General features: G+C 49.9%; 81 protein-coding genes and 5 tRNA genes. 33 read left to right on the forward strand and 53 right to left on the reverse strand.

The genetic code is table 11. The features are described from left to right. Positions 1 to 351 precede the first annotated feature (351 nt). From gmhB to ACFQ1C_RS00030, 6 genes are read right to left on the reverse strand one after another with little or no spacing between them, the layout of a single operon-like run. Positions 352 to 909 carry a D-glycero-beta-D-manno-heptose 1,7-bisphosphate 7-phosphatase gene (gene gmhB, locus ACFQ1C_RS00005; RefSeq protein WP_379556482.1) on the reverse strand — a complete coding sequence of 186 codons (558 nt, stop codon included), beginning with the start codon at positions 907 to 909 and terminating at the stop codon, positions 352 to 354. A gap of 47 nt (positions 910 to 956) precedes the next feature. Then, positions 957 to 2,021 (reverse strand): ABC transporter ATP-binding protein, encoded by a 1,065-nt coding sequence (locus ACFQ1C_RS00010; protein WP_379556483.1) that lies wholly within the window; start codon positions 2,019 to 2,021, stop codon positions 957 to 959. Continuing rightward, positions 2,018 to 2,998, reverse strand: coding sequence for an ABC transporter ATP-binding protein (locus ACFQ1C_RS00015; protein WP_379556484.1), 981 nt, complete (start codon positions 2,996 to 2,998; stop codon positions 2,018 to 2,020). The genes ACFQ1C_RS00010 and ACFQ1C_RS00015 overlap by 4 nt, the downstream gene beginning before the upstream one ends. Beyond that, positions 2,998 to 4,800 carry an extracellular solute-binding protein gene (locus ACFQ1C_RS00020; protein WP_379556555.1) on the reverse strand — a complete coding sequence of 601 codons (1,803 nt, stop codon included), beginning with the start codon at positions 4,798 to 4,800 and terminating at the stop codon, positions 2,998 to 3,000. Before ACFQ1C_RS00020 ends, ACFQ1C_RS00015 begins: the two co-directional genes overlap by 1 nt. A gap of 18 nt (positions 4,801 to 4,818) precedes the next feature. After that, on the reverse strand, positions 4,819 to 5,886 hold the full coding sequence (locus ACFQ1C_RS00025) for an ABC transporter permease (protein ID WP_379556485.1): 1,068 nt from the start codon (positions 5,884 to 5,886) through the stop codon (positions 4,819 to 4,821). Further along, complete coding sequence (locus tag ACFQ1C_RS00030) at positions 5,879 to 6,898, reverse strand: ABC transporter permease subunit (RefSeq protein WP_379556486.1); 1,020 nt, start codon at positions 6,896 to 6,898, stop codon at positions 5,879 to 5,881. Before ACFQ1C_RS00030 ends, ACFQ1C_RS00025 begins: the two co-directional genes overlap by 8 nt. A 243-nt stretch (positions 6,899 to 7,141) precedes the next feature. Here ACFQ1C_RS00030 and metN point away from each other — a divergent pair, with 243 nt between their 5' ends. From metN to rfaH, 4 genes are all read left to right on the forward strand, one after another. After that, complete coding sequence (gene metN, locus ACFQ1C_RS00035) at positions 7,142 to 8,185, forward strand: methionine ABC transporter ATP-binding protein MetN (protein ID WP_379556487.1); 1,044 nt, start codon at positions 7,142 to 7,144, stop codon at positions 8,183 to 8,185. Beyond that, entirely contained in the window at positions 8,166 to 8,819 is a 654-nt protein-coding gene (locus ACFQ1C_RS00040; RefSeq protein ID WP_379556488.1) for a methionine ABC transporter permease, read from the forward strand. The genes metN and ACFQ1C_RS00040 overlap by 20 nt, the downstream gene beginning before the upstream one ends. A gap of 18 nt (positions 8,820 to 8,837) precedes the next feature. Further along, positions 8,838 to 9,665: a methionine ABC transporter substrate-binding lipoprotein MetQ gene (metQ, locus tag ACFQ1C_RS00045; RefSeq protein ID WP_379556489.1), complete on the forward strand. Its 828-nt coding sequence runs from the start codon at positions 8,838 to 8,840 to the stop codon at positions 9,663 to 9,665. Between the two features lie 97 nt (positions 9,666 to 9,762). Continuing rightward, on the forward strand, positions 9,763 to 10,269 hold the full coding sequence (gene rfaH, locus ACFQ1C_RS00050) for a transcription/translation regulatory transformer protein RfaH (RefSeq protein WP_379556490.1): 507 nt from the start codon (positions 9,763 to 9,765) through the stop codon (positions 10,267 to 10,269). Positions 10,270 to 10,431: 162 nt separating this feature from the next. Here rfaH and ACFQ1C_RS00055 read toward each other — a convergent pair whose 3' ends face one another. The 3 genes from ACFQ1C_RS00055 to arcB all read right to left on the reverse strand — a co-directional run bounded on the left by ACFQ1C_RS00055 (position 10,432) and on the right by arcB (position 15,590). Beyond that, positions 10,432 to 11,718 (reverse strand): inverse autotransporter beta domain-containing protein, encoded by a 1,287-nt coding sequence (locus ACFQ1C_RS00055; RefSeq protein ID WP_379556491.1) that lies wholly within the window; start codon positions 11,716 to 11,718, stop codon positions 10,432 to 10,434. 147 nt (positions 11,719 to 11,865) lie between these two features. Beyond that, positions 11,866 to 13,221 (reverse strand): dGTPase, encoded by a 1,356-nt coding sequence (gene dgt / locus ACFQ1C_RS00060; protein WP_379556492.1) that lies wholly within the window; start codon positions 13,219 to 13,221, stop codon positions 11,866 to 11,868. Continuing rightward, entirely contained in the window at positions 13,218 to 15,590 is a 2,373-nt protein-coding gene (gene arcB / locus ACFQ1C_RS00065) for an aerobic respiration two-component sensor histidine kinase ArcB (RefSeq protein WP_379556493.1), read from the reverse strand. The genes dgt and arcB overlap by 4 nt, the downstream gene beginning before the upstream one ends. Positions 15,591 to 15,901: 311 nt before the next feature. Between arcB and gltB the strand changes: the two genes are divergently transcribed. The 6 genes from gltB to ACFQ1C_RS00095 all read left to right on the forward strand — a co-directional run bounded on the left by gltB (position 15,902) and on the right by ACFQ1C_RS00095 (position 25,362). Next, positions 15,902 to 20,359 (forward strand): glutamate synthase large subunit, encoded by a 4,458-nt coding sequence (gene gltB / locus ACFQ1C_RS00070; RefSeq protein WP_379556494.1) that lies wholly within the window; start codon positions 15,902 to 15,904, stop codon positions 20,357 to 20,359. Between the two features lie 12 nt (positions 20,360 to 20,371). After that, the gene (locus ACFQ1C_RS00075) at positions 20,372 to 21,787 is read left to right on the forward strand and encodes an FAD-dependent oxidoreductase (protein WP_379556495.1); all 1,416 of its coding nucleotides are present in this window, start codon (positions 20,372 to 20,374) and stop codon (positions 21,785 to 21,787) included. Positions 21,788 to 22,127: 340 nt separating this feature from the next. Then, positions 22,128 to 22,826, forward strand: coding sequence for a 5'-methylthioadenosine/S-adenosylhomocysteine nucleosidase (gene mtnN / locus ACFQ1C_RS00080; protein ID WP_379556496.1), 699 nt, complete (start codon positions 22,128 to 22,130; stop codon positions 22,824 to 22,826). A gap of 2 nt (positions 22,827 to 22,828) precedes the next feature. Then, positions 22,829 to 23,767 carry a cobalamin biosynthesis protein gene (locus ACFQ1C_RS00085; RefSeq protein ID WP_379556497.1) on the forward strand — a complete coding sequence of 313 codons (939 nt, stop codon included), beginning with the start codon at positions 22,829 to 22,831 and terminating at the stop codon, positions 23,765 to 23,767. 76 nt (positions 23,768 to 23,843) lie between these two features. Further along, complete coding sequence (locus ACFQ1C_RS00090) at positions 23,844 to 24,662, forward strand: cobalamin-binding protein (protein WP_379556498.1); 819 nt, start codon at positions 23,844 to 23,846, stop codon at positions 24,660 to 24,662. A gap of 70 nt (positions 24,663 to 24,732) precedes the next feature. Continuing rightward, on the forward strand, positions 24,733 to 25,362 hold the full coding sequence (locus tag ACFQ1C_RS00095) for a trimeric intracellular cation channel family protein (RefSeq protein ID WP_379556499.1): 630 nt from the start codon (positions 24,733 to 24,735) through the stop codon (positions 25,360 to 25,362). Between the two features lie 197 nt (positions 25,363 to 25,559). Here ACFQ1C_RS00095 and tyrS read toward each other — a convergent pair whose 3' ends face one another. After that, positions 25,560 to 26,756 carry a tyrosine--tRNA ligase gene (gene tyrS, locus ACFQ1C_RS00100; RefSeq protein ID WP_379556500.1) on the reverse strand — a complete coding sequence of 399 codons (1,197 nt, stop codon included), beginning with the start codon at positions 26,754 to 26,756 and terminating at the stop codon, positions 25,560 to 25,562. A gap of 170 nt (positions 26,757 to 26,926) precedes the next feature. Here tyrS and ACFQ1C_RS00105 point away from each other — a divergent pair, with 170 nt between their 5' ends. Continuing rightward, positions 26,927 to 28,222, forward strand: a complete 1,296-nt coding sequence (locus tag ACFQ1C_RS00105; RefSeq protein WP_379556501.1) for a peptidoglycan DD-metalloendopeptidase family protein — start codon at positions 26,927 to 26,929, stop codon at positions 28,220 to 28,222. 144 nt (positions 28,223 to 28,366) lie between these two features. Here ACFQ1C_RS00105 and ACFQ1C_RS00110 read toward each other — a convergent pair whose 3' ends face one another. The 4 genes from ACFQ1C_RS00110 to ACFQ1C_RS00125 are packed head-to-tail and all read right to left on the reverse strand — an operon-like array spanning position 28,367 to position 30,222. Further along, entirely contained in the window at positions 28,367 to 28,816 is a 450-nt protein-coding gene (locus ACFQ1C_RS00110; protein ID WP_379556502.1) for an HIT domain-containing protein, read from the reverse strand. Beyond that, entirely contained in the window at positions 28,813 to 29,136 is a 324-nt protein-coding gene (locus ACFQ1C_RS00115; RefSeq protein ID WP_379556503.1) for a glutaredoxin family protein, read from the reverse strand. The genes ACFQ1C_RS00110 and ACFQ1C_RS00115 overlap by 4 nt, the downstream gene beginning before the upstream one ends. 50 nt (positions 29,137 to 29,186) lie before the next feature. Then, positions 29,187 to 29,531, reverse strand: coding sequence for an iron-sulfur cluster insertion protein ErpA (gene erpA, locus ACFQ1C_RS00120; protein ID WP_379556504.1), 345 nt, complete (start codon positions 29,529 to 29,531; stop codon positions 29,187 to 29,189). Between the two features lie 55 nt (positions 29,532 to 29,586). Continuing rightward, positions 29,587 to 30,222: a DUF6776 family protein gene (locus ACFQ1C_RS00125; protein ID WP_379556505.1), complete on the reverse strand. Its 636-nt coding sequence runs from the start codon at positions 30,220 to 30,222 to the stop codon at positions 29,587 to 29,589. Positions 30,223 to 30,393: 171 nt separating this feature from the next. Here ACFQ1C_RS00125 and hemL point away from each other — a divergent pair, with 171 nt between their 5' ends. Beyond that, a complete protein-coding gene (gene hemL / locus ACFQ1C_RS00130) occupies positions 30,394 to 31,680 on the forward strand; it encodes a glutamate-1-semialdehyde 2,1-aminomutase (RefSeq protein WP_379556506.1) in 1,287 nt (428 codons plus the stop codon). A 27-nt stretch (positions 31,681 to 31,707) separates the two neighbouring features. On the opposite strand, the gene ACFQ1C_RS00135 is transcribed toward hemL, so the two are convergent. The 3 genes from ACFQ1C_RS00135 to hrpB form a co-directional block, all read right to left on the reverse strand. Continuing rightward, positions 31,708 to 32,136 carry a VOC family protein gene (locus ACFQ1C_RS00135; RefSeq protein WP_379556507.1) on the reverse strand — a complete coding sequence of 143 codons (429 nt, stop codon included), beginning with the start codon at positions 32,134 to 32,136 and terminating at the stop codon, positions 31,708 to 31,710. 268 nt (positions 32,137 to 32,404) lie between these two features. Next, positions 32,405 to 34,738: a penicillin-binding protein 1B gene (mrcB, locus tag ACFQ1C_RS00140; protein WP_379556508.1), complete on the reverse strand. Its 2,334-nt coding sequence runs from the start codon at positions 34,736 to 34,738 to the stop codon at positions 32,405 to 32,407. Positions 34,739 to 34,740: 2 nt separating this feature from the next. Next, complete coding sequence (hrpB, locus tag ACFQ1C_RS00145; protein WP_379556509.1) at positions 34,741 to 37,173, reverse strand: ATP-dependent helicase HrpB; 2,433 nt, start codon at positions 37,171 to 37,173, stop codon at positions 34,741 to 34,743. Between the two features lie 522 nt (positions 37,174 to 37,695). Between hrpB and thpR the strand changes: the two genes are divergently transcribed. Next, positions 37,696 to 38,238 (forward strand): RNA 2',3'-cyclic phosphodiesterase, encoded by a 543-nt coding sequence (thpR, locus tag ACFQ1C_RS00150; RefSeq protein ID WP_379556510.1) that lies wholly within the window; start codon positions 37,696 to 37,698, stop codon positions 38,236 to 38,238. An 82-nt stretch (positions 38,239 to 38,320) separates the two neighbouring features. Here the strand turns inward: thpR and sfsA are convergent, their stop codons facing one another. Further along, positions 38,321 to 39,070, reverse strand: a complete 750-nt coding sequence (gene sfsA / locus ACFQ1C_RS00155) for a DNA/RNA nuclease SfsA (RefSeq protein WP_379556556.1) — start codon at positions 39,068 to 39,070, stop codon at positions 38,321 to 38,323. Between the two features lie 291 nt (positions 39,071 to 39,361). Between sfsA and dksA the strand changes: the two genes are divergently transcribed. The 8 genes from dksA (at position 39,362) to ACFQ1C_RS00195 (ending at position 45,815) form a co-directional block, all read left to right on the forward strand. Beyond that, positions 39,362 to 39,814 (forward strand): RNA polymerase-binding protein DksA, encoded by a 453-nt coding sequence (gene dksA, locus ACFQ1C_RS00160; protein WP_379556511.1) that lies wholly within the window; start codon positions 39,362 to 39,364, stop codon positions 39,812 to 39,814. An 8-nt stretch (positions 39,815 to 39,822) separates the two neighbouring features. Continuing rightward, positions 39,823 to 40,704: a tRNA glutamyl-Q(34) synthetase GluQRS gene (gene gluQRS, locus ACFQ1C_RS00165; protein WP_379556512.1), complete on the forward strand. Its 882-nt coding sequence runs from the start codon at positions 39,823 to 39,825 to the stop codon at positions 40,702 to 40,704. Between the two features lie 377 nt (positions 40,705 to 41,081). Further along, complete coding sequence (gene pcnB / locus ACFQ1C_RS00170) at positions 41,082 to 42,434, forward strand: polynucleotide adenylyltransferase PcnB (RefSeq protein WP_379556557.1); 1,353 nt, start codon at positions 41,082 to 41,084, stop codon at positions 42,432 to 42,434. Further along, a complete protein-coding gene (folK, locus tag ACFQ1C_RS00175; protein WP_379556513.1) occupies positions 42,431 to 42,922 on the forward strand; it encodes a 2-amino-4-hydroxy-6-hydroxymethyldihydropteridine diphosphokinase in 492 nt (163 codons plus the stop codon). The genes pcnB and folK overlap by 4 nt, the downstream gene beginning before the upstream one ends. Positions 42,923 to 42,936: 14 nt before the next feature. Then, on the forward strand, positions 42,937 to 43,731 hold the full coding sequence (gene panB, locus ACFQ1C_RS00180) for a 3-methyl-2-oxobutanoate hydroxymethyltransferase (RefSeq protein WP_379556514.1): 795 nt from the start codon (positions 42,937 to 42,939) through the stop codon (positions 43,729 to 43,731). Between the two features lie 35 nt (positions 43,732 to 43,766). Beyond that, positions 43,767 to 44,612 (forward strand): pantoate--beta-alanine ligase, encoded by an 846-nt coding sequence (gene panC / locus ACFQ1C_RS00185; RefSeq protein WP_379556515.1) that lies wholly within the window; start codon positions 43,767 to 43,769, stop codon positions 44,610 to 44,612. A gap of 53 nt (positions 44,613 to 44,665) precedes the next feature. Continuing rightward, complete coding sequence (gene panD, locus ACFQ1C_RS00190; protein WP_449290052.1) at positions 44,666 to 45,052, forward strand: aspartate 1-decarboxylase; 387 nt, start codon at positions 44,666 to 44,668, stop codon at positions 45,050 to 45,052. A 157-nt stretch (positions 45,053 to 45,209) separates the two neighbouring features. Continuing rightward, positions 45,210 to 45,815: a GNAT family N-acetyltransferase gene (locus tag ACFQ1C_RS00195; protein WP_379556516.1), complete on the forward strand. Its 606-nt coding sequence runs from the start codon at positions 45,210 to 45,212 to the stop codon at positions 45,813 to 45,815. Between the two features lie 351 nt (positions 45,816 to 46,166). On the opposite strand, the gene ACFQ1C_RS00200 is transcribed toward ACFQ1C_RS00195, so the two are convergent. The 5 genes from ACFQ1C_RS00200 to mpl form a co-directional block, all read right to left on the reverse strand. Continuing rightward, positions 46,167 to 46,940, reverse strand: coding sequence for an ABC transporter permease (locus ACFQ1C_RS00200; protein ID WP_449290053.1), 774 nt, complete (start codon positions 46,938 to 46,940; stop codon positions 46,167 to 46,169). Further along, positions 46,937 to 47,860 carry an ABC transporter ATP-binding protein gene (locus ACFQ1C_RS00205; RefSeq protein ID WP_379556517.1) on the reverse strand — a complete coding sequence of 308 codons (924 nt, stop codon included), beginning with the start codon at positions 47,858 to 47,860 and terminating at the stop codon, positions 46,937 to 46,939. Before ACFQ1C_RS00205 ends, ACFQ1C_RS00200 begins: the two co-directional genes overlap by 4 nt. 358 nt (positions 47,861 to 48,218) lie before the next feature. Next, positions 48,219 to 48,749 carry a hypoxanthine phosphoribosyltransferase gene (hpt, locus tag ACFQ1C_RS00210; RefSeq protein WP_379556518.1) on the reverse strand — a complete coding sequence of 177 codons (531 nt, stop codon included), beginning with the start codon at positions 48,747 to 48,749 and terminating at the stop codon, positions 48,219 to 48,221. 175 nt (positions 48,750 to 48,924) lie between these two features. Beyond that, complete coding sequence (locus ACFQ1C_RS00215; RefSeq protein WP_379556519.1) at positions 48,925 to 49,554, reverse strand: flavin prenyltransferase UbiX; 630 nt, start codon at positions 49,552 to 49,554, stop codon at positions 48,925 to 48,927. Continuing rightward, entirely contained in the window at positions 49,541 to 50,914 is a 1,374-nt protein-coding gene (mpl, locus tag ACFQ1C_RS00220; protein WP_379556520.1) for a UDP-N-acetylmuramate:L-alanyl-gamma-D-glutamyl-meso-diaminopimelate ligase, read from the reverse strand. The genes ACFQ1C_RS00215 and mpl overlap by 14 nt, the downstream gene beginning before the upstream one ends. A 208-nt stretch (positions 50,915 to 51,122) precedes the next feature. Between mpl and ppa the strand changes: the two genes are divergently transcribed. The 3 genes from ppa to ACFQ1C_RS00235 all read left to right on the forward strand — a co-directional run bounded on the left by ppa (position 51,123) and on the right by ACFQ1C_RS00235 (position 53,402). Further along, positions 51,123 to 51,653: an inorganic diphosphatase gene (gene ppa, locus ACFQ1C_RS00225; RefSeq protein ID WP_379556521.1), complete on the forward strand. Its 531-nt coding sequence runs from the start codon at positions 51,123 to 51,125 to the stop codon at positions 51,651 to 51,653. Between the two features lie 158 nt (positions 51,654 to 51,811). Next, positions 51,812 to 52,357 (forward strand): YtfJ family protein, encoded by a 546-nt coding sequence (locus ACFQ1C_RS00230; RefSeq protein WP_379556522.1) that lies wholly within the window; start codon positions 51,812 to 51,814, stop codon positions 52,355 to 52,357. A gap of 229 nt (positions 52,358 to 52,586) precedes the next feature. Then, positions 52,587 to 53,402: a TIGR03899 family protein gene (locus tag ACFQ1C_RS00235; RefSeq protein ID WP_379556523.1), complete on the forward strand. Its 816-nt coding sequence runs from the start codon at positions 52,587 to 52,589 to the stop codon at positions 53,400 to 53,402. 208 nt (positions 53,403 to 53,610) lie between these two features. On the opposite strand, the gene cysG is transcribed toward ACFQ1C_RS00235, so the two are convergent. The 19 genes from cysG to ACFQ1C_RS00330 form a co-directional block, all read right to left on the reverse strand. Further along, the gene (cysG, locus tag ACFQ1C_RS00240; RefSeq protein WP_379556524.1) at positions 53,611 to 55,023 is read right to left on the reverse strand and encodes a siroheme synthase CysG; all 1,413 of its coding nucleotides are present in this window, start codon (positions 55,021 to 55,023) and stop codon (positions 53,611 to 53,613) included. Between the two features lie 266 nt (positions 55,024 to 55,289). Continuing rightward, positions 55,290 to 55,691, reverse strand: coding sequence for a CBS domain-containing protein (locus ACFQ1C_RS00245; protein WP_379556525.1), 402 nt, complete (start codon positions 55,689 to 55,691; stop codon positions 55,290 to 55,292). 27 nt (positions 55,692 to 55,718) lie between these two features. After that, positions 55,719 to 56,489 carry a phosphoadenylyl-sulfate reductase gene (locus tag ACFQ1C_RS00250; RefSeq protein ID WP_379556526.1) on the reverse strand — a complete coding sequence of 257 codons (771 nt, stop codon included), beginning with the start codon at positions 56,487 to 56,489 and terminating at the stop codon, positions 55,719 to 55,721. Next, positions 56,476 to 58,170: an assimilatory sulfite reductase (NADPH) hemoprotein subunit gene (cysI, locus tag ACFQ1C_RS00255; protein ID WP_379556527.1), complete on the reverse strand. Its 1,695-nt coding sequence runs from the start codon at positions 58,168 to 58,170 to the stop codon at positions 56,476 to 56,478. The genes ACFQ1C_RS00250 and cysI overlap by 14 nt, the downstream gene beginning before the upstream one ends. Continuing rightward, positions 58,170 to 59,972 (reverse strand): assimilatory sulfite reductase (NADPH) flavoprotein subunit, encoded by a 1,803-nt coding sequence (locus ACFQ1C_RS00260; protein WP_379556528.1) that lies wholly within the window; start codon positions 59,970 to 59,972, stop codon positions 58,170 to 58,172. Before ACFQ1C_RS00260 ends, cysI begins: the two co-directional genes overlap by 1 nt. A gap of 375 nt (positions 59,973 to 60,347) precedes the next feature. Then, complete coding sequence (gene rpoC / locus ACFQ1C_RS00265; protein ID WP_379556529.1) at positions 60,348 to 64,547, reverse strand: DNA-directed RNA polymerase subunit beta'; 4,200 nt, start codon at positions 64,545 to 64,547, stop codon at positions 60,348 to 60,350. A gap of 84 nt (positions 64,548 to 64,631) precedes the next feature. Continuing rightward, on the reverse strand, positions 64,632 to 68,660 hold the full coding sequence (gene rpoB / locus ACFQ1C_RS00270) for a DNA-directed RNA polymerase subunit beta (protein ID WP_379556530.1): 4,029 nt from the start codon (positions 68,658 to 68,660) through the stop codon (positions 64,632 to 64,634). A gap of 222 nt (positions 68,661 to 68,882) precedes the next feature. After that, a complete protein-coding gene (gene rplL / locus ACFQ1C_RS00275; RefSeq protein WP_379556531.1) occupies positions 68,883 to 69,245 on the reverse strand; it encodes a 50S ribosomal protein L7/L12 in 363 nt (120 codons plus the stop codon). A gap of 54 nt (positions 69,246 to 69,299) precedes the next feature. Beyond that, complete coding sequence (gene rplJ, locus ACFQ1C_RS00280; protein ID WP_379556532.1) at positions 69,300 to 69,806, reverse strand: 50S ribosomal protein L10; 507 nt, start codon at positions 69,804 to 69,806, stop codon at positions 69,300 to 69,302. Positions 69,807 to 70,049: 243 nt separating this feature from the next. Next, positions 70,050 to 70,745, reverse strand: a complete 696-nt coding sequence (gene rplA / locus ACFQ1C_RS00285) for a 50S ribosomal protein L1 (protein WP_379556533.1) — start codon at positions 70,743 to 70,745, stop codon at positions 70,050 to 70,052. A gap of 4 nt (positions 70,746 to 70,749) precedes the next feature. Further along, positions 70,750 to 71,178, reverse strand: coding sequence for a 50S ribosomal protein L11 (gene rplK, locus ACFQ1C_RS00290; protein ID WP_379556534.1), 429 nt, complete (start codon positions 71,176 to 71,178; stop codon positions 70,750 to 70,752). 139 nt (positions 71,179 to 71,317) lie between these two features. Then, complete coding sequence (gene nusG, locus ACFQ1C_RS00295; RefSeq protein ID WP_449290054.1) at positions 71,318 to 71,866, reverse strand: transcription termination/antitermination protein NusG; 549 nt, start codon at positions 71,864 to 71,866, stop codon at positions 71,318 to 71,320. 9 nt (positions 71,867 to 71,875) lie between these two features. Next, positions 71,876 to 72,247: a preprotein translocase subunit SecE gene (gene secE / locus ACFQ1C_RS00300; protein ID WP_379556535.1), complete on the reverse strand. Its 372-nt coding sequence runs from the start codon at positions 72,245 to 72,247 to the stop codon at positions 71,876 to 71,878. Positions 72,248 to 72,314: 67 nt separating this feature from the next. Further along, positions 72,315 to 72,391: transfer RNA gene (locus tag ACFQ1C_RS00305), tRNA-Trp, on the reverse strand. 53 nt (positions 72,392 to 72,444) lie between these two features. Next, positions 72,445 to 73,629 carry an elongation factor Tu gene (tuf, locus tag ACFQ1C_RS00310; protein ID WP_379556536.1) on the reverse strand — a complete coding sequence of 395 codons (1,185 nt, stop codon included), beginning with the start codon at positions 73,627 to 73,629 and terminating at the stop codon, positions 72,445 to 72,447. A 270-nt stretch (positions 73,630 to 73,899) separates the two neighbouring features. Further along, positions 73,900 to 73,975, reverse strand: a tRNA-Thr gene (locus ACFQ1C_RS00315). 35 nt (positions 73,976 to 74,010) lie between these two features. Then, positions 74,011 to 74,085 (reverse strand) — tRNA-Gly (locus ACFQ1C_RS00320). A 78-nt stretch (positions 74,086 to 74,163) separates the two neighbouring features. Then, a tRNA-Tyr gene (locus ACFQ1C_RS00325) sits at positions 74,164 to 74,248 on the reverse strand. 9 nt (positions 74,249 to 74,257) lie between these two features. Next, a tRNA-Thr gene (locus tag ACFQ1C_RS00330) sits at positions 74,258 to 74,333 on the reverse strand. Positions 74,334 to 74,571: 238 nt separating this feature from the next. Between ACFQ1C_RS00330 and coaA the strand changes: the two genes are divergently transcribed. After that, a complete protein-coding gene (gene coaA / locus ACFQ1C_RS00335) occupies positions 74,572 to 75,513 on the forward strand; it encodes a type I pantothenate kinase (RefSeq protein ID WP_379556537.1) in 942 nt (313 codons plus the stop codon). A gap of 69 nt (positions 75,514 to 75,582) precedes the next feature. On the opposite strand, the gene birA is transcribed toward coaA, so the two are convergent. The 10 genes from birA to ACFQ1C_RS00385 form a co-directional block, all read right to left on the reverse strand. Beyond that, positions 75,583 to 76,608, reverse strand: a complete 1,026-nt coding sequence (gene birA, locus ACFQ1C_RS00340) for a bifunctional biotin--[acetyl-CoA-carboxylase] ligase/biotin operon repressor BirA (RefSeq protein WP_379556538.1) — start codon at positions 76,606 to 76,608, stop codon at positions 75,583 to 75,585. Beyond that, complete coding sequence (murB, locus tag ACFQ1C_RS00345; protein ID WP_379556539.1) at positions 76,596 to 77,630, reverse strand: UDP-N-acetylmuramate dehydrogenase; 1,035 nt, start codon at positions 77,628 to 77,630, stop codon at positions 76,596 to 76,598. Before murB ends, birA begins: the two co-directional genes overlap by 13 nt. Before the next feature lie 150 nt (positions 77,631 to 77,780). Further along, positions 77,781 to 79,703: a DNA topoisomerase III gene (locus ACFQ1C_RS00350; RefSeq protein WP_379556540.1), complete on the reverse strand. Its 1,923-nt coding sequence runs from the start codon at positions 79,701 to 79,703 to the stop codon at positions 77,781 to 77,783. A gap of 58 nt (positions 79,704 to 79,761) precedes the next feature. After that, a complete protein-coding gene (locus ACFQ1C_RS00355; protein ID WP_379556541.1) occupies positions 79,762 to 80,223 on the reverse strand; it encodes a hypothetical protein in 462 nt (153 codons plus the stop codon). A 514-nt stretch (positions 80,224 to 80,737) separates the two neighbouring features. Next, complete coding sequence (locus ACFQ1C_RS00360) at positions 80,738 to 81,379, reverse strand: protein-methionine-sulfoxide reductase heme-binding subunit MsrQ (protein ID WP_379556542.1); 642 nt, start codon at positions 81,377 to 81,379, stop codon at positions 80,738 to 80,740. Further along, positions 81,379 to 82,410: a protein-methionine-sulfoxide reductase catalytic subunit MsrP gene (gene msrP, locus ACFQ1C_RS00365; protein ID WP_379556543.1), complete on the reverse strand. Its 1,032-nt coding sequence runs from the start codon at positions 82,408 to 82,410 to the stop codon at positions 81,379 to 81,381. The genes ACFQ1C_RS00360 and msrP overlap by 1 nt, the downstream gene beginning before the upstream one ends. A 66-nt stretch (positions 82,411 to 82,476) precedes the next feature. Continuing rightward, positions 82,477 to 83,820: a sigma 54-interacting transcriptional regulator gene (locus tag ACFQ1C_RS00370; protein ID WP_379556544.1), complete on the reverse strand. Its 1,344-nt coding sequence runs from the start codon at positions 83,818 to 83,820 to the stop codon at positions 82,477 to 82,479. A 5-nt stretch (positions 83,821 to 83,825) separates the two neighbouring features. After that, on the reverse strand, positions 83,826 to 84,311 hold the full coding sequence (locus ACFQ1C_RS00375) for a hypothetical protein (protein ID WP_379556545.1): 486 nt from the start codon (positions 84,309 to 84,311) through the stop codon (positions 83,826 to 83,828). Further along, positions 84,304 to 85,773 carry a sensor histidine kinase gene (locus ACFQ1C_RS00380; protein WP_379556546.1) on the reverse strand — a complete coding sequence of 490 codons (1,470 nt, stop codon included), beginning with the start codon at positions 85,771 to 85,773 and terminating at the stop codon, positions 84,304 to 84,306. Before ACFQ1C_RS00380 ends, ACFQ1C_RS00375 begins: the two co-directional genes overlap by 8 nt. A gap of 125 nt (positions 85,774 to 85,898) precedes the next feature. Continuing rightward, entirely contained in the window at positions 85,899 to 87,224 is a 1,326-nt protein-coding gene (locus ACFQ1C_RS00385) for a sigma-54 dependent transcriptional regulator (protein WP_379556547.1), read from the reverse strand. A gap of 362 nt (positions 87,225 to 87,586) precedes the next feature. Here ACFQ1C_RS00385 and ACFQ1C_RS00390 point away from each other — a divergent pair, with 362 nt between their 5' ends. From ACFQ1C_RS00390 to ACFQ1C_RS00415, 6 genes are all read left to right on the forward strand, one after another. Then, positions 87,587 to 88,189 carry a hypothetical protein gene (locus tag ACFQ1C_RS00390; RefSeq protein WP_379556548.1) on the forward strand — a complete coding sequence of 201 codons (603 nt, stop codon included), beginning with the start codon at positions 87,587 to 87,589 and terminating at the stop codon, positions 88,187 to 88,189. An 87-nt stretch (positions 88,190 to 88,276) separates the two neighbouring features. Further along, the gene (locus ACFQ1C_RS00395) at positions 88,277 to 89,425 is read left to right on the forward strand and encodes a hypothetical protein (protein ID WP_379556549.1); all 1,149 of its coding nucleotides are present in this window, start codon (positions 88,277 to 88,279) and stop codon (positions 89,423 to 89,425) included. A gap of 57 nt (positions 89,426 to 89,482) precedes the next feature. Further along, a complete protein-coding gene (locus ACFQ1C_RS00400; protein ID WP_379556550.1) occupies positions 89,483 to 90,169 on the forward strand; it encodes a C39 family peptidase in 687 nt (228 codons plus the stop codon). Positions 90,170 to 90,176: 7 nt separating this feature from the next. After that, entirely contained in the window at positions 90,177 to 90,917 is a 741-nt protein-coding gene (locus tag ACFQ1C_RS00405) for a hypothetical protein (RefSeq protein ID WP_379556551.1), read from the forward strand. Between the two features lie 30 nt (positions 90,918 to 90,947). Continuing rightward, positions 90,948 to 92,129 (forward strand): transporter, encoded by a 1,182-nt coding sequence (locus tag ACFQ1C_RS00410; protein WP_379556552.1) that lies wholly within the window; start codon positions 90,948 to 90,950, stop codon positions 92,127 to 92,129. A 312-nt stretch (positions 92,130 to 92,441) separates the two neighbouring features. Continuing rightward, positions 92,442 to 92,849, forward strand: coding sequence for a CBS domain-containing protein (locus ACFQ1C_RS00415; RefSeq protein ID WP_379556561.1), 408 nt, complete (start codon positions 92,442 to 92,444; stop codon positions 92,847 to 92,849). 90 nt (positions 92,850 to 92,939) lie between these two features. On the opposite strand, the gene asnA is transcribed toward ACFQ1C_RS00415, so the two are convergent. Further along, complete coding sequence (gene asnA / locus ACFQ1C_RS00420) at positions 92,940 to 93,932, reverse strand: aspartate--ammonia ligase (RefSeq protein ID WP_379556553.1); 993 nt, start codon at positions 93,930 to 93,932, stop codon at positions 92,940 to 92,942. A gap of 138 nt (positions 93,933 to 94,070) precedes the next feature. Here asnA and asnC point away from each other — a divergent pair, with 138 nt between their 5' ends. Further along, complete coding sequence (gene asnC / locus ACFQ1C_RS00425; RefSeq protein WP_379556554.1) at positions 94,071 to 94,544, forward strand: transcriptional regulator AsnC; 474 nt, start codon at positions 94,071 to 94,073, stop codon at positions 94,542 to 94,544. A 317-nt stretch (positions 94,545 to 94,861) separates the two neighbouring features. Then, positions 94,862 to 95,023 (forward strand): transposase domain-containing protein (locus ACFQ1C_RS00430; RefSeq protein ID WP_379556562.1); only part of this gene is annotated, 162 nt, incomplete at its 3' end.

Here is a 95,023-nt window from a genome sequence, read left to right on the forward strand (position 1 = left end):
ACTTGATGCTCAATGAATTACTGATGTACTTCTATTTCTAGGTGCACTTCAACAGACATTGAAAAAACAATATTTTTTGTTCTCAACGACCTGCGAGTGCCCACACAGTTTGCTTGATAAATTGTTAAAGAGCGTTGACCGTATCTCAGGTCAGGGATGCGTATTCTACGCATTCCGTAGTATTCGTCAAGTGTTTGTTTCGAACTTAATTTCCGTTCTTTCAAACCCTTGTGACCGTGAGCGACTTGCCCCGTGTCAGTGGATGCGCATTATAGGGAAGCCTCGTTTTAGCGCAAGGGTTATTTCTAAAAAACAAACCAAGCGGTCACTTATCACACAACGTGCGCTAAATCACACCACAGTGGCGATATTTTGTGCGAATTCAACCAGTGATGGATACACGGCTTCGGCGAGTGCTTCACCTTCTGCTGTAATCTCTTTACCGGTGCGCACTAACGTAAGGTGTGCAACGCCGGCTGCTTGTGCGGCTTTAAGGTCGGATACTTTATCTCCCACCATATAAGAAGCACTTACATCTATATCTAGTTCATCAATGGCATCGTGAAACATGCCAGGGCCGGGTTTGCGACAGTCGCACGGTTTGGTATTGGCGCCATTACCTTCAGTGGGGTGATGAGGGCAAAAATAGAGTCCATCCAGATCAACGCCTCTATCGGCTAATGACCAGTCCATCCATTCGGTGAGGCGTATAAAGTCATCTTCACTGAATAAACCGCGCGCAATACCGGATTGGTTAGTGATGACCACCAACTGATAGCCTTTTTCTTTAAGCAGCTTCATGGCGTCGATGGCGCCTTCGATAAAGATGAAGTCGTCTCTTTTAGATATATAGCCGGAGTCTTGGTTGATAACACCATCTCGGTCGAGAAAAATTGCCGCTGTGCTCACTGATTATTCCTATGGTTTAAGGCCTAGTTAGATTGAAGGCTCTGTGGTTAAGGTATCACTACGGTTGGAATAATATCACAGCCACCGGCAGTTTGAGGTAAGCGTTGTCCGCTGCTGATTTCTTGATGAAAATGACAAGCTACTTTATGGCTATCGCCATCCAACTTAGGAGACTCACTAATACACAGCTCGCCGACATATCGACAGCGAGTGCGAAAGTGACAGCCTGAAGGGGGGTTGGCTGGGGACGGTGGTTCGCCTTCTAGGATCATCGGCTCTTGCCGCTGCCGTGGATCGGGTTTAGGGATGGCGGCCAGTAACGCTTGAGTATAAGGATGGCGAGGTTGGCGATAGAGTCTTTCGGCGGGTGCTAGCTCAATAATACGGCCCAAATACATAACGGCAATATGATCCGAGATGTGTTTTACCACCGAGAGATCGTGGGCAATAAACAATATCGCCAGTTGATACTCTTGTTGTAACGACAGCAATAAATTAAGAATTTGCGATTGTACCGAGACATCCAACGCTGATACGGCTTCGTCACAGACCAATAACTTAGGTTTTAATGCCATGGCACGGGCAATGCCGACCCGCTGGCGTTGACCACCCGAAAACTCGTGTGGGTAACGCCCTAACGCAGAAGCTGGCAACCCCACCCGCTGTAATAACTCTGCCGCCCAGCGCTGGCGTTCTTCCGCTGAGCCTTGCCTATGAATAACAAACGGCTCTTGTAATATAGTGCCTATGGTATGGCGGCCATTGAGTGATTCTTGAGGGTCTTGAAACACCAACTGCATTTGTTGACGCAATGGGCGCATTTTAGACTGCGAATAATGGGTGATGTCTTGGCCATTAAACACAATTTGCCCGCCGCTGGGCTCGTGTAATTTAAGAATAGCGCGCGCCAACGTCGATTTTCCACAACCGGACTCGCCCACTAGCCCCAGTGTTTGCCCCGCGGCCAACTCAAAACTAACGCCATCAACCGCATACAGCGTTTTTCCCCGCCGTAATAAGCCCTCACCTAGCGTAAAGTGTTGTTGTAAGCCCTCTACTCTGAGCAAGGGCGGCGCAGTAACAATAGGATTGGAGGTCACTGTTTGGCTCATCGTGTTAACTCCCGCCAATGATGACACCACACATCATGCCCAGTCGACACAGATTCCATGCGGGGTTGTTGCTGGCATACTGGCGTCATATAAGTGCAGCGATTGGCAAATCGGCAACCGGTAGGCTGCTCTTCTAACGAAGGTACTTGACCGTCGATAGTGGCCAGTTGAGTTTTGCCGGGCTGATCCAAACGAGGAATGGCTGACAGTAACCCCTGAGTATAAGGGTGTACCGGGTGCTCGAATAACGTGAACACATCTGCTTGTTCCACACTGCGCCCCGCATACATCACCAATACCTGATCACAAGTTTGCGCCACCACGCCTAAGTCATGAGTGATAAACAGCACAGCCATGCCTGTTCTCTGTTGTAACGCCTGGATTAAGTGTAAAATCTGCGCTTGAATGGTCACATCTAACGCCGTGGTGGGCTCATCACAAATCAGTAAGTCTGGTTCGCAGGCCAGTGCCATGGCAATCATCACGCGTTGGCGCATGCCACCAGATAATTGGTGGGGATACGCTTTTAGTCGCGCCGCCGCTTCTGGTATACCCACCTGATGCAACATCTCAGCGGCGGCTTGCTGCTGCTGGCGTTTATTCAACTCCGGCTGATGCAGTTGATAGACTTCCATCAACTGCCGCCCCACGGTATGCACGGGGTTTAGTGCCGTCATTGGCTCTTGAAAGATCATGGCTATTTTGTTGCCACGCACCTGATAACGTTGTTTGGCGCTTAGGGTCAGTAAATCTTGGCCTTGAAACAGTGCTCGCCCCCCTACAACTTCTCCTGCCGGTCTGGGTAATAACCCAAGCAAGCTCAGAGCGGTGACACTTTTACCACAACCCGACTCGCCCACCAGACCTAAGGTTTGGCCTGCGTTCAGTGAAAAGCTCACATCATCCACCACCCGAAATCGACCATTTTCGGTAGCAAAGCTGACGGCTAAATGCTCAACCTCTAACAGCGGCTCCATTACTGCTCCTTATGCCGCCAGGTTTCATCTATCTCTAACACCGGCTCGAAACGTACCTTACCAGACTTAACTTCCTTCTTAAGCTGCTCATCAATCCAAAACAGGCCCCCGGTACTGTATGGCGCACCTTCCATTGGCCAGAATAATGACGGGGAATGCTGAGTCCCTTTGGTTTCTGGTAACTTCACATAACGCCAATAAGCTTCACGGGTATAAGGCACTTGGTAGCCGGGAATAAAAATGGCCAGCTCATGCACTCGGCGTTGAATTTGTCGAGAAAGATCGGCTTTGTCATCTAAGTCCATGGTGACACGGTATTGCTCTATCAGCGCATCTAACTGTGCGTCACTGATATTAAACAGGTTGTTGGTTTGCGGTTTATCGGCATTAGCGGAATGAAAGAATTCCCAGTATTGCGGATACAGTCCGCCACCGCCCCACCCCAGCCAAGCTGCCTCGTGCTTTTTCTCTAGCATCACCTTAAAACCGGTGGCGCCATCGACCAGATTCAGCTGGAGGTCCAGCCCCGCCTTGCGTGCTTCTTCGCGCAAAATGGCCAGTCGCGAGGTGTGTTCTTGAGTGGTGTAGGTCACCGCTAGACTAAGCACATCACCGCTGGCATTACGCAAAATACCGCCGGGGCCTTGCTTGTCGTAGCCAGCCTCGGCAAACAGTTCTCGGGCGCGTTTAATATCGAAGTCTCGGGCTCGAATATCGAGATCGATAAAATCGCCATAACCGATGCCAAAAGTATTCATGCGCTCATAGTCACCACGCAATATAGTATCCAACATGCGCTGCATATTAATGGCGTGGCCGATGCCTTTGCGTACTCGCACATCGCTCAATCTGGGGTGTGCGGTATTGAGGTGAAAGCCCTGAGCACCTTGGGGCATATCGTTATAAAACCAAATGCGATTAATCAGGCCATTGCGATACTCAGGGGTGTCGGTTTTATCGTGCCACCATTCGGGCAAAATAAGGCCAAAAGTGTCGATGTCGCCACGCAGAAAGTGCCGATAGGCGATGTTCATATCGCGTACCACATTGAAGCGGATTTCATCTACGTTAAAACGATGTCGATAGTATTTAAGGTCGTTACCCCACCAATCATCCAACCGCTTAAAGCTAATGGAGCGGCCACGCTTCACCTTATCGATTATATAGGCGCCGGTCACCGGCGCTTGTGCCCAGTTATAACGACGCACCCAATCTTCGGTTAGCTCATAAAAGTGTTGTGGCTGAGGCGCCAGTCCTAAAGTATTAAGTAATTCCCGTGGGCTTTTAGCGCTGCCCGCCGTCACCGACAACGTATAGTCATCAAAGGCAGTGACATCGACGATTTCTTCACTGAAATAGTTGTTATACCAAGGTGCTCGGATCACCTCTGATCGCATCATTTCAAGTGCAAATAAATAGTCTTCACTGGTCACCGGCTTACCATCGGACCAACGCGCGGCGGGGTTCAGCTTGAAGTACATGGTTTTATCATCGTCACCAAATGCCCAATGGGTGGCGAGTGCCGGAATGGGTTGTTCGGTTTCTGGGTGTAGCGTATATAGGCCTAATTGATTTTCGAGGATAAAAGAGCGAAACGAGGTATTAGAATCGGGCCCGACGGTGCGAAAGGTCAACGGAAAGCTCAACAACCAGCTATTGAGCACCCCACCTCGCTTGGCCTCGGGTGAGGCAAAAATGGGGTCTTCGTTATTAGTCTGCCACGCTAACTGCTCTGGCAGTTGTGCTGCATACACACCGCTGATCATCAGCCAGCTACTTAAGAAAATGAGCAATTTTTTCATCATATTTTGCATCCCTGCCTATTCGTAACGAGAAAAGTGTTTGGGGTCGAAGGCCTCGCGAATGGCTTCGCCAATAAAAGAGACGGTGATTAATACTAAAGAGACTGCCGTTACTACCGAGGCCACTATCCAGGGGGCATCTAAGTGATTCACCCCTTGGCGTAATAGCTCGCCCCAACTAGGAGTTGGCGGCGCTAAACCAAAGCCAAGGTAGTCGAGTGCCGTTAACAGTGAAATATTAGCCACCACGGTAAAGGGCGCCAGCGTCACTATCATCACCATGGTGTTGGGCAAAATATGATGCACGATAATACGCCACAACCCGGCACCTTGGGCGCGGGCCGCCAGTACGTAATCGCGCACTTTTTCTCGATAAGTCAGGGTGCGCATATACCAGGTAATACCCATCCAGCCGAATAAGACGTTAATACCAACAAACAGCATAAAGTTGGGCTGGGTCAACGACACTAATATCATGATCACATATAAAAACGGCACCTGAGACCAAACTTCGATAAAGCGTTGGAACAACAAGTCAAACTTGCCACCCACAAAACCCATCATGCAGCCGAGTAGCACGCCAATCACATAACTAGCAGTTAGGGCAATAAAAGCAAAACCCACGGCGGTGCGAAAGCCATAGACCAAGCGTGCTAAGATATCGCGCCCCGAGTTATCGGTGCCTAAATAATGCTGCTGACTGATACTGGGGGCGGTAGGCGGAAAACCATCACTGCTGTAATCCTGCTCGTACGGGCTCCAAGGCACTATGGGTAGCAACACCCAATTACTAGCACCTGATTGTTCGGCCTTGGCTTGCTCAGAAAAACGGGCTTTTAGCTCGCGATAGTTGGTTTCATATTGATACGCCAGGCCAAAATTATCACCGGTGATCACGGCGCCATAGGTAGGAAAATAAAACTGCCCTTCATATTTAACAACCAAGGCACGATTGCTGGCCCACAGCTCGGCAGTCAGCGCCAGCACTACCATCAGCATAAACAAGCAAAAGGCATAATAGCCGCGGCGAATACTGCGAAAGCGGCGCAGCTTTTTATGAGTAATATCAGAAAAAAGTCTAGCCATCGAAACGCACCCTAGGATCCACCAGCGCCACACAGATGTCGGATAATATATTGCCAACTAACATCATCAGCGATGTCACCGCCAAAATGCCCATTACCACCGGATAATCCCGCTCCACGATGGCCTCGTAACCCAGTAGCCCTAAGCCGTCGATATTAAAGATCACTTCAATTAAGAAGGAGCCGGCAAAAAACACCGAAATCACATTACCAAAGTGGCTGGCGATAGGGATCATGCTGTTGCGTAGTGCATGGCGTGTCACCGCCTTGTTAAACGGCAACCCCTTAGCCACGGCGGTACGCACATAATCTGCCGATAGATTTTCCATTAGGCTGTTTTTCATGGTCATGGTGAGCACCGCAAAATCACCGATGGCATAAGCGATTAATGGCAAGAGCGCGTGGTGAAAGAGGTTTAAGGTTTTCGGCCAAAAGCCCTCTAGGTAATAAAAGTCATCGCCAACAAAGCCACCCATCGGGAACCAGTCGAGCTGAAACGCAAATACCGTCAGTAGAAAAATACCGACCACATAGGCGGGCAGCGCATAACCAGCATAAATCAGCATGGAGCTGATACTGTCGAAACGGCTGTTATGTTTTAGCGCCTTGAGAATACCCAGCGGGATAGAGACCAGATAACTTAAGATAAAAGTACTAATGCCGAAGAAGGCCGACACCGGCAGTCGTTCTTTAATTAACTCCCATACTGGCAGGTAATAGCGGGTGGAATCTCCCAAATCGAGTCGTACTAATTTACCTAACCACTCCCAGTACGCCTCAAAGACCGGCTTATCTAAACCATAAAAAGCTTTAAGCTCGTCTATTTGATCCGACGATAGCACCTGACTACCACGGGAGCTTTGGCTAAACTCGCTACTGGCCATTTGGCTTTCCATAAGCATGCGCTCAACGGGCCCGCCCGGCACAAACCGGGTAATGGCAAATACCACTAAGGTGATCCCCAAAAAAGTGGGTATCAATAGTAGCAAACGACGCAGAAAATACTGGCCCATTCTTTTCCTTAGGTTCGTTCCTTGAATAACACGGAAATCAAGCTATTTGCACCCTATCCCAAGTGCCGACTAATAAGCAAGATAGAGACTAATCGCTCAGCGCTGAGTCATTGAGTGAACTTTACATTGACTTGGACGTCCAGACGGCCTAGCATCTGCTGTTATTAGCCATGCTTGCATGACTTGTACCTACACTCATCTGTTAAAGCAGTGAATAACCATACCGCAAAGGCTCATCCTCCGATGATCAAGCTAACCAATATCAGTAAACGCTACGGTGAAGGCGAGCAAGCCGTTCATGCTGTGCGTAATATCAACCTAGACGTGGCCGCAGGCCAAATTATGGGTGTGATCGGTGAATCGGGAGCGGGGAAAAGTACCCTGATCCGATGCGTCAACATGCTAGAGCGCCCCACAGAAGGGTGTGTACTGGTCGACGGCCAAGACCTCACGCTCCTCAATAATAGCGAACTTCCAACAGCGCGACGTAATATCGGCATGATTTTTCAGCATTTTAATTTGCTGTCGTCTCGTACCGTATTCGCCAACATTGCTTTGCCTCTCGAGCTGGCTGGCATGAACAAAGCCGCCATAAAGCAGCGTGTTAACGAACTATTAGAATTAGTCGGTTTAAGCCATCGCGCCGAGGCCTATCCCAATGCCTTATCGGGCGGACAAAAACAACGAGTGGCTATCGCCCGCGCCCTAGCGCCTAATCCTAAGGTGTTGCTGTGTGATGAGGCAACCTCGGCACTGGACCCGCAAACTACCCAGTCGATTCTTACACTGCTAAAAGATATTAATCGTCAGCTAGGATTAACCATCTTGTTGATAACCCACGAGATGCATGTGGTAAAAACCATTTGCGACCGCGTGGCCATTATTAGCGACGGCGAGTTAATTGAACAAGGTGATGTGGCTTGGTTTTTTGCTAATGCCAAAACCGAACTGGCACGACGCTTTATCTCCTCCACCATTAACTTGGATATTCCTGAGGAATATCAGCAACGTTTGGTTGCTGAGCCGCTCGCAGGCGCCCTGCCCTTAGTACGACTGGGCTTTAGTGGCGAAACCGTGGATAGCCCGTTAATTTCCATCCTCAGTCGAGAGCTCAATGTGGATGTCAGCATTTTAAGTGCCGACATGGAATATGCCGGTGGCGTTAAATTTGGCTTTATGCTGGCCGAACTCGACGGCGTACCCGCACAAACACAGGCCGCACTGGCTTATCTTCGCGATCATAAAATTCAAGTAGAGGTACTCGGTTATGTCCGACGCCATGGTTAATCTGCTGTTATCAGCATTATGGGAAACCCTGATCATGACCTTTGGCTCGGGCATTATTGCTTGTGCACTCGGCATACCATTAGGTATCGCTTTGCATGTCAGTAAGCCGAACCAAATATGGGAAAACGCCGCCTTTAATAAAATTTTAGGTTCGGTGGTGAATATTGGCCGTTCTATTCCCTTTATCATCTTGCTGGTGGCCATTATTCCCTTTACCCGCCTAATTGTGGGTACCAGTATCGGCACCATTGCCGCCGTGGTACCGTTAACCGTTGCCGCTATTCCTTTTGTCGCTCGATTAATGGAAGGCGCACTGATGGAGGTTCCCGCAGGCTTAGTAGAAGCGGCACAGGCCATGGGTGCAAAACGGATACAGATAGTGGTGAAGGTACTACTGCCAGAAGCGCTACCAGGCATGCTCAATGGCATTATTATTACGCTAGTGACGCTGGTGAACTACTCAGCCATGGCCGGTGCGATTGGCGGCGGTGGCTTAGGGGATGTGGGCATTCGTTATGGTTATCAGCGCTTCGACCCACAAGTGATGCTGATTACCGTTGTGATGTTAGTGGTATTAGTACAAATTATTCAAAGCGCCGGCGAACGCCTGGTCGCTTACGTAGATCATCGTTGATTAAAAAGGAATTACCCAATGAAATTAGGTTTTAAATCGTTAACTGCCGCCAGCGTATTAGCCTTGGCTTTAGCCGGTTGTGGTGAGCAAGCTAAAGACTCAGCCGAACAAGCAGCCGCCCCCGCCAAGCCATTGCGTTTAGGCGTAATTTCCGGTGCCGAAGAGCAAGTCGCAGAAGTGGCCGTTAAGGTAGCCAAAGAAAAGTATAATCTCGATGTAGAACTGGTTGCTTTCAGCGATTATGTGACTCCTAACGTCGCCTTGAGCGATGGCAGCCTCGACATTAACGCTTTTCAACATCAGCCCTACCTCGATAAGCAAATTAAAGATCGCGGCTATGAGCTGGTTGCCGTGGGTAAAACCTTTGTTTATCCGATTGCCGCTTACTCAAAAGTGATTAAGTCACTGGATGAGCTAGAAGACGGCGCCAAAGTCGCGGTACCGAACGACCCGACTAACTTGGGCCGCACCTTACTGTTATTAGAACAGAAAGGCCTGATTGAGGTAGATCCCAAAGTGGGCTTAGCAGCGACACCGTTAAATATCACTGCCAATCCTAAAGAGCTGAAAATTATCGAGCTAGAAGCTCCACAACTACCACGCTCACTGGATGATGTGACATTTGCGGTGATCAACACCACTTATGCTTCTCAAATCGACTTGCTACCCGGTCGCGATAGCCTGTTTGTAGAAGACAAAGACTCCCCATACACCAACTTGATTGTGGCGCGTAAAGACAACCAAGACGATGAGCGTATTCAGACTTTTGTTAAGGCTTATCAGAGTGACGAAGTATATGAAGCCGCTTTAGAGCTGTTTCAAGGTGGCGTCGTTAAAGGCTGGTAAAACCCGTTTATAAAACCATCAAGGTCACGGCTTGCCGTGGCCTTTTTTCTTTGTGCTGTCATAATCAGTATCCACCCCAAATTTTTAGAGGTCTTGCATGCAAAAGTGGTATTTGGCGCATTGTCGCCCCCGAGAAGAAGAGCGGGCACTGCAAAACCTGAGCAATCAAGATATAGAAGCATTTTATCCTTATGCCGAGGTTAAAAAGCTATATCGCCGTAAAATGGTAACGCGCATCGAAGCGTTATTTCCGGGCTATATTTTCGTGCGTGCCGATCTTGCCATTACGAGTTCGAGCACCATCGGCTCAACGCGGGGCGTACGTAATTTAATTCGCTTTGGCGGTGGCCCCTGTGAGGTGCCAGACGAGGTGGTATACGATCTAATGTGCAATTGCGACAGCGATGCGCTTAGAGAGCAATTAACAGACCTACCCCGCTGTGGCGATCGCGTTCGCATCGAAGAAGGCCCGTTTGCAGGGCTAGAAGCGGTTTACCAAGAAGCGGACGGCGATACCCGCGCTATCTTACTGCTAACACTACTGCAAAATGCCACCCCCACCAGCTTCGCCAACGATGAGTTTTCGCGGATACCTAAGACGTAAAACAAAGCTGTAAGTCCCAATTAAGGTCAACAACAAAACATATCCTGCTGCGCAGTCCGGCCGAACCATAAGGTTCGAGGCCTTACATAGAGAACATGCTTGAGTGTTTTGTCTTTAGCTGAAAGCTTACGGCTTCAAGCTTAAGGCTGCCCGAAGGGCTAACTACTGATGCTCTAGTACCATCACGTTATGATGCTGCAGCGGCAGGTAGCTATCGTAACGCGTTTTCTCTATCAAACTTTGCCACCACAGACCCGGCTCAATCCCAAGCGGAAGCTCTATTCCTAAACTCACTCTGGACTCAAATTTATCTTTGCTGTTGCTAAGTAATGAGCTTTTTAACGTCAGGATTTCCCACGGCGAGTAATTAAGCGACCATTGGCGAGACTGCGGCGCCTTGTACTTATCACCACTGCCGTACAGGTTTAACTGTCGTCCCTGCCATTGATAATACTTACCCGAGACGCTCAAGCCTGGCACCATGCCTAAGCGCCCTTCGCCAAATAAAAGCAGCCCTGCAGCAGGCCGCTCTTGCCGCCCTGCCTGCTGCCGCCAACCAGATAGCGGCTGATACTGGCCCGCGCCTAGGGTCCAATCTCTATGCTCTAAAAATAATAATAAACCGCCCCGCTGATGATCCCAGTCAGCTTGATAATCCATCACAGGTTCAATATGACCACTCACCGTCGCCGTTAAGGGCTGCTCAAAATGCAGGCCAGCCTGATAGGTTAAGCGCTCATCTCGGTAATCAGCGCCCAGTTCACCTTGCCAATTCGCCATAATCGGCAGCGCCATTTGGCTGGACAGCAAAGGATCTTTATCAAATAGCGGCAACTGATAATCCCAGTTCCACAACTCTGGATTGAACCACAGCCACTCACTTAGCTGATGAGAGCCAAAAGACAATGTATTATCCGCAAGCCTTTCGCCTTGTTGCTCTACAAACGTATCAATGTTGTTCATTGCCGCCGCTTTAGCGGCTGTCGCCAAGGTGAGTAATACCCGATCTGTTTGAGGCGCTAGCTCCGGATTTGGCCGGCCCAGCTGCGGCAATCGAGTCGTAATAGATGCTGGCTGAGGTGTACTGGGTAAGTCAGAAGGCCTTACCGTATGTCTGGGAGCAGATAAGGACGAGGGTAATGATGAAGGTAAAGTCGCTTTATTAGCCTTAATCGGTACAGCTCTAGTTGGCACAGAAGGGGCCGAGCGGTCGGGCACCCAAATCCAGTCGCCCTGAGTTAAGGGCGTCATAAAGCGCTGGGGATTAAAATCACGACGCAGCACCCGCTCGTTCAGCTGGTAGCGAGCGGCCAATAAGCGCCAGCTTTCTCCGAGCATCACCTGGTGCATGGCCACTTGCGGAATAGCCGCCCGCGTGTCTGCCGCCTGAGACAGGCCGCTTATAGATAACGCCAGCAATAATATGAATCGATTCAACCATTGGGTCATATCGTGGCTTATAAATCCTTGCAAAGGGTGAAGGGGAAACGTTGTAAGCCATACGCTGTAAGCCTTACGTTATAAGGACAAACCATCCTGCTCCGCAGAGGCGAGCTTACAGCGTACGGCTTATAGCGGCTCTTTCCCTTCTCGCACTTAACCCTGAAAGCCACACAGTAAACGGTATTCTTCGAGTATATAGGTGTCGGTCATGCCGCTGACAAAATCGAGCAACAACCGCACTCTAAAGTACCATTCACGTTCGCTGGCATCTTCAAATAAATCGGCATTACGGCTATCGCGTTGGTAAGCCGCTAAATGACGAGGCGGCAGTCGATGATACAAGCGACGCAACACTAAGCCTTCGGCGTCTTGACGACTGTCGAGACTAATAAACTCCTGTTCAGGCAATGCTAGCAAGGGCGCAAAGGCCTCCAGTACGCCTTTAAGGGCCGCAAAGCCCGACAGCTCTAATGCCTCAACCTCGCGGCGATTAAATACTTGGCGACGCGCAAAGTCTTTTAACCATTGCAACGCTTGAGCCGGGGCCTGCTCAACCGCCAGCAGCGGCGTATTATGGCTGCCATCTAAGATAGCCGAGTGATGGGCTAGATACTGCTCACTAACCAGCACTTGTAAATCATCATTGATGTGTTGGCGAAAACGACTGAAGAAGTCAGGATCTCCCGCTTTAGCCTGCTGCCAGCAATCTTTAAGATAATCATTACCATCACTCAGCAAGGCTTGCTCTAACTCCGCCAAGCTCAATACGCCACGGTCCACCGCGTCTTCTAAATCGGCGACGCCGTAGGCCATATCATCGGCGGCTTCCATCAAAAATGTCAGCGGATAGCGGCCACGAACCGTGGTAGGAAATAATGCCCTCATCTGTTGGATCAACAGGCGCTCGCTAAAATAATGACCGGGCTTTTGCTGCCAAGGCGCAGAGCTTTGCCGTTGATAGGCGCCGCGCACGTATTTTTGTAACGCCGCCAGCTGGCTCAAGGTCAGGTTTAGCCCTTGTAGGCTATGCAATAGCCGCAAGCTTTGCGCGTTACCTTCAAATTGCTGTAAATCGGCAATTAACATCGGCCACTGACGCGATTTTTTGCCCACTGCCTGTTGAAACAAAGACGGTAAACGAGTGCGTAGCCAGTCAATCATCACGACTTCGCCAAAATGACCAAAGGGCGGGTTACCCACATCGTGTAACAGACAGGCCATTTCAACGAGGCTAACAAAGGCCTGTTGCTCTACGTCAGGTTCCAGCTCCGCCAGCACCATCAGTGCTAGCTGACGGCCAATTTCTTTCACCTCTAGTGAGTGCGTTAATCGGCTGCGCACCGAGGCTTTTACATCTAGTGGAAACACCTGAGTTTTTTGCTGTAATCGCCGCACCGGCGAGCATTGTACGATGCGATTACGGTCGACCTCTATCGCGCTTAGCGCCGTTTCGGTATTAGGTGTTGGTTGCTGGCGGTCGCTTAAGATTAAACGTTGATAATTACTCATACTCGGCTCTCGAGCCAGCGGCGCAGCACCGCAAGATCTTTGGGCAGATGGTGGTTAAGCTCACTCACCCACTCATCCAGCTGCTGCCACCAGTCGGTCAATTCGGGACTTTGGATTTGCTGGGCTAGCTTTTGTGCGCGCTTTAACCCCACCGAGCCTGCGGCACCCTTAATTTTATGCGCCTCGTCAACAATGCCTTCTTGCTCTTTATTAGCAACAAAATCGTTAAGTTTACTCAAATAGTCACCTGCCATCTCATCCAGCATATCTACGCTAGACAACAAAATAGCCGCACCTACTGTATCGACATAATCCGTTAAAAAGACCGTGTCCAATATCACATCCTCATCAGAGTGTGACTCAACGGGGCCAGTGACGGCGAGGGCCGGAGTGGGAGTAACCGGTAGTTTTCGGCCAGTCTGCTTATGCAGTCGATGAGCAAAAAAGCGCGCCAGCACGCCTTTAATAGCTTTAGAAGACAATGGCTTACTAATCGCATCATCCATGCCTTTAGCCAGATATTCCTCTTTATCGCTGATCACGTTCGCGGTTAATGCGACCAACGGCGGTAACTGTTTAGCCCCTTCTTTGGCCTCTTTGCGCAAACGGGCCGCAATGTCGAAGCCGGTCATGTCTGGCAACTGAATATCGAGAAACACCAAGTCGAAGCTCACTTGCGCCATCCACGCCAAGGCTTCACCACCATCGCGCGCCACCGTAACCTTGTGGCCGAGCTTTTCGAGCAAGGCGCAGGCGACGGTGACATTCAGCTCCACATCTTCGACCAACAACATCGACAGCGGCGGTAGGTGTGCCACTATCGGGTCATCCACCGGAGCCAAGGTACGGGGGGCTTTAATGGTGATACTAAAACAAGAGCCTTCATTTGGCTCACTGTCCAACTCGATCGTCCCCTGCATGGCATCCACTAGCTGCTGTGATACGGCCAGACCAATACCGGTACCGGTGGCGTACTTATCGCCTTCAACCTGAAAATACAGCGTAAATATTTCTTTTTGTAGCGTTAACGGAATACCGATACCGGTATCTTCAATATCAAAACGTAGGGTTATTTCGCCAGCCGTCAGCTCATCGGCCATGCAGCGAATGGTCACACCGCCGTCATCGGTAAATTTCACCGCATTACCGACCAAATTCCACAACACTTGTCGTAGGCGGGTGCCATCGGCCATGATCCATTCGGGAATATCACCGTCGCGGTCAAAGTGTAAATACAGGCCTTTTTGCTCGGCCTGCAAGCGCGCCAAGCTTTCTAAATCATCTAAAAATCCAGGGAAATCCATGGGCTCAGGCGCCAGCTCCAAGCGGCTACGATCGATTTTATCCAAATCAATAATGTCGTTAAAAATATTACCTAAGGTGACGGCGCTAAAGTGAATGGTTTTCATATGCTGGTGCTGTTCTTTATCAAGCTTGGTGGCCAGCAAAATACGGCTTAGCCCCACAATGCCATTTAACGGCGTACGCAATTCATGGCTAATGGTCGAGATAAATGTGGTTTTATCGCGGCTGGCTTTCTCAAGTTCTTCTTGGTAGCGCTTGCGTTCAGTAATGTCTCGGCCAAAGCCCAACAGTCCCAATCGTTTGCCGTTACGATCAAAAAACGGCACCTTGCGTAGCTCGAAACAAGCGTGGTGGTCATCGGGATATTGCAGCCATTGCTCGTAGGTTTGGCTTTCGTTGCGCGCAAATACTTCTTTATCGGTTTCGACTACTTTTTCGGCCACATCCGCCGGATATACATCGAATGGCGTCAAACCAATCAGTTCTTTTTCTGGCCGTCCTAACAAGTTTTCCATGGCGCGGTTACAGCCGGAAAACTCTTCTCGCTCGTTACGGTAATACACCAAATCGGGAGAGGTATCGATAAAAGATCGCAATAACGCCATGCGCTCTTGCGACTCCATTTGGGCTTTTTCGCGCTGATAAACTTCTGCTTCTAAATCTTCAATGGCCTGTTGGCGAGCCGTTTCTGCCTTATGAGTTACTTCTATCTGGCAATTTAGCAGCGCTATTTTTTCTTGCAGCTCATTATTTAGCTCTAGATCGCGCTCACGCATTTGCTGCAATCGCTGCACCAATCGACTAAGACGCTGGCGAGAATCCTCTAACTGATCCACCACCACCGACAAAAAGTATACCGCCCAAGGTGTGACTAAAAGACCGAAGAAAACAGACCGCACAATGTCGATGGACTCCACTGTGCCGCGAAGGAACAAGGTCACCCCTACCTGGATAAAAATGGCCAGCAGAATGATGCAGGCGGCCAGCACCATGCTAAAGCGAACGATGCCAAGCTTGGTCATCAAATCGACATAATACTGGGCCCAAGTTTTCATGGGTTTCATCTATTTTTCCGTCTGCATAGGTATGAAAGCAGGATACCGACTTAACCCTAAACTGTCATGCCGTTGATAGCTCTTCTGCATATTCTAAATGAACTAGGTATCTGGGAAAGTATGATTGGCACCAACAGTTTATCGATATTTGATGCGCAATCGCTCACTTAATGAGCAATAATCCATCATTCTGGTATTGTGCGGCTATAAAAAACGCTATATTTTGTAAGTTGGTGACTGAAAAGCCATGCAGCTCCCCGCATAGTGCTTGAGTGTAATAGTGCGCTCACTTTTAGTGACTGCCGCAATGGAGTAATGCAATGTCTCTTTACGACCCCGCGCTTGAGAAAGATAACTGTGGTTTTGGTCTTATCGCTCATATCGAAGGCGAAGCCAGTCACAAACTGGTTCGGCTGGCTATTTCGGCGCTCGACCGCATGCAACACCGGGGCGGCATTGCCGCCGATGGTAAAACCGGAGACGGCTGCGGGCTATTAATGCAAAAACCCGATAGCTTCTTTCGCGCCGTTGCCCAAGACAAAGGTTGGCAGTTAGGTCGTAAATATGCGGTTGGCATGATGTTTCTTAATCCAGACCCGGTGCTGGCCGAGCAGTGTCGCCGCATCGTCAACGAAGAACTGGAAAAAGAAACCCTGAGCTTAGTGGGCTGGCGAGAAGTGCCCGTTAACACCCAAGTGTTGGGCGAAATCGCCATGGCGTCTCTGCCTCGTATCGAGCAGGTATTTATTAACGCACCTACCGGTTGGGTAGAAAAAGACATCGAACGTCGCCTGTATATCATGCGTCGGCGTATTGAAAAGCGCATTAGTGACGAATATTTCTATGTGGTCAGCCTGTCTAATCTGGTGATGACCTACAAGGGGCTGTGCATGCCCGCCGACTTGCCCCGCTTCTATCTGGACTTAGCAGACATTCGCCTGCAATCGGCTATCTGTGTCTTCCACCAGCGCTTTTCCACTAACACCCAGCCGCGCTGGCCGCTGGCTCAGCCGTTCCGTTTTCTGGCCCATAACGGCGAAATCAATACCATAGGTGGTAATCGGCGCTGGGCTCAGGCTCGAGCCTACAAATTTGGCTCGCCATTACTGCCGGATCTGCAAGACGCCGCGCCCTTCGTCAATACCGATGGCTCCGACTCCTCCAGTCTAGACAACATGCTGGAGCTGTTTCTGGCCGGTGGCATGGACTTGTTCCGTGCTATGCGCATGCTGATCCCACCCGCATGGCAGAAAAATACGACCATGGACCAAGACTTACGCGCCTTCTACGACTTCAACTCCATGCACATGGAGCCCTGGGATGGCCCCGCCGGCATAGTGATGTCTGACGGTCGCTTTGCCGCCTGTGCTCTGGATCGCAACGGCCTGCGGCCGGCGCGTTTTGTACGCACCAAAGACGGCTTTATCACCTTGGCCTCCGAAATCGGTATCTGGGATTACACACCAGACGAGGTGCTTGAAAAAGGCCGCGTCGGTCCGGGCGAGCTGTTTGTGGTTGATACCACTAAAGGAAAAATCTGGACCAGCTTCGAAATCGATGACGACCTTAAGTGTCGCCACCCTTATAAAGAGTGGATGACTAAACATAAACACCGCCTAACCCGCTTCGAGGATTTAACCGACGATCTGACCGGCCAGAACGAGCTGGACGCCGACACCCTGCGTACTTATCAAAAGTTATTCGGCTACTCGATGGAAGAGCTAGAGCAAGTGATCCGAGTGATGGGCGAAAACGGCCAAGAAGCGGTCGGTTCCATGGGTGATGACACCCCCATGGCGGTGTTATCTAGCAAACCACGCTCTCTTTATGACTACTTTCGTCAAATGTTTGCCCAGGTGACTAACCCGCCCATCGACTCGTTGCGGGAAAATCACGTCATGTCGCTGACCACCTTGATCGGTCGTGAGCAAAATGTATTCAACGAAACCCATGGCCACGCCCATAGAGTGCAGTTTGAATCTCCTATCTTGCTGTATTCTGATTTTCATCAGCTAATGAATCTGGAGCAGACCCACCATAAGCACACTATTCTGGATCTGAATTTCGATCCCGCAGAGGGCCTGCAGGCTGCTATTACGCGTCTGTGTGACGATGCCAAAGCCGCCGCTGAAACCGGTAGCGTCTTGCTGGTGCTGAGCGACCGTAATATCAGCAAAGACCGACTACCCATTCCGGCCGCCATGGCCGCCGGTGCCGTACAGCGCACCCTAGTCGAGCATAACCTGCGCTGCGACTCGAACATCATAGTGGAAACTGCCAGCACCCGAGATCCACACCAGTTTGCGGTGTTGCTCGGTTTTGGTGTCACCGCCATCTACCCCTATCTTGCCTATGAAACGCTAGCCCGCATGGTAGAAGATGGAGTGCTCAAGATGCCACTGCGCGAGGCGATCCTTAACTTTCGCAACGCCATTAATAAGGGCCTGTACAAAGTCATGTCCAAGATGGGCATCAGCACGATTGCCTCTTACCGCTACTCGCAGCTGTTTGAAGCCATAGGCCTGCATCAGGAGGTGATCGAGCAGTGCTTCAAAGGGGTTACCAGCCGCGTGCAAGGGGCTTCTTTCGAGGATTTTCAACAGGATTTATTCAACCTGAGCCGAGTGGCCTGGATTGCCCGCAAGCCCCTTATTCAGGGTGGACTGCTCAAGTATGTGCACGATGGTGAGTACCACAGCTATAACCCAGATGTAGTCACCACCCTACACACCGCGGTGCGCTCCGGTAACTACCAAGACTATCAGGTGTACGCCAAGCTAGTGAATGAGCGCCCAGTCGCCACGCTGCGCGACTTGCTCGCCCTCAAGCCAAATGGCCCGAGTATACCGCTGGATCAAGTACAGCCGGCCAGTGAGCTTTTCCCCCGCTTCGACAGTGCTGCTATGTCCATCGGCGCCTTGGGCCCAGAGGCCCATGAGTCATTGGCCATCGCCATGAACCGCCTCGGCGGTAAGAGCAACTCCGGCGAGGGCGGTGAAGACGCTCGTCGTTTCAATACCTTGAAGAATTCCAAGATCAAACAGGTAGCCTCCGGTCGCTTTGGTGTCACACCCCACTATCTGATGAACGCCGAAGTGATACAAATTAAGGTAGCACAAGGTGCCAAGCCCGGTGAAGGCGGACAATTACCCGGCCACAAGGTGACCGCCGAAATCGCCAAGCTGCGTTATGCGGTACCAGGCGTGACACTGATCTCACCGCCACCGCACCACGATATTTATTCCATTGAGGATTTGGCCCAGCTGATCTTCGACATCAAGCAAATTAATCCCAGCTGTCTGGTCTCGGTCAAGCTGGTATCTGAGCCCGGTGTCGGCACTATCGCCACTGGTGTAGCCAAGGCCTATGCGGATTTGATTACCATCTCCGGTTATGATGGCGGCACTGGCGCCAGTCCGCTGTCTTCGGTCAAGTATGCCGGCTCTCCTTGGGAGCTAGGGCTGGCTGAAACCCAGCAGGCGCTGGTGGCTAACGGCCTGCGTCACAAGATACGACTGCAGGTAGACGGCGGTCTGAAAACCGGTCTGGATATCGTCAAAGGCGCAATTTTGGGTGCCGAGAGCTTCGGCTTTGGTACTGGTCCCATGGTGGCCTTGGGCTGTAAGTTTCTGCGTATTTGTCACCTTAATAACTGCGCCACCGGCGTGGCCACTCAGGATGAAAAACTGCGCCGCGACCACTTCCTTGGCCTGCCCGAGATGGTAGAGAACTACTTTAAATTTATTGCCGAAGAAACCCGCGAGCTGATGGCACAACTGGGCGTATCTCAGCTCACCGAGCTGATTGGCCGCACCGATTTGCTGGAAATACTGCCGGGCCTGACCGCCAAACAGCAGAAACTGGACTTGTCTGGCATCATTGCCAAACCCCAACCCAAGCCGGGGCTGGGCGTGTTCTGTCAGGACAGTAATCCCAATGTCGACAAAGGCACGCTTAACCTGAAGATCACTCAAGACACCCTAAGTGCGGTGGAAACCAGCAGCGGGGGCGACTTCTATTACCCCATTCGCAATACCGACCGTTCGGTGGGCGCACGCCTGTCTGGCGAAATCGCTCAGCGTCACGGCAATCAAGGCATGGCGGCGGATCCGATTCGCATCCACCTGGATGGCACTGCCGGCCAAAGTTTCGGGGTCTGGAACGCCGGCGGTCTGGAGATGATTCTGACCGGTGATGCCAACGATTACGTCGGCAAGGGCATGACCGGCGGCAAGCTGGTCATCAAGTCTCATGTGGGCGTAGCGTTCGTTTCTCATGAGGCAACGCTGGTGGGTAATACCTGCCTATATGGCGCCACCGGTGGCTATCTGTACGTAGCGGGCCGTGCCGGTGAGCGATTCGCGGTGCGTAACTCCGGCACCATCGCCGTGGTGGAAGGAGTGGGCGACAACGGTTGCGAATACATGACCAGCGGCATAGTGACCATACTGGGCTCCACCGGTGTCAACTTTGCCGCCGGTATGACCGGCGGCTTTGCCTATGTGCTGGATGAAGCGAACGACTTCGAATTGAGAACCAACTTTGAGCTGGTGGAATTGCTGGAGCTGGACGACTTGATGATCCATCAGGAACATCTGCGCGGCATCATTACCCAGCACCTGCAAGAAACCGGCAGTCAACGGGCACAACAAATTCTGGCTAATTTCAGCCAGTACCTGCCTAAGTTTAAGTTGGTTAAACCCAAGTCCAGTGATGTGACTTCTTTGTTAGGTCATCAAAGCCGTTCCACCGCAGAGCTGCGGGTCCATGCGCAGTAAAGGAAGATTGTGATGAGTCAGAACGTATTTCAGTTTATCGATGTGCAACGTGTCGACCCGGCCAAGAAGCCGATCAGCACCCGTAAAATCGAGTTTGTGGAAATCTACGAACCCTTTTCCGAAAATCAGGTCGAGATGCAGGCTGACCGCTGCCTAGACTGCGGCAACCCTTATTGCGAGTGGAAGTGTCCGGTACACAACTATATTCCCAACTGGCTAAAACTGGCCAACGAGGGCCGCATCTTTGAGGCGGCAGACTTGTGTCACCAAACCAACAGCCTGCCCGAAGTCTGCGGCCGAGTCTGCCCACAAGACCGATTATGTGAAGGTGCCTGTACGCTTAACGACGAATTTGGTGCCGTCACCATAGGTAATATAGAAAAATACATTACCGACAAGGCTTTCGAGCTGGGCTGGCGCCCGGACATGTCCAATGTGGTGCCCACCGAACGCAAGGTGGCGGTGATTGGTGCCGGCCCGGCAGGCCTCGCCTGTGCCGATGTGTTGGCGCGTAATGGCGTCACCCCGGTGGTATTTGACCGTTATCCGGAAATCGGTGGCTTGCTGACCTTCGGCATTCCTTCTTTCAAGCTGGAAAAGTCGGTGATGAGCAATCGCCGCGAAATATTTACCGATATGGGTATAAAGTTTCGCCTCAATACCGAGATAGGCCAAGACGTTAGCTTTCAGTCCCTACTTGACGATTACGATGCGGTGTTTCTAGCGGTGGGCACCTACAAGTATCTGCGTGGCGGTTTGACCAACGAAGATGCCGAGGGTGTTTATGATGCGCTGCCGTTTTTGATCTCCAACGCCAATCGAGTGCTGGGTTTCGAAAAACAAACTTCCGACTACATCGACATGGCCGGCAAGAAGGTAGTAGTACTGGGCGGTGGCGATACCGCCATGGACTGTGTGCGAACCTCTCTTCGCCAAGGTGCCGACGACGTGGTCTGTGCCTATCGCCGAGACGAAGCCAATATGCCAGGCTCTCGCCGCGAGGTGCAAAACGCGCGGGAAGAAGGGGTGAACTTCATGTTCAATCTGCAACCGACTGGCGTGCAGACTGACGCCAACGGCAAGGTCAGCGGCGTAGAGGTGGTGTCCACCCAGCTGGGCGAGCCCGATGCCAATGGTCGTCGTCGCCCTGAGCCCATCGCGGGTTCTGAGCAGGTGCTGCCTGCCGATGTGGTGATTATGGCGTTCGGTTTTCAGCCGCACGATCAACCTTGGTTGAAGGAGTTTGGCATCAAAGCTGATCAGTGGGGCCGTATTGTCGCCCCCGAGCAAGCTGACTTTGCCTTTCAGACCAGCAATGCCAAGATTTTCGCCGGCGGCGACGCCGTACGGGGTTCAGACCTGGTGGTCACCGCCATCGCCGAAGGCCGTAAAGCAGCCGAAGGCATCATGGACTATATTGGGGTCTAAGCTCACTGATCCCTGCTAACTGCAATGACAGGCCGCTCATCGAGCGGCCTTTTTTGTGGCAAGTTTGCGATTAAAGATTAAAGACTCTAATGGGTTAGAACCAAACACCACAACCTAAACTAGGGGAGCTCCTATCCATAATAAGCTCTTATCTCTGTCACTCATCGCACGTGAACTGCGTCCGTGTTTTTCTGTGTATTCCGTGGCTGAATTTTCTTGAAGTCTTGAGATGCTTTGTAGTGGACGGTGAGCATCTAGCGGCTATATTTTATGTCGCAGTTACGCCGAACGGCTTAGATAGTGATAAACTCCCCATTATTTTCGTTGCGAGAGAACCCTTATGACTATCGGCATTATTGGCGCCATGGAGCAGGAAGTTGCCGTACTTCGTGCCAAATTAGAAAACACCCAAACCATTACCGTGGCGGGCTGCGAATTTTATCAGGGTACCCTCTCGGGCAAAGACGTGGTGATTACTCGCTCGGGCATTGGCAAAGTCGCGGCCAGTATTGCGACCACCCTGCTGCTAGAGCGCTTCTCACCAACGGCTGTCATTAATACCGGCTCGGCCGGTGGCTTCGATCCGACATTAAAAGTCGGCGATGTGATTATCTCCAGTGAAGTCCGTTTTCACGACGTAGACGTGACCGCTTTTGGTTACGAAGTAGGACAAATGGCCCAACAGCCTGCCGCGTTTGTGGCGGATGGCGAGCTAATCACCTTGGCGCAAGCGTGCCTGGCCGAACAGAATGAAATTAATTCGGCCGTCGGCCTAATTTGTACCGGTGATCAGTTTATGCACCGAGAAGATCAGCTACAAAAAGCCGTGACTCAGTTTCCGTTGATGAAGGCCTGTGAAATGGAAGCCGGTGCAGTAGGCCAAGTATGTCATCAGTTTAAAGTGCCTTTTGTGGTGGTACGCGCGCTATCCGATATTGCCGGTAAAGAACAGGCCGAATCTTTTGAGGCCTTCATCGAAGTGGCCGCTAAGCATTCTAGTGCTATGGTGCTGGCCATGATCGCGCGCATGCCAGACTGAACATGAACACCGTGGATTATCTGTCGCTGCTGGAGCAGCCCGCCTCTTTACTCAGTATCGCCATATTGTTGAGCCTGCTGCTACCCGCCACACGCGTGCAGCAATCGCTGACTCACGGTTTGTTGCTACTGGGCTGTCGCCTTAATGGCGATCATTACGGTGCTCGCTATCTCAGGCTGGCAGGCTTCGCCACTCTGGTGTGTTTGTTACTGCCGCTGGCTGCTACCTACTGGGCATTAACGGTCCTGTCACCTTCGCCAAGCCTGCTTGAGCCATTATTGCTGTGGTGCTGTTTAGATTTAGGCCGACTGAGTCGCGCACTCCCTCAGTGCTTACAACACGGTGAGCAGCAAAAGGAGTTGGCACGGCTTGCGCTCGTTCCCTTGTGCTTGCGCCAGACCGATCCTTTATCGCCGCTGGGGCTGTACAAGGCAATGGCAGAAATGTCGATATTGCGCTTAGCCGCCGATGCCGCCTTGCTATGCTGGTACTTTTTTGCCGGTATTTATGCCGCCTTGCTGTTCGCCTTGTTGCGTTATACCGCGCAAGCTTGGCCATTCAAGCTTGCGCGGTGGCGCGCCTTCGGTTTGGTCTCGTCATGGCTATATCGCACCATGGCTTGGCTGCCATTTCAGCTATTGGCGATCACTCTGCTCATTTATCCGGGCTCGATACGGGCAATCAAGGCTTGGCCTCAAGGCCGACTGTGGGCTTATTCGGCCAGCGGTCGCCTGTTGGCGGTGGCTGGGGCCGGCATAGATGCCGGATTGGGTGGCCCACGGCGCTATACCGACGCTACCGACTATTATCCCAAGCTTGGCAGTAAGAATTACATTAATGCCACATCTACTCGCGCGCTGTTGTGGCGGCTGATCATTGCCTTGTTATTTTGGTTATCGTTGGCTTGGGCCTTCACCTTGGTACCCTTATTTAATGGTTAACTCTTTTATAATGACAAGTGCTCATAATCAACGCCCCTGCACTTTGCTCCCCCCTTTACTGATCAGCACGGTGGTAATGGCACAAGTACTAATACAAAACGTGCAAGCACAAGACGTACCGGTTGAAAACTCGCAAGTTGCTAGTACCCAGCGCGTGATAAGCCTGGCACCGCACATCACCGAAATGCTGTTTGCGATTGGTGCCGGTGAGCAGGTGGTTGCCGTAGATGATGCCAGCGATTATCCCATCGCCGCCAATGATTTGCCCAAAGTCGCGAACTATCGCTCGCTTAATATGGAGCAGATCTTAGCGCTACAGCCGGACTTAGTCGTCGCTTGGGGCAATGCACAACAGCAGATGGTGCAGCCATTAGAGCAGCTGGGCATTACCGTTTTTTATTCGGCGCCAGCTACCTTTGCCAAACTGACCGACGAATTGCAGCAGTTGGGCCAACTTACCGGCCATCAACAACAAGCTCGAGCGGTGGCCAATGACTATCAACAGCAGATAACCCAGCTTGAACAAGACTATCGTGACGCCAGCCCGGTAACGGTGTTTTATCAAATTGCCAGCACGCCTTTAATGTCAGCTAATGGCAGTACTTGGATGGGGCAGGCGGTTGATTTATGCGGCGGGGTTAATATTATGGCCGATAGCCCAGCGCCTTATCCGCAAGTAAACGCCGAACAGGTATTGGCACAAAATCCGCAAGTAATAGTCGCAGCAGACATCGCTGAATTGGCGCACTGGCAACAATGGCCCACCATGGATGCCGTAGCGCAAGATAAGTTGCTCACCATAGATGCCAACCTACTGCATCGTTTTACCCCCCGCACTCCCGTTGGTATCCGCCAATTGTGTCTACAGCTAGATAAAGTCAGAGCCACGCATTAAGTACAAATTGTGTTCATTTAGGCGCTTCTATACAATAACGCGCTTTTTATATTAGATAAGGTGGAAGTTAATGCAGCCCTTGGTTGAGTCTGTGTTTTACTGGAGTGATTTATTCGGTACGGCTGTGTTTGCTTTTTCTGGCGTGCTAATGGCCGGCCGACTGCGCATGGATGGCTTTGGCGTGATCGTGTTGGCCGCAGTAACTGCCATTGGCGGCGGCACCATACGCGATTTGATCATCGGTGCAGACACCGTTTTTTGGATCACTGATTCTCTTTATCTGTGGGTCATTCTGGTAACGGCCTTGCTGGGGCAATATATTGCTAAACTACCCCGTCGACTCCCTTGGTATATTCTGCCGTTGGCCGATGCTTTCGGCTTGGCCATCTTTACCATTATCGGTACCGAAAAAGCCTTGAGTCATGGCACATCAGGTATGGTCGCGGTAGTAATGGGCGTGATCACGGGGGTGGCCGGAGGCATGATCCGGGATCTATTAGCCAGAGAAGTCCCCATGGTGTTACAGCGAGAAATTTATGCCACCGCCTGCATCTTGGGTGGCGTTTTGTATACTCTCTCCTTAGAACTGGGTATCACTCCCCTGCTGGCTACCTTATTTGGCATGTTAGGCACTTTTATACTCAGAATCGCCGCTATTCGCTGGCATTTATCACTACCGGCTTTTTCGTTAAATCGTTAAGTAAATGCGAGAGAGGCTGTCAGCTCAAGACAGACTTAGCTTATTGCTAACAATAAAAAAGGCCTCCAATGTGGAGGCCTTTTTTGGCAGGTTTGCATGATTTAAGCCGCTGCGCCGTAAAGTGTAAAAAGTACTACCTTAACTGACCAGTTAGGTGTGGGGTCTTCCCCCCACCATTTACCCCTCACGGTGTTTTGTTAAGCTAGGCTCACCTTAGCGAACTTACGTTTACCAACCTGATATACCGCTTCACCAGCTTGTACCATGAGCTTGCTGTCTTCTAACTTCTCGCCATTAATCTTAACCGCGCCTTGCTTGATCATGCGTAGCGCTTCTGAGGTAGAAGCCACTAAGCCTGCTTCTTTTAGCAAGTTAGCAATCGGCATGCCTTCAATAGCGGAGCTCAGGGAGACTTCAGGCAGATCGTCGGGAATAGCATTTTTCTGAAAACGATTAACGAAGTCTTGGTGCGCCTGTTCGGCGGCGGCATCATCGTGATAACGACCGATAATTTCCTTGGCCAACAAAATCTTAATATCACGGGGGTTAGCACCGTCGGCCACTTGCTGTTTAAGCACCGCTAACTCTTCTAGGCTGCGACGTGACAACAGCTCAAAGTAACGCCACATTAGCTCGTCAGACAACGACATGATTTTGCCAAACATCTCACCGGGAGCTTCATCCACCCCAATGTAGTTATGGGCCGACTTAGACATTTTTTTCACGCCGTCTAGGCCTTCTAGCAACGGCATGGTAATGACCACTTGCGCGGGCTGCCCAGCGTCCTTTTGCAGTTCTCGGCCCATCAGCAAGTTAAACTTCTGATCGGTACCGCCCAATTCAATATCCGCTTTTAATGCTACCGAGTCGTAACCTTGCAACAGCGGGTACATAAACTCGTGAATAGCAATCGACTGACCAGAGCCGTAGCGCTTCTTGAAGTCATCTCGCTCTAGCATCCGCGCCACCGTTAACTTAGACGCCAGCTTGATCATACCCGTGGCACCCAGCTCGCCTAACCAACTCGAGTTATAAACAATCTGCGTTTTATGGGCGTCCAGCACCTTAAATGCTTGCTCAGCATAGGTTTTGGCGTTGTCAGCGACTTGCTCTGGAGTAAGTGGCGGACGTGTGCTGTTCTTACCACTGGGGTCGCCAACTTGAGCAGTAAAATCACCGATCAGCAATAGTACATCGTGGCCCAAGTCTTGAAACTGGCGTAACTTATTCAGGATCACCGTGTGCCCTAGGTGAATATCAGGTGCTGTTGGGTCCATCCCCAACTTTACCCGCAGCGGGCGACCCAGTTTTAGCTTGGCAACAAGCTCTTCTTCAACCAATATTTCTTCAACACCGCGTTTAATTTCCGCTAACGCCGTTTCTAGCTGGGACATGACAACTCTACTCCTGTGCACCTAAATAGCTGTTCTGAATACTTATTATCATTCGAAACGGCTATGTAGACAAACCAAACAAAATAAGTCGAGCATATTACTGGAATGGCAGATAAATTGGAAAGAATGTAAAGTTGTTACCACTTTCAAGGAAGAACACTAGGCTCCTTATGATTAAGCGCTTCAAACGATTACCCCGCCCTCATAAAGTGGCGATCTCTGTATTGAGTGTGATGGTTGGACTACTGTCTTTAGCCCCTTCAGAGACGGTGCTTGCTAGCCGCTCTCAGCCTGAAGCCATGCAAGAAAACCCACTAGGCGAGCGCCTGCCGCTAGACTTGGCTTTAACTATCCCAGAGCCAGCAGGCGACGACTATCATAGTGTTACCCGTGAGCGCTTAATTCAAGTGCGCAGTGGCGATACCTTGTCTGCTATTTTTGCTCGCACAGGGCTACCGTCTAGCCTACTGCACGAGGTAAATCAACTCGGTGGTAGTGCCGATGAATTGAGAAAGATTTTCCCAGGTGAGCAGCTGACGTTTATCTTCGACCAGCATGACAGCTTTGCCAGCCTGCAATATCCGTTAGATAACAGCCGCACTCTGCACATCAGCAAAACGCCAACGGGCTTACACGCTCAAATTGAACAAGCCGAGTTGGAATATCGCACTCAATATGCACAGGCGAACGTGACCTCTAATTTCTGGAGTGCAGGAGTCAGCGCGGGGTTAACTGCCAATCAAATAATGAGCTTGGCTGCCATGTTTGCTTGGGATGTGGACTTTGCCCTCGATATTCGGGCCAACGATAGCTTTACCGCTTTGTATGAGCAGCACTACAAGGACGGCTTTAAGGTAGGGATTGGACATATTCTAGCCGCAGAGTTCATTAACCAAGGCAAGACCTACCAAACGGTACGCCACAGTGATGGTAATTATTACTCGCCAGAAGGTCGTGCCATGCGGAAGAGTTTTTTGCGCGCACCGGTTAACTTTTCCCATATTAGCTCTAACTTTAACCCACGTCGTTTACACCCCGTCACTGGCCAAGTGCGCCCACACCGTGGCATAGACTACGCTGCTAGCACCGGCACGCCTGTGCTAGCAGCGGGTGGTGGCGTGATATTACAGTCGGGATATAGCCGCTTTAATGGCAATTATGTGGTGATCCGCCATGACAATACCTATATCACTAAATATCTGCATCTCAACAAGCGCTTGGTAAGTAAAGGAGAAAAGGTAAAACAAGAGCAGCAAATCGGTACGGTAGGTGCTACCGGTCGCGTTACCGGCCCCCATTTGCATTATGAGTTTTTGGTTAACGGCGTGCACAAAGACCCGAAAAGTGTCGACCTACCCCAAGCCGCGTTTTTATCTCCGCGCGAGCTGGCTCAGTTTAAGCCCCACGCCAATAAGTTGATGGCCCAGCTAAGCAAGGTAAGTGGCATTATGGTGGCGAAGAATTAAAACCCTTCGGGAGCCACCCCCTACGGGGAGCTGTAAGCTGTAAGCCGTAAGCTGTAAGTTAGAGCAAGTGCAGCGCCGGATATGATGCAGAAATTCACCTCAGAGCGGTGTTTATCTTTAACGTGAGGCGTACGGCCCAAAGCCTTAGGCGTACCGCGCGGGGGTAAATCCGTCGACTTTACTTAATCGCTGTTGCCACAAAGCCACTTCTTGGCTTGGTTTGGCGTAGGCAATGGTGGGGTGTTTTCCCCAGATAGGTGCCGGCCAAGCCGCGTCGGCAGTAAATCGCGCCACATGATGCAGGTGCAACTGGGGCACCATGTTGCCCAGTGCCGCCACATTAATTTTATCGGCGGCAAGTTCCATTTCCATCACGCTCGCTATTGCACAGGATTCGCGCATTAACTGCTGTTGACAAGCTTCGCTTAAGTGATGCATTTCCCGAAGATTGGTCTGCTTAGGCACTAAGATCAACCAAGGATATTGGCTATCATTTACCAGTAACACCAAGCTCAACGGCAGCTCACCTAACGGCTGCGTATCCGCCGCTAATTGTGGATGCAAAGCAAAGTCGCTCACTGCTGGTGTATTCACTTTAAGGCCTCGGCGTGACGACGCACATAGGCAATAATATCGGCTGACTCATATAGCCAAAAGTATTGGCCCGGCTCAAATTCAATGCGTAAACACGGCACCATACGCTGCCCACCACCACTCATTAACGCCTGTAAATGTTCAGGTTGGTTGGTATCGCAGCTCTGGATAATAAGGCCTAGCTCATCAACTACGCTTTTTACACGGTCACAATAAGGGCACCACGCCTTTTGATATAGCACCAGCTTATCGGTCGATTCCACTGCAGGAGCTGGGTTTATCTCGGACGACTCCCCCTTAAACCAATCAAACACAGACATAATCCACCTTTTTATTATTAATACGGGCGCAGAGAATAATACTAATGTGGCTACACACTAAATGAAGAGCCACAACCGCAGGTGCTGGTCGCATTGGGGTTAGTCACTAGAAAACGAGAGCCGGCCAGGCCATCGATATAGTCTACTGTTCCGCCAATGAGGTACTGCAGGCTCATGCTATCGACGACCATGAGCACGCCGTTTTTCTCGATTACGGTATCGCCATCGTTGGTTTTTTCATCGAAGGTAAAACCATACTCAAAACCCGAACAACCGCCGCCGGTAATATATACCCGCAAACGCAGATCTGGGTTTTCTTCTTCGCTGATCAATGCCTGAATCTTGGTGGCTGCCGCATCGCTCATCTGGATTGGCAAGGGAATTGCTTCGCTCATCACTACCTCTTGAATTAGTTATCGACTGAAAGTATCTAATACCCGACTAAACAGATCAAGTATTGTCCGAAACAGGCCAATTAAGGCTTAAGGTTCGAGACGCCTTATTGTTCAACTTTAGCTGTAGCTCCAATGTTTGTGCCTGGCTGTCCGCAGGCAATCGTAGCTGGCCGGTCAACACCTGAAAATGTCGAAAATCCAGAGTCACCGGGGACACCCCTAACATTTCGTCGGTGAATGCCACCGATTGACCGTTTTGCAGCGCCCGCACTGTTAATCGTGCTTCACCCGTCACTCGGTGACGAGTTTGAGTGGGCTGCAGCAAGACTAAACGATAAGCAAATAGCCCAGGCTCAGCCAGCACAATAATATCTTCTTGTGCCAGTAATAATTCAGCTCCCCCGTCTGGGGCCAACACTTGACGATAAAGTGCCAGTTGCTGAGCCTGGCTAGCTAACTGTTGAGCTTGCAGAGCTAACTGCGCCAGTTGACTGCTTTCTGCACTTAACAGTGTTTGCAAATCAATGCGTAGCGTTAATACATCTTGCTGGTAACGATCAGTCTGTAGCCGATTTTGCTCTAGTAATCGCGTCTGCTCATAATAACGCAGCCCTAAGTAACCAGTGACGGCAAGCAACAATACGCTGAACACCGATAATACCATTAAACGACGGTCGAACGGCGATGTCATAAAAGACTCCTGTAAACTGCTCTTATAAACAGTTCCTATAAACAACAGCGGCGGATTGTGCCAAAGCCGTGTAGTCGACGCCAGCAACATTCAAGCCCTGCTCAATTTTTGCTATAGTCTTGCCTCCTTGACGGCACTCGCTGCCCCCTGACCTATTCAAAGGATGCTCACATGTCCAAGTCTGACGATTTATTTACCAAGGCCCGCCGCGTTATTCCTGGTGGTGTTAACTCTCCGGTACGCGCCTTTAATGGTGTGGGCGGCACACCTCGTTTTATTGAGCGCGCCGACGGCGCCTATATTTTTGATGCTGACGGACAGTCGTATGTTGATTACATCGGCTCTTGGGGCCCGATGATTTTAGGCCATAACGCCAAGGTAGTACGCGATGCCGTAATTGAAGCGGTAGACCGTGGCTTAAGCTTCGGTGCCCCTACCGCAGCTGAAGTGACTATGGCTGAAAAAGTAAACGAGCTAGTACCGTCCATGGAGCAAGTGCGCATGGTGAACTCGGGCACCGAAGCGACCATGAGCGCCATTCGCCTTGCTCGTGGCTTTACTCATCGCGATAAAATTCTTAAGTTTGAAGGTTGCTATCACGGCCATGCCGACTGCCTATTAGTAAAAGCCGGTTCTGGCGCGCTAACCCTTGGCCAGCCTAACTCACCCGGTGTGCCCGCCGACTTTGCCAAGCATACCCTAACCGCCACGTTCAACGACTTAGACTCCGTTAAGGCCGCTTTTGCTGCGGCACCCGATGAGATTGCTTGTATTATTGTTGAGCCCATTGCCGGCAACATGAACTGCATTCCGCCCGCGCCAGGTTTTCTCGAAGGCCTGCGCGCTATTTGTGACCAGTACGGCGCACTGCTGATTTTTGACGAAGTAATGTGTGGTTTCCGTGTGGCATTAGGTGGCGCTCAACAGCGCTTTGGTGTGACGCCCGATTTAACAACATTAGGTAAAATCATCGGTGGCGGCATGCCAGTAGGTGCTTTTGGTGGCCGTCGCGATGTGATGGAACACTTAGCGCCCACAGGGCCTGTGTATCAGGCAGGCACTCTATCTGGTAACCCTGTGGCGATGGCGGCGGGCCTAGCCACGCTTAAAGCCATTAGCGAGCCTGGCGTACATGACCAGCTTGAAAAAAGCACCAAGGCGTTGGTGGACGGCTTACAGGCCGCAGCCGACAAGCACGGCATCCCGTTTACGACTACTCAAGTGGGCGCCATGTTTGGCTTTTTCTTTACCGATGAAAAAAATATTCACGGCTATGAGCAAGTCATGCGCTGCGACGTAGATGCCTTTAAGCGCTTCTTCCACTTAATGCTAGACCAAGGCGTTTACTTGGCACCGTCTGCTTTTGAAGCGGGCTTTATGTCACTCGCACACGGTGAGAAAGAAATTGCCCACACCTTGGCTGCGGCGGATAAAGCCTTCGCTACCATGAAAGGCTAGTCTCGCTAACAAGCAAGGCTAACTCGCCTATTCGGGCCGCTGGATATTAACCAGCGGCCCTTCTAATAGCTCAACACCGTTACCGTCTGGGTCCATAATAAACACGTATCGTGCGCAGCTTTGCCCACACACTACTGACGGTTTTTCTACTAACAAGCCAGCACCATGCAAGGCGCTCAACGCCTCATCTAAGTCGCTAACCTGCAACGCAAAATGCCTTAAACCAAGGCGAAATCCGCTCGCCCAGGGTGGAAAGTCAGAGATCGTTTCTGACTCATTTTCTGGTCGAAAACAGTACAACTCCAATACCGCCTGCCCCAGCTGTAAATGACAAATTTGTAGTTGATCCGCTTCATCCTGCCAGCGATACACTGACTCAAACCCCAGCCCTTTGTAAAAGCCCTCAGAAACCGACAGATCGCGCACGCTCAGGGTGACATGGTGAAAAGAAAACATAAGTCGTTCCTCCATTGCATACAATTAAGCATATACGACAATTATAGCTTTCAGCGGTAAGCTTTAAGCTGTTAGTGAAGCACTAGCGTCCACGCCAAGTACCAAGCTAAAAAACGTTCAAAAGCAATGCGCTCAACAATAATCAGCGCATAAAAAAACAGGCATCCTGACTTTCGTCAAGATGCCTGTTTTGTGTTTGGCTTGGCGTTCTGCTTGATTTTCTAACGAGTGAAAGCTGACAGTTTATTTTCTACCCTTCACGATAAGTTTAACGTGCGAAGTTAAAAATATCCTTTAGCCAATCACTCACTTTTTCGCCAGTCTCTGGCAAAGAAGGCATGCTAGGTTGACACCCTCGAATATTCGGCAAGCCCGCAGATTTAGCAGGTAACAGGCGAGTTTGCTCGCAACGCGGATCGGCAGGCATGCCATCGCTGTATGCAAAGTTCACCTGATCGATACCAGCAGGAGGTGTTAGCTGCAAAGAATCAATACCCCGGCTATCTAAATAACGGCTATATACGCGTAGCGCACCACTGGCACCGGTTAATCCGGTGACGCCATTATTATCGCGGCCTATCCATACACTGGCCAACTCTTCGTTGTCTAACCCTGCATACCAAGCGTCACGTAAATCGTTAGTGGTACCGGTTTTACCCGCCATCACGCGATTAGGAAAACGCGCCGCTAAATGAGCCGCAGTACCACCACCCACCACGCGAGTCATGCCGTACAACGCCAAATATCCGGCTTCAGGAGCAAGCACCTGTGTGGCCTTGGCATTGTGCTGATATAACAACTCGCCCTGATCATCTTGAATCGCACGAATAGAGGTCAGTGGCTGATACAACCCTTGGTTAGCTAGCGTTAAATAAAGCTGATTTACTTCCAATGGTGTCAGCTCTAAGGTGCCCAACAGCAACGAAGGATACGCCGGAATAGGCTGTCTTACGCCCATGCGTTTAAGGCCTTCAATGACCTTATCTAGGCCAACTGCCATCCCCAAATTCACGGTCGGTACGTTTAGCGATTTAGACAACGCATCTACCAGCATCACCTGACCACGAAATTTTCGATCGTAGTTTTGAGGTTTCCAGACCTGTCCACCGGCGCTACGCAGACTAATCGGCTGATCTTTGATGGCACTGCCCAACGTAAAGCCATTGGCCAACGCCTCGGCATATATTGGCGGCTTAATTAGCGAGCCAATGGGGCGACGTGCCGCTAGTGCTCGGTTAAAACCAGCAAAACTCGGATCGGCACCACCCACTACGGCGCTCACTTCACCTTTACGCCAGTTAGTGACCACCATGGCAGCTTCTAGATCAGATTTTTTGGTATTGATTCTGAGCTGTTTTAACTGCTCGCTAATGGCCTGCTCGGCACTGTGCTGAGCAATAGGATCTAGACTACTGAAAATCTTAATACCATTTCGGTGCAAAAAGTCGGCACCAAAGCGATCTTGCAGCTCTTGGCGCAGCATGCCCATAAACGCAGGCGTACGACCGTAACCCATTTGCCCACGTTCAATTAATTGCAAAGGCGTATTGCTGGCTTGTTCGTAGGTGGCGCGATCTATATGACCATCGTTGGCCAGTAATCGCAGCACCAAATCACGGCGGCTTTGAGCTCGCTCAGTATTACGCCAAGGATCGTAGTAAGAAGGTCCCTTCACTAACGCCACCATCAGGGCAATTTGATCTGGGTTTAACTCATTCAAAGGTACGCCGAAATAGAAATAGCTGGCTAAACCAAAACCATATACGCCTTGGCCACCGTTTTGCCCAAGGTACACCTCGTTAAAATAGGCCTCGAGTATCTCATCTTTTTCGTAGCGAAAATCAATAATCAGCGCCATGTAGGCTTCTTGAGCTTTGCGCCACAGGCTGCGGTCTTGGGTTAAAAAGAAGTTTTTCGCCAACTGTTGGGTCAAGGTGCTGCCGCCCTGTACCGTACGCCCAGCCTTAATGTTTACAACGAGCGCGCGCAGTATGGCCATCGGCGATACGCCATCGTGTTCATAAAAGTCTCTGTCCTCTACGGTGATAAGCGCAGTTTTCAGCAGTTCAGGCACTTGATCTAGGCGCACCAGTAAACGGTCTTCACGCTCTTCCACATTTAATCTGTCAAGCAAGACTGGATCCATTCGCGCATAGCCCAGTTCACGGCCATTGGCCGGATTTTGCATGCGTTGTAATCGCTGTCCTGAGAAGGTTAACAAGATCCGACGCGCGTCCTCCGCACCGTCAGAGAAGTTAAAGGAGCGGCGATGGATCTCAATGCGATTACTGCCCACCGAATATTCACCAGGCCGACTGGGGCTAGCAACTTTGCGATAATTCAATAGCTGTAGTTCGCGCACCATTTGGTCATGAGAAAGCCGTTGGTCAGGAAATAGCTCGAGCGGGCGGCTGTATACCAGCGCCGGCAACGCCCACTTCTGCCCATCGAAGCGTTCTCTTACTTGGCTGTCGAGATAAATACCAAAGATGCCCATAAGCACCGCAAACACCAGCGTTAACTTAAGCAATAAGCTCCACCAACGGCGGGAGGTTTTTACCGGCTTTTTTTTCGATTTTTTACTTCGAGTCTGTTTTGCCATAATCAGTGTTTTATATGCCTCTTGGTGTGCCGCGTGGGTGCCGTGGTGGCTGGGCTATCTGGCCAATGATGCTTAGGATAGCGCCCGCGCATTTCTTTTTTTACATCTTGATAAGACCCCGCCCAAAAAGCGGCTAAGTCTCGAGTAATTTGTAGCGGCCGTCGTGCCGGAGATAATAGCTCTAGCACCAAGGCCACTCGCCCGCGCGCCAGTTCAGGTCCGCTCGCCTGACCAAACACTTCTTGCAAGCGCACGGGTAATATAGGGTCGTCTTCGGCTCGATAGCGAATTCGCGCTCGACTGCCGGTAGCTAATGTAACAGCGCCGGGTAGCAGGGTATCCAGCAATTGTTGTTGTGACCAGTCCAGTCGACTTTTAAAAATATCACTCCAGTTTAAGCGAGACAGCTCATCCCAACGCCCAAGCCCCGTTAGATAAGGCAGTAACCAGTGTTCTGCCTCTGCCAGCCAGGTATTTTCGTCGCACGGGACAAAGCCGCTATCGGCCAGCTTTTGTCCGGCCAGTTGCAATCTAAGCCAATATTGCTGAGCGGCTTCATCCAACGGCAAGGCCGACCAACCGCGCCGCTGTAATTCAACCAGCAAACAACCGGCTTTTTGTTCGGGACTAATTTTCTGCAAAGGTGAGCGCCGCAATATGAGCTGGCCAAAACACCACTGACGTTCGGCCCTTACTCGGTTGGCGTCGCTATCCCAGCTCAGTTGTTCGCGGTGAATGAAGCGCGCTGGCACATATTGCTGTAATTGTTCTAGGGTCACGGGTTCTGCCGCCTGAATAAACACCCCCAGATCGTTTCGCCCCAGGGCGGCAATGGCCAACATGGCTTTACCCAGCAACGGGCTGGTTTGAGGCAAATCGGCACTAAGCCCCCCCGCTAAGCCATACCGATATTGCTGGCGTTGCAAACCCACCCAGTCGGGTCGAGCATTGGCCAACAAAGGGCCGACATACTGCCCAGTAGGTCGGCTTTCTGGTGCGCTTAGGCGAGTAAACCAACGTCGCGCTTGCGTAGTTAACTGCTTTTGACGCGCTAATATCTGGCCAGATAAGGGACCGGACTCCCATCGCCCTTCTTCTAATAAAGCCACCAAATATACCGCATCGGCCAACGCACCTTTGTATCCTTTTTGTTGCCAATCTTGGGCACTGAGCAATAACTGCCCCAGCCATGGCTCACAACCCAGTTGCCACACTCGTCGCCCTAAGGTTGTAAGTTGTGAACCCGCCAATAAGCCAAGTTCTGCCAATTGATGACGTGCCGCAGCTAACAGCGGTGCCGGCGGTACCGTGAGTAGCGGGAGCTGCTCGGGCGTAGCCCCCCAAGCGGCACACTCCAATGCAAAGCCGGCCAAATCGCTTTGTTCAATTTCTGCGGGGCGCCGTGCGGCCAGCCGTTCTTGTTGCTCTTGACTCCACAGCCGCACACAACTTCCCGGTTGCAAACGCCCTGCTCGCCCGGCTCTTTGCGTCGCAGACGCCTGCCCTATTTGCCGGCTATACAACCGAGTAATTCCCGATTGAGGCTCAAATTCGGCGCGTCGCTCCAGCCCCGAGTCCACCACTATGCTAATACCATCGATGGTCAGTGACGTTTCCGCCACATTGGTGGCCAGCACCACCTTACGCCGCCCAGCCACTGCGGGGGCAATGGCCGCTTGTTGCTCGGTTAAAGAGAGCCGACCATACAAAGGCCTAAGCTCAACGTCGGCATTGGTTTTGTCTGTCAGCCAGTTGAGCGTGGCTTTTATTTCTCGCTCGCCGGGTAAAAACGCTAACACGCTGCCTGTATTTTGCGCCAGCGCCGTTACAATCGCGCGCCCCATCGCTTCATCTAATCGGCTGTGCTGATTGCGCGGCTGATAGCTAACTGCCACCGGATAACTTCGCCCGGCACTGCTGATGCTAACGGCCTCAGGCAGCAGTTCTGTAAGCGCCAGCCCTTCGAGCGTGGCCGACATAATGATAATTTTTAAGTCATCACGCAGCGCTTGGCACTCCAGTGCAAAAGCCAGCGCCAAGTCTGCCTGTAGGCTGCGCTCGTGAAACTCATCAAACACCAGCAAGTCGATACCACTAAGCTCGGGATCAGCCTGCAACATGCGGGTAAGTACACCTTCGGTAACCACTTCTAGCCGCGTGTGTTTGCCGACGCGATTTTCGCCGCGCATGCGATAGCCGATTTGTTCGCCGGGTAGCTCACCCAGCTGGCTCGCCAAATATTGCGCTATGCTGCGCGCCGCTAACCGTCTGGGCTCCAGCATAATAATACGCCCAGCAATAGTGCTTTGCTTTAACAACCACAACGGCAACCAGGTGGACTTACCCGCACCCGGCGGCGCTTCAATAATAATCTGAGTGGCCGACAGTGCCGCTTGTAATTGCGGCAACACCTCGACGATAGGAAGCTGATTCACATGATTACCCTGCAGTTAAAAACGGTTATATTGTGCCAAATACCTCTGCAAAGGACTATACGCCTGACTTTACATTCACGGTCATAAGCTAGGACAACATGATGCTCAGTACCGGAACACATGTATAGTAGTGCACAAATAATCGGTATAGGTTTGTTGCTCTAATTTAGGTATTACCGAGTGGTGCCTGATGTAGAGAAATCACCAAACTAAGACGTTCCTAGCGAACCAGATAAGAGATATAAATGCTTAAACTCAAGCTCAGCAGCCTTTATATCCTGATGGCGTTTATGTGCATCTTTGCAGCAAGGGGTTATTACACTTACCTGAGTATTACTGCTGACCGCAAGGATAAATGCTGTTTATAGATGAGGTGATCAGTGCCAAGTCGCGACCATAGAGCGGCGACTGAGCCCAAGGCATTGCCTAACGCTTCACTGGCGCGCCATTGGGGATTACATCTAAAATTATTATTGAAACATATTTTTATCGAGGCACAGAAAAGCGATTAAAACGAGGACAATGCCATTGACCACTGACGCCCCACGATTATTTTTGGCATTTCCTGCCGATAAGCTGACAGTCTCACTAAATCAGCTACAGGATCAACTGGCACTACCCGGCCGGCGCATTCTTAGCCACCAGTTTCATTTAACCTTACGCTTTTTAGGTCCGCTGACCGACACCCAGTCCACATCGCTGTTGAAGCAACTGCCGCAAATGCAGCTGCCCAGCTTTGAACTACCGTTAAATCAACTGGGCTGCTTTACCCGCGCTAACGTGGTATGGATAGGTACAGATCAGGTACCAGAGGCGCTCATGTCTCTTTATCAAGAGATCAATAATCGATGTGGTTCCTTAAAATTAGGCCCGCCACATAAGGCTTATCGGCCACATATTACGCTGTTTCGCCACCCTTGCCTGCCAGAACTCCCCGCCATTACGCCCATTATTTATCGCCCCACCAAGCTCTGCTTATATCGCTCTATGCCCAACGAACAAGGCCCCCATTATGAAATACTGGAGTCTTGGGAATTAAATGGGAAACAAAACTGTCAGCGGTAAGCTTTAAGCCTGTCAGCCACTGAAAAACCAACAACCCATCGTCTTTTTCTTTAGCTGGGCGCCGGGCGCTTGATGCTATCACTTACCCAATAAACGGCAGTTCTTGTACCAACTGCATGCCCTCTGGCGTGATATTGGCTTGCCACGCTATACACTCGACTCCAGCAGCCAGTGCTTCGGTAATTAACGCCCCATATACGGGGTCGAGATGATGAGCGGGGCTAACGCGAGTAATGCCGGTATGCAGCACGCAAAATAACAACACTGCTCGCTGCCCATCTTGCACACACTGCATTAGCTCACGCACATGTTTTTGTGCACGCACACTTTGAGTGTCGGGGAAGTATCCCTGCCCTTGTGCATCTACTTGCTCTTTGCCCTCTAAGATTGTGTCATCTAAAAGAGTCACGCTTTTTACTTCCACATAGCAGTCAGGTTGACCTGCTTCACGTAATAAAAAATCGATACGACTGTTCTCGTGGCCATAACGAACCTCGGCCTTTATCTCACTATATTGAGCTAGTTGCGGAATTTGACGTTGAGCAAGTGCCTCTGCGACCAGTTGATTGGCTCGAGTAGTATTAACGCAAATAAAATCGTCTTGGCCGTTTTTAACTAGCTCCCAAGTATGAGCATATTTACGTTTAGCATTATCGGACGTAGAAAAATACACCGTCCAGCCCGGCTCGGCACAGCCAGTCATTTTACCGGTATTGGGGCAATGAATGGTCAGCGAATCCTCGCCCGACGCGCCATTTGGGATCACATCGGCCAAAAATCGCTTATAGCGCTTAATCAATTGCCCTTGCTGTAAAGAAGACAAAAACTGCAAAATTACCCCCATGGTCCATAATCTAACTTTCAGTCATAATGACAAATTTATTCTCTACGCTCTTGAAAGCCCCATAATTCCCCCCCATATGGAGGATTCATCGAGAAGCTGCTGTTCTTTAATCGTCAAGACCATTCTTGCCCGCCTAGAGGCAAAAATGGGTTAATATCGAATTTAAAGAACGATTTTTGCAGAAACTGCAATGCAAAATTGCCTTATTGCCGTGCTTTCTGTATAGATAGCCGCTTCTTAATATTAGTTGGCGCTATATAGCTTTTTAGGAGATACGGAATGCCAGCAGTTGAAACCAAAAAATCTCTCGGTATTCTGGCCATAGCCGGTGTTCAGCCCTACCAGGCTAAGCCCGACGAAGAATACATGAACGAAGAGCAGAAAACGCACTTTCGTAAGATTCTGGGTGCGTGGCGCAATCAGTTGCGCGAAGAAGTCGATCGCACCATGGGCTATATGAAGGACGAAGCAGCCAACTTCCCCGATCCGGTGGACAGGGCAGCTCAGGAAGAAGAGTTTGCGCTTGAATTACGAGCTCGTGATAGAGAACGTAAGCTAATCAAGAAAATCGAAAAAACCATGCAAAAAATCGAAGAAGACGATTTTGGCTTCTGCGAACATTGTGGCGTAGAAATTGGTATTCGCCGATTAGAAGCTAGGCCCACAGCCGATTTATGTATCGACTGTAAGACTCTGGCAGAAATCAAAGAAAAACAAATGGCCGGTTATTAAGCGATAGTATGAATAATAGTGCGCCCAAGCCATATATTGGGCGCTTTGCTCCCTCACCGAGTGGCCCTCTGCACTTTGGCTCTTTAGTTGCCGCCCTAGGCAGTTATCTACAGGCCAAAAGCCAGCAAGGCTCATGGTTATTGCGCATCGAAGATTTAGACCCGCCCCGGGAAGTTCCCGGGGCGGCCGATGCGATCCTGCACACCCTAGACGCATTTGGTTTACACTGGGACGGCCCGCTGGTTTACCAAAGCCAACGCCTTAGTGACTATCAAGATACCCTTCACGACTGGGCGCGCGCAGGACTTACCTACCACTGCCACTGCACCCGCAAGATGATTGCCGCTAGTGGCGGTTTTTATAATGGCCATTGCCGCAACTTGGCATTAACCAGCCAACAGGCCGCCACCCGTTTGGTGATGGCACAGCCGGTATATCATTTTTATGACCAACTGCAGGGAACCATCAACATTCCCCGCTCTTTGGCCGAAGAAGACTTTATTATCCGCCGTCGCGATGGCCTTTATGCTTATAATCTGGCGGTGGTACTCGACGATGCCCAAGCAGGCATCACTGAAGTCGTGCGCGGTGCCGATTTACTTGAGCCTACCGGCCGCCAGATTGCGGTGTACCAGCTGCTCAAATCGCCGATACCCAACTGGTTACACTTGCCGCTGGCGTCTCGTGCGGGCCTCAAGTTATCGAAACAAAACCATGCTCCCGCATTAGATGTTAATCATCCAAGCAAGGCGCTATGGCAGGCACTAAATTTTCTTGGCCAACAACCACCGGCACAGCTATTAAGAGCCGACGTGGCCGAGCTGCTCAACTGGGCAAGGCTTAATTGGAGCCTAGATAAAGTGCCGGGTAGAACCAATATCGAACTGTGAGGCAAAAAAGAGCGTAAAACATCGCAATAAGCCTTACGCTGTACGCTGTAAGTTAAAAGAAAATACGTCTTTTAACTTTCAGCACTTCACTGACAGCTTAACGCTTACCGCGGCTTGGTGGCTTGGAATGTCGTGAGCCAGACACCGTTATGGTTGGTTTGTTGCTGTTATCTGTGGCTGACGGTTTCACGCTTGTTTGAGTGTTTGGGTCTACTTTCATAAAGAAACAAAATAGATCAGTAATTTAATCCGTTTGGTATGATGCGTTGATAGTTCGCATTTTCAGCACTCTGCGCTATTATAGTGCGCCAATTTTTTTAGCTTAAGGCCTTGCGAGGTGTCCTATTTTTTCCCAGATTGCTAGCTTTTGTAAAAAGCTGCTGACCCGACAACAGGAGGCGTTGCCATTGCAACCCGTGGTGTTAGAGCGCGACCAACATGGTATTTCGCGCCGTCAGATCAGTGAAAACGCCCTAAAAGTACTGTATCGCCTGAACAAGTCCGGCTTTGAAGCCTACTTGGTAGGTGGTGGAGTGCGTGATTTGCTGCTGGGCCGACAGCCCAAAGACTTCGATATTGCCACCAGCGCCACCCCAGAACAGGTTAAGCAGCTTTTCAGTAACAGCCGCCTAGTAGGCCGCCGTTTTCGCTTGGCCCACATCCTGTTTGGTCGCGATATTATCGAGGTGGCCACCTTTCGCGGCCATCATCATCAAGTAAATAACAGCAAAGATATGTCCTCTCAGTCATCACAAGGCATGCTGCTGCGCGACAATGTGTATGGCACTATTGAAGAAGATGCCGAACGCCGCGACTTTAGTGTTAACGCGCTTTATTACAACATTGCCGACTTCAGCGTGGTGGGCTTCTCTAATGGCCTAGCGGATCTAGAAGCCCGCCGCCTCGAGCTGATTGGCGACCCGGAAACTCGCTATCGGGAAGACCCGGTGCGCATGATCCGCGCCGTACGCTTTGCCGCCAAACTGGGCTTAACCATCAGTCCGCGCACCGAAGCGCCCATTCGCGAGTTAGCACCTTTGCTCTCGGATATTCCAGCAGCACGCCTGTTTGAAGAAACCCTAAAACTGCTGTTAGCCGGATATGGCTTAGAAACCTATCGCACCTTGCAGCACTACGGTCTGTTTGCGCCTTTGTTTCCTGAAGCCGCCGAAGTCATAGGTCAAGGGGATAATAACTACGGTCGTTTTCTTGAGCTGGCACTGACCAATACCGACGAACGTATTGCCCAAGATATGCGAGTAACACCGGCTTTCTTGTATGCAGCACTGTTATGGGGCCCGGTAGAAATCCGCACCCAGCAGTTTATGCACGAAGGCGGGCTGAGTTATTACGATGCCTTTATGATGGCCATGGATGAAGTACTGGGTCGTCAGGTGAAGAGTGTTGCCATTCCGCGCCGTTTCAGCTCGGTGGTACGTGATATTTGGATGCTACAAGACCGCCTAACCAGACGCAGTGGCAAACGCCCACATCGTTTGTTAGAGCATCCTAAATTTCGTGCCGGTTATGACTTTTTATTGTTAAGAGCAGAGTTAAATCCACAGCTTAAAGAGCTGGCCGAATGGTGGACCGAATTTCAGCTGGCCAATCCTGTGGACAGGCAGCAGCTCTCTCGCCATGCTCAGGCTCGGCATAACCAGTTTGGGGACGAGTCTAGCAAGCCGCGCAAGCGCCCTCGTCGTCGACCGCGTAAGAAAAAAGAAGTATGACCACCGTCTTTGTTGCCCTGGGTGCAAATTTGAACCAGCCATTGGCGCAAATTAAAGCCGCGCAACAGGCATTGTCTGGCTTAGCTAATGCGGGGAGTCTACGTCACTCTGCGCTTTATCAAAGCCAGCCGATGGGCCCAGCCGACCAGCCACCGTATATTAATGGGGTGTCGATGTTTGATACCTCGCTGGCGCCGCTTGACTTGCTAGATGCATTGCAAGGCATAGAGCAAGCTCAGGGGCGGGTACGCAAAGACGAACGCTGGGGGCCACGCACCCTAGACTTGGATATTCTGCTTTATGGTAATCTGGTGATTGATGACCCGCGGTTAACTGTGCCTCACTACGGCATGAAGCAACGCGAATTTGTGTTGTATCCGCTAGCCGATTTAGTTCCCGACTTGATATTGCCCTGTGGCAGTAAGCTGACTCAGCTATTGCAACTCTGCCCCGTTAATGGACTGACTCCTCTGCCTTCGCAGTTGTAGTAAAGGAATAACTCATGAGTAAAATAACCACAGCCCGCCTGCTGACCATGAAACAGGAACAGCAAAAAATTGCCATGATCACCGCCTACGATGCCAGCTTTGCTACGCTGTTTGAGCAAGCCGGCGCTCACGCTCTTTTAATTGGTGATTCGCTAGGCATGGTACTACAAGGTGAAAGCAGCACCTTGAAAGTGACGGTGGAAGATATGGCCTATCATACTCGCTGTGTAGCCAATGGCTGTGAAAAAGCGCTTATTGTCGCCGATTTACCATTTATGAGTTATAGCAATCCAGAGCAAGCTTGCGCTAATGCGGCGACCTTAATGCGCGCCGGCGCCCACATGGTTAAGATGGAAGGCGGCGACTGGTTGGCAGGCACCATCACCCAGCTTACTCGCCAAGGTATTCCCGTATGTGGGCACTTAGGCCTTACGCCACAGTCGGTGCATGTGTTTGGCGGCTTTAAATTGCAGGGCCGTGCCGCAGAGCAGGCTGCACAAATTAAACATGACGCCCAGGCCTTAGAAGCCGCCGGCGCTCAGTTATTAGTGCTGGAATGTGTGCCTAGCGGACTGGCCAAAGACATTAGCCGGATGCTGAATATTCCAGTGATCGGCATTGGTGCCGGCCCAGATACCGACGGCCAAGTCCTGGTAATGCAAGATGCATTAGGCTTAACCAGCGGCTATGTGCCTAAATTTACCAAGAACTTTTTGGCCGAGCACGGTCAGGTGCAAGCGGCCATTGCCGCCTATGTGACTGACGTTGCCGAGGGTCGTTTTCCCGGCCCCGAACATAGCTTTAATTGAGACCCTAATTGGAAATAAAGAGCGGAAAGCAGAACATGCAGCTGATTGATAACCTAGCGGCGTTAAGAGCCACCATTACTCACTGGCGCCGGCAAGGCGAGCGCATTGGCTTTGTGCCCACTATGGGCAATTTACACCAAGGCCATCTCGAGTTGGTGCAACAGGCCCGTCGCCGTTGTGACCGAGTGGTAGTGAGTATTTTTGTTAATCCGCTGCAGTTTAATAACGCCTCGGACTTGATTGCTTATCCGCGCACATTAGAGCAAGACTGCGCGCTTTTAGGTGAGCTTGCCGATGCGGTTTTTACGCCCACACCTGAGCTAATGTATCCTAACGGCCAACAGCGCCAGACTCGTGTTAGCGTACCCGGCATTGCCGAGGTATTAGAAGGTTCCCTGCGCCCCGGCCATTTTGACGGGGTCAGCACCGTGGTCTGTAAATTGTTTAATTTGGTGCAACCAGACTTGGCCTGTTTTGGCGAAAAAGACTACCAGCAACTGGCTCTGATCCGTAACATGGTGAGCGATTTAAATATGCCCATCGAAATTGTGGGCGTACCGACGGTGCGAGCCAATGACGGTTTAGCACTTAGTTCGCGCAATGGTTATTTAACGCCAGCCGAACGGCATCTTGCACCGGAACTGGCCGCCACCATGAACTGGCTAGCCGAACAAATTAGTGCCGGTGAGCGAGACATGACGCTACTCGTCAATAACGGTAGCGACCGTCTAAACAGCCGCGGTTTTACCACCGATGGCATCGACATTGTAGATGCCAATACGCTGCAGCCATTAACCGATGCAAGCCGTACCGCCGTGATTTTAATGGCGGCGTTTCTTGGCAAGGCCAGATTGATAGATAACCAAGTCGTATTTTTATAAAACCTGTTGGCAGGGCCGCCCCCTCAAGGCAATCACAATGGAGACAAGATAAAATGGATATGCAACGCATCATGCTCAGAGGCAAGTTACACCAAGCTCGCGTGACTCACGCCGAGCTGAATTACGAAGGCTCCTGCGCCATCGACCAAGACTTGCTAGACGCGGTAAACATTCGCGAATATGAGCAGATTGATATTTATAACATCGACAATGGCGAGCGCTTTCATACCTATGCTATTTCCGGTGAGCGTGGCTCTAAGATGATTTCACTTAACGGTGCCGCCGCCCGCAAGGCCGCCGTTGGCGATCGTATTATCATCTGTGCTTATGCGCCCATGAGCGAGCAGCAGATTGAAAACTATGATCCTAATCTGGTGTATCTGGATGCAGGCAACAACATAGTGCGCACCAGCAAAAATATTCCGCTGCAATTAGCTTAACAACCGCTGTAAGCAATACGTTATAAGCTGTACGTTAAACAAAAACACCGAGCATGATGCTCGGTGTTTTTGTTGGTATGGTCGAGCCCTTGGCAGCTATCAGCGTTAAGCCGCCAGCGCTCAGATAACGATAAAGCCTAAGGAGCGCCAACCTAATATGCCATCCAACACCATTAGCCTTCAGCCGCTACCCCCATCCGACATAAACACGGCGGCTCGGCTTTGTGCTTTAGCCATGGCCGATAACCCGTTACATATTAAAGTGTTTGGGCTGCGGCAAGAGCAGCGCGAGCTTCGCCTCACGCGGCTTTTTACTGGCTTGCTGCCCTATATCGGCCGTAATGGTGAGCTGATTGGTGCGTATGCTGATGGGCTGTTGGTAGGAGTGTTAGGCCGCTTAACACCCGGCTGCTGCCAACCGAGCTGGAAAGACTTGCTCAAACTAACGCCCACCTTACTGACCAGTAACTCTCCGCTTGGCTTGCTAAAGACGCTACGCTGGCTATGTAGCTGGGCCAAACTCGACCCCGCGGCACCCCACTGGCATTTAGGCCCCTTGGCCGTGGCACCCGATAGCCAGCGCCAAGGCATTGGCCGTTCACTGATGGGCCACGCCATTGAGGGCGCTGGCGGTGTGAGCTTATATCTGGAAACCGATAAGCTCAGCAACGTACAGTTTTACCAACAGCTTGGTTTTAACATCATCGCCACTCCCACCCTGTTAGCCACACCCACTTGGTTGATGCTTAAAGAAAAGCGGTAATACCAATCTGAGAAAGTAACTGATTTATTTAGCTGCTCTGTAAAGGCCGAATAAAGGGTCTTGTTCATCGACACACTGCAGATGGCATTTCCGAACCCACATGAATGGGTTTATGGAGTGTAGTGGGAGGCGTCTCTGTTTCCTCTAATATCCAATTTTAAAATAGATCATATTTTTACTTAGATTGGTATTACCAATAAAAATACCCTTCATATTTTCTCTCAATTTTTCCGTGGATTCTGTGGATTCCGTGGCAAAAAATCTTTAGTTTTTATGCGCTATAACGTCCATAAAAAATGGCAGCCCATTGGCTGCCATTCCTCGCTTCACACTTTTACTCTTCACCCTTAACTAGCTTCTTAAGCCGCGTCCGGTATGAATTAAGTACCAAGCCCAAGTGTAGAACAGCGCAATAAAACCGATAATAATGGCGTAAGCCACACTTAAACGCACATCCGAAACCCCTAAAAAACCATAACGAAAGGCGTTCACCATATACAGCACTGGATTTACATGGGAGATAGTCTGCCAAATGCTAGGCAACAGACTGATGGAGTAAAACACCCCGCCTAAGTAAGTTAGTGGCGTCAGGATAAAGGTCGGAATTATGCTGATATCATCGAAGCTGCGCGCATAAATAGCATTCAATAAGCCTGCCAACGCAAATAACACCGAGGTCAAGAACACGGTAAATATTACGCTAAACAGATGTTCAATATGCAAGTCGACAAAAAACAGCGAGACCAAGCTTACAATTAGCCCTACCAGTAGGCCACGTACTACGCCTCCACCGACATAGCCGGCAATAATCACATAAGTCGGCACAGGGGCCACTAATAATTCTTCAATGTTATTTTGGAACTTACTGCTGTAAAAAGAAGAGGCCACGTTAGAGTAGGAGTTAGTGATCACCGACATCATGATCAGGCCCGGCACAATAAAGGCCATGTAGGAAAAACCGTCCATTTCGCCAATTCGGCTTCCAATCAGGTTGCCAAAAATTACGAAGTACAGTGTCATGGTAATAGCGGGTGGCACTAGGGTTTGTACCCAGATACGGCCAAAGCGCACCACTTCTCGATGTAGTATGCTTTTTAAAGCCACATAGTGGCGCTTATGAATCATGCGGTTGCTCTCCCCTGCTCGACCAAATGCACAAACAGCTCCTCTAAACGGTTGGCTTTATTACGCATGCTTAATACCCGCACTCCTTGCTCATTAAGCTGAGCAAATATGCCATTCAGCCCCTGCTCTTTTTTCACTTCTACTTCCAGAGTGTGATCGTCCAACAGCTGCCAGTTAACGCCCGATAAAAAAGGCTCGCGGCCGTCGGCTGCCAAGTCCAAAATAAAGGTTTCCACATTCAGCTTACCCAACAGCCCCTTCATACTGGTGTTCTCTATCAGCCGCCCCTTATCGATAATGCCGATATTACGACACAACAGTTCGGCCTCTTCCAGATAATGGGTCGTCAGGATAATGGTAATGCCTTGCTCGTTAATGTGTTTTAGAAAATCCCACATGGCGCGGCGAATTTCGATATCGACACCCGCGGTCGGCTCATCCAAAATCAATAACTTGGGCTCATGCATTAAGGCACGCGCTATCATCAAGCGGCGTTTCATGCCACCCGATAAAGTACGTGAAATGACATCTCGCTTATCCCACAAATCCAGCTGCTTTAAGTAACGTTCGGCACGAACTTTCGCTTCTTTGCGCTCAACGCCGTATAAGCCGGCCTGATTGATGACAATTTGCTGCACTTTTTCAAACTGGTTAAAGTTGAATTCTTGCGGCACCAAACCAATCAGGGTTTTGGCTTGCTCTAAATCCGTGTCGATATCGAACCCAAATACCTTTACCTTGCCGGCGGTTTTATTCACCAGCGAAGATATGATACCGATAGTGGTCGACTTACCTGCGCCATTGGGCCCGAGCAAGGCATAAAAATCCCCACTTTTAACATCAAGGTCGATGCCCTTTAATGCTTCTACGCCACCGGCATAGGTTTTACGCAAGCCTTCAATTTCCAGTGCTTTGGTCATTAATAGCTCCATTGAATAAAAAAAACCACGAGCAGCCTCGTCACTAAAATGCTTTAAAGATTAAAAGATTTTTGCAACGGAACCCACAGAATGCGCGGAAAAATTAAGCTGAGATAAGAGCGAAAAAAGCCAAGAGACCTTATTGGTAAGAGCCAACTCTTCGACAAGCGTTTGTAGGGTTGAGTTCATTCGGCCAATTTTAGACCGATGGCTATTTACCTAAATAAAGCGCTCTCTTTGGCCCTTACCAGTAGTATGTACTTCAGATTTGATCTCTATTTTTCCGTGGATTCCGTTGCGAGAGGGTTTGGTTTGAGGTCTCTCTTCCTGCTCGTCCGCTTCACCCTTGAACAGCCAATCAATCGAGCGGTATAACCTTCCCAATATAAGGCAGATTACGATAAAGCTGGGCATAATCGATGCCGTAGCCCACCACAAACTCGTCGGGAATAGTAAAGCCTACCCAATCTACTGGCACATCGGCTTCGCGGCGATCGGGTTTATCGAGCAGCGAACAAATAGTCAGTGAAGCAGGTTGGCGCAACGATAATATTTCTTTTACCTTACTCAAGGTATATCCGGTGTCGATAATGTCTTCGACAATGAGTACATGCTTGCCGTGAATTTCATCGTCCAAGTCTTTCAGGATCCGCACATCACGATTACTTTCCATGCTGCTGCCGTAGCTAGATGCAGTCATAAAATCGAGTCGCACCGGCAAGGTGAGCTGACGACAGAGATCGGCCATAAAGATACACGAACCACGTAGTAGCCCTACCATCACCAACTCATCAACCCCTTGGTAATGTGCGGTTATTTGCTCGCCTATAGCCTGGACCCTGGCTTTGACCTCTTCGGTGCTGATCAGGACATCCACTCTGTGTTTCATTTTTCGCTCCGTTCGGGGTAAGAACACCCGACTGTGATTAAAGACATATTCTAACGGAAATCCAACCTATCTGCATGCCAAGACAAAGCTATCAGCCGTCAGCTTTCAGCGATAAGAAAAACACCGTCTGCGATTTTTTACTGCTGACCGCTTATAGCTGATCGCTGACGGCTATTTAGTGCCCATAACCCCAGCGCGATACTAGCGTGTGATCTAAATCTAAATGATCGAGAATACGAGCCACCATAAAGTTGACTAAATCATTGATGGTTTTCGGCTGGTGATAAAAGCCCGGTGAGGCCGGCATAATGGTCACACCTAGGTTAGCTAATTTAAGCATGTTTTCTAGATGCAGTGCCGAATAAGGTGACTCGCGCGGCACCACAATTAGCTGCCCTTTTTCTTTGATTACCACATCGGCGGCACGCTCGATTAAATTATCCGAGATGCCCATGGCAATAGACGCTATCGTACCCATCGAACAGGGGCAAATCACCATCCGCCTTGGGGCACCCGAGCCCGAGGCCACCGGTGAAAACCACTCTTCCTTGCCATATACTTTAAGTTGTTCAGGCTTGGCCTGATAACGCTCACTTAATAAAGTAGCCAAGGCTTCTGGCTTAGCCGGCCATTGCTCATTTTGCTCTGCCGCCATCACCACGCGCGCGGCACTGGACACCAATAAATGCACTTGCAAGCCAGAGCCTAATAACCGCTCCAGTAACACCAAAGCATAGGGCGCACCGGATGCGCCAGACAACGCCAAGGTAATTTGGGCATGACGAGGATAATCAACTTTGCTCATGCTGTTGCTCCAAAGCGGTGAGTAAGCGCTGATGAATACCGCCGAATCCGCCGTTGCTCATCACTAAAATATGATCGCCCGGCTCGGCCGCAGCAATCAGGGCACTAATCAGCGTGTCAATATCCGTGAAAATACGCCCTTTAGGACAAGCATTAGCCACGGCAGCCAGATCCCAGTTGAGATCTGCAGGTTGAAACAAATAGGTTTCATCGGCCAACTGTAACGAATCCGCTAACGGTTGCTGATGTATGCCCATTTTCATGGTGTTAGAACGCGGCTCTAATACCGCCAACACGCGCCCGTCACCGTTAGCGCTTACTTGGGACTTCAGTCCAGCCAACGTCGTGGCAATGGCGGTAGGATGATGGGCAAAATCATCCCATACTCGAATGTTAGCCACCTCGCCTTTTAGTTCCATCCGTCGCTTAGGCGACACAAACAGGCATAACGACTTAATCGCTTCCGCCACCGGTACGCCTGCATGACGAGCCGCGGCTAACGCCATCAAGCCGTTGTGTACGTTATGCAGACCAATACAGCCCCAACGCACTTCTCCTACCGGCTGGCCATCAAGCAATACCGCAAAATGGCTGCCATCGGCTTGCAGCGCCCGCGCTTGCCAAAGACCGCCCTCGCCTAAATATTCAACCTCACTCCAGCAGCCCATAGCCAACACTTCATCTAGCGCAGGGGTTTGGGTAGGTGTTAACACGCGGCCATGGCCGGGCACCATGCGTAATAAGTGATGGAACTGGCGCTGAATAGCCGCTAAATCCTCAAAGATGTCCGCATGATCGAATTCCAAATTATTTAAAATCAACGTACTGGGTCGGTAATGCACAAATTTAGAGCGCTTATCGAAAAAGGCACTGTCGTACTCATCGGCTTCAATCACGAAAAACGGCGCGTCACCTAAGCGGGCCGATACCTCGAAGTTACCGGGCACACCACCGATTAAGAAACCAGGATTAAGACCACAGTCTTCTAATATCCACGCCAACATACCGGCAGTGGTGGTTTTACCGTGGGTGCCTGCCACCGCTAATACCCAACGGTCTTGCAGTACATGCTCCAGCAACCACTGGGGGCCGGAAGTATACGTAATGCGCTGATTAAGTACCGCCTCTACACAGGGGTTGCCACGGCTCATGGCATTACCAATCACCACCAAGTCTGGTGCAGGGTTAAGCTGCGCAGGATCATAACCTTCTATTAGCCCTATGCCCTGCTGCTCTAGTTGCGTGCTCATGGGCGGATAAACATTAGCGTCGCTACCGGTAACGGTATAGCCCAATTGCTTGGCCAATACCGCAAGGCCGCCCATAAAGGTGCCGCAAATACCTAAAATATGAATATGCATGAAAGCTCTCTGGCTGCTGTAATACCCGCATTCTAACAATCCGCCACCACTTTGGGCACTTGTATGGCGATCTCTACGACAGTAGTTATAATATCCCCCTGTTTAGGGTCCACAAACCCTAGTTACCCATTTGTATAACAGATGCCGCCCAGTAAGAGTGGTAAACTCAGTTATCCATTTCGTTACACACACCATTAAAGGAAGCGTCATGAGCCTGAAACAGGTACCTGCTGGTAAAAGCCTGCCCGAAGATATTTATGTAGTGATCGAAATTCCACAAAATGCCGATCCTATTAAATACGAAGTAGATAAAGACACAGGCGCGCTGTTTGTCGACCGCTTCATGTCTACCCCTATGTTTTACCCTTGCAACTACGGCTACGTGAACAACACGCTGTCGTTGGATGGTGACCCGGTAGATGTGTTGGTGCACACTCCTTATCCGCTAGAAGCCGGTTCTGTGATCCGTTGTCGCCCAGTGGGCGTGCTGAACATGACCGACGAATCTGGTGTAGATGCGAAGATTGTTGCGGTACCGCACAGCAAGCTAAGCAAAGAATATGAGCACATTCAGGACATCAGCGATGTATCTGAGTTGCTGAAAGCGCAGATCCAGCACTTCTTCGAGCACTATAAAGAATTAGAAGTGGGCAAGTGGGTGAAGTTGGACGGCTGGGGTGACAAAGCCGCCGCCGAAGCCGAAATCCTGAGCTCTGCCGAACGTTTTAATAAAGGCTAAGCGATTAAGCTTACGCTGCGTTTAAAAAAGCCCCCTATTAACTGGGGGCTTTTTTATGGCGCTAAAACACAGCTGCACGCTGCAAGGCGTTAATTATTGACAATTTATTAACATCACTTAGGCTAATTGAGTTACCGAGTAGCTCAAGGAGTCATTTGATGGTGATGAGAATGGGAATTTTGTTAGTCTGTCTACCCTTTATGGCCTCGGCTCATAATCTAATGTTACAACAGGCACCACCTGCGGTAGCGGTCACTAATTTGGGGGAGCTGTCTCTTGCTAACGATACCTTAAGCGCCCGTAACTGGCAGCTAAGTGATGGCTTAGGCAAGGTGCGGTTAGTGCAGCATATTGCCGGGCGCAGTAGCGCCAAAGAACTAAATGCCCCGTTAATAGAAGCGATTAAAGCCGGCAAACTCCCTCGTAACCACTATCAGACCGTGACCATTATTAATGTGAACGATGCCTTATTTGGCACTTCGAGCTTTGTGCGCAGCAGTGCGCAAAGCAGTAAACGGGAATTTCCTTGGTCATCCATAGTAGTAGACAATAAAGGAGTAGTAGCACGAGACTGGCAGTTAACAGCCAAAAGCTCGGCTATTATTCTGCTGAATAAGGAAGGAATGATACTGTTTGCCAAGGAAGGGGCGTTAACCAGAGAGCAAGTAAAAGACGTGATGACGCTGATACAATCGGCGTTATAAATTTAAAAAAATATCAGATTTATCAAATTCTTAAGCTTTTATACCGCTTATTCTATGATGGCGATAATGGTTGCTAAAATACCCAAGCTAGAGAGATAACCCACCAATAACAGCACCCTGGCCATGCTGGCTTTACGTTTAATATTTGGTTGCATGTACATGCACTGCTCCGTATAAAGTCTCGAACCTAATTTTAACATTAAAACAACATGGTTAACAATAGCAACCAATGAAGTTAAAAAACGCAACACTTGATAAGAAAATTAGAAACCGCAAGGCCCTTTTGCTACAGCTAGCCGAGCAAAGGGGCATTGCTGGTTTACTGCATGGTGATGCTAAAATCAGCTTTGGCGAGCGCTTTAGCGTCAGGCATCAGTTAGATCAGGCCGCACGGCAAAAAAATCTAGAAACGATTATCGAGCTCGCCAGTCAACAAGGCGGTGATGAGGTAGGTAACGAACCGGATCCTGACTGGCTTAGCCACTATCTAGAATTAGCAGAAAATATTCGCCATCCTGCCATGCAACAGTTTTGGGCAAATATTCTGTCACAAGAAGTGCTTAACCCCGGGCATTGCTCCATTCAGGCATTAAGCGGCCTGCGTTATATGACGCAAAAAGACGCACTATTGCTGCAAAAAGCCAGTGCACTAGGGTGCCATTTTGGTGATGATAATTTGCGTTTATTGTTTGGCTACCAATATAAGACCTTGCTACAAGGCCTGCGCCAGCAGCGCTTAAACTTAGGCCGCTATCGCCTACCCTATGCCGGCTTACTACAGCTGTTTGAGCTAGGACTATTACATCAATCGGAATTAGAGTCGGGAGAGTTATCGCTAACGGCTCCATTAACGGTGGAACTAAATACCCACGCCATGACGCTACAGCCTCAAAGAAAAGGCATTCGTTTGCTGTATTACCGTTTTACCACTATTGGTAATGAACTTGCGGGGCTGATCACCGAAAGCACTCCTGCAGATTACCGCCACGACCTACAAGATCTACTAGCACCACTGGGGCAATTGAGCCAAAAAAACCAGCTTTAAGCTGTCAGCCGTAAGCGCTCAGTTACTGATAACACTCAATCATCAGGCAAAAAATACCGGAACGAGCCCAGCATAAAGGTGGTTTACAATAGGTTTCTATCTTAGCTTTTTCTTACAGCTTAAAGCTTACCGCTGACAGCTTTCCATTAAGTTTAATCTTGGCCCTAATTTTTCTTTTAGCTGGGCGCTTGGTGCTCGGCGCTATGGTTTAAGCGTATTGCTCCTGAGCTTGTGCCTGCTCTGTCGCTTGCACATTGGCTGGAGTGTTAAACCAGGCCAATGAGTCGGCCAGTGCGGCGACTTCACCGATCACCATCAATGAGGGACTGACCACTTGCTCAGCCAGTACGCCAAGCTCGTTTAGTGTGCCTCTTACTACCCGCTGCTGCGGTGTGGTGCCGCGCTCAATGAGCGCAATGGGCGTGCTGGCCGCTAGACCATGCTCGATAAGGCGCTGTTGAATATGTGCCGAGCGCATCAAGCCCATGTAAATCACCAAGGTCTGGCGGCTTTGTGCCAACGACGCCCAATTGGGCTCTTTGCCATCTTGTTTGCTGTGTCCGGTAATAAACACCGCACTTTGTGCATGATCACGGTGCGTTAGCGGAATACCGGCATAGGCGGTCGCACCTGCAGCCGCAGTAATACCCGGTACGACCTGATAGCGAATGCCGGCCGCTTTTAGCGTTTCTAGCTCTTCAGCACCACGACCGAACATAAATGGGTCTCCACCTTTGAGACGTACCACCCGCTTGCCCGTTTGCGCGTACTCTACTAATAGCTCATTAATTTCGCCTTGTGGAACACTGTGATGACCGGCTTTTTTACCCACCGAAACCAACTCAGCCTCAGGTCGGATCAGCGCCAGTATTTCTGGTGAGACTAACTGGTCAAATAACACCACATCGGCCTTTTGTAATTCATTTAAGGCTTTAATAGTTAACAAGTCTGGGTCACCAGGGCCTGCGCCCACCAAAATCACTTCGCCGGTTTGAGGCGTTTGAATCTCCTGCTGCAGCCATAGCTCGGCGGCGGCAAGATTCCCCTGTTTGAGAAAGGCATGCAGAGTCGTATCGTCTTGAGTTCTGGCCCAGAACCTGCGCCGAGCGTCACTACCGTTCAGTGAATGCTTCACTTTTTGCCGCAATTTACCCGCAACTTGGACAAGCGAGCCCCAATGTTTAGGTAGCAGAGCATCTAGCCGTGCACGTAATAAACGCGCCAACCACGGCGCATCACCGCCGGTACTAAAGGCCACTTGCAGCGGAAAACGCTCCACAATAGAGGGAAAGATCACCGCCGATCGCTTGCTGTCATCAGTCTTGTTGACCAATAAACCACGCAGGTTAGCCGCTTGATATACTTGGGCATTCACTTCGGTACTATCGGTGGCCGCAACCACTAAAAACTGTTTCTCCAGATAGTGCTCATTGAACACGTCATTTTGCCAAATAAACTGCGACTGCAAGGCATGCAACTCGGAGCAAAGTTCGGGGGAAACTACCGTTAAACAAGCACCGCGTGCCAGCAATACCCGCGCCTTGCGTGCAGCAACCAGCCCTCCCCCCACAACCAAGCAAGGGCGGTGTTTGATTTTAATAAATAGGGGTAGGTGTTCCATAGTCAATTCCATTCATACATTGAAGTAGAGAGACTATAAAGGATACGATGTAGACCTCAAAAGAATGAATAATGACTTTTTATTCCGAAAAGGAATAAGAGAAAGGCAGCGCCGAGCGCCTAGCTGAAAACCAACCCAACAGAGAAAGATACCGGAGCAAGTCTGGTATGACGACAGAGAGCAGAGGGTAGTTTTGTTCTTCTTTAGCTGGGCGCCGGACGCTTAGACCCGTCATGCCGGGCTCGACCCGGTATCGGCGCTGTATTTCAAGCGATAAACTGACGCAGTAGGTCTTTCCACGAGACCAGCCCTTCGAGCTTGCCCTGTTCGAGCACCGGCAAACAGCCGATGTTGCGTTCGAGCATAATGCGAGCGGCACTCTCTAAGGTAGCGGCACCGGTAATAGTCACCACGTTACGGCTCATGACTTGATGGACGCGCCGTTGCAGCGTGTCCCGATCTCGCTCCACTTCGGCATCCGTACCTAGATAAGGGCTGAGGGCGCGCGTCATATCTTCCTGGCTAATAATGCCGCATAACTGCTCTTGGCTATCCAGCACCAATAAATGACGGAATGCAGACTGAGTAAAAATATCTTGTACCAGTGCCAGTCGATCATCTTGATGAATAGTGGCTATGCGCCGCGTCATTATCTCTTGTACTCGCATGCACTCTCCTTATAAGGAGCCTACAGCTTAAATACCGCTACCGTCGGCTTCTTGCGATTCATGAAGGCCGCATTCGCGTTTCATACCAAAGAAACGAGTGTCGGCCTCAGACATACCGGGCTCCCACTTGGCGGTCGTTTGCACGTCGCCAACTGAAACGTAACCCAGCTCCCATAAGGGATGATACGGCAGTTCGAACTGCGTTAGGTAATAGTGCACGTCTTTGTTGCTCCAGTCGATAATCGGCAGGAACTTAAAACGTCCACCTTGCACACCCAGCACGTCTAATTTGTCTCGACTTTCAGACTGACTACGGCGTAACCCCGAAAACCAGGTGCCGGCGTCAAGCTCACGTAATGCGCGCTGCATCGGCTCAACTTTGTTGATTTGGTTATAGCGACTGATGCCCTCTGCGCCCTGCTCCCATAACTTGCCGTAACGCGCCTCTTGCCAAGCGGTAGAGCGGCTGGCTTGATACACCTTAAGATTGAGTCCAAGGCGCTCGGTTAATTCATCAATAAAACGATAGGTTTCAGGGAATAAATAGCCGGTATCGGTCAAAATTATTGGCGTATCGGCTTTCTCTTGAGTAACCAAATGCAGCATCACCGCGGCCTGAATACCAAAGCTGGATGACAGCACAGGAACACCCGGCAGGTGTTCCAATGCCCAGCGCACCCGCTCAGGCGCGCTCATGGCCGCTAGCTCTTGATTGAGCGGGGCCAAGGCCGCCGCTCGTTCAACAGCACTCAGGTTAGTCAGCTCAGATAAGCTAAGTAACACACTAGACTGCGGCATAAAAATCCCTCGCCGAGTCGATAACAGGGGCGATGATGCCAGCACGAATAACAAAGTCGCCGAAGCCTTCACCGCTGTTGCGCTCGAGAGACCAACGACCAATCAGCTCATCCAGCTCCGCCATAATTTGGCGGTCGGTGATGTTTTCTTTGTACATACGCGGAATACGCGTACCTTCGCGGTTGCCACCTAAGTGCAGGTTATAACGACCCGGCGCCTTACCCACTAAGCCCACTTCCGCCAACATGGCACGACCACAGCCGTTCGGGCAGCCGGTGACACGAAAGACAATGTTGTCATCACTAATATTGTGCTTGGCCAAGTAACCTTCTAACTCGGTCACGTACTCTGGCAACACCCGCTCAGACTCCGCCATGGCTAACGGGCAAGTAGGCAATGACACACAGGCCATTGAGCTCTTACGCTGCTCGGAGACTGAATCTTCAATTAAACCGTGCTCGCGAGCTAACTGCTCAATGCGCGCTTTCTCACTGGTCGGCACGCCGGCAATGATCAGATTTTGGTTGGCGGTTAAGCGAAAATCACCTTGGTGAATGTTAGCAATCTCACGCATACCTGTTTTCAGGGTTTTACCTGGGTAATCCAGAATACGGCCGTTTTCAATAAACAGCGTTAAGTGTTGCTTACCGTCGATACCTTCTACCCAACCAAAGCGATCGCCACGGCTAGTAAATTCATAAGGACGAACCTCAGCAAACTCGATACCGGCACGCTTTTCTACTTCCGCCTTAAATACCTCTACGCCCACTCGCTCAAGGGTATATTTGGTCTTGGCGTTTTTACGCTCCACACGGTTACCCATGTCACGCTGAGTGGTCACTACCGCTTCGGCAATGGCAATAGTGTGCGACAGCGGGATAAAACCAAAGTCGGTAGCTTTGCGCGGGAAAGTCGCGGTGTCGCCGTGGGTCATGGCCAAGCCACCGCCCACTAATACGTTAAAGCCAACCAGTTTGCCAGCTTCGGCGATGGCCACGAAGCTTAAGTCGTTGGCGTGCAAGTCCACATCGTTATGCGGTGGGATCACTACCGCAGTTTTAAACTTACGCGGCAAATAAGTGGCACCCAAAATGGGCTCTTCATCGGGCGTATCTAAACGCTCACCATCCAACCAAATTTCTAAGTAAGCACGGGTCTTCGGCAACAAGTGCTCGGAGATCTGCTTCGCCCACTCATAGGCTTCTTGATGCAGCTCTGATTCAACCGGGTTACTGGTGCACAACACGTTACGGTTTACGTCACCTGCAGTGGCAATGGAGTCGATACCGGTGCTGTTCAGGGTTTGGTGCATGTGCTTGATATCGCGCTTTAACACCCCGTGAAACTGGAAGGTTTGACGGGTAGTCAGGCGAATACTGCCATAGATGCTGCTTTCTTCCGCGAACTTGTCGATCACCAGCCACTGCTGAGGTTGGATGATGCCGCCGGGTAAGCGAGCGCGCAGCATAACGTTATGCAAAGGCTCCAGCTTTTGGGCGGTACGTTCGTTACGAATATCGCGGTCATCTTGCTGATACATGCCATGCACGCGGATCAGCTGGAAGTTATCGCCGTTAAAACCACCGGTGAGGTCGTCGCTTAAGTCTTGCTCTATGGTGCCGCGCAGAAAGTTACTTTCGCCCTTCATGCGTTCGTTATCGGACAGCTTTTGTTCGCTCATTAGTATACATCCCTCTGGTAACGCTTGGCTGCGCGCAGCGCATCTACATATTCGGTCGCTTGATCGGTAGTCTTGTTGCCGTGCTCGGCCACTATGTCAATCAGGGCATCGTGCACGTCTTTGGCCATCTTGTTGGCATCGCCACACACGTAGAAGTGCGCGCCTTGCTCTAACCAAGCGTAAACCTCACCACCTTGCTCACGCAGCTTATGCTGCACATAGATTTTTTCTTGCTGGTCGCGACTAAAGGCCAAAGAAATCTTGTTCAATAAACCCGACTTCACATAACGCTGCCATTCCAATTGGTATAAGAAGTCTTGGGTAAAGTGCGGGTTACCGAAGAACAACCAGTTTTTACCGCCGGCAGAGCGGGCATCACGCTCTTGTAAGAAGGCGCGAAACGGCGCTATGCCAGTACCCGGCCCGACCATGATCACCGGCGTGTCATCATTGGCCGGCAGGCGGAAGTTATCGTTATGCTCGATGAAAACGCGTACTTGGGTGCCTTCTTCTAATCGATCAGCCAAGTAAGCAGAAGCACCGCCATTGCGGGCTTCACCGTCTTGAACAAAACGTACTACACCTACGGTCAGGTGCACTTCGTCTTCTACTTCAGCTTGCGATGAGGCAATGGAGTACAAACGCGGTGTCAGGCGGCGCAAGCTGGCTTGCAACTGTTCGGCAGTCAACTTGCCTTGCTGTTCACGGGCAATGTCTAAAATTTGGTGATTGGCGCAGTATTCACGCAGTGCCGCCTTATCATCGACTAAAGATCGCAGCTTGGCCGCATCGGTTAGCTCTGCATAAGACTGCACGAAGCTGGCATAGCCTTGGGTGAGCTCATAGTGATGAATCAAGGCTTCACGAATAGTGATGCTCTGCTCATTCACAATCACTTCACTGGCAGCGTCTACGCCGGTTTGTGCTAACAGCGCATCTACTATCTGCTCGTCATTACTAAACCATACCCCTAAGGCGTCGCCTGGCTGGTAAGTCAGATCTGAGCCATCCAGTGAAATCTCGAAGTGGTGAACATCGCGGTCCGAATCACGACCGGTAATAGCTTGATTGGTTAATAGCTCGGCGGAAAACGGATGCTTCTTGTTATAAAGGCTAGTGATCCCCTGTGTTAGCGGGACAACCGGTGCCACTTCATTAGCGGCTTCAGATTTTAGCGCATCTTTAACCAGCGCGACCACAGCTTCGCTCCAGCTCTCGCATACCTCGTCGTAATCTACGTCGGCGTCTAAACGACTCAGCAGCGACTTAGCACCGGCCTTGCTTAAGTATTCGTCGAAGTCTTTACCGGTCTGGCAATAGAATTCATAAGAAGAGTCACCCAACCCAATCACGCCATAGTTAACACCGTCCAGCTTACCGGCCTTGCCGGCTTTTAGCTGCTTATGGAACTCAAGGGCATCATCTGGGGCTTCGCCTTCACCATTGGTGCTGGCGACAAACAGTACATGGGTTTCTTTTTTGAGTTGCTTGACCTTGTAGTCAGCGGCATTGAACAGCGCCACGGCCACGCCATTGGCGGTGGCTTTGGCCTGTAATTCTTGTGCGACGCCTTTGGCATTACCGGTTTGTGAGGCATAAATAATGGTCAATTTGCCCGCAGGCTGGGCGTTCGCTAACGGAGCCGGAGCGGCAATACCCGCCGGCTGCTGACTGATGCCGTAAAAATAACCGCTTACCCACGCCAGCTGAGTCGCGCTTAACTCGGCTGCCACCTGAGTTAGTTTATGGACTTGTTGTTCGTTCAGCGGGCTGGCAGACGCCGCGAGTTCTTTTAACAGCATGACATTCACTTCCACTTTTCCAGATGCATGTAGCTTAAACGAGGTTGAGCGCAACAAGAAAGAATAAAAGATGATTTTTTATACTTTAAAAGAATAAGGGCAAATAACGCCGTACGTTTCCCGCCTTACGCTTTACGTTAAAGAAAAATACAGCCCCTTGTTTGGCTTTTTCTGACAGCTGCATTTAAATTGTTCCGCCTGCGGCGAAATGCGAGAGCAAGCGTTCGCCTACAAAAACAAGACCGACGAAAGACGGTGTTTGTTTTTAACGCTCGGCGTAAAGCGTATAGCGTAAGGCATTGAATAGCAGGCAAAAAAAAGGCCCCCTTGCGGGAGCCTTTGTTAATCAGCGAGTCGAGATACGTTACTTGTTACTTATTTTGTAGCGTTCAACAGGTTAGCTAGGTTCTGCTCGACTTCGTCTGCCGATACAGCTACTTGCTGATCTGGGTTACGCTTGGCGTTGCGCGCCTGATGGTAGGCAAAGCCAGTACCTGCTGGTACCAGACGACCTACAATCACGTTTTCTTTCAGACCGCGCAAGTTGTCTACCTTGCCGGAAACAGCTGCTTCGGTCAGTACTCGAGTGGTTTCCTGGAAGGACGCCGCCGAGATGAAAGATTCGGTGCTCAAAGAAGCTTTAGTAATACCCATCAGTACATGACGGTAAGCAACGGTCTGCTTGCCGGCCGCTTCCAACGCACGGTTGGCCTGACGAATACGTACTACTTCTGCTTGCTCACCAGTAATGAAGTCAGAATCACCTGAGTTCATAATTTCGGCGCGACGCAGCATCTGACGAACAATTGTCTCAATATGCTTGTCGTTGATCTTAACGCCCTGCAAGCGGTAAACCTCTTGCACTTCGTTCACGATATAGTTGGCTACGGGGCTAATGCCACGTAAACGCAGGATGTCGTGTGCGGATTCTGGACCATCGGCCAAGACTTCGCCTTTTTCAACCTTCTCACCTTCAAACACGTTGAGGTGACGCCATTTGTGGATCATCTCTTCAAAGGCATCGCCACCATCTAACGGCGTAATCACCAAGCGGCGCTTGCCTTTGGTTTCTTTACCGAAGGAAATGGTGCCCGAAATTTCCGCCAATATGGCCGGCTCTTTCGGCAGACGCGCTTCAAACAAGTCAGCAACGCGTGGTAGACCACCGGTGATGTCTTTAGTACCACTGGATTCCTGCGGAATACGTGCTACTGCATCACCCACGTTTACCACTGCACCATCTTCTAGGCTCACAATCGCACGGCCAGGCAAGAAGTACAGGGCAGACAAGTCGGTACCCGGAATGATCACATCGCTACCGTGGTCGTCAATCAACTTAACGGTAGGACGTAAGTCTTTACCGGATGCAGGACGCTCATTCACGTCCATGATCACGATGCTAGACAGACCGGTCAGCTCATCGGTTTGACGACTAATGGTTACACCATCAATCATATCGATGAACTTAATGTGGCCCGCTACTTCGGTCACGATCGGGTGCGTGTGCGGGTCCCACGTTGCCACTATCTGGCCAACTTGAACCTGCTCACCATCCGCTTTGTCCAACAAAGCACCGTAAGGCAGTTTGTGGTTTTCGCGAGTTTGACCCATTTCATCAAGAATGGTCAGCTCAGACGAACGCGACACGATAACGGTCTTGCCATCGGCATTAGTAACAAACTTGGCGTTTTGCAGTTTTAACAGACCGGCGTTTTTCACCTGAATGCTGTTTTCTGCTGCCGCTCGTGATGCCGCACCACCGATGTGGAAGGTACGCATGGTTAGCTGGGTACCCGGCTCACCGATAGACTGAGCAGCAATAACGCCGACTGCTTCGCCTTGGTTTACCAAGTGACCACGGGCTAAGTCACGACCGTAACAATGTGCACATACACCATGGTCGTTATCACAAGAGATAACGGAACGTACCTTAATACGGTCAACCGAGCTCTCTTCTAACTCGTCACACCACTTCTCATCGAGTAGAGTGTTACGGGCTACCAAGATTTCAGCGTCGGTACCGGGGCGGATCACGTCTTCGGCCACTACTCGGCCCAATACGCGCTCACGCAACGGCTCAACTACGTCACCGCCTTCAATCAAGGAGCTGATCCACAGACCATCGAAGGTGCCACAGTCATCAGAGGTGATCACCAAATCTTGAGCAACGTCTACTAAACGACGAGTCAGATAACCGGAGTTTGCAGTTTTAAGTGCCGTATCCGCCAGACCCTTACGTGCACCGTGGGTGGAGTTAAAGTACTGAAGTACGTTCAAGCCTTCACGGAAGTTCGCGATGATTGGCGTTTCGATGATGGAACCATCTGGTTTCGCCATCAAGCCACGCATACCCGCCAACTGACGGATCTGAGCGGCACTACCACGAGCACCAGAGTCGGCCATCATAAAGATGCTGTTGAACGAATCTTGTAGAACTTCATTGCCGTCACGGTCGATTACCTTGTCTTTAGACAGGTTTTCCATCATCGCTTTAGACACGCGTTCGTTGGCGCTGGCCCAAATATCGATAACTTTGTTGTAACGCTCACCGGCGGTAACCAAACCAGACTGGAACTGCTCCTGAATTTCAGAAACTTCTGCTTCGGCATCGGCAATGATGTCTTTCTTGGCATCTGGGATAACCAAGTCGTTAATACCAACCGACACGCCAGACAGAGTGGCGTACTGGAAACCGGTATACATCAGTTGGTCAGCAAAGATTACCGAATCTTTCAGGCCCAAACGACGGTAACAGCCGTTCAGCAGCTTAGAAATCTGCTTCTTGCCCATCGCCTGATCGATCATGCTAAAAGGCAAGCCTTTAGGCACAATCAAGCTCAGAATGGCACGACCGATAGTGGTATCACGGATAGCCGTGGTTTTCACTTCACTACCATCTTCCATACGCTCAAAGTCGGTGATACGAATTTTTACTTTCGCATGCAGTTCAGCGTGACCGGCACGGTAAACTTTTTCCGCTTCTTTGGCGCTGGTCAGCAACATGCCTTCGCCTTTGGCGTTGACCTTGTCGCGAGTCATGTAATACAGACCCAATACTACGTCCTGAGACGGCACGATAATCGGCTCGCCGTTAGCAGGCGATAGTATGTTGTTGGTCGACATCATCAGCGCACGCGCTTCAAGCTGTGCCTCAATGGTCAGCGGTAAGTGGACCGCCATTTGGTCACCGTCGAAGTCGGCGTTATAGGCCGCACACACTAATGGGTGCAACTGAATCGCTTTACCTTCGATCAACACCGGCTCAAATGCCTGAATACCCAAACGGTGCAAAGTAGGTGCACGGTTTAGTAACACTGGGTGTTCGCGGATCACGTCGTCTAGGATATCCCAAACTACGGCTTCTTCGCGCTCAACCATTTTCTTGGCAGCTTTGATAGTCGTGGCTAAACCACGAGCTTCTAACTTGCCATAGATGAACGGCTTGAACAGCTCCAGCGCCATTTTCTTTGGCAGACCACACTGGTGCAAACGCAAAGTCGGGCCAACTACGATTACCGAACGACCGGAGTAGTCAACACGCTTACCGAGCAAGTTCTGACGGAAACGACCCTGCTTACCCTTGATCATGTCAGCCAAGGATTTCAGTGGGCGTTTGTTAGAACCGGTGATAGCACGACCGCGTCGGCCGTTATCAAGCAACGCATCCACAGATTCCTGTAGCATACGCTTTTCGTTACGCACGATAATATCGGGCGCAGCTAAGTCCAACAGACGCTTCAAACGGTTGTTACGGTTGATCACTCGACGATACAAATCGTTCAAGTCAGAGGTCGCAAAACGACCGCCATCCAGCGGTACCAATGGACGTAAATCCGGTGGTAACACAGGTAATACCGTTAATACCATCCACTCGGGCTTATTGCCTGAGCCAAAGAAGGCTTCCATTAGCTTGAAGCGCTTGGTAATTTTCTTGCGCTTGGTTTCAGAGTTGGTTTGACCCAGCTCTTCACGCATTACTTCAATTTCGCTTTCGAGATCGATGGCGCGCAGCAAAGACAGTACCGCTTCGGCACCCATCTTGGCGTCAAACTCATCGCCCCACTCTTCTAGCGCATCCAGATACTGTTCTTCAGACAGCATTTGACCACGCTCTAGGCTAGTCATGCCCGCCTCGATAACCACGAAGGATTCGAAGTACAGCACGCGCTCGATGTCACGCAGCGTCATGTCCAGCAACAAACCGATACGGCTTGGCAGAGACTTCAAAAACCAGATGTGGGCAACCGGACTGGCCAGTTCAATATGGCCCATGCGCTCACGGCGCACTTTGGTCTGGGTAACTTCAACGCCGCACTTTTCGCAGATTACACCACGGTGCTTAAGGCGTTTGTACTTACCACACAGACACTCATAGTCCTTGACCGGACCAAAAATCCGGGCGCAGAAAAGACCGTCACGCTCCGGCTTGAAGGTACGGTAGTTAATGGTCTCAGGCTTTTTGACTTCGCCAAAAGACCAAGAGCGGATCATGTCTGGGGATGCCAGACCAATTTTAATCCCGTCAAACTCTTCTGTCTTATTCTGCGCTTTCAAAAACTTAAGTAAGTCTTTCACGTTAGTCTCCTGTGAGGAGTTCTACCTAGGCGCCCGCCTTCCAAAGGAAAAGGGGCGCCGTTATTTCTCGGGCAGTCTGTCGCCTTAGCTTTCGTCCAGCTCGATGTTGATACCGAGAGAGCGAATTTCTTTCAACAGTACGTTGAAAGACTCGGGCATGCCCGGCTCCATACGGTGATCACCATCGACGATGTTTTTATACATCTTGGTACGACCGTTAACGTCATCCGACTTGACCGTCAACATTTCTTGCAAGGTATAGGCGGCACCGTATGCTTCTAGTGCCCACACTTCCATCTCACCGAAACGCTGACCACCAAACTGAGCTTTACCACCCAGCGGCTGTTGCGTTACCAGACTGTAAGAACCAGTAGAACGGGCGTGCATCTTGTCGTCCACTAAGTGGTTCAACTTCAGCATATACATATAGCCCACGGTTACCGGACGCTCAAAGCTGTTACCCGTACGACCGTCGAACAGCGTAACCTGACCAGACTCTGGCAGATCCGCAAGCTTCAGCAGACGCTTGATTTCGTGCTCATCAGCACCATCAAACGCAGGCGTCGCCATTGGCACACCATGGCGCAAGTTATTGGCCAAAGTGCGTACTTCGGTATCGCTGAAGGTAGACAAGTCTACTTTCTGACGAATACCATCACCCGAGTCGTAAACTTCTTGGATGAACTCTCGCAGACGAGCCAGCTCTTGCTGCTCTTTGATCATGCGATCGATTTTCTCGCCAAGCCCCTTGGCCGCGAGGCCGAGGTGCGTTTCGAGGATCTGACCGATGTTCATCCGCGACGGTACACCCAGTGGGTTCAATACCATATCTACCGGTACGCCATGCTCATCGTGCGGCATGTCTTCTACAGGTACTATAGTAGAGATTACACCTTTGTTACCGTGACGACCTGCCATCTTATCACCAGGCTGAATTTGACGTTTAACAGCCAAATACACCTTAACGATTTTCAGCACGCCAGGAGCTAAGTCATCACCTTGGGTGATCTTACGACGCTTATTCTCAAACTTCTTATCGAAGTCTGCTTTCAGCTCGGCCTGTTGCTCGGCTAATTGCTCAAGCTCGATTTGCTTAGCTTCGTCGTCAATCGCCTGTTCCAGCAACTGGTTACGGGCAATCTTAGACACTTGCTCAGCAGACATACCGGACGCTACTAGCACGTTACGAGCACGGGCGTAAACGCCGTCTTCGAGGATGCTGAACTCTTCGGTCAAGTCTTTCTTGGCCTGCTTAAGCTGCATGTGCTCAATGTCTTGGGCACGCTTATCTTTTTCTACGCCATCACGGGTAAAGACTTGTACGTCGATGACAGTACCAAACACTGAATTAGGTACGCGCAGCGACGAGTCTTTCACGTCTGACGCTTTTTCGCCGAAGATGGCTCGCAGTAGCTTCTCTTCTGGCGTCAGCTGGCTTTCACCCTTAGGGGTTACTTTACCAACTAAGATATCGCCGGGACGCATTTCTGCACCCACGTACACGATACCGGACTCATCGAGCTTGCTCAGCGCCGATTCACCCACGTTAGGGATGTCAGCGGTGATTTCTTCAGGACCCAACTTAGTATCACGAGAGATACAAGTTAGTTCCTGAATGTGAATGGTGGTCAGGCGATCGTGCTCTACCAAACGCTCATTCAACAAGATGGAGTCTTCAAAGTTGTAACCGTTCCATGGCATAAAGGCCACGCGCAGGTTCTGACCCAGAGCCAATTCGCCCAAGTCAGTTGAAGGACCATCGGCCAATACGTCACCGCCCAGTACCCGCTCACCCGGCATCACACAAGGACGCTGGTTGATACAGGTGTTCTGGTTAGAACGGGTGTACTTGGTCAGGTTATAGATGTCGATACCGGCTTCGCCAGGCGTCATCTCTTCTTCATTAACCTTTACCACGATACGTGAGGAATCGGCGTAATCGACGATACCGCCACGCTTGGCAACCACGGTTACACCGGAGTCAACCGCAACAGCACGCTCAATACCAGTACCTACTAACGGCTTATCGGCACGTAGGGTTGGCACAGCTTGACGTTGCATGTTCGAACCCATCAAGGCTCGGTTAGCATCATCGTGCTCAAGGAACGGGATCAGAGAGGCCGCAACAGAAACTACCTGCTGTGGACTCACGTCCATGTACTGCACCTGATCGGCGTTCATATAGGTGGCTTCACCTTTATGACGCGACGGTACTAGTTCATCGATCAGACGGTCGTTTTCATCGGAGGCGGCGTTAGCCTGAGCGATCACGAAGTGACCTTCCTCGATGGCAGACAAATAATCCACTTCATCGGTGATCTGGCAGTCGATCACTTTACGATACGGGGTCTCAAGGAAACCGTATTCGTTAGTGCGCGAGTAGCAAGCCAAGGAGTTGATCAGGCCGATATTCGGGCCTTCTGGCGTTTCGATAGGACACAAACGACCGTAGTGGGTGGTGTGTACATCTCGAACTTCAAAGCCAGCACGTTCACGGGTCAAACCACCTGGGCCTAATGCAGAAATACGACGCTTGTGCGTGACTTCTGAAAGCGGGTTGTTTTGGTCCATAAACTGGGACAGCTGGCTTGAACCAAAGAACTCTTTCACCGCCGCCGAAATTGGCTTGGCGTTGATCAAATCCTGTGGCATCAGGGTATCTAGGTCGCCTAATGACAGACGCTCACGTACCGCACGCTCAACGCGAACCAAACCTACACGGAACTGGTTTTCTGCCATTTCGCCTACAGAGCGAATACGACGGTTACCTAAGTGGTCGATATCGTCCACTTCGTCATTACCGTTACGGATGTCGATTAAGCGCTTCATCACGTCAACGATATCTGACTTAGTCAGGGTACCAGGACCATCAATCTCATCACGGAATAGGCGACGGTTGAATTTCATCCGGCCCACAGTCGAGAGATCGTAACGGTCTTCCGAGAAGAATAAGTTCTCGAATAAGGTGTCAGCGGCTTCGCGGGTTGGTGGCTCGCCTGGACGCATCATGCGATACACTTCTACCAGCGCTTCTAAGCGGTTAGTAGACGAGTCAATACGCAAGGTGTCAGACATGTAAGCGCCGTGATCCAGTTCGTTAGTGAACAGGGTCTCAAACTGCTTAATGCCGGCCACAGACAAGTTAGCCAAAATTTCTAGGCTCAGCTCGCTGTTGGCGCCAATGACCAGCTCGCCGGTATCGGCGTTAACATAGTCTTTAGCAACCACTTTACCGACGGCATATTCCACCGGTACTTCAATTTTATTGATGCCAGCCTTTTCCAATTGACGGATATGGCGGGCAGTAATGCGGCGTCCTGTTTCTACCAGTACGGCACCATCAACTAAGATGTCAAACGAGGCAGTATCACCACGCAAGCGCTCAGGTTTGAGCTCCATCATTAGTTTGCCGTCTGTTACTTCGAACTTAGTCGTATCGAAGAACATTTCCAGAATTTCTTCTGTGGTGTATTCAAGCGCACGTAACATAATAGACGCGGGTAGCTTGCGACGACGGTCGATACGAACAAACAAGTTGTCTTTCGCATCAAACTCAAAATCGAGCCAGGAACCACGGTAAGGGATCACGCGTGCGTTATACAAAACCTTACCCGAAGAGTGGGTTTTGCCACGGTCGTGATCGAAAAACACACCCGGGCTGCGATGCAGCTGGGAGACAATTACTCGCTCGGTACCGTTGATAACGAAAGTACCGTTTACAGTCATGAGCGGGATTTCGCCCATGTAGACTTCTTGCTCTTTAATGTCTTTTACAGTACCGGGTGCCGCTTCTCTGTCGTACAGGACCATGCGTAACTTAACGCGCAATGGCGCCGAATAAGTAACACCACGGATTTGACATTCCTGAACGTCAAAGACCGGCTCACCCAGCCGGAAACTAACATATTGCAATTCAGCATTGCCAGAATAGCTGGCGATGGGGAAGACGCTACGAAAAGCCGCTTCCAATCCATGTTCGCCCTGCGGATCTGCTTCAATAAACTGTTTGAAGGAATCAAGCTGGATTGATAGCAGGTAAGGCGTGTCCAAGACCTGGGCACGTTTACCGAAGTCCTTACGAATGCGCTTTTTCTCTGTGTAAGAGTAAACCATAGGGTTCCTCAGCTCGCTGATAAGTGACCCATCTGTCCAAACGGGACAGCTCTAAATAACATCGTTTTTTCGATACGGACGTCTCGACAACATCCGATGGCTGGTATTACCGAGAGGCACAAACGATGTGAAAAATCCTCTCATCTCACAGCGCAAAAGGGCCGGTGAATAAGATTCACCAGCCCTAGCCTGATTACTCAGGCCGCTAAGCTAAAGTTTAGCTTATTTGAGCTCAACAGAAGCACCAGCTCCTTCGAGTTCAGTCTTAAGAGCGTCGGCTTCGCCTTTGCTCAATGCTTCTTTAACGGCGCAAGGAGCGGCTTCAACCAAACCTTTGGCTTCTTTCAGGCCAAGACCGGTAGCAGCACGTACAGCTTTGATTACAGATACTTTGTTCGGGCCAACTGCAGTCAACATAACGTCGAATTCAGTCTGCTCTTCAACTACAGCAGCTTCGCCAGCAGAGGCAACAGCAGCAGCGGCAGAAACACCGAACTTTTCTTCCATTGCTTCGATCAGTTCAACAACTTGCATTACAGACATTTCTGCAACGGCTTCAATGATTTGGTCTTTAGTAAGAGACATGACTCAAATTCCTAATGTTCTGAAGTGTTTGGTTATTAAGCGGCAAGCCACAGCTTATGCTGCTTCTGCTTCTTGCTTTTGATCGCGCAAGGCTGCGATAGTACGTACCAGCTTGCCAGCAGAGGCTTCTTTCATAGTAGCCATTAACTGTGCAATTGCTTCGTCGTAAGTCGGCAGTTTTGCGAGACGGTCAATATCAGCTGCGGGGATAAATGCACCCTCGTATGCCAGACCTTTGACCTCGAATGCGCTTTGCTCTTTGGCAAAATCTTTAAACAAACGAGCAGCAGCGCCCGGATGTTCGTTAGAAAACGCAATCAGGGTAGGACCAACAAATACCTCATTGAGGCATTCATAGCTGGTCTCTTTCACGGCGATGCGAGCTAATGTGTTACGGACTACCTTAAGGTAGACACCGTTTTCACGAGCTTGCTTACGCAGTGTGGTCATAGCAGCTACGGTAACGCCACGTGCATCGGCAACTACCGCAGACAGGGCGCCCTTGGCAACTTCGTTGACTTCAGCAACAATTGCCTTTTTGTCTTCGAGTCTTAATGCCATTGGCTAAACTCCTGGATCCACCTGGGATAAAACCCAGATTATACATACGCCTCTAATTTATATCAGAGACACCAAGGTGGCAGATCCCAGAAGAAAGGAATGCTTTCTAACTGAGCCCCGGCACCATCTACGCTGGCACATTAAGACGATAACGTCTCCAGCGGTCTTGGACGGGAGTCGAAGCCCCCAACCAAATACAAGGCGCAAAATGCTACGCGAGTTTTCGCGCCTTGTAAACGCCTATTAAATTTCTAGGCTAGCTTGATCAATCGCAACACCGGCACCCATAGTGGTAGACAGCGTTACTTTCTTGATAAAGATACCTTTAGAAGATGAAGGCTTAGCACGCTTCAGTGCCACCAACAGTGCTTCCAAGTTGCCTTTTAAGCTTGCAGCATCAAAGTCTTTCTTACCAATAGTGGTATGAATGATGCCGTTTTTGTCGTTGCGATAGCGTACCTGACCGGCTTTAGCATTTTTAACTGCTTCAGCAACGTTAGGCGTAACAGTACCGACTTTAGGGTTAGGCATCAGACCGCGTGGGCCCAAGATTTGGCCCAACTGACCTACAACGCGCATTGCATCTGGAGAAGCAATAACTACGTCAAAGTTCATTTCGCCTTTCTTGACCAGCTCAGCCAGGTCTTCCATACCAACTAGCTCGGCACCGGCTTCTTTAGCGGCTTCGGCATTGGCACCCTGAGTGAACACAGCAACGCGCACGTCACGACCAGTACCGTTTGGCAGCACAGTTGCGCCACGTACGTTCTGATCAGATTTACGTGCATCGATGCCCAAGTTTACGGCAACGTCGATACTTTCTACGAATTTAGCAGTAGCCAGCTCTTGTAGCAGGGCAACGGCTTCGTTGATTTCGTAGTCTTTAGTTGAGTCTACGCGGTCACGGATAACCTGCATGCGCTTAGTTAGTTTAGCCATCGTATTAACCCTCCACTGCCAGGCCCATAGACCGAGCAGTACCTGCGATTGAACGAACGCGGGCATCAACATCGGCACCGGTCATGTCTTTTTGCTTAATTTCAGCAATCTCTTCTAACTGAGCGCGGTTAACAGTACCCACTTTCTCAGAGTTAGGCTTGCCTGAGCCTGACTTAACGCCAGCCGCTTTAAGCAACAAGAAGGCCGCAGGCGGAGTCTTGGTCTCAAAGGTGAAAGAACGGTCGCTGTAGACGGTAATGATTACCGGAATTGGCGAGCCTTTCTCTAGGCTTTCTGTACGAGCGTTAAACGCCTTACAGAATTCCATAATATTAACGCCGTGCTGACCCAGAGCTGGACCAACCGGAGGACTTGGATTTGCTGCACCGGCTGCAACTTGCAGCTTGATGTAGGCTTGGACTTTCTTAGCCATTGAGATTACCTCGTTATTGGGTGATAACGCCGCAGAGTTAGACGCATAGTCGAACTCTAGATCGGCTCCCCTGAATTAAAAGGGCGGCAAATTATAGAGTTATTTGCCGCCCCTCGCAAGTTTTATGAGCAAACTTTAATCAGGATTTTTCTACCTGACCAAACTCCAGCTCTACCGGAGTAGAACGACCAAAGATAAGCACAGAGACTTTCACTCGGCTCTTCTCATAGTCCACAGACTCAACCACACCGTTAAAGTCCGCAAACGGACCCTCGGACACGCGCACTTCTTCGCCCGGCTCGAACAGTGTTTTTGGTTTTGGCTTATCAATCGCATCTTGTAGGCGATTAAGAATGGCATCCGCCTCTTTATCGGAAATAGGGGCCGGACGCTCAGGCGTACCACCGATAAAGCCCATCACGCGAGGAATACTACGAACCAAGTGCCAGCTGGCATCGTTCATCAGCATTTGCACCAGCACGTAGCCTGGGAAGAACTTGCGCTCGCTTTTACGCTTTTGACCCGCGCGCATTTCAACCACTTCTTCGGTAGGTACTAGTACTTCGCCAAACTGGTCTTCCATGCCCTGCATCTTGATATATTCAACCAAGGTTTTGGACACGCGACCTTCATATCCGGAAAAAGCCTGGACCACATACCAACGCATTCTTTGTTCTGGTTCTGACATGGTGAATCCTTATACTCCGGTAACCAGATTGACCAGCCATACCAGCAAGCCATCCAGCAAAAACAGAAACAAGCCAACCAAAGCGGTTACGGCCAATACAATCAACGTAGTCTGAATTGCTTCTTGGCGGTTAGGCCACACAACTTTACGCATTTCCAGACGAGATTCTTTAGCAAAGGCGAGACTGCTCTTTCCCTTGCTAGTTTGATAGGCCAACAACGCCGCCACACCCAGTGCCACCACTACGGCAGCAGCACGAATAGCCACCGGTAGCTCACTATAAAAAGAGTTAGCGACCACAGACGCTATCAAAATAAGGAACACTACCCCCCACAGCAGGGTATCTTTAGACCCGCTCTGGCTCTCAATATTTGCACTCATAAGGCTACCCGTTTAAAAAAACTTGAGTCTATCACAGACGCGAAAACCCCGCTGCTGGCGAGGTAAATGGCAGGGGCGGAGGGACTCGAACCCCCAACCGTCGGTTTTGGAGACCGCCGTTCTACCAATTGGAACTACGCCCCTATACACAAGAAAGTTTGTATTATAGGGGCTTTTTAGCATGATTGTAAGCGCAATTACTCGATGATTTTAGCAACTACACCGGCACCTACGGTGCGCCCCCCTTCACGAATCGCAAAGCGCAGTCCCTCTTCCATGGCAATGGGCGCAATTAAATTAACCACCATGTGGATGTTGTCGCCTGGCATCACCATCTCTATTCCCTCGGCCAGCTCAACTACGCCGGTAACGTCCGTGGTACGAAAGTAAAATTGTGGTCGATACCCCCGAAAGAAAGGCGTGTGGCGCCCACCCTCTTCTTTCGACAAAATATACACTTCAGACTCAAAACCGGTATGGGGATGAATAGAACCTGGCTTAGCCAACACTTGGCCGCGCTCTACGTCTTCCCGCTTGGTGCCACGCAGCAAGACTCCCACGTTTTCACCGGCTCGCCCCTCTTCTAACAACTTGCGAAACATTTCTACCCCAGTGCAAGTGCTTTTAACCGTGTCTTTGATGCCGACAATCTCAATTTCTTCGCCCACTTTAACGATGCCGCGCTCTATCCGCCCCGTCACCACTGTACCTCGGCCCTGAATTGAGAATACATCTTCAATGGGCAATAAAAAGGCACCGTCAATGGCCCGTTTCGGCTCAGGTATATAAGAGTCGAGTGCATCAGCCAACTCTAAAATTTTGGGTTCCCATTCTGGGTCACCTGCCAACCCTTTAAGCGCAGAGCCTTGGATCACCGGCGTGTCATCACCGGGAAAGTCATATTCAGACAGCAGCTCACGAATTTCCATTTCCACTAGTTCAAGCAGCTCTTCATCGTCTACTAAGTCGCATTTATTCATGAAGACCACTATATAGGGCACGCCAACCTGACGGGCTAATAGTATATGTTCGCGCGTTTGCGGCATCGGCCCGTCGGTGGCTGCCACCACCAAAATGGCACCATCCATTTGCGCGGCACCGGTGATCATGTTTTTTACGTAATCGGCGTGACCTGGGCAGTCCACATGGGCGTAGTGACGCGCCTCGGTGTCATACTCAACATGAGAAGCGGCAATGGTAATGCCACGGGCCTTTTCTTCGGGGGCGTTATCAATTTGTGCATATCCGCGCGCGCTGCCACCCATTTTTTTAGCTAGCACAGTAGTAATAGCCGCCGTCAGCGTGGTTTTACCATGATCAACATGGCCGATGGTGCCCACATTAACGTGGGGCTTATTACGCTCAAACTTTTCTTTAGACATGCCTTTCCCTCACACCGAGTAAGTGGTAGCAATACCACAAGAGCACATGTGAAAAGTATAGACACACACCACGCTTTACGCCGTACGCTGTATGTCATACGTCAAAGACAAACACTAGCCCAACGAACATAAGGCATAAGGCATAAGGCATAAGGCATAAGGCATAAGGCATAAGGCATGAAATGATAAGATCAGAGATTTAAACCGAAAGATTCAGTTTATATTAAGATGAGTAGTTTGGAGGCTAGTACAAGAGAAGTAATTAAGAAGTGGTGCTGATACCCGGATTCGAACTGGGGACCTCACCCTTACCAAGGGTGCGCTCTACCAACTGAGCTATATCAGCACTATCAACAATTATCACAATCAACCATCAATAATTGGAGCGGGCAGCGGGAATCGAACCCGCATCATCAGCTTGGAAGGCTGAGGTAATAGCCATTATACGATGCCCGCTAAACGCTGTGTTTAATACTATAGCGCTTAGCTAAAGTACTAAACTAAGTACCGTTAAGTCAACGCTACTTGAAATGATGGTGGAGGAGGCTGGATTCGAACCAGCGAAGGCTGAGCCGTCAGATTTACAGTCTGATCCCTTTAGCCACTCGGGAACTCCTCCACGTTGTTATGGTGCCGGCACCAAGAGTCGAACTCGGGACCTACTGATTACAAGTCAGTTGCTCTACCAACTGAGCTATGCCGGCACTAGAACGAGGCGAATTCTAGGCTAAGGGCACGACCCTAGCAATACCTTTTCCCTAAGTTTTTACTTTAGTTGGTTCAAGTGCACAATAAATAATCAAAAAAGGCTATTTTTACTACTTTTTCGACAACAGAAATATCCGACGATGGTAGATGCCAATCTTTTTTTGTTCACAATACGCGCCTTGTTCATTTTTAAACCTTGGTGTATCGTCGCCAAGCGACCCATAGGACACCACCATGACGATAGACAACGACTCCCCCTATCTGGCCTTTTCTCGTGAAGCTTGGTCAGAATTGCGCGACACGGTTCACCAGCCGCTCAGCGAAGCAGAGCTTACTTGCCTGCGCGGTATCAACGATAAGGTATCACTGGCCGAGGTCCGAGATATCTATCTGCCCCTGTCTCGCTTACTCAACCTTTATATTAAAGCTAAGCAACGACGCAGTAAGGTGCTAGATCAGTTTCTACGTAAAGAGGCTCGCCATGTACCCTATATCATCAGCATTGCCGGTTCGGTCGCGGTAGGAAAAAGCACCACGGCCCGTATTTTGGAGGCCTTGCTGGCCCGTTGGCCGCAACATCCTAAAGTAGCACTGGTGACCACCGACGGCTTCCTCTACCCTAATGCGGTGCTAGAAGAGCGGGGCTTGATGCGTCGTAAGGGCTTTCCTCAATCCTATGATATTCGTCGGCTAGTACAGTTTGTTTCCGATATAAAATCCGGCAAGTCTAGGGTCACCGCCCCCCTGTATTCTCATCTGAGCTACGATGTGATACCAGACGAAGAGCAAGTGGTGGAGCAACCAGATATCGTCATTATCGAAGGCTTGAACGTACTGCAAAGCGGTATGGATTACCCTCACGAGCCTCATCGAGTATTTGTCTCGGATTTCGTGGATTTCTCTATTTTTGTCGATGCCGACGAACGTCTGCTCAAAACCTGGTATGTAGAGCGATTTCTTAAATTACGCTCCGGTGCCTTTACCGATCCCGACTCCTACTTCCATAGCTATGCACAGCTGAGCGAAGAAGAAGCGGTAGCCACCGCCAGCCGCATCTGGCAAGAAATTAACTACAAGAATCTAAAGCAAAACATCCTGCCCACCAAAGACCGAGCAGAGCTAGTACTCACCAAAGGCATGGCCCACGGCATAGAGCAGGTGTGGCTTAAAAAATAGCGGAAGACACAGCGATCAGCGCAAGATAACCCCAACAGCAAAAACCTGACAGGAGTCAGGGTTTTGGTCTTATCTTGAGCTGGGCGCCGGACGCTCGGTGCTTGGCGATGATTGATCGCCGCGCAGCGAGACTTCTCCGCCTAAGAAGCGCTTTATTTTGCCGTTTTCTAGTTCGAGTAACAGCGCCCCTTGGGAGTCGATGCCACGGGCGATGCCATGTATTTCCTGTTCGCCCATCAATACGCGCACCGGTTTACCATTAAAGTAATCGAGTCGGTTCCATTGCTCACTAAAAGCCGCTATTCCTTCTTGCTCGAAGAGTTCAAGACTGCGCTGCAATTGTTGACTAAGTGCCACAACCAGCCCATTGCGATCGTTAACAGCCCCTAACTCGGTGAGATCGGCCCAAGGTTGGTCGATACGTACTTGCTCACTTTGAGGCAATAACAGATTCAACCCCATACCAATGACCAGCTGGCAAGGACCACCGGCGGTGCTGGTCATTTCGACCAAAATACCCGCTAGCTTGCGGCCATTAAGGTATAAATCGTTGGGCCATTTTAATTCCACACCGGTAAAGCCTTGGGCTTCTAGCGCCTCAACGGCGGCAATGCCCACCACTAGGCTTAAACCCATCGCCGCCGCCATGCCCTGCTCTAATCGCCAATACATACTCATGATCAACTGGCCGCCAAAGGGAGAAATCCACGGCCGGCCACGCCGTCCGCGCCCCGCCGTTTGGCATTCAGCGACACAAATATCACCGTTATTGAGCTTGGCCAGCGAAGCCAACCAGTACTCATTAGTCGAGCCTATCACCGGTACCAGCTCGACTCGGTTAGGAGCGAGCTCTCGACTTAGCCGATGCTGATCCAGCAACTGCAGCGGTACCGCCAGTTTATATCCCTTACCACTAACGCTATACACTTCTAGCCCGAGGTTTTTTAGCGCCTGAATATGCTTGCTGACCGCCGCTCGACTCACAGCCAATTGCTCACCCAACTGCTCACCGGAATGAAACTGACCATCGGCCAGCAACATGAGCAGCGTTTGACGTAATGGAGAGAGCGGCGTTTGTGGGCTTAGCTCAGACATGCCAACGCCTCATCCAAATGGGTTTCGCCTTCACCGTTCATCATCCGCACTTCGGGCTCTAAGCGCACGCCAAACAGCTGCTCTACTCGCTCGCGAACTAGCGCTGCCAAACGCAGCACATCGTCGCTCGTGGCGCCGCCATGATTAACTAACACCAATGCCTGTTCTGTGTGCACGCCAGCACCGCCCACCCGCGCACCTTTGAGGCCCGCCTTGTCAATCAGCCAACCAGCCGCCAGTTTGCTGCGGCCCGGCGTAGTCGCAAACACCGGCAACGTCGGCCACGCCAATTTCAGCGCCTCAGCTTGCGCCGTCACCACAGTGGGATTTTTAAAGAAGCTACCCGCATTACCCAACACCGCAGGATCCGGTAATTTAGCCTGGCGGGTAGCACACACTCGGTCGCATACTTGCAGTGCTGTGGCCTGTTCGCCCAGTTCAGCTAAGGGGCCATAGCCCAACACTGGCTGCCACACTTTGGGCAAGCGCAGGGTGACACTTAATATCAGATGATGGCGTGCGCCCCGCTTAAAGACACTGTCGCGATAACCAAAGGCGCAGTCGGCCGCCGACCAAACATGCGTTTCACCACTGTGCCAATCGAAACTTTCCACCTGCTGGCAAAATTGCGCGAGCTCAACACCGTAAGCACCAATATTTTGTATGGGGGACGCCCCTACCGTACCGGGGATCAAAGCCAGATTTTCCAGCCCAGGCATGCCTTGTGCTAGGCTCCAGCAAACCAGTTGATGCCAGTTCTCTCCACCCTCCACTTTTAGCACCCACGCGTCTTCGGCCTCGGTCACTGTAATACCTTTCAGCCGATTGACTAGCACTAGCCCGGTAAATGGTGCGGTAAACAGCACATTAGAGCCTTCGCCCATAACCAGTAATGGCATACCCTGCGCGGCTTGCCATAAATGTGGGAGTTGTTCACGTTCGGTCAACAGCACCAGCTGTTCGGCGGTTTGCGTAAGGCCAAAGGTGTTATAAGGGGCGAGAGATGCCGAGGTAAACTGCATGATGAGGGTTCCTAAATAAATGCCCGAACAGTGTACCTTAAGTTACTAAGTGTGAGGAGAAGAACCCGGCCCTCAGCCGAGCAGCACATAACAGGCATAATTATGTGTTTAAGTACTAGCGGGAGATAGTGTCGGCGGCTGCCTTCCTGCTTACCGTGATGAGATCCTTTTTTTTCTGCGCCGAGGGGCTTTACCATGGCCTTTTAGACCAGTGAAGTGAATGCTGTTCACTTGGTTAATTAGCATGTTTAGACCGGCTAGCATCGGCTGCATAAACTGGCTATAGCTCATATTTTTTTCAGAAATCGCCTCTAGCTGCGACTCCCAATGCGCGGTCATATCGGGTAGCGCCATCACTTCTGGCAGTGACAAGATCAACCGCCGTCCGACCTCGGTAGCATGTATCTCTTTACCTTTTTTTATCAGAAAGTCACGTTTGAAAAGTAACTCAATAATACCAGCTCGCGTGGCTTCAGTGCCCAGACCATCTGTGTCTCTAAGCACCTTCTTAATCTCAGGATCTGAGACATATCTTGCTATGCCGGTCATGGCAGCAAGTAAGGTGGCATCAGTAAAGTGCTTAGGTGGGCTAGTCTGCTTTTCATCCAGCCGGCCATCACTACAAAGTACACTCTCACCTTTTACTACGTTGGGTAGCTTTATAGCAGAAAACGCTTGGTCTTCAGCTACTGAATTTTTCTCTGACGCTCTTTCAGGAAATAATGCTTTCCAACCTTTACTAACCACTTCTTTTTGCCTGCTTACAAAAGCACCGCCGCCAACCTCAGTATCAATCTGTTTTTCTTGATACTGGAAAGGAGGATAAAACTGCATCAAATATTGCCTGGCCACTAGCTCATATACCTTCAACTCATCAGCAGATAAACGACTGCCATCTAGTCCTCGGCTAGTAGGAATAATGGCATGGTGGGCTCCTACTTTTGTATCATTCCATGCTTTAGATTTAAGAGATAAATCCGCATGATTAACCGCATCAGCCAGCGCAGTGCTGGTTTTACTGATCGCCTGTGTGACAGGCAACTTGTCGTTGTAGTGCCCTTTAGGTAGATAGCGGCAGTCTGAACGTGGATAAGTGATTAATTTATGTTTTTCATAGAGTTGCTGACAAATATCTAACGTCTTTTGCGCGTTTAAATTAAATCGCTTAGAAGCGTCTATTTGTAGTGATGATAAGTTGTAGGGCAAAGGTGCCGCTTGCTTTTTAATACTTTCATTTACAGCAACTACCTTGCCTGTTTGGCCTACTACTTTTTTCAGTACGGTTTCAGCGAGCTTTTTTAATAAAACGCGCCCGTCCTCATCCATGTAAGGTTCGCAGGCGGCACTTGGATGCCACTTTGCAGTGTACGTTTCGTTATTAGCTGTTTTAAGCTCAATAAAAACTTCATAGAACGGTTTAGTGACAAAGTTTTCGATTTCAACATCGCGGTGCACCACTAACCCTAAGATCGGCGTTTGCACTCGACCAACCGACAATACACCCTTATAGCCCGAAGCCTGACCTTGCAAGGTACACAACCGAGTCATATTAATGCCATAAAGCCAGTCGGCACGAGCCCTCGCTAGGGCCGAGGTGGCGAGCGGTATAAAATCGCTGTTAGGCCGCAGACAGTTTAATGCGCGCTTAATCGCATCTGGGTTCATATCATTGATTAAACAGCGCTGTGCAGCGGCCCGCTTGGCTTTAGATACTTTGCAGTAGTTAATGACTTCATCGACTAGGATTTGCCCAACGCGGTCTGGATCACCCATATTAACGAGCACATCGGCTTGTTTAACCAATTTTTTTACCACGCTAAACTGCTTTTTAGTGGCGGGTTTAACGGTGTGCTTCCATTCATCAGGCACTATGGGTAGGTGCTCTTTACGCCATTTTTTATAATCTGGATTGTAAGCTTCAGGCTCGGCCTGCTCTAATAAATGACCAATGCACCAAGTCACCACATCGCCATTGGCGGCAGTAATAAAACCATCGCCTTTTTGGTGTGGTTTAGGTAATACATCAGCAACCGCCCTGCCTACACTGGGCTTTTCGGCAATATAGAGGATCATGTAGCACGCTTAATATAACTGTATATAGATACAGGTTAGCAGTTGTGGCCGGTTTACTTCAATAATCATCCTGCAGTAAAAACTCATCCATACACTCAACCATATAAATCCAGTCGTCTTCGACTATCGGGGTAACGGGGTCTTCATCGCCTTCGCCATATTCTTGCCAATAAAAAGCACGCAGCGCCAGCGGGAAGTCACCATAGTCTTCGGCAAGCGCCGACACCGGGCCAAACCACAGAATACGAGTGAGGCCGACTGTGAGGTCGTTGATATATTCAGTTAACGCTTCGGGCTCGGGATATTGCTCCATTAACAAGACAAAGCGCTCTTTGGCTATCGCCGTTTGCTCTGGATCTAATTCGCCTAGCTCGGCGACATAATGCACGTAATCATTCAGCAAATGCTCGTGAGCATGCCCTTCGTCTTCGAGCCACTGGCAACGAGTTTCTTTGCGGCTGATCACCGACAAAGCCACGCCTTCATCAAGAAAACACAATGCCCACGCTTTACTATCCATTCACTACTCCGCCGCTGCTTAAGAATTTGTTGCTCGCTAAGGCCGTAGTGTAGCGGAATGCCTGCCAAGATGAGAGGGAAAACAGAGCGGTAAGCACAAAGCCAGAGGCGGGAAGAAAACACCGAGTTCGACTGTTTCTTCCCGTTTTCGGCCTGTTACTTAATCACATCTTTTTATTGCATTAATAATAAAAGAGGGGCGCATGATTTAGTCGACTCGCCCGGCATAGCCTAGACAACTCCGCGCTAATGGGAGGGCAGAGGGCGTCTGCTCCGCCGACCCTCCGCGCCAGGGAAGGCGCAGCGGAGCCCCCAAGGGGCGAGCTTATTTCGCCTAGATGAGCTGTTTTAGCCTAATCGAACATCCAGTGAATGTGCGCAGTTGGCTAAAACGGTGAGTGACACACCCAGCGGCGAGTCGATCGGAGTAGTGAGCTCTGCCCGATTACACCATTAAGCTCAACAAAAAGATGTGACTAAGTGACAGGCTTTCGGCTGCAAGCTTCTGGCTTGTTTTAGTCCTTACTGCGCAGCGCTTTCTTGCTATGGGCTTTCACTTTACTACGCCACCAGCGTTTGAGCTTATCGCGACGCCACCACAGCAAACTTAGGCTTAACAGCAGGTAGATAACCGGCTGGATCCAACCGGATTTAACCGCCCACCAGTAATGAATGGGGATCAGTAAGGCGGCAAGATAAATCCAGTTATGCAATTGCTGCCAGCGGCGCCCTAACCGACGCTGCCAGCCTTGCGTTGAGGTGACCGTCAACAGCAACAGAACAATCCAAGACGCCATGCCTAAGGTAATAAAGCCGCGCTTAATAATTTCACTGCCAATCAATCCCCACGCTAGCTGTAGGTCTAGCCACAGCCACACTAATAAATGCAAACTGGCGTATGCAAAACACCAAAGGCCAACGAGGCGGCGCACTTTAATAAGCGGCCCTGCTTTTAGCATTTTTGCCAACGGCGAGACGCACAGCGTCAGCAATAAAATCCGTAACGCCCAATCACCTAAATACTGTATTAACTCAGGGATAGGATCAGCACTAAAGCGCCCGACGGAAAAGGCCCATGGCAGCCATAGTAAGGGGAGTGCCGCTGCCAAATGGAGGCATACTTTTAGCGCCGTGACGTTTTTGGAGCTTAGCTTCATTAATAAAACGTCCGCAAGTCCATGCCTTGGTAGAGGCTCGCCACTTCTTCTTGGTAACCGTTAAACATCAAGGTTGGCTGGCGTTCGCTGCCAAACAAACCACCCTCGGCAATCACTCGCTCCGAAGCTTGGCTCCAGCGCGGATGATCGACATTGGGGTTCACGTTGGCATAAAAACCGTATTCATTGTCGGCTAGTTTATTCCACGTAGTCGGTGGCTGCTTATCGGTTAAATGGATCCGCACAATAGATTTAATGCCCTTAAAGCCGTATTTCCACGGCAATACTAAGCGTACCGGAGCTCCATTTTGGGGCGGTAGCGTTTTGCCATACATGCCGACTGCGAGCATGGCCAATGGATTCATGGCCTCGTCAATACGCAGCCCTTCTACGTAGGGATATTCAACCCCGCCACCCACAAAGCGAGAGGCTTGGCCACGCATTTGCTTAGGGTCATATAAGGTTTCAAAGGCCACATACTTTGCCTTAGAAGTAGGGTTAGCGGCTTTAATAATGCTCGCTAATGGCACACCCAACCAAGGAATAACCATAGACCAGGCTTCTACACAGCGATGGCGGTAAATACGCTCTTCAAGTTGCTGCTTCTCTAGCCATGCCCATACATCGATGGTTTGCGGGTTATCAACTTCGCCAGAAATAGTAATCGTCCAAGGCTGGGTCTTAAGCTGCTGCGCATAACGGACCGGATCTGACTTATCAGAGCCAAATTCAAAGAAGTTATTATAACTGGTGGCTACCCGCTCGGCAGTAGCAGGCGTTGCAAGTTGGTAGGCTGTTGGCTGAGTAAAAGTGAGCGGATGGGTTTTGGCCATATCAGCGACGGCTGATTTTTTGCTTTCGTTACCACCAAGCAAGGAGTCAAGAAAGCTAGCACTGGCGGTATTACTCACCGCAGCGGCACCCAACCCTAACCCCAAGCCTTGTATAATGTGTCGACGCTGAAGGTACACTGACTCGGGCGTCACTTTATTTTCGCTAAGTGCTGATTTTTTCTTATTGTGGATCCGCATATGAATTTCGCTTTGTTGGGCTAATGACTAACTCCATACAAAGAGCGTCATTACGAGGAAAAAATTTCACTCTTTACGCTTTTCCTTATAAGTACCTGCTTCAATGCCATGGCGATTAAGCAGCTTATAAAAATCGGTTCTATTACGCCCGGCCAAGCCTGCTGCTTGGCTCACATTACCTTCGGTCATGCGTAATATTTTATGCAAATATAAGCGCTCAAACTCAGCTCGCGCTTCATTAAAGGTGGGGAATTGCTCACCGGTGTCAGCCAAAATACCCTCTAGCAGCTGAGGGCCAATAACCGGAGCCGAAGCCATGGCCGCCGCTTGCTCGACTACATTCAATAACTGCCGCACATTGCCAGGCCAGTTGGCTGCAGCCAACATAGATAAGGCCTCGGGAGCGAATCCCGTTACTTGAGTTTGTTGGCGTAACTTCAGTTGCTCTAGTGCATGACGGGCAAGCAGAGGAATGTCTTCTGGCCTTTGCTGCAAAGGGGGTAAGTTTAAATTCACCACATTAAGACGATAAAACAGGTCTTCTCGAAACTCCCCCTGCTCCATCGCCGTCACCAGATCTTTGTTGGTGGAGGACAACACTCGCACATCGGTATTAATGCTGAGTGTAGATCCTAAGGGTCGCACCTCTTGCTGCGCCAGTGCCTGTAATAGCTTGTTTTGCAAAGCAGGCGTTAGTTCTCCTACCTCCTCTAGCAACAAAGTACCGCCCTTGGCGGCCAGAAAGACCCCGGGATGATCCGAGGTGGCTCCCATAAAAGCACCTTTCACATGGCCAAATAACTCAGACTCCAATAGCTGCTCGGTCATGGCGCCGCAATTAAGCACGATAAAAGGATAGTCCTGACGCGGGCTTGCATCATGCAACGCCTGAGCCATTAACGCTTTACCCGAGCCGGATGGTCCGGTAATCATCACACTGATATCGAGTGGCGCCATGCGCCGCGCTTGCTCTAACAAGGCCACCATAATGGGGCTACGCGTCATAATGCGCTGCTGCCAGTCATCAGCCATAGCCGGTAATGACACCGCGAGCGCTTCATTAATGGTTTTGCGTAACTCTTCTTTGTCGATGGGTTTGGTTAAAAAGCCAAATACGCCCGAACGGGTCGCACTCACGGCATCGGTTATCGAGCCATGAGCGGTCATAATCACCACGGGTAAACCCACATGCAGGCGCTGAATACGATCAAATAGCGCCAAGCCATCCATGCCGTCCATGCGCAAGTCGCTCAACACCAAGTCGGGCCGCTCTTGCTCCAGCCACTCTAGCGCTTCGGCACCGCTGGCCGCAGTGAACACGGCAAAGCCTTCACTTTTTAAGCGCAAGCCCAGTAATTTCAACAAGCTAACATCATCGTCCACCAGCAGTATTCTGGCTTTACGTTTCATGGCATTTACTCTCGAAACTTACGTTCGTTGATCTGTTGATCAATATTAGCCAGTTCATTTAACTTTCGCGTTAGGCTATTAACTTGTTGCTGGCGATCGGCTAACTGGCGCTGTTGCTGTAGTAATTCTTCATTATAGGCTTGATAAACCGCAAGAAATTGGCGCTCTTCACTAGTGGCCTTAGACAAATACTGCTTAAACAGCTGCTGAGCCTGTTGTCGGTGGCTGTTTGAAGCCCGAGGGTGACTCAACCATAACGCCTGCTCTAACGCGTTATCCTTCGCCTGTTGCAGGTGATTAAGAGCTATTTGGCGCTGCGCTTCACTGCTGGACATCATCTTGGTCGATAACTGCAACCAATCGGTTAGCTGCATGCCAATCGCCTCTTGTGGTAGTGGTGTCTCGAGCTCTGGCTGCTGAAACGGTGGAAAAGGTAAACTACAGCCCGTTAACATGAGCGCGAATACGCCACTACACCATGCTTTATTCATGCTTTATTCCTTTATCGTTATTATTAGGCAGGCTCAGTTCAAAACACACCAGCTCTGTTACTGTGGTACTCAATACTAATTTTCCACCCATGCTTTCGGCGGCTTCGCGCGCAATGCTTAGGCCAATGCCCGAGCCTTTAAGCACACCCTTGCGTACCTGACTTCCCTGAACAAAGGGTTCAAAAATACGATCTCGATCCTGTTCAGGTATCGCCTGCCCCGTATTAGCAACGCTTAGCACGTAGTCAGTGATAGTCGATTTATCCGCGGCTAACTTACCTACGGTAATATGAGCCTTAATTTGCAGAACTCCCCCCACATCGGCGTAATTTACCGCATTAGAAATAAGATTATCTAACACCAACTTCAAACGATGGCTATCGGCCAGTGGGCATGCATCAATAAGAGCAATGCTGACCTGCAGTGCTTTATTATCAATGGTCAGGCGATGCGCTTCTAGGCTTTGTTCCAACAAGGGCAACACCGGTACAGGCTCTTCATAAACTTGCACCTGCTGAATACGATTGTAATCCAATAGCTGCTCAATTAACTCCTGTAAGCGAAAGCTGTTATGTACCAACAACTCGCAAATCTCTTCCTGATCTGCCGTTAAAGGGCCGGTTATTTGCTCTAATAGCAAGTCGGCACCTTCACGCAAACTGGCCAGTGGGGTTTTTAACTCATGAGAAAGGTGGCGTAAAAACTGCAACTTTTGCGCTTCAAGCTCGCGTAACCGCAGATGCAGCCAGTGCAGCTTATCACCTAGCTCAACCAACTCTGCAGGGCCGCGTATCGGTTTTTCTTCTGGATAAACACCCGCCCCTAAGTTTAAAATTCTTTTTTCAAGCTGTCGTACGGGCCGAATAATAAGATACGTAAACAGCAGTGCCAGCAGTAAACTGGCACCGCCTAGCGCCGCGCTAAGCATCCATAATTGCTGGCGCACCACAATAACATGTTCACGCACCTGTTGAATGCGCCCATCAATTTGCGCCCGAGTTAAACGGTCAAGTGCCAAGGTCGTGCTGCTAAAAGAGTTAAAAATAACAACTCGCTCGCGAATTTGCTCGTTACTGGCCTGAGCCAAGTCCACCAAGTATACCAACTGGTGCTGTAGAGAAACGCCTAAAGTGCCGCCGTCAATTCCTAACAGTAGCTGCTCTAGTTCAAGTCGATAGCGCTCGAGCAGGCGCAGATAAGACTGGCGCAATTCAGGATTTTCCAATACCGCATAGCGACGAATCGCACGTTCCATTTCAAGGGCAAGATCATTCATATCTGATGCTCGTCGCGTATCCACCACCGCACTTTCTATTCCGTCTTGCGCCAGTAATATAACTCGATCTAGGCTGCGTCCATTTTGAATCACCAGCAGGATGAGCGGCAGCAATACTAAAGTAAAGGCGACCAACACCAGCCGTAGCAGAGAGCGAGGGACAAATCCCCTAGCCGCATTAGACATTATCCATTCATCCCATTATTTAATTATTACGCAGAATAGCAAAAATGAGCGCAAACGCAGACCACCGAAATAATAAACGGCGCCCAAAAGGCGCCGTTTATTATTTCGGTGGCTCACACTTCCCGTTATAACAAGCTGTGCTTATCCAATAACCGATACAAAGTGGCTCGCGAAATGTTGAGCTGCTTCGCAACTGAACTAACCTTGCCATGAGACTCATCAAGCGCACGCGCCAGTGCTTCTCGCTCTGCCACTTCTCGAATAGCCTTAAGACATTCCCCATCAGTTGATGGCGGACCCGACTCAATCTCTAGGTCAACAGCTTGAATATAGCGACCCGTGGTCATTACGGTAGCCCGCTGTACGCGATTCATTAACTCTCGCACGTTGCCTGGCCATCGGTGTTGCAGCATGGCGATTTCAGCCTGTTCAGAAAAACTGAGTCGTCCATGATCTTGCTGCTGTTGCTGCAAGAACTTTCTTGCTAACAATAAAATGTCGTCTCCTCGTTGGCGTAACGGCGGTATCTTTAAGCGAATAACATTTAAACGAAAGTAGAGATCTTCTCGAAAGCGACCGTCTTGCACTGCCGCTTCTAAATCCACATGCGTTGCCGCAATAATACGAACATTCAAATGAATAGACTGATTAGACCCCACTCTTTCTATGGTCTTTTCTTGTAGAAATCGCAATAAATTAACTTGCTCTTCTAGCGGCAAATCACCTATTTCATCGAGAAATAAAGACCCATTATGCGCCGCTTCAATCTTACCAATTTTACGCTGTGTGGCGCCGGTAAAAGCCCCTTTTTCGTGGCCAAATAACTCCGACTGCACCAACTGCGCCGGTAAAGCCCCACAGTTAACAGGAATAAATGGGCCTTCGCCACATTCAGATGCTCCATGTAACTTTCGCGCAACCAGCTCTTTACCCGTACCGCTTTCACCAGTAATGAGCACCGGCAATTGGCAACGAGATAATTTTTGCAGCTGCTGTTTCAGAATATGCATGCTCTGGCTTTGGCCTAAAATCATTTCGCTTGAATCACAAAGCGCCACGACTGGTTGGTCGGTGTTACATAACCTAGCCATGCCCAAAGCATGGCCCAACATATATTGCAGCCGTGTGAAATCTGGTGGGCTGGTATGAAAATCGTAAAAATAATTCTTCAATAAGTAGCGCACTGCATCATCACTCAAACGAGACTGACTCACTATAGCAATCCAAAAAACACCAGCATAAGTCCTAACAAATGACTCAACCGTGTCTATGTTAGTGCCTTCACTTATCTCTATAACTCCAACTTGTACCCCTAGCATTAAAGAAGGTGGAAGCGATCGAGTAAGCCACTTAGCCAGCCTTACTTCCCACTCCATCTTGCTAACTTCACTAACAATTTCATTATCGCTATGGCACAAAAATAATACGGGGTGCTGCCGCCGGTAAGTCATTCGCTAATCCCTGCTTTGATGGGGTCGGTATGCATTAAGACTAGACGATAACGGCCCTCTTAGAGTAATTACACACCAACCCCTAACCAACCCTTTAAGTACAATATAGCAATAAAAACAAAACAACGTCTCGATTTTGATACAAGCCAGCATTAATGAGAATTAAGCGCAAGTAATTGTTTAATATACTGTTATTTTAAAACCAACAATTATTCGTCTCTTAATTGAGACAAGCAGAAGCAGAGAATTAAAATAAAGTGCCTAATAATCAACACCTTAAAAGTTGGCCCCGTTATTGCAAACTTCTGATCAGCGTTAAGTTAATAAGCAGCCTCATACCAACTAAGTGCAGGGAGCATGACATGGATAAGGACAGCGCAATCAAAGTAGCCACAAAAACCGTGAACTACGCCACAGCGACCCTGTTGTTCGTGTCTCTTAATGTGGCTGCCGCCGACTTGCACCAAAACATCAACCGTATCGAACCTAACACTCTGAATAATGCTAGCGGCTTTATCGGCATTAATGTGGCCGCTGGTGATAATAATCTTCAAGCCAACAGTGTCAGCATCGCCATTGGTAAAAATGCCCAAACGCTTAATCGTTCATCTATGCACACCAGCACCTTAAACGGTGAGGCAGGCTCAGCCAGTGTCAGTATGGGGGCCAATACCCTCCATAATGCTAGCGGGCTAATTTCAGTGAACCAAGTTGCGGGCTCGGGTAATGCCCAGTTAAACGCTATTGCTATAGCCTTTGGTGACAACATTCAAATGTTATCAGATATTTCCCTCAGTGTTCGCCCGTCTGCAGTCAATAGTTCGAGTAACACTGATGATATAAATAAAAACACAGTCATGTTAGATAGTAATTCGTTGAGAGGAGCCGCAGGCGCCATTCAACTAAACCAGATTGCCGGGAATGGCAATATAGCAGTAAACCGGGTTTCCATGCCCATCCAATAAACGACAGTACTTATGGTTTAATTACCAAGAGCAAGTCGTAGTTACAGTGTGTTAAAAAGTAAAAAATTGCTTTCAAGGAGAGAGACAATGAAAAAACTTATTATAGCCCCAGTAGCAGCCGTTGTTATGCTTGGTTTAAGTGGTTACGCCGCAGCAGGCGGTAATAGTAACGAGACCGGCGTAGACATTTATAAGCACGTCAACATTACCAACGAAATTGATTATTCAGGTGGAGCCTATATAGGCGGTTATATTGGCATTAACAAACTTGGCATGGCGGTTATTGATAGTTATCAAAACACCACCGGCAACTATGTTGAAAACACCCGTAACACCAACAACGCCAAAATTGATGGTGGCTCAGGTAACAACTTGGCCGGTAATGGTGGTTTGAACGTGGCCGCAGGCGATAACAACGTACAAGCCAACAATACCGCTATGACCGTATTGGGTGACAGAGCGGATGCTGAGCCCGGAGAGGTCGGTGAAGGTTCAACTGCCAATGGCCTGCTAGGGTTTGGCTGGCATAAAAATGGTGGTGCGTCTGTAGATGCTGAAATTAGTTCTAGCCAAGTTTCTGCGTTTAATGATGTCAATAACCAAGGTAACCACAACAACGCAGTAATTAGTGGTGGATCACTAAACGGCGCTGCTGGTAACTTGGGTGTGAACGTAGCCGCAGGTAACGGTAACGTGCAGGCCAATAACTTTGCCTTGTCTTACGGTCAAGACGCCAGCTTAGCGGTGTCGACTGTAGATAATAAGCAGTTTACTACCGGTAATAACACAACCAATGCTTCCTTGAGCACAACACGTGAAGGTCAAGTAGTGGGAGTAAGGATGTCAGGAAGTGCTTCTGGTACTTATAACGGTAATAGCGTGCAAAGTAACGACGTGTATCCTGAAATTTGGGAAGGACCTAGTGGTAATGCAGGCAGTAACCACCCTGGTGCCCAATCCTACTGGGGACATGCTGACTTTGACAAGACCCCCGACGATAGCGGTGTAGATAGTCACTTCGAGTTTGCTGAGAATGGTGATATTGCGTTAGATACCATTTCTTTGTCAGGTAGTGTGATGACGTATAATACCATTGTTGGTCGTACCAACGTGAACAATGCAGTACTAAGTGGCGGTTCATTGAATAACGCTGCTGGTAACGTAGGTGTTAACGTGGCGGCAGGTACTAACAACCTGCAAAGCAATAGCATGGCTCTTAGCGTAGGTAATTTCTAACGCTACTCTGGCTCCGGAGCAATCCGGAGCCTTTTATTCTTTGCTGAGGGACCGGCAATGAAGCTACTATTAATTAGCGTATTACTCTCCCTTTCATATTCCACTATGGCTGCCAGCATTAATATGACAGGCGTAGTATCTGGTGTAGGCGGTTCGAGTAAAAAAGTAATCAGCCTAGCCGAGCGTCGATTCATTGGCGTAGAACAACAAAAAACAGACTTTAGTTGCGGAGCAGCCTCTGTTGCCACCATATTAAAATATTCTTATAACATTCCAACTAAAGAAAAATGGGTGATGGACGGCATGTTAGCCATGTCAGACCCTGAGTTAGTGGCCCAGTATGGGTTTTCTATGTTAGATATGAAAAATTATGTCGAAATGCTCGGCATGCAAGCAAAAGGCTTTAAAGTTAAATCAGAAAACATTGATCAATTGACTATTCCCTCCGTCGTATTGCTAAACATTAAAGGCTTTCACCACTTTGTGGTACTAAAGAAAATTGATAGCGATGGGCGTGTTTATTTAGCAGACCCTGCACTGGGTAACCAAATTGTAGAAATGGATGAATTTTTAGCTGGCTGGAATAATATAGTGCTGGCTATTATCGGCGAAGGCTACGACAAGCACTCTATTCTAGCAAACCCAGCTCTGCCACTAACTGCGCGAGGCAGAGATGGCCGTTTTGTTCCCGTGTCTGATGCAGCCTTAATGGAATTTGGCTTTAATTATAAAGACTTGTTGTGAGGTTATTATGAGACGTATAGCAGGATTGCTGGCGTTAACATCAGCCATAGGAATAGCCCAAGCCGCTGAAATGCCCCATTTATTTAATAATAATGAGGTAGGTGTATTATTAAGCGATGAGGTGCTAGGCGCACAACGTGGTAAGTTTGTTTCCGCTAACTCACAAGCTCATTACTTTGGTATAGAGTTTATTACGACCATTTCTGGCCCGAATAACACTATGATTACTAATGGTATGCAATTAAATGTTAATTTTAATCGCACGCAGCCAGTTAGTGTCAATACCTACAGCAGCGAAAACTCACTAACTAGCACCAGCGTCGGTATTGCCCCTAACAGCAGTCTACCTAATGGCAGTGGCGTTGTTCAGGTAGCACAGGTATCGGGTAATGGCAATATGGGGGTTAATGACTTTATGTTTGTGCCTGGCCAGATGACAGTAAAGGGTAGTGCTCTCACTCAGAACCATTACCAGCTTAGCTTACCTAATGGCATAGGTACTGTGCGTTACGATGTTGGCGGCAGTGGCTTAGGAATGTCATATGCGTCCCAAGATGGCCATGTAACTTCCGCACAAATGCTGCGTAACAGCAATGGTAACCAAGGTTTTGTGCAACAATTTAGTATTGCCGATAATAATAAGCTATTGTCTAATCAGGCTAAGTTTTACATGGGCGATAAACTAGGTGCCTATACTGATTTAGCAAATACCCTAAAGCAACAGTTGCCGATGGGAATTAAATTATAGCGATCACTTTTTAATACGCAAGGAATGCGCATGAAAAAAACAACCATTGCACTGGCAATATTGAGCTGTTTTTCTAATCTAGTGCTGGCACAAAATGCCTCTTCGGCTGCCGAAGAGGCATTGTTGCAACAGCAGCTCGATAACTTGCGCCAGCAACTCATTCAGCAAAATCAGCAGCTACATCAGCTGCAAAACCGACTAGCGACTAGCCAACAGCAGCCAACGGCACAAGATACTGCGGGCCGTGTAAGTGGTGAGCGGCGCACGCCTGCACCCAGCCGCGCGACCGAAGACTTATTGATAGAGCAACACAATGTATTCGACCGTAAATTTAGCCTCGACTTCGGTATCAGCTATGCCTATTACGATCGCAAGCAGTTGTTACTACGAGGCTTGGTGGTTTACGATGCGATTTTTCTTGGCAAAATCGATACCGATCGTATTCGATCTCACCAGTGGACGGCAGATGTTACCGGCCGCTATACTTTTAACGACCGTTGGCAGGCCGAACTAAGAATTCCCTACGTCTATCGTTATATGGACTACACTGCTAGCCCTGATCAAGACAAGAAAGTATTCGACAGCTTAAGCGATAGCAACATTGGGGATATTAGTGCCGCTGTTTATTATCGAATGCTCACCGAAACCAACAGCCGACCCGACTTGGTATGGAACTTCAGGGTTACCGCTCCGACCGGTCGTGATCCGTTTGGCATTCCAAACACGCCCAATAATGTTAATACTAATCTAATAAATGTGCCTACAAAGCTTGCCACCGGTACCGGCTTATGGGGCCTATCAACTGGATTTTCTGCGGTTAAAACCGTAGACCCCGCTATTTTATTCGCCAGCGTCGATTATACCCATTACTTGAAAGGCAGCTTCGACGATATTTCAGCCGGCAATAATCAACCTGGAGAGGTACAGCTAGGTGATTCATTTGGTTATGGCCTAGGCATGGCTTTTGCCTTAAGCGAACGTTTAAGCCTGTCGCTAAACTTTAACCAGAGCTTTAACCGCGAAGCCAAACAAGCCTTTGAAGGAGAAAGCCTAAGTAAAGTTCAAAGCTCCAACGGCAACTCGGCAACCATGGGCATGGGTGTAACTTGGGCCATAGACGACAACTTATCTATGGTAGTTAACTGGGCCGCAGGTTTAACCCAAGATGCACCCGACTATGTAGTAGGCGTGCGCTTCCCTTATCGCTTTTAACTTTCGGTATAAACACACCTATCAAATACACAGCTTTGACGGTTAATCACCATCAAAGCTGTGTTCGTTAACCGCCTAAAAAAGTGCGGTGTTTACCACTATATTCGCCCACCGGTGCACTATACTTATAAGGTTTAGTGAAACTTACATAACACTATCAATGCACTATCAATAAGCTATTCACTCGGCTCTGGTTGGCTTACCGAGTAAAATAGTGGCACACTCGATTTAGACCTTAGAGAAGCGCTGTCTAAACAGGCCTTCTGAAAGGGTTAGATAGAGAGGCCATGTAGAAGGAGAATGATGATGGTAATGGCGACGGTAAGCGAAATTATGCGGCGGAGCATCCCCTTGCTGACGGCAGAGATGTCGATCACCGAGGCGTTAGACAAGTTACTGTCTTCCGATTTAAGCGGCCTGCCAGTAGTCGATACGCAACGCAAAATTATCGGCTTTCTTTCCGAGCAAGACTGTATTCCTACTTTAGTTAAGGCCAGTTATCACTGCGATAACCGCGTGACGGTTAATGACTTAATGTATAAAGAGCCGCTAACCGTGTCACCCAACAGCGATGTATTTGAACTAGCACGCATGATGGGGGGAGCCAAGCCCAAGCTGTATCCGGTAATCGAAGACGATAAAGTGATCGGCATTGTTACGCGGCATCAGGTAATGATGGTGCTTAACGAAAAATTACAAAACTGCACGATCAGTTACTAACCAACAGTTACTAACCAACAGTTACTAATTCGCTTTTATAAAAAAAACGGGAACCCTTGGGTTCCCGTTTTTTGTTGTGCTATCTGTCAGTTATAGCAAGTCTGCTACCGACTCATGTAGGTCAGCTGGCCACACACCACATTGCACTTGGCCGATATGCGAAAGCTGTAGCAACAGCATCACAAGACGAGACTGGCCAATGCCGCCGCCAATAGTTTGTGGTAGCTTGCCTGCCAGCAAGGCCTGGTGCCACTCTTGGCTCGCTCTGTCTTCTTGGCCGGTCAACGCCAACTGATGGCTTAGGGCCTCTTGATCGACGCGGATCCCCATAGAAGATAATTCGAAGGCATCTTCTAATATTGGGTTCCACACTAAAATATCGCCGTTTAACCCACATAAGCCATCTTTGCCTGCGCTCGACCAGTCGTCATAATCTGGCGCTCGCACATCATGGCTTTCACCGTGGCTAAGCTGACAGCCAATGCCAATTAAAAATACCGCGCCATACTCTTTAGCAATGGCACGCTCACGGCCTTTGGCATCTAAATCAGGATAACGAGTTAGCAGCTCTTCGGCGTGCAGCATTTTAATGTGTTCGGGTAAAAAAGGCGTTAAGCCAAACTCGGCGGCAGCCGCCATTTCGGTTTTTTTAATACCATCGTAAATCTGTTCGACGGTACGCACTAAAAAGTCGGCATCACGGCTTTGGATAGACATTACCTGTTCCCAGTCCCACTGGTCTACATAAACAGAGTGAATAGGGCTAAGACGGTCTTCATCGGGGCGCAGTGCCTTCATGTGCGTGTATATACCCTCACCGGCCTCAAACTCAAAACGTGCGAGGGTATGGCGCTTCCATTTTGCCAATGAATGCACCACTTCGAAAGTAGACCCCGGAATAGCCTTGACCTTCACTTGTACCGCTTTTTCTGAACCAGACAGGTTATCTTGCATACCATCACCTAGGCGGCTAAGAATGGGGGCCTGCACTTCCAGTAAATTGAGCTTCTGCGCCAGCTGGCTGGAGAAATACTCCTTCACAAAACGGATCTGGCGTTGGCGTTCAATATAGGATTGCTTCATCTTATTCACCTAGGTTGTTTGTTGGTATTAGTGAATAATCAGGCAAGTACGCCATAAATTCAACATTGAATAGAAAAAACTCGCACATTGGTTTAAATTCATCAAAATAACACCTATTTTTTGAGGAATAGACAAAATATGACAGAAAAAGGCGAGCTGCATTATCGAATCGATAATTTGGACAAATCGATTTTAGTGGCATTAATGGATAATGCCCGCACCCCTTATGCCGAATTGGCCAAGCGCTTTGCCGTTAGCCCAGGCACCATTCATGTTCGGGTAGAGAAAATGAAGCAGGCGGGCATCATTGAAGGCACTAGAGTTCAGGTGAACCCTAAAAAGCTAGGTTACGATGTATGCTGCTTTATCGGCATTATTCTAAAAAGTGCCCGCGACTACCCGTCGGCACTCGCCAAATTAGAACAACTAGAGGAGGTGGTAGAAGCGTATTACACCACCGGCCATTACAATATTTTTATCAAGGTGATGACCCACTCTATAGATGAGCTGCAACAAGTGTTGGTGCATCGACTACAGACTATTGACGAAATCCAGTCCACAGAAACCCTAATATCACTGCAACAACCGATAAATAAAGACGTAACGCCCTAACAGCCAGTGAATAACAAACCATTTCTGCCACGGAATACACGGAACAACACGGACGAAGAGCAAAGCCCTAAAGATAAAAACATGAAGCTATATGAAGCCCTAGCCAAGCAGGTTTTTTAGCCCTAGATCTTCTGTTTCGTAGAACCCACAGCGTGGCCCTACAAAAGACTCGCTCTATGTAACCGTGGCTGAATCACTCACATGACTCCCACCATTAAAGGGTAACACCGATCAGTTAAGAAATTTTGGCGATCGGTTGACCGATCCTTATACGGCGTCAGAATACCCTCATCACCATATGGTATGAGGGTATTTTTTTGCTTGCTCACTGGTTACTCGACACTGATACATTTGCCGCTCCTGAGTCGTTATCGACCTTCCACAAACACCTTCCTTTGGGCTGGATTCATACCGCGCTAGAGCAAACGGATAAAGCGAGTGTCAGGCGGCGAAAGCTCCCCGCCGAGCTGGTAGTCTGG

This window comes from Oceanisphaera ostreae (assembly GCF_042676125.1).
In the GTDB taxonomy this organism is placed as follows: domain Bacteria; phylum Pseudomonadota; class Gammaproteobacteria; order Enterobacterales; family Aeromonadaceae; genus Oceanimonas; species Oceanimonas ostreae.

Coding starts and splice junctions, on each gene's coding strand:
- tuf (WP_379556536.1), bottom strand. CDS start 73,629: ATGTCTAAAGAAAAGTTTGAGCGTAATAAGCCCCACGTTAATGTGGGC.
- nusG (WP_449290054.1), bottom strand. CDS start 71,866: ATGTCAGAACCAGAACAAAGAATGCGTTGGTATGTGGTCCAGGCTTTT.
- mpl (WP_379556520.1), bottom strand. CDS start 50,914: ATGCATATTCATATTTTAGGTATTTGCGGCACCTTTATGGGCGGCCTT.
- ACFQ1C_RS00215 (WP_379556519.1), bottom strand. CDS start 49,554: ATGAGCAAAGTTGATTATCCTCGTCATGCCCAAATTACCTTGGCGTTG.
- ACFQ1C_RS00090 (WP_379556498.1), top strand. CDS start 23,844: ATGGCACAAGTACTAATACAAAACGTGCAAGCACAAGACGTACCGGTT.
- ACFQ1C_RS00400 (WP_379556550.1), top strand. CDS start 89,483: ATGAAGCTACTATTAATTAGCGTATTACTCTCCCTTTCATATTCCACT.
- ACFQ1C_RS00205 (WP_379556517.1), bottom strand. CDS start 47,860: ATGACCAAAGCACTGGAAATTGAAGGCTTGCGTAAAACCTATGCCGGT.
- thpR (WP_379556510.1), top strand. CDS start 37,696: ATGCCATTGACCACTGACGCCCCACGATTATTTTTGGCATTTCCTGCC.
- arcB (WP_379556493.1), bottom strand. CDS start 15,590: ATGAAACCCATGAAAACTTGGGCCCAGTATTATGTCGATTTGATGACC.
- ACFQ1C_RS00055 (WP_379556491.1), bottom strand. CDS start 11,718: ATGACCCAATGGTTGAATCGATTCATATTATTGCTGGCGTTATCTATA.
- ACFQ1C_RS00115 (WP_379556503.1), bottom strand. CDS start 29,136: ATGTCTGTGTTTGATTGGTTTAAGGGGGAGTCGTCCGAGATAAACCCA.
- ACFQ1C_RS00415 (WP_379556561.1), top strand. CDS start 92,442: ATGGCGACGGTAAGCGAAATTATGCGGCGGAGCATCCCCTTGCTGACG.
- ACFQ1C_RS00235 (WP_379556523.1), top strand. CDS start 52,587: ATGAAGTTAAAAAACGCAACACTTGATAAGAAAATTAGAAACCGCAAG.
- cysG (WP_379556524.1), bottom strand. CDS start 55,023: ATGGAACACCTACCCCTATTTATTAAAATCAAACACCGCCCTTGCTTG.
- panC (WP_379556515.1), top strand. CDS start 43,767: ATGCAGCTGATTGATAACCTAGCGGCGTTAAGAGCCACCATTACTCAC.
- panD (WP_449290052.1), top strand. CDS start 44,666: ATGGATATGCAACGCATCATGCTCAGAGGCAAGTTACACCAAGCTCGC.
- ACFQ1C_RS00085 (WP_379556497.1), top strand. CDS start 22,829: ATGAACACCGTGGATTATCTGTCGCTGCTGGAGCAGCCCGCCTCTTTA.
- ACFQ1C_RS00250 (WP_379556526.1), bottom strand. CDS start 56,489: ATGCCGCAGTCTAGTGTGTTACTTAGCTTATCTGAGCTGACTAACCTG.
- dksA (WP_379556511.1), top strand. CDS start 39,362: ATGCCAGCAGTTGAAACCAAAAAATCTCTCGGTATTCTGGCCATAGCC.
- cysI (WP_379556527.1), bottom strand. CDS start 58,170: ATGAGCGAACAAAAGCTGTCCGATAACGAACGCATGAAGGGCGAAAGT.
- ACFQ1C_RS00135 (WP_379556507.1), bottom strand. CDS start 32,136: ATGTTTTCTTTTCACCATGTCACCCTGAGCGTGCGCGATCTGTCGGTT.
- murB (WP_379556539.1), bottom strand. CDS start 77,630: ATGCAGTTTACCTCGGCATCTCTCGCCCCTTATAACACCTTTGGCCTT.
- mrcB (WP_379556508.1), bottom strand. CDS start 34,738: ATGGCAAAACAGACTCGAAGTAAAAAATCGAAAAAAAAGCCGGTAAAA.
- ACFQ1C_RS00230 (WP_379556522.1), top strand. CDS start 51,812: ATGGTGATGAGAATGGGAATTTTGTTAGTCTGTCTACCCTTTATGGCC.
- ACFQ1C_RS00360 (WP_379556542.1), bottom strand. CDS start 81,379: ATGAAGCTAAGCTCCAAAAACGTCACGGCGCTAAAAGTATGCCTCCAT.
- ACFQ1C_RS00025 (WP_379556485.1), bottom strand. CDS start 5,886: ATGGCTAGACTTTTTTCTGATATTACTCATAAAAAGCTGCGCCGCTTT.
- rfaH (WP_379556490.1), top strand. CDS start 9,763: ATGCAAAAGTGGTATTTGGCGCATTGTCGCCCCCGAGAAGAAGAGCGG.
- rplK (WP_379556534.1), bottom strand. CDS start 71,178: ATGGCTAAGAAAGTCCAAGCCTACATCAAGCTGCAAGTTGCAGCCGGT.
- rplA (WP_379556533.1), bottom strand. CDS start 70,745: ATGGCTAAACTAACTAAGCGCATGCAGGTTATCCGTGACCGCGTAGAC.
- ACFQ1C_RS00395 (WP_379556549.1), top strand. CDS start 88,277: ATGAAAAAACTTATTATAGCCCCAGTAGCAGCCGTTGTTATGCTTGGT.
- ACFQ1C_RS00075 (WP_379556495.1), top strand. CDS start 20,372: ATGAGTCAGAACGTATTTCAGTTTATCGATGTGCAACGTGTCGACCCG.
- panB (WP_379556514.1), top strand. CDS start 42,937: ATGAGTAAAATAACCACAGCCCGCCTGCTGACCATGAAACAGGAACAG.
- metN (WP_379556487.1), top strand. CDS start 7,142: ATGATCAAGCTAACCAATATCAGTAAACGCTACGGTGAAGGCGAGCAA.
- rplL (WP_379556531.1), bottom strand. CDS start 69,245: ATGTCTCTTACTAAAGACCAAATCATTGAAGCCGTTGCAGAAATGTCT.
- msrP (WP_379556543.1), bottom strand. CDS start 82,410: ATGCGGATCCACAATAAGAAAAAATCAGCACTTAGCGAAAATAAAGTG.
- metQ (WP_379556489.1), top strand. CDS start 8,838: ATGAAATTAGGTTTTAAATCGTTAACTGCCGCCAGCGTATTAGCCTTG.
- hemL (WP_379556506.1), top strand. CDS start 30,394: ATGTCCAAGTCTGACGATTTATTTACCAAGGCCCGCCGCGTTATTCCT.
- erpA (WP_379556504.1), bottom strand. CDS start 29,531: ATGAGCGAAGCAATTCCCTTGCCAATCCAGATGAGCGATGCGGCAGCC.
- ACFQ1C_RS00385 (WP_379556547.1), bottom strand. CDS start 87,224: ATGACTTACCGGCGGCAGCACCCCGTATTATTTTTGTGCCATAGCGAT.
- dgt (WP_379556492.1), bottom strand. CDS start 13,221: ATGAGTAATTATCAACGTTTAATCTTAAGCGACCGCCAGCAACCAACA.
- ACFQ1C_RS00015 (WP_379556484.1), bottom strand. CDS start 2,998: ATGGAGCCGCTGTTAGAGGTTGAGCATTTAGCCGTCAGCTTTGCTACC.
- rpoB (WP_379556530.1), bottom strand. CDS start 68,660: ATGGTTTACTCTTACACAGAGAAAAAGCGCATTCGTAAGGACTTCGGT.
- ACFQ1C_RS00380 (WP_379556546.1), bottom strand. CDS start 85,773: ATGTCTAATGCGGCTAGGGGATTTGTCCCTCGCTCTCTGCTACGGCTG.
- ACFQ1C_RS00195 (WP_379556516.1), top strand. CDS start 45,210: ATGCCATCCAACACCATTAGCCTTCAGCCGCTACCCCCATCCGACATA.
- ACFQ1C_RS00010 (WP_379556483.1), bottom strand. CDS start 2,021: ATGAGCCAAACAGTGACCTCCAATCCTATTGTTACTGCGCCGCCCTTG.
- ACFQ1C_RS00105 (WP_379556501.1), top strand. CDS start 26,927: ATGATTAAGCGCTTCAAACGATTACCCCGCCCTCATAAAGTGGCGATC.
- ACFQ1C_RS00040 (WP_379556488.1), top strand. CDS start 8,166: ATGTCCGACGCCATGGTTAATCTGCTGTTATCAGCATTATGGGAAACC.
- ACFQ1C_RS00125 (WP_379556505.1), bottom strand. CDS start 30,222: ATGACATCGCCGTTCGACCGTCGTTTAATGGTATTATCGGTGTTCAGC.
- ACFQ1C_RS00200 (WP_449290053.1), bottom strand. CDS start 46,940: ATGATTCATAAGCGCCACTATGTGGCTTTAAAAAGCATACTACATCGA.
- ACFQ1C_RS00020 (WP_379556555.1), bottom strand. CDS start 4,800: ATGAAAAAATTGCTCATTTTCTTAAGTAGCTGGCTGATGATCAGCGGT.
- ACFQ1C_RS00260 (WP_379556528.1), bottom strand. CDS start 59,972: ATGCTGTTAAAAGAACTCGCGGCGTCTGCCAGCCCGCTGAACGAACAA.
- ACFQ1C_RS00355 (WP_379556541.1), bottom strand. CDS start 80,223: ATGGATAGTAAAGCGTGGGCATTGTGTTTTCTTGATGAAGGCGTGGCT.
- secE (WP_379556535.1), bottom strand. CDS start 72,247: ATGAGTGCAAATATTGAGAGCCAGAGCGGGTCTAAAGATACCCTGCTG.
- rplJ (WP_379556532.1), bottom strand. CDS start 69,806: ATGGCATTAAGACTCGAAGACAAAAAGGCAATTGTTGCTGAAGTCAAC.
- asnA (WP_379556553.1), bottom strand. CDS start 93,932: ATGAAGCAATCCTATATTGAACGCCAACGCCAGATCCGTTTTGTGAAG.
- ACFQ1C_RS00370 (WP_379556544.1), bottom strand. CDS start 83,820: ATGAAACGTAAAGCCAGAATACTGCTGGTGGACGATGATGTTAGCTTG.
- ACFQ1C_RS00410 (WP_379556552.1), top strand. CDS start 90,948: ATGAAAAAAACAACCATTGCACTGGCAATATTGAGCTGTTTTTCTAAT.
- gluQRS (WP_379556512.1), top strand. CDS start 39,823: ATGAATAATAGTGCGCCCAAGCCATATATTGGGCGCTTTGCTCCCTCA.
- coaA (WP_379556537.1), top strand. CDS start 74,572: ATGACGATAGACAACGACTCCCCCTATCTGGCCTTTTCTCGTGAAGCT.
- ACFQ1C_RS00405 (WP_379556551.1), top strand. CDS start 90,177: ATGAGACGTATAGCAGGATTGCTGGCGTTAACATCAGCCATAGGAATA.
- birA (WP_379556538.1), bottom strand. CDS start 76,608: ATGTCTGAGCTAAGCCCACAAACGCCGCTCTCTCCATTACGTCAAACG.
- tyrS (WP_379556500.1), bottom strand. CDS start 26,756: ATGTCCCAGCTAGAAACGGCGTTAGCGGAAATTAAACGCGGTGTTGAA.
- ACFQ1C_RS00245 (WP_379556525.1), bottom strand. CDS start 55,691: ATGCGAGTACAAGAGATAATGACGCGGCGCATAGCCACTATTCATCAA.
- mtnN (WP_379556496.1), top strand. CDS start 22,128: ATGACTATCGGCATTATTGGCGCCATGGAGCAGGAAGTTGCCGTACTT.
- hpt (WP_379556518.1), bottom strand. CDS start 48,749: ATGAAACACAGAGTGGATGTCCTGATCAGCACCGAAGAGGTCAAAGCC.
- ACFQ1C_RS00390 (WP_379556548.1), top strand. CDS start 87,587: ATGGATAAGGACAGCGCAATCAAAGTAGCCACAAAAACCGTGAACTAC.
- gltB (WP_379556494.1), top strand. CDS start 15,902: ATGTCTCTTTACGACCCCGCGCTTGAGAAAGATAACTGTGGTTTTGGT.
- ACFQ1C_RS00375 (WP_379556545.1), bottom strand. CDS start 84,311: ATGAATAAAGCATGGTGTAGTGGCGTATTCGCGCTCATGTTAACGGGC.
- ACFQ1C_RS00095 (WP_379556499.1), top strand. CDS start 24,733: ATGCAGCCCTTGGTTGAGTCTGTGTTTTACTGGAGTGATTTATTCGGT.
- ppa (WP_379556521.1), top strand. CDS start 51,123: ATGAGCCTGAAACAGGTACCTGCTGGTAAAAGCCTGCCCGAAGATATT.
- ACFQ1C_RS00350 (WP_379556540.1), bottom strand. CDS start 79,703: ATGATCCTCTATATTGCCGAAAAGCCCAGTGTAGGCAGGGCGGTTGCT.
- folK (WP_379556513.1), top strand. CDS start 42,431: ATGACCACCGTCTTTGTTGCCCTGGGTGCAAATTTGAACCAGCCATTG.
- asnC (WP_379556554.1), top strand. CDS start 94,071: ATGACAGAAAAAGGCGAGCTGCATTATCGAATCGATAATTTGGACAAA.
- ACFQ1C_RS00030 (WP_379556486.1), bottom strand. CDS start 6,898: ATGGGCCAGTATTTTCTGCGTCGTTTGCTACTATTGATACCCACTTTT.